Source organism: Nonomuraea sp. NPDC004580, assembly GCF_040609855.1.
In the GTDB taxonomy this organism is placed as follows: domain Bacteria; phylum Actinomycetota; class Actinomycetes; order Streptosporangiales; family Streptosporangiaceae; genus Nonomuraea; species Nonomuraea salmonea.
The window spans coordinates 283,145-393,927 of sequence record NZ_JBEXLH010000003.1 but is presented as its reverse complement, the minus strand read 5'-3'; the positions used below and the strand labels follow the sequence as shown (position 1 = coordinate 393,927).

At 70.6% G+C, this 110,783-nt stretch carries 97 protein-coding genes and 1 other RNA gene (1 of these 98 cut by a window edge); 45 read left to right on the top strand and 53 right to left on the bottom strand.

Annotated elements, in window-relative coordinates:
• On the bottom strand, positions 1-956 hold a 956-nt coding region (locus ABZW11_RS07055), incomplete at its 3' end, for a TRAM domain-containing protein (protein WP_355413518.1).
• A gap of 65 nt (positions 957-1,021) precedes the next feature.
• Here ABZW11_RS07055 and ABZW11_RS07050 point away from each other — a divergent pair.
• Positions 1,022-2,647 carry an alpha/beta-hydrolase family protein gene (locus ABZW11_RS07050; protein WP_355413516.1) on the top strand — a complete coding sequence of 542 codons (1,626 nt, stop codon included), beginning with the start codon at positions 1,022-1,024 and terminating at the stop codon, positions 2,645-2,647.
• Here ABZW11_RS07050 and ABZW11_RS07045 read toward each other — a convergent pair.
• Positions 2,644-4,686: an APC family permease gene (locus ABZW11_RS07045; protein ID WP_355413514.1), complete on the bottom strand. Its 2,043-nt coding sequence runs from the start codon at positions 4,684-4,686 to the stop codon at positions 2,644-2,646. The genes ABZW11_RS07050 and ABZW11_RS07045 overlap by 4 nt on opposite strands.
• A gap of 103 nt (positions 4,687-4,789) precedes the next feature.
• Between ABZW11_RS07045 and ABZW11_RS07040 the strand changes: the two genes are divergently transcribed.
• Both ABZW11_RS07040 and ABZW11_RS07035 read left to right on the top strand, forming a co-directional pair.
• Positions 4,790-5,455: a TrkA family potassium uptake protein gene (locus ABZW11_RS07040; protein ID WP_355413512.1), complete on the top strand. Its 666-nt coding sequence runs from the start codon at positions 4,790-4,792 to the stop codon at positions 5,453-5,455.
• The gene (locus tag ABZW11_RS07035; RefSeq protein ID WP_355413510.1) at positions 5,455-6,114 is read left to right on the top strand and encodes a TrkA family potassium uptake protein; all 660 of its coding nucleotides are present in this window, start codon (positions 5,455-5,457) and stop codon (positions 6,112-6,114) included. Before ABZW11_RS07040 ends, ABZW11_RS07035 begins: the two co-directional genes overlap by 1 nt.
• A 13-nt stretch (positions 6,115-6,127) precedes the next feature.
• On the opposite strand, the gene ABZW11_RS07030 is transcribed toward ABZW11_RS07035, so the two are convergent.
• On the bottom strand, positions 6,128-6,361 hold the full coding sequence (locus ABZW11_RS07030; RefSeq protein WP_355413508.1) for a hypothetical protein: 234 nt from the start codon (positions 6,359-6,361) through the stop codon (positions 6,128-6,130).
• A gap of 118 nt (positions 6,362-6,479) precedes the next feature.
• On the opposite strand from ABZW11_RS07030, the gene ABZW11_RS07025 reads away from it, so the two are divergent.
• The gene (locus ABZW11_RS07025) at positions 6,480-8,207 is read left to right on the top strand and encodes an HAD-IIB family hydrolase (protein WP_355413506.1); all 1,728 of its coding nucleotides are present in this window, start codon (positions 6,480-6,482) and stop codon (positions 8,205-8,207) included.
• A gap of 143 nt (positions 8,208-8,350) precedes the next feature.
• On the opposite strand, the gene ABZW11_RS07020 is transcribed toward ABZW11_RS07025, so the two are convergent.
• The 6 genes from ABZW11_RS07020 to ABZW11_RS06995 form a co-directional block, all read right to left on the bottom strand.
• The gene (locus ABZW11_RS07020; RefSeq protein ID WP_355413504.1) at positions 8,351-9,022 is read right to left on the bottom strand and encodes a DUF3159 domain-containing protein; all 672 of its coding nucleotides are present in this window, start codon (positions 9,020-9,022) and stop codon (positions 8,351-8,353) included.
• Between the two features lie 4 nt (positions 9,023-9,026).
• A complete protein-coding gene (locus ABZW11_RS07015; RefSeq protein WP_355413502.1) occupies positions 9,027-9,413 on the bottom strand; it encodes an OB-fold nucleic acid binding domain-containing protein in 387 nt (128 codons plus the stop codon).
• A 28-nt stretch (positions 9,414-9,441) separates the two neighbouring features.
• Entirely contained in the window at positions 9,442-10,077 is a 636-nt protein-coding gene (locus ABZW11_RS07010) for a DUF3710 domain-containing protein (protein ID WP_355413500.1), read from the bottom strand.
• 92 nt (positions 10,078-10,169) lie between these two features.
• On the bottom strand, positions 10,170-10,613 hold the full coding sequence (gene dut, locus ABZW11_RS07005; protein WP_355413498.1) for a dUTP diphosphatase: 444 nt from the start codon (positions 10,611-10,613) through the stop codon (positions 10,170-10,172).
• Entirely contained in the window at positions 10,610-11,164 is a 555-nt protein-coding gene (locus tag ABZW11_RS07000) for a PaaI family thioesterase (protein ID WP_355413496.1), read from the bottom strand. The genes dut and ABZW11_RS07000 overlap by 4 nt, the downstream gene beginning before the upstream one ends.
• Before the next feature lie 90 nt (positions 11,165-11,254).
• A complete protein-coding gene (locus ABZW11_RS06995) occupies positions 11,255-12,616 on the bottom strand; it encodes an AI-2E family transporter (RefSeq protein ID WP_355413494.1) in 1,362 nt (453 codons plus the stop codon).
• A gap of 222 nt (positions 12,617-12,838) precedes the next feature.
• On the opposite strand from ABZW11_RS06995, the gene ABZW11_RS06990 reads away from it, so the two are divergent.
• Together ABZW11_RS06990 and ABZW11_RS06985 are read left to right on the top strand one after the other, a co-directional pair.
• Positions 12,839-15,007 carry a DUF6351 family protein gene (locus tag ABZW11_RS06990; RefSeq protein WP_355413492.1) on the top strand — a complete coding sequence of 723 codons (2,169 nt, stop codon included), beginning with the start codon at positions 12,839-12,841 and terminating at the stop codon, positions 15,005-15,007.
• A gap of 118 nt (positions 15,008-15,125) precedes the next feature.
• Positions 15,126-15,659: a winged helix-turn-helix domain-containing protein gene (locus ABZW11_RS06985; protein ID WP_355413490.1), complete on the top strand. Its 534-nt coding sequence runs from the start codon at positions 15,126-15,128 to the stop codon at positions 15,657-15,659.
• Here ABZW11_RS06985 and valS read toward each other — a convergent pair whose 3' ends face one another.
• The gene (gene valS / locus ABZW11_RS06980) at positions 15,660-18,137 is read right to left on the bottom strand and encodes a valine--tRNA ligase (RefSeq protein WP_355413488.1); all 2,478 of its coding nucleotides are present in this window, start codon (positions 18,135-18,137) and stop codon (positions 15,660-15,662) included.
• Between the two features lie 108 nt (positions 18,138-18,245).
• Between valS and ABZW11_RS06975 the strand changes: the two genes are divergently transcribed.
• On the top strand, positions 18,246-18,530 hold the full coding sequence (locus tag ABZW11_RS06975) for a DUF4235 domain-containing protein (protein WP_355413486.1): 285 nt from the start codon (positions 18,246-18,248) through the stop codon (positions 18,528-18,530).
• On the opposite strand, the gene ABZW11_RS06970 is transcribed toward ABZW11_RS06975, so the two are convergent.
• The 3 genes from ABZW11_RS06970 to ABZW11_RS06960 are packed head-to-tail and all read right to left on the bottom strand — an operon-like array spanning position 18,463 to position 22,396.
• A complete protein-coding gene (locus ABZW11_RS06970) occupies positions 18,463-19,896 on the bottom strand; it encodes a trehalose-6-phosphate synthase (protein ID WP_355413484.1) in 1,434 nt (477 codons plus the stop codon). The genes ABZW11_RS06975 and ABZW11_RS06970 overlap by 68 nt on opposite strands.
• Positions 19,897-19,913: 17 nt before the next feature.
• Positions 19,914-21,452 carry an FAD-dependent monooxygenase gene (locus tag ABZW11_RS06965; protein WP_355413482.1) on the bottom strand — a complete coding sequence of 513 codons (1,539 nt, stop codon included), beginning with the start codon at positions 21,450-21,452 and terminating at the stop codon, positions 19,914-19,916.
• Positions 21,449-22,396: an MBL fold metallo-hydrolase gene (locus ABZW11_RS06960; protein ID WP_355413480.1), complete on the bottom strand. Its 948-nt coding sequence runs from the start codon at positions 22,394-22,396 to the stop codon at positions 21,449-21,451. The genes ABZW11_RS06965 and ABZW11_RS06960 overlap by 4 nt, the downstream gene beginning before the upstream one ends.
• Positions 22,397-22,586: 190 nt before the next feature.
• On the opposite strand from ABZW11_RS06960, the gene paaI reads away from it, so the two are divergent.
• The 3 genes from paaI to ABZW11_RS06945 are packed head-to-tail and all read left to right on the top strand — an operon-like array spanning position 22,587 to position 24,862.
• Entirely contained in the window at positions 22,587-22,955 is a 369-nt protein-coding gene (gene paaI, locus ABZW11_RS06955; protein ID WP_355413540.1) for a hydroxyphenylacetyl-CoA thioesterase PaaI, read from the top strand.
• Between the two features lie 7 nt (positions 22,956-22,962).
• The gene (paaK, locus tag ABZW11_RS06950; protein WP_355413478.1) at positions 22,963-24,261 is read left to right on the top strand and encodes a phenylacetate--CoA ligase PaaK; all 1,299 of its coding nucleotides are present in this window, start codon (positions 22,963-22,965) and stop codon (positions 24,259-24,261) included.
• Positions 24,254-24,862 carry a TetR/AcrR family transcriptional regulator gene (locus ABZW11_RS06945; protein WP_355413476.1) on the top strand — a complete coding sequence of 203 codons (609 nt, stop codon included), beginning with the start codon at positions 24,254-24,256 and terminating at the stop codon, positions 24,860-24,862. The genes paaK and ABZW11_RS06945 overlap by 8 nt, the downstream gene beginning before the upstream one ends.
• On the opposite strand, the gene ABZW11_RS06940 is transcribed toward ABZW11_RS06945, so the two are convergent.
• The 4 genes from ABZW11_RS06940 to ABZW11_RS06925 form a co-directional block, all read right to left on the bottom strand.
• Complete coding sequence (locus tag ABZW11_RS06940) at positions 24,852-25,670, bottom strand: hypothetical protein (protein ID WP_355413474.1); 819 nt, start codon at positions 25,668-25,670, stop codon at positions 24,852-24,854. The two genes, ABZW11_RS06945 and ABZW11_RS06940, sit on opposite strands and share 11 nt — an antisense overlap.
• 92 nt (positions 25,671-25,762) lie before the next feature.
• Positions 25,763-26,062, bottom strand: a complete 300-nt coding sequence (locus ABZW11_RS06935; protein ID WP_020542847.1) for a DUF4193 domain-containing protein — start codon at positions 26,060-26,062, stop codon at positions 25,763-25,765.
• Between the two features lie 307 nt (positions 26,063-26,369).
• Positions 26,370-27,518, bottom strand: a complete 1,149-nt coding sequence (locus tag ABZW11_RS06930) for a HAMP domain-containing sensor histidine kinase (protein WP_355413472.1) — start codon at positions 27,516-27,518, stop codon at positions 26,370-26,372.
• A gap of 161 nt (positions 27,519-27,679) precedes the next feature.
• Positions 27,680-28,333 carry a response regulator transcription factor gene (locus ABZW11_RS06925; RefSeq protein ID WP_345387406.1) on the bottom strand — a complete coding sequence of 218 codons (654 nt, stop codon included), beginning with the start codon at positions 28,331-28,333 and terminating at the stop codon, positions 27,680-27,682.
• A 265-nt stretch (positions 28,334-28,598) separates the two neighbouring features.
• Here ABZW11_RS06925 and ABZW11_RS06920 point away from each other — a divergent pair, with 265 nt between their 5' ends.
• Positions 28,599-28,763: a hypothetical protein gene (locus ABZW11_RS06920; RefSeq protein ID WP_181449058.1), complete on the top strand. Its 165-nt coding sequence runs from the start codon at positions 28,599-28,601 to the stop codon at positions 28,761-28,763.
• 52 nt (positions 28,764-28,815) lie between these two features.
• Here ABZW11_RS06920 and ABZW11_RS06915 read toward each other — a convergent pair whose 3' ends face one another.
• Both ABZW11_RS06915 and ABZW11_RS06910 read right to left on the bottom strand, forming a co-directional pair.
• Positions 28,816-29,604, bottom strand: a complete 789-nt coding sequence (locus ABZW11_RS06915) for an inositol monophosphatase family protein (protein ID WP_355413469.1) — start codon at positions 29,602-29,604, stop codon at positions 28,816-28,818.
• Positions 29,604-31,625, bottom strand: a complete 2,022-nt coding sequence (locus tag ABZW11_RS06910; protein ID WP_355413467.1) for a S9 family peptidase — start codon at positions 31,623-31,625, stop codon at positions 29,604-29,606. Before ABZW11_RS06910 ends, ABZW11_RS06915 begins: the two co-directional genes overlap by 1 nt.
• An 11-nt stretch (positions 31,626-31,636) precedes the next feature.
• Here ABZW11_RS06910 and ABZW11_RS06905 point away from each other — a divergent pair, with 11 nt between their 5' ends.
• Entirely contained in the window at positions 31,637-32,587 is a 951-nt protein-coding gene (locus ABZW11_RS06905; protein WP_355413465.1) for a ferrochelatase, read from the top strand.
• A gap of 42 nt (positions 32,588-32,629) precedes the next feature.
• On the opposite strand, the gene ABZW11_RS06900 is transcribed toward ABZW11_RS06905, so the two are convergent.
• Positions 32,630-33,826, bottom strand: coding sequence for a lytic transglycosylase domain-containing protein (locus ABZW11_RS06900; protein ID WP_355413463.1), 1,197 nt, complete (start codon positions 33,824-33,826; stop codon positions 32,630-32,632).
• Between the two features lie 99 nt (positions 33,827-33,925).
• Between ABZW11_RS06900 and ABZW11_RS06895 the strand changes: the two genes are divergently transcribed.
• The 5 genes from ABZW11_RS06895 (at position 33,926) to sepH (ending at position 41,222) form a co-directional block, all read left to right on the top strand.
• Entirely contained in the window at positions 33,926-35,128 is a 1,203-nt protein-coding gene (locus tag ABZW11_RS06895; protein ID WP_355413461.1) for an MFS transporter, read from the top strand.
• A 99-nt stretch (positions 35,129-35,227) separates the two neighbouring features.
• The gene (locus ABZW11_RS06890) at positions 35,228-35,947 is read left to right on the top strand and encodes a polysaccharide deacetylase family protein (RefSeq protein WP_355413459.1); all 720 of its coding nucleotides are present in this window, start codon (positions 35,228-35,230) and stop codon (positions 35,945-35,947) included.
• Positions 35,948-35,991: 44 nt separating this feature from the next.
• A complete protein-coding gene (locus ABZW11_RS06885) occupies positions 35,992-37,269 on the top strand; it encodes a D-arabinono-1,4-lactone oxidase (RefSeq protein ID WP_355413457.1) in 1,278 nt (425 codons plus the stop codon).
• 241 nt (positions 37,270-37,510) lie between these two features.
• Positions 37,511-38,458 (top strand): protease inhibitor I9 family protein, encoded by a 948-nt coding sequence (locus tag ABZW11_RS06880; protein ID WP_355413455.1) that lies wholly within the window; start codon positions 37,511-37,513, stop codon positions 38,456-38,458.
• A 157-nt stretch (positions 38,459-38,615) separates the two neighbouring features.
• Positions 38,616-41,222, top strand: a complete 2,607-nt coding sequence (gene sepH / locus ABZW11_RS06875; protein WP_355413453.1) for a septation protein SepH — start codon at positions 38,616-38,618, stop codon at positions 41,220-41,222.
• A 617-nt stretch (positions 41,223-41,839) separates the two neighbouring features.
• On the opposite strand, the gene ABZW11_RS06870 is transcribed toward sepH, so the two are convergent.
• Together ABZW11_RS06870 and ABZW11_RS06865 are read right to left on the bottom strand one after the other, a co-directional pair.
• Positions 41,840-43,411 (bottom strand): PH domain-containing protein, encoded by a 1,572-nt coding sequence (locus ABZW11_RS06870; protein WP_355413451.1) that lies wholly within the window; start codon positions 43,409-43,411, stop codon positions 41,840-41,842.
• A complete protein-coding gene (locus ABZW11_RS06865; RefSeq protein WP_355413449.1) occupies positions 43,408-43,929 on the bottom strand; it encodes a PH domain-containing protein in 522 nt (173 codons plus the stop codon). The genes ABZW11_RS06870 and ABZW11_RS06865 overlap by 4 nt, the downstream gene beginning before the upstream one ends.
• Positions 43,930-44,647: 718 nt before the next feature.
• Here ABZW11_RS06865 and ABZW11_RS06860 point away from each other — a divergent pair.
• The 4 genes from ABZW11_RS06860 (at position 44,648) to ABZW11_RS06845 (ending at position 50,093) form a co-directional block, all read left to right on the top strand.
• Positions 44,648-45,196 carry a YbhB/YbcL family Raf kinase inhibitor-like protein gene (locus ABZW11_RS06860; protein ID WP_355413447.1) on the top strand — a complete coding sequence of 183 codons (549 nt, stop codon included), beginning with the start codon at positions 44,648-44,650 and terminating at the stop codon, positions 45,194-45,196.
• A gap of 184 nt (positions 45,197-45,380) precedes the next feature.
• Positions 45,381-47,003, top strand: coding sequence for a hypothetical protein (locus ABZW11_RS06855; RefSeq protein WP_355413445.1), 1,623 nt, complete (start codon positions 45,381-45,383; stop codon positions 47,001-47,003).
• A 78-nt stretch (positions 47,004-47,081) separates the two neighbouring features.
• Positions 47,082-49,358 carry a SulP family inorganic anion transporter gene (locus ABZW11_RS06850; protein WP_355413443.1) on the top strand — a complete coding sequence of 759 codons (2,277 nt, stop codon included), beginning with the start codon at positions 47,082-47,084 and terminating at the stop codon, positions 49,356-49,358.
• 102 nt (positions 49,359-49,460) lie between these two features.
• On the top strand, positions 49,461-50,093 hold the full coding sequence (locus tag ABZW11_RS06845; protein ID WP_355413441.1) for a class I SAM-dependent methyltransferase: 633 nt from the start codon (positions 49,461-49,463) through the stop codon (positions 50,091-50,093).
• Here the strand turns inward: ABZW11_RS06845 and ABZW11_RS06840 are convergent, their stop codons facing one another.
• Both ABZW11_RS06840 and ABZW11_RS06835 read right to left on the bottom strand, forming a co-directional pair.
• The gene (locus ABZW11_RS06840) at positions 50,094-51,269 is read right to left on the bottom strand and encodes an epoxide hydrolase family protein (RefSeq protein WP_355413439.1); all 1,176 of its coding nucleotides are present in this window, start codon (positions 51,267-51,269) and stop codon (positions 50,094-50,096) included.
• Positions 51,270-51,476: 207 nt separating this feature from the next.
• The gene (locus tag ABZW11_RS06835) at positions 51,477-52,772 is read right to left on the bottom strand and encodes an FAD-binding oxidoreductase (RefSeq protein WP_355413437.1); all 1,296 of its coding nucleotides are present in this window, start codon (positions 52,770-52,772) and stop codon (positions 51,477-51,479) included.
• A 117-nt stretch (positions 52,773-52,889) separates the two neighbouring features.
• On the opposite strand from ABZW11_RS06835, the gene ABZW11_RS06830 reads away from it, so the two are divergent.
• The 6 genes from ABZW11_RS06830 (at position 52,890) to ABZW11_RS06805 (ending at position 61,369) form a co-directional block, all read left to right on the top strand.
• Positions 52,890-56,114: a BTAD domain-containing putative transcriptional regulator gene (locus ABZW11_RS06830; protein WP_355413435.1), complete on the top strand. Its 3,225-nt coding sequence runs from the start codon at positions 52,890-52,892 to the stop codon at positions 56,112-56,114.
• A complete protein-coding gene (locus tag ABZW11_RS06825) occupies positions 56,101-56,631 on the top strand; it encodes a hypothetical protein (protein ID WP_355413433.1) in 531 nt (176 codons plus the stop codon). The genes ABZW11_RS06830 and ABZW11_RS06825 overlap by 14 nt, the downstream gene beginning before the upstream one ends.
• A 418-nt stretch (positions 56,632-57,049) precedes the next feature.
• Positions 57,050-57,937: a DUF2637 domain-containing protein gene (locus ABZW11_RS06820; RefSeq protein ID WP_355413431.1), complete on the top strand. Its 888-nt coding sequence runs from the start codon at positions 57,050-57,052 to the stop codon at positions 57,935-57,937.
• Complete coding sequence (locus ABZW11_RS06815) at positions 57,937-58,236, top strand: hypothetical protein (RefSeq protein WP_355413429.1); 300 nt, start codon at positions 57,937-57,939, stop codon at positions 58,234-58,236. The genes ABZW11_RS06820 and ABZW11_RS06815 overlap by 1 nt, the downstream gene beginning before the upstream one ends.
• Positions 58,233-60,410, top strand: coding sequence for an FtsK/SpoIIIE domain-containing protein (locus ABZW11_RS06810; RefSeq protein ID WP_355413427.1), 2,178 nt, complete (start codon positions 58,233-58,235; stop codon positions 60,408-60,410). Before ABZW11_RS06815 ends, ABZW11_RS06810 begins: the two co-directional genes overlap by 4 nt.
• Positions 60,411-60,622: 212 nt before the next feature.
• Complete coding sequence (locus ABZW11_RS06805; RefSeq protein WP_355413425.1) at positions 60,623-61,369, top strand: hypothetical protein; 747 nt, start codon at positions 60,623-60,625, stop codon at positions 61,367-61,369.
• Positions 61,370-61,472: 103 nt separating this feature from the next.
• On the opposite strand, the gene ABZW11_RS06800 is transcribed toward ABZW11_RS06805, so the two are convergent.
• The 8 genes from ABZW11_RS06800 to ABZW11_RS06765 all read right to left on the bottom strand — a co-directional run bounded on the left by ABZW11_RS06800 (position 61,473) and on the right by ABZW11_RS06765 (position 69,874).
• Complete coding sequence (locus ABZW11_RS06800) at positions 61,473-63,323, bottom strand: NAD-dependent epimerase/dehydratase family protein (protein ID WP_355413423.1); 1,851 nt, start codon at positions 63,321-63,323, stop codon at positions 61,473-61,475.
• A gap of 26 nt (positions 63,324-63,349) precedes the next feature.
• Positions 63,350-63,997, bottom strand: coding sequence for a histidine phosphatase family protein (locus tag ABZW11_RS06795; RefSeq protein ID WP_355413421.1), 648 nt, complete (start codon positions 63,995-63,997; stop codon positions 63,350-63,352).
• Positions 63,994-64,737, bottom strand: coding sequence for a phosphotransferase (locus tag ABZW11_RS06790; RefSeq protein WP_355413419.1), 744 nt, complete (start codon positions 64,735-64,737; stop codon positions 63,994-63,996). The genes ABZW11_RS06795 and ABZW11_RS06790 overlap by 4 nt, the downstream gene beginning before the upstream one ends.
• Entirely contained in the window at positions 64,734-65,573 is an 840-nt protein-coding gene (locus tag ABZW11_RS06785; protein ID WP_355413417.1) for a class I SAM-dependent methyltransferase, read from the bottom strand. Before ABZW11_RS06785 ends, ABZW11_RS06790 begins: the two co-directional genes overlap by 4 nt.
• Positions 65,574-65,607: 34 nt before the next feature.
• Complete coding sequence (locus tag ABZW11_RS06780; RefSeq protein WP_355413415.1) at positions 65,608-66,120, bottom strand: topology modulation protein; 513 nt, start codon at positions 66,118-66,120, stop codon at positions 65,608-65,610.
• Positions 66,121-66,183: 63 nt separating this feature from the next.
• Entirely contained in the window at positions 66,184-67,251 is a 1,068-nt protein-coding gene (locus ABZW11_RS06775) for a hypothetical protein (protein WP_355413413.1), read from the bottom strand.
• Entirely contained in the window at positions 67,236-68,981 is a 1,746-nt protein-coding gene (locus ABZW11_RS06770) for a carbamoyltransferase C-terminal domain-containing protein (RefSeq protein WP_355413411.1), read from the bottom strand. The genes ABZW11_RS06775 and ABZW11_RS06770 overlap by 16 nt, the downstream gene beginning before the upstream one ends.
• On the bottom strand, positions 68,948-69,874 hold the full coding sequence (locus ABZW11_RS06765) for a thymidylate synthase (protein WP_355413409.1): 927 nt from the start codon (positions 69,872-69,874) through the stop codon (positions 68,948-68,950). Before ABZW11_RS06765 ends, ABZW11_RS06770 begins: the two co-directional genes overlap by 34 nt.
• A 213-nt stretch (positions 69,875-70,087) precedes the next feature.
• Between ABZW11_RS06765 and ABZW11_RS06760 the strand changes: the two genes are divergently transcribed.
• Together ABZW11_RS06760 and ribD are read left to right on the top strand one after the other, a co-directional pair.
• Positions 70,088-71,296: a hypothetical protein gene (locus tag ABZW11_RS06760; RefSeq protein ID WP_355413407.1), complete on the top strand. Its 1,209-nt coding sequence runs from the start codon at positions 70,088-70,090 to the stop codon at positions 71,294-71,296.
• Positions 71,296-72,207 carry a bifunctional diaminohydroxyphosphoribosylaminopyrimidine deaminase/5-amino-6-(5-phosphoribosylamino)uracil reductase RibD gene (ribD, locus tag ABZW11_RS06755; protein ID WP_355413405.1) on the top strand — a complete coding sequence of 304 codons (912 nt, stop codon included), beginning with the start codon at positions 71,296-71,298 and terminating at the stop codon, positions 72,205-72,207. The genes ABZW11_RS06760 and ribD overlap by 1 nt, the downstream gene beginning before the upstream one ends.
• A gap of 294 nt (positions 72,208-72,501) precedes the next feature.
• Here ribD and ABZW11_RS06750 read toward each other — a convergent pair whose 3' ends face one another.
• From ABZW11_RS06750 to ABZW11_RS06735, 4 genes are all read right to left on the bottom strand, one after another.
• Positions 72,502-75,573: an HsdR family type I site-specific deoxyribonuclease gene (locus tag ABZW11_RS06750; protein WP_355413403.1), complete on the bottom strand. Its 3,072-nt coding sequence runs from the start codon at positions 75,571-75,573 to the stop codon at positions 72,502-72,504.
• Between the two features lie 3 nt (positions 75,574-75,576).
• Positions 75,577-76,788, bottom strand: a complete 1,212-nt coding sequence (locus tag ABZW11_RS06745; protein ID WP_355413401.1) for a restriction endonuclease subunit S — start codon at positions 76,786-76,788, stop codon at positions 75,577-75,579.
• Positions 76,781-78,355, bottom strand: a complete 1,575-nt coding sequence (locus tag ABZW11_RS06740) for an N-6 DNA methylase (RefSeq protein WP_355413399.1) — start codon at positions 78,353-78,355, stop codon at positions 76,781-76,783. The genes ABZW11_RS06745 and ABZW11_RS06740 overlap by 8 nt, the downstream gene beginning before the upstream one ends.
• A 470-nt stretch (positions 78,356-78,825) precedes the next feature.
• The gene (locus ABZW11_RS06735) at positions 78,826-79,881 is read right to left on the bottom strand and encodes a tyrosine-type recombinase/integrase (protein WP_355413397.1); all 1,056 of its coding nucleotides are present in this window, start codon (positions 79,879-79,881) and stop codon (positions 78,826-78,828) included.
• 478 nt (positions 79,882-80,359) lie between these two features.
• On the opposite strand from ABZW11_RS06735, the gene ABZW11_RS06730 reads away from it, so the two are divergent.
• Positions 80,360-80,497, top strand: a complete 138-nt coding sequence (locus ABZW11_RS06730; RefSeq protein ID WP_355413395.1) for a hypothetical protein — start codon at positions 80,360-80,362, stop codon at positions 80,495-80,497.
• Positions 80,498-80,553: 56 nt separating this feature from the next.
• Here ABZW11_RS06730 and ABZW11_RS06725 read toward each other — a convergent pair whose 3' ends face one another.
• The 5 genes from ABZW11_RS06725 to ABZW11_RS06705 form a co-directional block, all read right to left on the bottom strand.
• A complete protein-coding gene (locus tag ABZW11_RS06725) occupies positions 80,554-81,117 on the bottom strand; it encodes a hypothetical protein (RefSeq protein WP_355413393.1) in 564 nt (187 codons plus the stop codon).
• A 211-nt stretch (positions 81,118-81,328) separates the two neighbouring features.
• The gene (locus ABZW11_RS06720) at positions 81,329-81,535 is read right to left on the bottom strand and encodes a helix-turn-helix domain-containing protein (protein WP_355413391.1); all 207 of its coding nucleotides are present in this window, start codon (positions 81,533-81,535) and stop codon (positions 81,329-81,331) included.
• Positions 81,536-81,833: 298 nt separating this feature from the next.
• A complete protein-coding gene (locus tag ABZW11_RS06715) occupies positions 81,834-83,165 on the bottom strand; it encodes a hypothetical protein (RefSeq protein ID WP_355413389.1) in 1,332 nt (443 codons plus the stop codon).
• On the bottom strand, positions 83,162-84,184 hold the full coding sequence (locus ABZW11_RS06710) for a bifunctional DNA primase/polymerase (protein ID WP_355413387.1): 1,023 nt from the start codon (positions 84,182-84,184) through the stop codon (positions 83,162-83,164). The genes ABZW11_RS06715 and ABZW11_RS06710 overlap by 4 nt, the downstream gene beginning before the upstream one ends.
• On the bottom strand, positions 84,184-84,366 hold the full coding sequence (locus ABZW11_RS06705; protein ID WP_355413385.1) for a helix-turn-helix domain-containing protein: 183 nt from the start codon (positions 84,364-84,366) through the stop codon (positions 84,184-84,186). The genes ABZW11_RS06710 and ABZW11_RS06705 overlap by 1 nt, the downstream gene beginning before the upstream one ends.
• 99 nt (positions 84,367-84,465) lie before the next feature.
• Here ABZW11_RS06705 and ABZW11_RS06700 point away from each other — a divergent pair, with 99 nt between their 5' ends.
• On the top strand, positions 84,466-85,176 hold the full coding sequence (locus ABZW11_RS06700) for a helix-turn-helix transcriptional regulator (protein ID WP_355413383.1): 711 nt from the start codon (positions 84,466-84,468) through the stop codon (positions 85,174-85,176).
• The gene (locus ABZW11_RS06695) at positions 85,163-86,320 is read left to right on the top strand and encodes a tyrosine-type recombinase/integrase (RefSeq protein ID WP_355413381.1); all 1,158 of its coding nucleotides are present in this window, start codon (positions 85,163-85,165) and stop codon (positions 86,318-86,320) included. The genes ABZW11_RS06700 and ABZW11_RS06695 overlap by 14 nt, the downstream gene beginning before the upstream one ends.
• A 29-nt stretch (positions 86,321-86,349) precedes the next feature.
• On the opposite strand, the gene rnpB is transcribed toward ABZW11_RS06695, so the two are convergent.
• From rnpB to ABZW11_RS06675, 4 genes are all read right to left on the bottom strand, one after another.
• An RNA gene (rnpB, locus tag ABZW11_RS06690) (RNase P RNA component class A) lies at positions 86,350-86,740 on the bottom strand.
• Positions 86,741-86,881: 141 nt separating this feature from the next.
• Positions 86,882-88,192 (bottom strand): bifunctional RNase H/acid phosphatase, encoded by a 1,311-nt coding sequence (locus ABZW11_RS06685; protein WP_355413379.1) that lies wholly within the window; start codon positions 88,190-88,192, stop codon positions 86,882-86,884.
• Positions 88,189-88,929, bottom strand: a complete 741-nt coding sequence (locus ABZW11_RS06680) for a C4-type zinc ribbon domain-containing protein (RefSeq protein WP_355413377.1) — start codon at positions 88,927-88,929, stop codon at positions 88,189-88,191. The genes ABZW11_RS06685 and ABZW11_RS06680 overlap by 4 nt, the downstream gene beginning before the upstream one ends.
• A gap of 2 nt (positions 88,930-88,931) precedes the next feature.
• Complete coding sequence (locus ABZW11_RS06675; protein WP_355413375.1) at positions 88,932-89,732, bottom strand: Nif3-like dinuclear metal center hexameric protein; 801 nt, start codon at positions 89,730-89,732, stop codon at positions 88,932-88,934.
• Positions 89,733-89,835: 103 nt separating this feature from the next.
• Between ABZW11_RS06675 and ABZW11_RS06670 the strand changes: the two genes are divergently transcribed.
• The 3 genes from ABZW11_RS06670 (at position 89,836) to ABZW11_RS06660 (ending at position 93,747) form a co-directional block, all read left to right on the top strand.
• Entirely contained in the window at positions 89,836-91,287 is a 1,452-nt protein-coding gene (locus ABZW11_RS06670) for an NAD(P)/FAD-dependent oxidoreductase (RefSeq protein WP_355413374.1), read from the top strand.
• A 95-nt stretch (positions 91,288-91,382) separates the two neighbouring features.
• Positions 91,383-92,408 (top strand): membrane dipeptidase, encoded by a 1,026-nt coding sequence (locus ABZW11_RS06665; RefSeq protein ID WP_355413372.1) that lies wholly within the window; start codon positions 91,383-91,385, stop codon positions 92,406-92,408.
• Positions 92,409-92,649: 241 nt separating this feature from the next.
• A complete protein-coding gene (locus ABZW11_RS06660; RefSeq protein WP_355413370.1) occupies positions 92,650-93,747 on the top strand; it encodes a M20 family metallopeptidase in 1,098 nt (365 codons plus the stop codon).
• A 95-nt stretch (positions 93,748-93,842) separates the two neighbouring features.
• On the opposite strand, the gene ABZW11_RS06655 is transcribed toward ABZW11_RS06660, so the two are convergent.
• A complete protein-coding gene (locus ABZW11_RS06655) occupies positions 93,843-94,802 on the bottom strand; it encodes a YafY family protein (protein WP_355413368.1) in 960 nt (319 codons plus the stop codon).
• A gap of 97 nt (positions 94,803-94,899) precedes the next feature.
• Between ABZW11_RS06655 and ABZW11_RS06650 the strand changes: the two genes are divergently transcribed.
• From ABZW11_RS06650 to ABZW11_RS06630, 5 genes are all read left to right on the top strand, one after another.
• Complete coding sequence (locus tag ABZW11_RS06650) at positions 94,900-95,448, top strand: DinB family protein (protein WP_355413366.1); 549 nt, start codon at positions 94,900-94,902, stop codon at positions 95,446-95,448.
• A 140-nt stretch (positions 95,449-95,588) separates the two neighbouring features.
• The gene (locus tag ABZW11_RS06645) at positions 95,589-96,362 is read left to right on the top strand and encodes a GNAT family N-acetyltransferase (protein WP_355413364.1); all 774 of its coding nucleotides are present in this window, start codon (positions 95,589-95,591) and stop codon (positions 96,360-96,362) included.
• Positions 96,363-96,426: 64 nt separating this feature from the next.
• A complete protein-coding gene (locus ABZW11_RS06640; protein WP_355413362.1) occupies positions 96,427-97,857 on the top strand; it encodes an Nramp family divalent metal transporter in 1,431 nt (476 codons plus the stop codon).
• Between the two features lie 75 nt (positions 97,858-97,932).
• Positions 97,933-98,922: a zinc-binding dehydrogenase gene (locus ABZW11_RS06635; RefSeq protein WP_355413360.1), complete on the top strand. Its 990-nt coding sequence runs from the start codon at positions 97,933-97,935 to the stop codon at positions 98,920-98,922.
• Positions 98,923-98,939: 17 nt separating this feature from the next.
• Positions 98,940-99,953, top strand: a complete 1,014-nt coding sequence (locus ABZW11_RS06630; protein WP_355413358.1) for a YafY family protein — start codon at positions 98,940-98,942, stop codon at positions 99,951-99,953.
• On the opposite strand, the gene ABZW11_RS06625 is transcribed toward ABZW11_RS06630, so the two are convergent.
• The 3 genes from ABZW11_RS06625 to ABZW11_RS06615 are packed head-to-tail and all read right to left on the bottom strand — an operon-like array spanning position 99,932 to position 103,608.
• Complete coding sequence (locus tag ABZW11_RS06625; RefSeq protein WP_355413356.1) at positions 99,932-101,422, bottom strand: AMP-binding protein; 1,491 nt, start codon at positions 101,420-101,422, stop codon at positions 99,932-99,934. The genes ABZW11_RS06630 and ABZW11_RS06625 overlap by 22 nt on opposite strands.
• Complete coding sequence (locus ABZW11_RS06620; protein WP_355413354.1) at positions 101,423-102,445, bottom strand: acyl-CoA dehydrogenase family protein; 1,023 nt, start codon at positions 102,443-102,445, stop codon at positions 101,423-101,425.
• Entirely contained in the window at positions 102,442-103,608 is a 1,167-nt protein-coding gene (locus ABZW11_RS06615; RefSeq protein ID WP_355413351.1) for an acyl-CoA dehydrogenase family protein, read from the bottom strand. Before ABZW11_RS06615 ends, ABZW11_RS06620 begins: the two co-directional genes overlap by 4 nt.
• Positions 103,609-103,766: 158 nt before the next feature.
• Here ABZW11_RS06615 and ABZW11_RS06610 point away from each other — a divergent pair, with 158 nt between their 5' ends.
• The 3 genes from ABZW11_RS06610 (at position 103,767) to ABZW11_RS06600 (ending at position 106,920) form a co-directional block, all read left to right on the top strand.
• Positions 103,767-105,107: a HAMP domain-containing sensor histidine kinase gene (locus ABZW11_RS06610; RefSeq protein WP_355413349.1), complete on the top strand. Its 1,341-nt coding sequence runs from the start codon at positions 103,767-103,769 to the stop codon at positions 105,105-105,107.
• A gap of 159 nt (positions 105,108-105,266) precedes the next feature.
• Positions 105,267-105,866 (top strand): TetR family transcriptional regulator C-terminal domain-containing protein, encoded by a 600-nt coding sequence (locus tag ABZW11_RS06605; protein WP_355413347.1) that lies wholly within the window; start codon positions 105,267-105,269, stop codon positions 105,864-105,866.
• 64 nt (positions 105,867-105,930) lie between these two features.
• Positions 105,931-106,920, top strand: coding sequence for a diiron oxygenase (locus ABZW11_RS06600; RefSeq protein WP_355413345.1), 990 nt, complete (start codon positions 105,931-105,933; stop codon positions 106,918-106,920).
• 6 nt (positions 106,921-106,926) lie between these two features.
• Here ABZW11_RS06600 and ABZW11_RS06595 read toward each other — a convergent pair whose 3' ends face one another.
• Positions 106,927-107,097, bottom strand: coding sequence for a hypothetical protein (locus ABZW11_RS06595; RefSeq protein ID WP_355413343.1), 171 nt, complete (start codon positions 107,095-107,097; stop codon positions 106,927-106,929).
• Positions 107,098-107,149: 52 nt separating this feature from the next.
• On the opposite strand from ABZW11_RS06595, the gene ABZW11_RS06590 reads away from it, so the two are divergent.
• Complete coding sequence (locus tag ABZW11_RS06590) at positions 107,150-107,824, top strand: copper resistance CopC family protein (protein WP_355413341.1); 675 nt, start codon at positions 107,150-107,152, stop codon at positions 107,822-107,824.
• Positions 107,821-108,855 (top strand): CopD family protein, encoded by a 1,035-nt coding sequence (locus ABZW11_RS06585; RefSeq protein WP_355413339.1) that lies wholly within the window; start codon positions 107,821-107,823, stop codon positions 108,853-108,855. The genes ABZW11_RS06590 and ABZW11_RS06585 overlap by 4 nt, the downstream gene beginning before the upstream one ends.
• 59 nt (positions 108,856-108,914) lie before the next feature.
• Here ABZW11_RS06585 and ABZW11_RS06580 read toward each other — a convergent pair whose 3' ends face one another.
• The 3 genes from ABZW11_RS06580 to ABZW11_RS06570 all read right to left on the bottom strand — a co-directional run.
• On the bottom strand, positions 108,915-110,102 hold the full coding sequence (locus tag ABZW11_RS06580; protein WP_355413337.1) for a hypothetical protein: 1,188 nt from the start codon (positions 110,100-110,102) through the stop codon (positions 108,915-108,917).
• Positions 110,103-110,119: 17 nt separating this feature from the next.
• On the bottom strand, positions 110,120-110,365 hold the full coding sequence (locus ABZW11_RS06575) for a hypothetical protein (protein WP_355413335.1): 246 nt from the start codon (positions 110,363-110,365) through the stop codon (positions 110,120-110,122).
• Positions 110,366-110,663: 298 nt separating this feature from the next.
• Positions 110,664-110,783, bottom strand: the final stretch of a protein-coding gene (locus tag ABZW11_RS06570) for a cytochrome P450 (RefSeq protein ID WP_355413333.1). The gene runs 1,140 nt beyond the window's last position; the window shows 120 of its 1,260 coding nt (coding positions 1,141-1,260); the start codon falls outside the window, past its right edge — the gene reads right to left on this strand; the stop codon is at positions 110,664-110,666.

The following is a 110,783-nucleotide window of genomic DNA, read 5'->3' as shown; positions in this document are numbered from 1 at the left end:
GGCAGGTCGCGCAGGTTGGCGCGGGCGTCGCGGACGGCGGCCGCCTCGGACTCCAGCCCGAACACCGCGCCCTCGGGGCCCACCGCTTCGGCCAGCCCGGCCGCGAACAGCCCGACCCCGCAGTAGAGGTCGAGCGCCCACTCCCCCGGCTCGGGGGCGGCGTAGGCGAGCACCGCGTCGAGCAGCGTCTCGGCCGCCCCCGGGTGCACCTGCCAGAAGCCGCTGCCCGCCACCCGGAACTCGCGGTCGCCCACCTGCTCGTGCAGCACCCCCGAGCCGCGGCGCGGCACCGTGCGGCCCTTGCCCTGGTCGAGCAGGATCGAGGCGGGCGCGTCGAGCTCGGGCACGGGCACGCTGCGCCGCGGTCTGGGCGCGACCACGACGGCCCGCTCGCCCCCCGAGGAGGCGATGACCTCGACCCCGGCGGCGCCCGGCCACTCGTGGTCCTGGGCACCCACGGCCTCCACCTCGGGGTGGGCGATCAGGCAGGCGTCGACGACCTGGATGTCATGGGAACGGTGCTTGCGGAAGCCCAGCTCGCCCGCCGGAGTGGCGGCGAACTGCACCCGCGTGCGCCACCCCAGGCCGTCTTTGGCGCCCGGCACCTCCTCGACGACGACCTCGCGCTCGATGCCCGCCAGCCGGCGCAGCTGCTCGGCCACCACCTGGGCCTTGAGCCGCCGCTGCGCCTCCAGGGTGGCGTGCTGCCAGTCGCAGCCGCCGCACCTCCCGGGCCCGGCGTAGGGGCAGGGCGGCACGACCCGGTCGGGCGAGGCGTCGAGGATCTCGACGGCGTCGGCCCGCAGGAACCTGGCCGTCTCCTCGGTGACGGCGGCGATCACCCGCTCGCCCGGCAGCGCGTGGCGTACGAACACGACGCGCCCTTCGTGGCGCGCCACACACCAGCCGCCGTGCGCGACCGGACCTACCGTCAGCTCGAGAGTTGCCTGTTCCACAGGGAACAGCCTATGCCCAGGCCCGGAGGGCTCCCGTCCCGCTCGGTCGCCTACTGTAGGTGGTCATGGACAGAGTGGTACGGCGGAGGCTCGGCTTCGGCGGCACTCTGGTGGCCACGCTGTTCGCGTGCGCCTCGCTGACCCCGTCGCTGCTGCCCCGCCCGTGGCTCTACCAGGGCGTGATGGGCGCGGTCACCGGCATACTCGGCTACGCCGCGGGCGCCTCGCTGGGCGCGCTCGGCCGCTCGGTCATCCGCCACCGTCTTCCTGAGCGGGCGCGGCGGATCAGCTGGCGGGTCATGCTGGGCGGCTGCGCCGCGCTGGCGGCCGTGGCCCTCTGGTACAGCTACGACTGGCAGCGCGACCTGCGGGCGCTCATGGGCATGGACACCCGCATCACCTGGTTCCCGCCGGTGATCCTGGCCGTCGCGGTCGCGCTGTTCTGCCTGTGCCTGCTGCTGGCCCGGCTGATCCGCCTGGCCGGGCGCAGGCTCAACGCCTGGCTCGACCGCTACGTCCCCGCCTACGTGGGGCACGTGGTGGGCGCGTCCGTCATCGCGCTCGTGGTCACGGTGTTCGCCAACGACGTGCTGTTCAACGGGTTCGTGGCGCGGATCAGCGACATCTCCTCCGTCGCCAACGAGGGCACCCATCCCGGCGTGCGCAGGCCGGCCTCGGCGTACGTGTCGGGCGGTCCAGGCTCGCTCGTCTCATGGGAGTCGCTGGGCCGCGAGGGGCGCCGCTTCACCGGCACGGCCACCACGCCGGGCCGGCTGACCGCCTTCTCCGGCCGGCCCGCCGCCCGGCCCATCAGGGTGTACGTCGGCCTCGACGGCGCCTCATCACCGCGGCGACAGGCCGCCCTCGCGGTGCGCGAGCTGGAGCGGACCGGCGCGTTCGGCCGCCGGGTGCTGGCCGTGCTGGGCACCACCGGCACCGGGTGGGTCGACCCGCACATCGCCGACGCGCTGGAGTACATGTACAACGGGCAGTCCGCGCTGGTCGCGATGCAGTACTCGTACCTGCCGAGCTGGGTGTCGTTCATGGTCGACAGGGACAAGGCGGCGGCCGCGGGGCGGGCCCTGTTCGACGCCGTACGCGAGCGGTGGGCACGGCTGCCCGCCGCGAAGCGGCCGAAGCTGGTGCTGTCGGGCGAGAGCCTGGGGTCGTACCAGATGGAGGAGAGCGTCCGCGACCTCGACGAGCTGGCCGCCAAGGCGGACGGCGCGATGTTCGTGGGCCCGCCCAACGCCAACCCCATCTGGCGGCGCCTGACCACCGGCCGCGAGCGCGGCAGCCCCGTGTGGCGGCCGGTCTACGACGACGGCGAGACGGCCAGGTTCGCCCAGGAGCCCGGCGACCTGTCCGAGCCTCCGGCTCCGTGGCCCCACCCGCGCGTGGTCTACCTGCAGAACACCAACGACCCCGTCGTGTGGTGGTCGCCTGAGCTGATCTACGACCGGCCCGCCTGGCTGGAGGGCGAGCGGGGGCCCGGCGTCAACCCGGAGATGAACTGGTTCCCGCTGGTGACGTTCTGGCAGGTGCTGGTGGACATGACGGCCGCGCTGGACGTGCCGGCCGGTCACGGCCACCGCTACGGCGCGAACATCGCGGACGGGTGGGCCGCCGTCGCGCCGCCGCCCGGCTGGGACGCCGGCGACACCCTGCGGCTGCGGGCGCTGCTCAACTAGCGGGGGCTCTTCTCCTGCCGATCGCCCGTCTGGTGCCAGGGCCGGCGCACCGCGCCCGGCGCGAACGGCTCGGGCCTGCCGATGAGCCGGTCGGAGGAGTGCAGCTGCCAGGGGACGCTGGTCACCATGACGCCGGGCTTGAACAGCAGGCGGGCCTTGAGCCGCAGTGCGCTCTGGTTGTGCAGCAGGTGCTCCCACCAGTGGCCAACGACGTACTCGGGGATGAAGACCGTCACCACGTCGCGGGGCGAGCGGCGGCGCAGCGTCTTGACGTAGTCGAGCACGGGCTGGGTGATCTCGCGGTACGGTGAGTCGAGCATCTTGAGCGGCACCGGGATGCCCCGCCGCTCCCACTCCTCCTGCAGCTTGCGGGCCTCCTCGCCCTCGACGCCGACCGTGACGGCCTCCAGCGTGGAGGGGCGGGTGGCGCGGGCGTACGCGATGGCGCGCATCGTCGGCTTGTGGATCTTGGAGACGAGCACGATCGAGTGGTTGCGCGCGGGCAGCATGGACGGCTCGTAGTCCTCGGTCAGCTCCAGCTCGGCCGCGACCTTGTCGTAGTGGCGCCTGATGGCCTTCATCATGAGGAAGAGCACCGGCATCGCGATCACCACGATCCAGGCCCCGACCAGGAACTTCGTCAGCAGCACCACGATCAGCACCAGCCCGGTCATCACCGCGCCGACGAAGTTGATCACCCGGCTGCGGTGCATCTGGTGGCGGACCCGCAGGTCGGTCTCGGTCTTCAGGTGGCGGGTCCAATGGATGACCATGCCGGTCTGGCTGAGCGTGAACGAGACGAAGACGCCGACGATGTAGAGGTTCAGCAGACGGCTGACGTCGGCCTGGAACCCCCACAGCAGCAGGCAGGCGCCCAGCGCCAGGATGATGATGCCGTTGGAGAAGGCCAGCCGGTCGCCGCGGGTGTGCAGCTGGCGCGGCAGGTAGCGGTCCTGGGCGAGGATCGAGCCGAGCACGGGGAAGCCGTTGAACGCCGTGTTGGCCGCGAGGAACAGGATCAGCGCCGTCACCGCCGAGATCAGCACGAACGCCGGCGACCCGCCGCCGAACACCGCGTCGGCCACCTGGGAGATGATCGGCTGCTGGTAGTAGCCGGGGCCGACCGGGGTGCCGTCGGGCTTGAGCAGGTCTTCCGCCACGACCGACGGCTCGGCCACCTTGACCCCCGAGGCCAGGCCGAGCGCGATGATGCCGCCGAACATGGTGATCGCGACCAGGCCCATCAGCAGCAGCGTGGTGGCCGCGTTCTTGCTCTTGGGCTTGCGGAAGGCGGGCACGCCGTTGCTGATCGCCTCGACCCCGGTCAGCGCCGCGCACCCGGTGGAGAAGGCGCGCAGCACGAGGAACGCGGCGGCGAAGGCGGTGAGGTTCGTCTGCTCCGGCTCGATCGTGAAGTGCGCGCTCGGGGCCTGGAGGTGCTCGTGCAGCAGCAGTGTACGGAACCCGCCCCACACGATCATGCCCAGCACGGCGATCATGAACGCGTACGTGGGGATGGCGAAGGCGGCGCCCGACTCGCGGATGCCGCGCAGGTTGACCACGGTGAGCAGGACGACGATGGCGATGGCGACGGTCGGCTTGTGCTGGCCCACGAACGGGATGGTCGCGCCGACGTAGTCGACGCCGTTGGCGACGGACACCGCGACGGTCAGCACGTAGTCGACCATGAGGGCGCTGGCCACGGTGAGCCCGGCGTTCTTGCCGAGGTTGGTGGTGGCGACCTCGTAGTCGCCGCCGCCGCTGGGATAGGCGTGCACGTTCTGCCGGTACGACGCCACGACCGTGAGCATCACGACCACGACGGCGGCGGCCACCCAGGGGCTGTACGAATAGAACGAGACCCCCGCCAGGGAGAGGATGACGAGGATCTCTTGGGGCGCGTACGCGACAGACGAGAGCGCGTCACTCGCGAAGACGGGTAGCGCGATCCGTTTCGGGAGGAGTTGCTCGTGGAGCTGCCCGCTTCGGAGGGCGCGCCCCACGAGCAAGCGTTTGACAAGATCCGTTACCTTCGCCACGTAACGAGATGCTAGTCGCAGGCCGAGGCCGGGCTCTAGGCGCTCCCCCCGAGGGCCATACTGGTGTCGAGCAACCGGCCGGCCGCGTCAGATGCGGGGGGAAATGCATATAGTGATCATGGGGTGTGGCCGGGTCGGATCGACCCTCGCCCACATCCTCGAGGACAGCGGGCATTCCGTGGCCATCATCGACCGCGATCCACAGGCCTTCCGCCGGCTGCGCGCCGGGTTCCGCGGGCGGCGGGTGACCGGCATCGGCTTCGACCGCGGCGTGCTCACCGACGCCGGCATCGAGTCGGCCGCCGCCTACATCGCGGTTTCCAGCGGCGACAACTCCAACATCATCTCCGCGCGCGTCGCCCGCGAGACGTTCGGCGTCGACAACGTCGTGGCCCGCATCTACGACCCCCGCAGGGCCGAGGTCTACCAGCGGCTGGGCATCCCCACGGTGGCCACCGTGCGCTGGACCGCCGACCAGATCATGCGCCGCATCCTGCCCGAGGGCGCCGAGCCGCTGTGGCGCGACCCGACCGGCACCGTCGTCCTCGCCGAGGTCATCGTCAACCCCGCCTGGATCGGCACCCGCGTCACCGACCTCGAAGAGCGCGCCCGCACCCGCGCCGCCTTCGTCAACCGCATGGGCGAGGCCGTCACCATCACCCGTGACACCGTGGTCCAGGAGGGCGACGTGCTCCACGTGATCGCCGCCGAGACCGACATGGACCGGATCAACAAGGTGCTCGCCGCGGCACCGGAAGAGGACGAGTGATGCGCGTCGCCATCGCCGGCGCCGGTGCCGTGGGCCGCTCCATCGCAGCCGAGCTGCTGGAGAACGGCCACGAGGTGCTGCTCATCGACAGCGACCCCCACGCCATCAAGATCGACAGCGTTCCGCGGGCCGAATGGCTGCTCGCCGACGCCTGCGAGATCGCCTCGCTCGACGAGGCCGGGCTCAACAACTGCCACGTCGTGGTGGCCTCGACCGGTGACGACAAGGTCAACCTCGTGGTGTCGCTGCTGGCCAAGACCGAATACGGGGTGCCGCGGGTGGTCGCCCGCATCAACCACCCCAACAACGAGTGGCTGTTCAACGAGTCGTGGGGCGTCGACGTGGCCGTCTCCACGCCGCGCCTGCTCAGCGCGCTGGTGGAGGAGGCGGTGAGCGTCGGCGACCTGGTCAGGCTGATGACGTTCCGCCAGGGGCAGGCCAACCTGGTCGAGCTCACCCTCGCCGAGGACGCGCCGGTGGTGGGGCAGCGGGCGGGCTCGGTGCCGTGGCCGGTCGACTCCGCGCTGGTGGCGATCCTGCGCGAGGGCCGCGTCCTGGTGCCGACCGCCGACGACCCGCTGGAGGCGGGCGACGAGCTGCTGTTCGTCGCCAGCCAGGAGGTGGAGCAAGAGCTCGCCCACCTCCTGTCGCAGCACTAGCGAGGTCCGCGGCTCAGAACAGGCCGAAGTGCTTGTGCCCGTGGTGGTGATGGTGACGGCGGAAGTCCACCTTCGCGCAGCCGCCGTCGGTGGTCCAGATCGTGAGCGGCTTCAGCCTGAGCACGCCGGTCACCTCCTTCCCGCACACGTGGCTCGGCCCCCAGAAGTCGTCCGCGATGGCGGGCGTGGGTGCGAGGAGCAGTGCGGCGGCGGTCATGGTGACGGCGGCGATGACGCTTCTGTACATGGCGGTCCCCCAAGATGTGAGAGGTGATCGTTCGCCAGCCTTGTACCCCTGCCTGTGGATCGACTGATTCAGCGTTCGGCCCGGAGATCTTTACTCCTGAGCGGGTAGGTGCCGGGCCATGCGCTACAACGTGCTGGCCACCGACTACGACGAAACCCTCGCCTCGGGCGGCCAGGTGGCGGAGGCCACCATCGCGGCCCTCGAACGCCTGTCCAAGGCCGGGATCAAGCTGCTGCTGGTCACCGGCCGCGAGCTGGACGACCTGCTGTCCGTCTTCCCCCATCCCGCCCTGTTCGACCTGATCGTGGCCGAGAACGGCGGGCTGCTGTACGACCCGCACCAGCGCACCTGCGACGCCCTGGCCACGCCTCCGCCGCCCGAGCTGGCGCAGCGGCTCAGGGACGCGGGCGTCAGCCCGCTCGGCGTCGGCCAGGTGCTGGTCGCCACCCGCGAGCCGCACGACGTGCAGGTCCTGCAGGCCATCCGCGAGCTGGGCCTGGAGCTGCAGGTCATCTACAACAAGGGCGCCGTCATGGTGCTGCCGCCCGGCGTCAACAAGGCCAGCGGCCTCTGCGCGGCGCTCGACCGGCTCGGCCTGTCGCGGCACAGCGTGGTCGCGGTCGGCGACGGTGAGAACGACCACGCGTTCCTGCAAGCCGCCGAGTGCGGGGCCGCCGTGGCCGACGCGCTGCCCGCCCTCAGGGACGCCTGCGACCTGCCGCTCGACGGGCCGGCCGGGCGCGGGGTGGTCGAGCTGGCCGGGAAGCTGATGGCGGGCGAGCTCGACGAGCTCGAGCTCGCCCGCCATCACGTCCTGCTCGGCCACGACGAAGGGGCCGAGGTGCGGCTGCCGACGTACGGGCTGGGCCTGCTGGTCGCCGGGCCGTCCGGCAGCGGCAAGTCCACCGTCACCACCGCGCTGCTCGAACGGCTCGTCGGCGACGGCTACCAGTGCGTCATCGTGGACCCCGAAGGCGACTACGCCGAATATCCCGGTGTGACCGTGCTCGGCGACCCCGACCGGGTGCCCTCCGTGGACGAGGTCGCCCACGTGCTGGAGCATCCCGGGCACAGCGTCGTCATCAACCTCATCGGGCTGCAGCTGCGCGACCGGCCCGCGTACTTCGCGGAGCTGCTGCCCCGGCTCACCGGGCTGCGCACCAAGCTCGGCCACCCGCACTGGCTCGTGCTCGACGAGGCGCACCACCTGATGCCCGCCGAGGTCCGGCAGGTACCACTGCAGCATCCCGGCGACCTCGGCGCGGTGCTGATGATCACCGTGCATCCCGACGCGCTCAGCCCGGCCGCGCTTGACCTGGTCAACAGCACCATCGCGGTCGGCAAGGAGCCGGAGAACACGCTCGCCGCGTTCGCCACCGCGCGTGGCGTCGATGCGCCCGCGCTGCCCGACGGCCCCGGCGACATCGCGCTGTGGCTCGACGGCACCGGGTCAGGCCGCCGGCTCACGCTGGCGCCCGCCCGGCAGGAGCGCACCCGGCACCGGCGCAAGTACGCGGCCGGGACCATGTCGAAGGACAAGAGCTTCTACTTCACCGGGCCCGAGCAGCGGATGCGGCTGCGGGCCAGAAACCTGCACACGTTCGTGGAGCTGGCCGAGGGCCTGGACCACGACACGTGGCTGCACCACCTGCGGCGGGGCGACTACTCGACGTGGATCCGCGACTGCCTCGGCGACGCCGAACTGGCCGACGAGGTGGCGGCGCTGGAACGCGACGAGGCGGCCGACGCGGACTCGACGCGGCGGCGCGTGGCCGACCTCATCGGCGCCCGCTACACGCTCCCCGCCGAACCCACCGCCTTCGACCCGGACCACGACGACCGCTGACCTCTCCCCGAGGCCCGCCGCGACCACCGCTGACCTCTCCCCGAGGCCCCGGCCGCGACGATTGCCCCACCCCTTCTGAGGGACCTCGGCCGCAACAGACCCAAGGGTCCCGTGGCCGGGGTGCTCGGGCGGGTCAGGCGGGGTCAGGCGGGGGCTACAGGGGGCTTGACCGGGGTGCGGCCGCGGCCGAGCACCCAGAGCATGGCCGCCAGCGCCGCCACCTGCAACGGCCAGCCCATGACGATCTTGGCGAAGCCGAGCGCGGCGACCGCCTCGTCACCGCCGCCGAACAGGTAGACGGGCCCCTGCACGGCCACCCTGACCGCGCACGGCAGCATGAGCAGCCAGGTCAGGCGCGTGCACAGCCGCACGATGCCGGGATCCTTGTGCCAGCCTGTCGGGTCACCCGTGACCGAGCCGATCAGGAACCCGACGACCGGCCACCGGGCGACGATCGAGATCAGCATCGCCACCGCGTAGCCGGCGTTGTAGAGGATGCCGGGCAAGAAGTAGTCTTTCGCGTCGCCCGTACGGCTGGCGAAGAACGCCCCGATCGCGATGCCGATCAAGCTGTTGATCACGAACTGCGGCGTCGACCGCTGCAGCACGCGCACCAGCAGCAGCACCACCGACAGCGAGATGCTGATGATGAGCGACAGCTTCAGATCCTCGCTGAGGATCCACGTCAGCGTGAACGCGACCGTCGGCACCGCCGCCTCGACGATGCCTCTGACCCCGCCGAACGCCTTCGCGAGCTGGGCTCGCACCGCCGCTTCGACCGTGTCGTGGGCGACCTCTTCCGCCTCGGCACTCACCTGATCAACTCCCTGGGCGCAGCTCGTAACGCGGATTGAACATCACTTTGCGCCCGTCTTGCAGGCTCACCAGGCCCTCGGCCTTGACCGTGCGGCCCGGCTCGATGCCCGCGATCCTGCGGCGGCCGAGCCAGACCAGGTCGATGACGTCGGACCCGTCGTAGAGCTCGGCCTCGAGAGCGGGAGCACCGCCCCTCGGACGCAGTGTCACCGTACGTAGCGTACCGGCCACGCAGAAGCGGCGGCGGCCGCCACACGAGACGATGGGGGTGGCGCCGACCTCGTCGGCGTCCTCCCGCAGCTCGCGGGCCTCGATCTCTGACTGGGGGGAGGCCAGCCGGCTGAAGAACCCGCGCAATCCCCCACGTTTCGGGGGCTCTGCCGTACTCATGATGCCTCAGCCTATGTGATGTCAGCCGTCAGCGAATCTCGCTGATCTCCGGTCCTCGCCTGAACGGGTTGAACCGCGGCCCCTCGCCCGCGTCGCCGCCCGGCTCGTTGGGCCGGCGCAGCGGGATCGGCTCCTCGCGCGCCATCGGCTCGTCACCCCGCACGACCACGACGTCTCTGATGAAGTCGTGGTACGGGGCCGCCGTCGCGTCGTCGACGGCCGCCTTGCCCGAGATGACCGCGAGCAGGAACCAGCGGGGCCCGTCGATGCCGATGTAGCGGGCCGGCCTGCTGTCACCGTCGAGCCGCATCTCACCGCTCAGCTCCGTGCCGAACGGCCCCTCCTGCTCGTGCAGCACCCCCGCCTGGCTCGCCAGCTTGGTCCGCACCTCGTCCCACAGGCCCGAGCTGCGCGGCGCGGCCAGGGCCTGCAGCTGCAGCGAGCTCTCGTCGTACAGGACGACCACGCCGACGTGCTGATCCCCCACGGAGGCCAGCCGCACGTCGAAGTCGGGGTTGTGCGGCAACCGCAGGCCGCCCAAATCGATGCGGTCGTTGTCCGGGTGGGGCTCGTCGGCGTCCCACGGGCCGGACTCCCGCATCGGCGCCGCAGCCTCCTGCTCGGCCGCCTGATCCGGCTGCTCACGACGACGACGTCGGAACACGTTCCTCACTCTCCCTGCTCGTCGGGCTCATCGGCCCGTTGTACGTCCGTCTCACGCGGACCCCTGCCTCGGGCCCGCTTGATCTGCACCGGTCAGCGCCCCGTGGATCCGAACCCGTTCGCACCGCGTACGGACCCCGGCAGGCGCTCCACCTCGTAGAAGGCCGCCCGCTCCACGCGCTGCACGACGAGCTGCGCCACCCGGTCGCCCCGGCGCAGCCGGAACGGCTCCTTGGCGTCGGTGTTGATCAGCGTCACCCTGATCTCGCCCCGGTAGCCGGCGTCGACCGTGCCGGGCGCGTTGACCAGCGTGACCCCGTGCTTGGCCGCCAGGCCGGAGCGGGGATGCACGAACGCCGCGTAGCCGTCGGGCAGTGCGATCGCCACCCCCGTGCCGACCACGGCCCGCTCGCCGGGCTGCAACTCGACGTCCTCCACCGCGTAGAGGTCGGCGCCGGCGTCACCCGCGTGCGCGTACGACGGCATCGGCAGCTCCGCGTCGAGCCGCTGGATGAGGACCTCTACTGTGTTGCTCAAGGATTCACCTCGTAATCCGGATGTTCGACCTCGATGGCGGCCAGATCGCCGTGCTTGGCGAAGTGTTCCATGTTCACCTCGATGAACAGCGCTGCCGCGCGGACGGCGACCGGTCCGTCCGGGGCGCCGATGCGCCCCTCCGCCTCAAGGTACGCCTTCCTGCCCGCGATGCCGTTGCACCAGGCACGCAGGTGGAGTGTCGTGCCCACGGGAACGGGGAGGAGGTAGTCGGTCTCCAGCCGTCCCGTCACATATGGCTTGCGGAACAGGTATACGGACATACCGATGACCTCGTCCATCGCGGTCGCCAGCACCCCGCCGTGCGCCAGCTTCGGCGCCCCCTGGTGCGCCTCCCCCACCCTGAACTCGGCCTCGACCGTCGTGCCGTCGGGTGTCCTGGCCTTGAGATGCAACCCCGTGGGGTGCTCGGCCCCGCACCCGAAACACTGACCGTAGTGGGAGGACAGAACGGTGCCCGGCGCAGGCGCCCCCGGCACCGCCCCGGGCGGTCCAGCGTTGGGAGGCGGCGTGGTGAGGGAGGAACGCGTCACGGGTGACGAGGTTACTCCGTGCCACCCATACCCGAATCCCACCCAACCCCCACCCGCTCCGCCGCATCACCCGCCCCGCACGCCGGGGGATCATGGGCGCGAAGGAGCGGCCTCCGTATCGGCCCTGGACACGTCACCGCCCGCCATACCGCCGACGCCATCCGCCGCACCGGGACCGTGAGCGCCACCGTCACCAGCGGCACCAGAACCGCGAGCGCCGTTGTCACGGCGGCTGCCGCCCTCGCCTCCGTCGTCGCCACGACGGTCGCCTCCGTCACTCCGGCGGCCTCCGCCGTCGCCGTGGTCGGGAGTGTCCGTCGTGTCGTCGTCGGCGGGTGGGGGTGGGGTGGGTGGGGGCGAGGCGGGTGGGGATGAGTCGCCGTGGCCTGGGGGGAGCTCGGGGGGTTTGTGGCGCAGCTCTGGCAGGGCGCGATAGATGACCGCTGCCACGGGGACCGCCACTGCGGCGCCGGCGATGCCGGCCAGGACGCCGCCCACCGACAGGACGAGGATGATCGCCAGCGGGTGGAAGTGCAGCGCCCGGCCCACGATCAGCGGCTGCAGGACGTGGTTTTCGAGCTGCTGCTCCACGATGAGGATGCCGAGGAAGATCAGCGCGTAGACGAGCCCCTTGGCGCCCAGCGTGACCAGGGTGGCGACGGTGCCGGCGAAGAAGATGCCGACGATGGGGATGAAGCTGGCGAAGAAGATGAGCACGGCCAGCGGCGCCCACAGCGGCACGCCCATGCCGGCCAGCACGATGCCCATGATGAGCCCGTGGACGGCGGCCACCGCCACGGTGCCCTGGACGTAGTGGGAGAGCGTGGTCCAGGCGGCCCGCCCGGCGCGGTCGACCCTGGGCGCCACCCCGCCGAACGCCTTGAGGAACCACATCCAGATGCGGTCACCGTCTTTGAGCAGGAAGAACGTCACGAACAGCAGCAGCACGATGGACGCGAGCACCTCGACGGCGACCGCGCCGGCCGACAGCACGGTGCCGGTGATGGCGGTGCGCTGCTCGTTGACCATGGTGGCGACCTCGTCGACGTAGTCGGTGATCTGCGCCTCTTCGAGGTGGAGCGGCCCGGTGATCAGCCACTCCTGGACGGTCCTCGCGGTCTCCTGGACCTGGCTGACGAGACCGGGGAACTCTTCGCTGGCCCGCGCCCCGACCAGCCATCCCGTGCCGACGAGCACGGCCAGCGCCACCAGCATGGTGATCCAGGTGGCGTAGATGGGCCGCATGCCGGCGCTGCGCAGGCTCTTGGTGAGCGGGAACAGCAGCGCGGTCAGCAGGAGCGCGATCGCCACGGGCAGCGCCACGAACGCGAGGCGGGCGATGACCTGGACGATGAAGTAGACGACCACGCCGACGAGGATCAGGCAACCGGACCATGCGGCCATCCTGGCCAGCACGGGCGGCACGAGCTTGGTTGGGCGGTCGGGCAGCACGTGTTCAAGACTGGCATGTCCGGGCCCGTCACGCGCGCGGATATCGGCGCGACCACGACCGCTGTCAGCGTAATCCGGCGAAGCGACCCAGCGGTCCGGGGACGGAAGGTGGCGGACGACGCGCACGGCGGCAGACGGCACGCACCTTCACGTGGCGCGGCCCGCTCACATCGGCGACATCGGGTCTGTGCAAGGGGCGGTGATCGTGTCACCGTCGTGACCATGAAAGCTCCGGTGATCCTCGTCATGGCGGCGTCATGTCTGGTGGCCGCGCCCCTCGCGCCCGCGTCCGCGTCCGCGTCCGCTTCCGCCTCCCGTGTCCCGCTGTCCCTGGAGGTGCGCTCCAGCCGGCCGGACCAGGTCAGCGGGGGTGATGCGCTGATCAGGGTGGACGGGGACGTCAAGGCCAGGGTGCTGCGCAACGGTGAGGACGTCACGGAGGCGTTCGAGCGCAGCGGCAAGGGACGTACGGGCCTCGTGACGGGCCTGCGGGACGGCGAGAACACGATCACCGCGGTCGCCGGCCGGCACAGGAAGAGCATCAAATTGCGCAACCACCCCAGCCAGGGGCCCATCTTCTCGGGTGAGCACCAGTACCCGTTCCTGTGCAAGACGGAACGCAGCGGACTCGGCCCCCCGAAGCCCGACAACCAGGACGGCCAGGGCATGCGGGTCGAGGGCGGCTGGAGCAAGGACTGCTTCGCCCCGACGGTGAACGACCGCCTCTACCGCTCGGCCGACGGCACGTACAAGCCGATGCCCGCGGAACGGCCGGCCGACATGGCCACCACCACCCTGCCCGACGGCCGGACGGTCGACTTCGTGGTACGCCGCGAGCGCGGCGTCATCAACCGCTTCCTCTACTCGATCGCGATGCTGGAGGACGGCTACACCGGCCGCGCGGTCTACCGGTTCGACGGCGGCGTGGCGATCGGCCACGACCAGGGGACGATCGGCGGCGGCGCGCTCGACGCGCACCAGCTCGGCCAGGGCTACGCGATCATGTACTCGTCCGGCACCCGCACCAGCACCCACTACAACCTGATCCTGGGCGGCGAGACGGCCCTGATGGTCAAGGAGCGGTTCATCGAGCGGTACGGCCCGCCGCTCTACACGGTGGGCGTGGGCGCGTCGGGCGGCGCGATCCAGCAGTACATCTACGGACAGAACCACAGGACGCGGGTGATCGACGCCGCCATCCCGCAGTACTCCTATCCGGACATGGTCACCCAGACCATCCACGTGGGCGACTGCGAGCTGCTCGAACGCTACATGGACCGGCATCCGCGCTGGGCCCAGTGGGACGACCGCACGGCGCTGATCGGCATGAACGCGAGCGACACCGTCGCGAACCCGTACACCGGGCGGCCCGGCTCTGACGAGTGCGTGAACGGCTGGCGCGGTCTGACCCCGCTCACCATGAATCCGCTGTGGACGTCCGACAACGACCCCGAGTGGCAGCGCATGGACCCGCCGGGCGTCAAGGACACCGTCCAGTGGACGCACTGGGACGACCTGCGCAAGGTGTACGGCGTGGACGAGACCGGATACGCCCGCTCGACGTGGGACAACGTGGGCGTCCAGTACGGGCTCAAGGCGCTCACCGACGGCGTGCTGACGCCGGAGGAGTTCCTGGACCTCAACGCGCAGGCGGGCTCGTGGAAGGAGGCGGCGGACATGGTGCAGGAGGGCTGCCCCTTCGTGCCCTCGGCCTGCCCCGCCGACCTCGACCCGTGGAGCGCCCGTAACGCCCACCAGGGCGATCCCGCGCCGCGCCGCACCGGTGACCCGGTGGCCATCAGGAACGTGCTGCGCAGCGGGCTGGTGTTCGGCGGCGACATCGACATCCCGGTGATCGACTGGCGGCACTACCTGGAGGAGGAGCTGGACATGCACAACGCGCACCAGTCGTTCGCCTCCAGGAAGCGGATGCTGGACCACGACGGGCAGGCGGGCAATCAGGTCATCTGGTTCACGGACGCGCGTCCGGACGGGCCTGAGTTCGACCAGACGCCCGAGGCGCTCAAGGTGATCGACGCGTGGATGGCCAACATCCGGAAGCATCCGGCGCGCGGCGTGATCAACAACAAGCCGCCCCAGGCCGTGGACCGCTGCTTCGCCACCGACGGCACCGAGATCGCCGCAGGGCCGCAGGTGTGGGACGGCATTCTGGACCGCCGCGCCCCCGGGGCGTGCACCAAGCGCTTCCCCCTCTACGGCACCTCCCGCACGGTGGCGGGCGGCCCGATCGAGGGCGGCGTCTACAAGTGCCGCCTCCAGCCGGTCGGCCGGGCGATCGCCAAGGGCCTGTACGGCTCCTGGCGCCCCACCTCCGACCAGCGCGCCCGGCTGAAGCAGATCTTCCCCACGGGCGTGTGCGACTACCGCTAGGGGCAGCACAGGCCCACGGGGGCAACACAGGCCGGGTAAGAACGCAGAGCCCAGGGCCCCAGGGTGGTGGCCTTGGCGGGCGGTGGTGGACGGAGGGGTGGCAATAGAGTGGCCTGCCATGGGCACTCAACGCCGCCCCGCCACCGAGCCGGAGGCCCGCGCCCTGGCCTCGGCCGCCCGCCTGCGCATCCTGCGGCTCTGCCTCGACCAGGCCCTGACGAACAAGGAGATCGCGGGCCGGCTGGGCGCGAACCCCGCCACCACGCTGCACCACGTACGCAAGCTCGTCGAGACGGGTTTCCTGGCCGCCGAGCCGCGCAGGCCGGGCCCGCGCGGCTCGACGGAGATCCCCTACCGCACCACCGGCAAGACGTGGGAGATGGACGTCCGCGAGAGCGGCGTGACCGGCGCCAACGCGGCCATGCTCGGCGCGTTCCTTGAGGAGGTGCGGCTGGTCGACGTCGCGGACGGCGAGTTCGCCAGGCTCGGGGTCAGGCTGACGGAAGAGGGCCGCGAGGAGCTGTGGCGGCGGCTGCGCGAGGTGATCGACGACTTCCGCGACCGCCGGCCACCGGCGGACGGCGCGGCCTACTCGCTCTTCCTCGCCGTCCACCGGGACGTCACCAGGGACCCACCCAGGGAGCCCGAGTGATCAGACCAGGTCCACCTCGACCTTGAGCTGCTCACCGGTCTCCAGCACGAACTCCTCCACGTTGCCCGCCGCGCACACGTCGTCGGACGCCTGCGCGAGCAGCCCGGCGTCGGGCGTCCACACGCTCAGGCGCGACACCTCGGCCCGCATCGACAGCTTGGCCTCCGACTTGGCCTTGCGCACCTGTCCGAGCACGTCGGAGGCGACGGCCAGCACCGCCGGGTCGCCGGCGCCGCGCTCGGCGGCGGGCCAGGAGGCGCGGTGCACGGAGCCGTCGCGCCACCACGACCACACCTCCTCGGTGACGAACGGCAGGAACGGCGCGAACATCCGCAGCAGCACGTCGAGCGCCTGCCGCAGCGCCGCGTGCGCCGACGCGGCGCCCGGGCCGGACTCGTACGCCCGCGCCTTGACCAGCTCCAGGTAGTCGTCGCAGAACGCCCAGAAGAAGCGTTCGACCACCTCGATGGCCCTGGTGTGGTCGTAGGCGTCGAACGCCTCGGTGGCCTCGCGCACGGTGTCGGCCAGCGCCGCCAGCATCGACAGGTCGAGCGGCTCGGTCACCTCGCCGTCGCTCTCGGCCAGCCCGAGCACGAACTTGGAGGCGTTGAGGATCTTGATGGCCAGCCGCCGCCCGATCTTGAGCTGCCCGGGGTCGAAGGCGGTGTCGACGCCGTAGCGGCCGTTGGCCGCCCAGTAGCGCACCGCGTCGGAGCCGTGTTTGTCCAGCAGGTCGAGCGGGGTGACGACGTTGCCCTTGGACTTGGACATCTTCTTGCGGTCGGGGTCGAGGATCCACCCCGAGATGGCGACGTCGCTCCAGGGCAGCTCGCCGAACTCGTAGTGCGAGCGCACCACGGTCGAGAACAGCCAGGTGCGGATGATCTCGTGGGCCTGCGGCCGCAGGTCGGCGGGGAAGACCCGCTTGAACAGGTCGTCGTCGCTGCCCCAGCGACCGGCTATCTGCGGGGTGAGCGACGAGGTGGCCCAGGTGTCCATGACGTCGGGGTCGGCCATGAACCCGCCGGGCACGCCGCGCTGCTCCTCGGTGTAGCCGGGCGGCACGTCGGACGACGGGTCGACGGGCAGCATGTCCTCGGTGGGCAGGATCGGCGCGTCGTGGACGGGCTGCCCCGACTCGTCGATCGGATACCACACCGGGAAGGGCACGCCGAAGAAGCGCTGGCGGGAGATCAGCCAGTCGCTGGTGAGCCCCTCGACCCAGTTGTCGTAGCGCACCCGCATGTGCGGCGGATGCCAGGTGAGCTCGCGCCCGCGGGCGAGCAGCCGCTGCCGCAGCTCCTCGTCGCGGCCGCCGTTGCGGATGTACCACTGGCGGGTGGTGACGATCTCGAGCGGCTTGTCGCCGCGCTCGTAGAACTTCACCGGGCGCTTGATCGGCTTGGGCTCGCCCTCGAGGTCGCCTGACTCGCGCAGCATCTCCACGATGCGCTCGCGGGCGCTGTGGACGGTCTTGCCGGCCAGCTCCTTGTACGGCTCCGCCTCCACGCCCTCGGGCGGCTCGGGCAGCAGCCGGCCGTCCCAGCCGATGACCGGCCTGGTGGGCAGGTGCAGCTCGCGCCACCAGGTGACGTCGGTGATGTCGCCGAACGTACAGATCATCGCGATGCCGGTGCCCTTGTCGGGCTCGGCCAGGCGGTGGGCCAGCACCGGCACCTCGACGCCGAACAGCGGCGTCAGCACCGAGGTGCCGAACAGGTCCTTGTAGCGCTCGTCGTCGGGGTGGGCGACCAGCGCCACGCAGGCGGGGATCAGCTCGGGCCTGGTGGTCTCGATGGTGACCGGGCCCTTCTCGCCGTAGAAGGAGACGGTGTGGAAGGCGCCGGGCCACTCCCTGTCCTCCAGCTCGGCCTGGGCGACCGCGGTGCGGAACGTGACGTCCCACAGGGTCGGGGCCTCGGCGAGGTACGCCTCGCCGCGCAGCAGGTTGCGCAGGAACGCCCGCTGCGAGACCGCCCGCGCCTCGTCGCTGATGGTGGTGTAGAGCAGCGACCAGTCGACCGACAGGCCGATGCGCTTCCACACCTCCTCGAACGCCTGCTCGTCGATGGCGGTCAGCTTGTGGCACAGCTCCACGAAGTTGCGCCGCGAGATGGAGATGTCGCGCTTGCCGGGCTTCTCCGGGGGCACGAAGCCGGGGTCGTAGGGCAGCGAGGGGTCGCAGCGCACGCCGTAGACGTTCTGCACGCGGCGCTCGGTGGGCAGGCCGTTGTCGTCCCAGCCGAGGGGGTAGAACACCGACTTGCCGAGCATGCGCTGGTAGCGCGCCATGATGTCGGTGTGGGTGTAGGAGAAGATGTGGCCGATGTGCAGCGAACCCGACACGGTGGGGGGCGGCGTGTCGATGGAGTAGATCTGTTCACGCGCCGCGGACCGGTCGAAGCGGTAGGTGCCCTCTTCTTCCCAGCGAGCTACCCATACCTGCTCCAGGCCGTCGAGAGTCGGCTTTTGGGGCATGGAGGGACGGCGTAGTCGCTGTTGAGTCATGCCTCCTTATGGTACGGCTTCGCAGGCCCGGCAAACGGTAGAGACTAGTGTTCGTTACAAAGGGGAAGGGAGATCGACATGGCGGAGGAAAAGCCAGATGTCGCCTGGCGCGTCATCGGCGGACTCGTGGGTCTGGTGACGGCGTGGGCGGCCCGCAAGGTGCTGGGTTTCGCCTGGACGAAAGCGACCGGCAAGGAGCCGCCCATCGACACCGACTCGCCTGAGGTGAGCCTCGGCGAGGCGATCGGCTACGCCGTCGTCATGGGGGTCGGCATGTCGGTGGCGCAGATCGTGGTCAACCGGACCGCCAAGAAGCGCTACGACGCGTGGAAGTCGCTGAAGCAGGTGACTCCAGGGCAGTGAGGAACTCGTTGGCCCAGCGGTCCACGTCGTAGGTGGCGACCCGGCGGCGCATCGTCCGCATCCGCCGGGCCAGCTCGTGCGGCGTGGCCCGCATCGCGTTCAGCAACTGCCGCTTGATGTCCTCCACGTCGTACGGGTTCACCAGGTACGACTGCCGCAGCTCGTCGGCCGCCCCGGTGAACTCGCTCAGCACCAGCGCGCCCTGCAGGTCGTGGTGGCAGGAGATGTACTCCTTGGCCACCAGGTTCATCCCATCGCGCAGGGGCGTGACGACCATGACGTCGGCGGCGAGATAGAGCGCCGCCAGCTCCTGGTGGTTGTACGACTGGTGGAAATACCAGATGGGCTGGTAACCGAGCTGGGCGTGCTCGCCGTTGATCCGCCCGACCTGCAGCTCGATGTCGTCGCGCAGCCTGCGGTACTCGTCCACGCGCTCCCTGCTGGGCGTCGCGATCTGCACGAACACCGCCTCGCCCGGCCGCAGCCGCCCGTCCTTGAGCAGCTCGCCGAAGCCTTCGAGGCGCTGCCCGATGCCCTTGGTGTAGTCGAGCCGGTCCACGCCGAGCAGCACGTGCTCGGGCTCGCCCAGCTCGATCCTGATCTCCTTGGCCCTGGCCACGATGTGCGGCTCGCGGACGAGTGCGTCGAGCTGCGCGAAGTCGACCGAGATCGGGAACGCCTGCGTGGTGACGATCCGGTCGTCGAGGAAGATCTCGTTCCCCTTGTACGGCAGCCCCAGCAGCCGGCGGCACAGCCGGCGGAAGTTCGAGGCGCCGCCGGGCAGCTGGAAGCCCACCAGGTCGGCCCCGAGCAGCCCTTCGACGAGGTCCTTGCGCCACGGCAGGCGCCAGAACAGCTCGGTCGGCGGGAAGGGGATGTGCAGGAAGAACCCGATGCGCAGGTCGGGACGCAGGCGGCGCAGCATGGCGGGCACGAGCTGGAGCTGGTAGTCCTGCACCCACACGACCGCGCCCTCCTCGGCCGCCTCCGCGGCGGCCTCGGCGAAGCGCCGGTTGACGACCTGGTAGGCCTCCCACATCTCCCTGTCGAAGACGGGCGTGGCCACGACGTCGTGGTAGAGCGGCCACAAGGTGGCGTTGGAGAAGCCCTCGTAGTAGAGCTCCACCTCGCGGGCGGACAGCGGGACGGGGATGAGGTTCATCCCGTCCTGCTCGAACGGCTCCAGCTTCTCGTCGGGCGCCCCGTGCCAGCCGGCCCAGGCTCCGTGGCGGCGCTGCATCACCGGGGCTATCGCGGTGACGAGCCCGCCAGGACTCCTGCGCCACGAGGCCGTTCCGTCGGGTTCGATCGTGCGGTCCACCGGCAATCGGTTCGCGACGATCAAGAACGAGCTACGGCCAGTCACGCAGTCCTCCTATGGGGTCATATATCAGGAAAGCCGCCGAGCGCGCGGCCAACAGCGGCCGCCACCGACTCCGGGCCCGCGTGAGGGAGGATCGCGGCGATGTGGGAGTCGGGCCTGATGAGCCATGCCTCATCCGGCCCGGCGCCGAGCCTCTCAGCGAGCGAGCCAGTCCCATCGATCTCCGCGAGCCCGCGAACGGCGAGCGGCGCCGTAATGACCTTGCCCAAGACCTGCACAAACAAACTCGAATCGCACATATCACCCAATAGCAAGAGCAATCCGTCTCGTGTGATCTCGCGCAACCTGCCGCCCGGCACGGCCAGGTCAGGCAGGATCACGCCGGGTGACGGCGGGCACACCGCGCCCTTGGGCGGCCGGCCGGCGAAGGGACGCGAGGGCTCGGGCGTGGTGAGGGGCGAGCCGACGTACCAGAAGGGCTCGGCGAAGCGCCCGGAGTCGACCTCGTCCACCCGCCCGCCCTCCAGCACGGCCCGCCGCCGCATGCGCTCCTCCACCGTGCGCGGCACGAGGAAGCGCATGGTGGCGCCGGTCACCTCCAGGTTCTCCACCGCCGCCGCGTGCCGCTCCACGTGGTACGACTCCAGCAGTCCCTCCCCCGCCCACCCGTTGAGCACGAAGGCGAGCTTCCACGCCGCGTTCTCGGCGTCCGGCACCCCCGAGTTGAGCCCGCGCGCACCGAACGGCGCCACCAGGTGGGCGCAGTCGCCGGCCAGCAGCACCCGCCCCACCCGCATCCGCGAGGCCAGGCGCGCGTGGAAGCGGTAGGTGCTGTGCCACAGCAGCTCGTACGGGCGGTCCCCGATGACCTGCCGGACCTTGCGCGCGATGTCGGCCTCGGTGGGGATGAAGTCGGGCGCGATCTGCCAGTCGATCCGGTACGTGCCCCCGGGACACGGGTGGATGAGCACCTGCCGCCCCGGGTTCCACACGGGGTCGAAGTAGAAGCGGCGCTCGTTCTCCCAGCCCGGCAGGTCGGCCTTGATGTCGCAGATCAGGAACTGGTCGTCGAACGTCTCCCCGGTGAACGACACCCCGAGCGCCGCCCGGATCGCCTGCGCCCGCGCGCCCGCGCAGACCAGCACGTACGGCGCCCGCAGCCGCCGCTGCCCGCAGTGCACGGTGACGCCGGAGTCGTCCTGGGTCAGGTCGGTGACCTCGTGCTCCCAGCGCACCTCGACGAGCGGCTGAGCGGCGATGGCCGCGTCGAGTATCTGCTCGGTGCGGGTCTGGGAGATGTTCACGCACGGCGGCAGCGGCCCTTCACACTCGAACGTCCACGACAGCAGCTCGCGGTCGCGGTAGTAGGTGCGGGCGGTGGTCCAGGCCAGGCCCTCCTCGGCCACCTGCCCGGCGCCGGCGGCGGCCCAGATGTCGAGCACGTCGCGCTGCTGGCAGATCGACTTCGAGCCGCCGGACCCCCGGCCGGGCCGCTGGTCGAGCACCAGCACCTGAACGCCCCACCGGGCCAGCAACAGCGCGGCACTCTGCCCGACCGGCCCCGCCCCGATCACGATGACCTGCGGCTCGGCGCTCATGACTGGAGTTCGTCCCAGACCTGGCGGTCGCGCTCCGCGGTCCAGATGCGCGGGCGATCGACGCCGTGCAGCTCGTCCCACAGCCGGGAGACGTTGAACGGCAGGCAGTGCTCGAAGATGGGCCAGGAGCCGTAGCGGGGAGCGAGTGCGCGGTGCGTGCGCTCGAACGCCTCCTTCACCGACCCCGACGCCCCGACCTCGCGCAGCATGACGGTCAGGAAGTCGCGGGTCTGGCCGATGGCGGCCGCGACGGCGTCCTCGCCCTCGGCCACCGCGCCCCTGCCGCCGACCAGCGTGCGCGCGCCGAGCGCGGCCACCCGGTCGAGCGTCGTCGAGACCCAGTCGCGGTGGAAGGCGTCGCCGGTGTAGAGGGCGGCCTGCGACTCCACCAGGTCGCCGGCGAACAGCACGCGCTGCTCGGGCAGCCAGGCCACCAGGTCGCCCTCGGTGTGGCCGCGCCCGCAGTACTGCAGCACGAGGTCGCCGCGCCCGCCGCCCAGGTCGATCGTGAACCGGTCGCTGAACGTCGCGGTCGGCCAGGTCAGGCCGGGGATCGAGCCGGGCTCCTCGAACAGGCGGGGCATCCTGGCGTACTCGCTGGCCCAGTCCTGTGCGCCGCGCTCGGCGACCAGCTCGCGGGTCTTCTCGTGGGTGACGATCACTTCGGCGCCGAACGCCGACGCGCCCAGCACCCTGACCGCGTGGTAGTGCGACAGCACGAGGTAGCGGATCGGCTTGTCGGTGTGCTCGCGCAGCCGGGCCAGCCACCGGCGGGCCGCCACCGGCGTGGCCAGGGCCTCGAAGCAGACGAGGAAGTCCTCGCCCTCGATGGCCCCCACGTTGGGGTCGCCCTCGGCGGTGAGCGCGTACACGCCGTCCGCCAGGATCTCCAGGGACTGCCGCTTCTCGCCGAGGTCCGCCGACGAGGCGAACGGCTTCGCCATCGCTGTCTCCTCCCGCTCAGGGCGCCGCCGTCCCTGGTCCGGGGCGGTGTGCGCGCTCCTAGGAGTCTCTTCCCACCCGCGCGCCGGCAGTCCCGGCGGCGTGCTCTTGACAGGCGTGTCCCGCCGGTGATTGGTTTACCGAACATTCGGTCAGTTGACAAGGGAGACCTTCGTGGAGAGCGCGCGTCGCATGATGGACGCCGACACCGCCTCCGCCGCCCTCGGCATCGAGCCCGCGGAGCTGGGCGACGGCCGGGCGGTGTGCCGGATGACCGTGACCGAGCGGATGGTCAACGGCCACGGCCTGTGCCACGGCGGTTACGTGTTCCTGCTGGCCGACACCGCGTTCGCGTGCGCGTGCAACAGTCATGGGCCGGTCACGGTGGCGGCGGGGGCGGAGATCACGTTCGTCTCCCCCGCTCGCGCGGGTGACGTGCTGATCGCCGAGGCGGAGGAGCGCACCCGCTACGGCCGCAGCGGCATCTACGACGTCACCGTGCGCAGGCCCGACGGTCAGGTGGTCGCGGAGTTCCGCGGCCGGAGCCGGGAGCTGAAGTGAGACGGCCATGAGACTGGGACGACCCCCCGCCCCCGACGAGCTCGACCCGATCGAGCGCGTGTCCCGCGACGAGCTGACGGCGCTCCAGCTGGAGCGCCTGCGGCACACCCTCGACCACGCCTACCGCAACGTCCCGCTCTACCGGGCGAAGTTCGACGCGGCGGGCGTGCACCCCAGCGACTGCAAGGAGCTCGCCGACCTGGCCAGGTTTCCCTTCACCACGAAGGAGGACCTGCGTGAGAGCTATCCGTTCGGCATGTTCGCGGTGCCCCGCGAGCAGGTGGCGCGCATCCACGCCTCCAGCGGCACCACCGGGCGGGCCACCGTGGTCGGTTACACCAAGCGCGACCTCGACGTGTGGGCCGAGGTGATGGCCCGCTCGATCCGCGCGTCCGGCGGGCGGCCCGGCGACATCGTGCACGTGGCCTACGGCTACGGCCTGTTCACCGGCGGGCTCGGCGCCCATTACGGGGCCGAGCGGCTGGGCTGCACGGTGGTGCCGGTCTCGGGCGGCATGACGCCCCGGCAGGTGCGGCTCATCACGGACTTCCGGCCCGACGTGATCATGGTGACGCCGTCGTACATGCTGGCGCTGCTGGACGAGTTCAGGGCCCAGGGCATCGATCCGCGCGCCACGTCGCTGCGGGTCGGCATCTTCGGCGCCGAGCCGTGGACGGAGCAGATGCGCGCCGAGATCGAGGACGCCTTCGACCTCGACGCCGTGGACGTCTACGGCCTGTCGGAGGTGATGGGCCCCGGCGTGGCCAACGAGTGCGTCGAGACCAAGGACGGACTGCACGTCTGGGAGGACCACTTCTATCCCGAGACCGTCGATCCGTTCACCGGGGAGCCTGCCGACGAGGGCGAGCTGGTCTTCACCACGCTGACCAAGGAGGCCATGCCGGTCATCCGCTACCGCACCCGCGACCTGACCAGGCTGCTGCCCGGCACCGCGCGGCCCGCGTTCCGGCGGATGCGGAAGGTGACCGGGCGTACCGACGACATGATCATTCTGCGCGGCGTGAACGTGTTCCCCACCCAGATCGAGGAGGTCGTGCTCGGCATCGAGGGCCTGTCGCCGCACTTCCAGCTCCGCCTCACCCGCCCTGGGCGGCTCGACGTGATGACGGTCAGGGTCGAGGCGCGGCCCGGGTTCGGCGAGGGGCGCGAGGCGGCCGGTCAGGCGCTGCGCGACGCCGTCAAGGAGACCGTGGGCGTGAGCGTCGAGGTCGAGGTGGTGGACCCCGAGACGCTGGAGCGGTCGGTGGGCAAGCTGAAGCGCGTCGTCGACGAGCGTCATGATTGAGGCCGCCACCCAAGCCCAGCGCAGGAGGGGGCGCGGGCTCGATCCCGAGTCGGTGCTGTCGATCGCGGTCGGCGTCTTCAACGAGCGCGGCTACGACGGCACCAGCATGGAGGACCTCGCCAAGGCGCTCGGCGTGACCAAGTCGGCCATCTACTATCACGTGCCGGGCAAGGAGCAGCTGCTCGCCAGGGCGCTCGACCGGGCGCTCGACGGGCTGTTCGCGATGGTGGCCGACGAGCGGGCCGCGAAGGGCGCGGCCATCGACCGGCTGGAGTGGGTCGTCAGGCAGAGCGTGCGCATCCTCGTCGAGCGCCTGCCGTACGTGACGCTGCTGCTGCGGGTGCGCGGCAACAGCGGCACCGAGCAGGCGGCGCTGGAGCGGCGGCGGGAGTTCGACCGGTTCGTCACCGGGCTGGTCGGCGAGGCGGTGGCGGAGGGCGGGATCAGGGCGGACGTCGATCCAGGGCTGGTGACGCGGCTGCTGTTCGGCACCGTCAACTCGATCACCGAGTGGTATCAGCCGGCGCGCGGCGCCTCGGCCGACGATCTGGCCGACGCGCTGCTCATGATGGCCTTCAGCGGCCTGCGGCCTACTCGCTGAGCTCGCCGCGCGGCCTTCCCTGGACGGCCTGCTGCGCCGGGGCGGGGGCCTTGACGCGCAGGTCGGCGCGGATGGCCTCGCCCAGTTTCTTCGTGGCCATGCGGTTGAGCGCGCCGCCGGCGATGGCGCCGGTCAGGAAGGGGCCGAAGGTGGTGAGGTGGCGGCCGAGCGTCCGCATGAGGCGGTTGCGCAGGGCCGTCTTGGTGGCCGCTCCGAGCGCCAGGGTGACGGACGCGGGCGCGAGGGGGTCGATGCCGCGTTGCTTGGCCCAGGCGGCGGTGAAGGCGACGGCGCGCTGCGCGCCGGATCCCTGGACGTGGACGCCGTAGACCTCGTGCAGCTCGGCCAGCAGCTTGACCTCGATGGCGGCGACGACGATGGTCTCGGCGACGAGCTGGGCGGGAGCGGAGAGCAGGAGGGGTGGCGCGGCGAACTCGGCCGCGGCCAGTGCTCCGCCGATGGCGCCGACCGTCATCGTGGCCTTTTGAGCGGTGCGCACCAGGTCGTCGGCGAGCTCTTCGCCGGTCAGGCCGTGATGGTGCTCCGCGAGGGTGTGCAGGTCTCTGATCGGGATGCGCGGCGCGATGTTGAGGAAGACGTCGGCCAGCCAGCGGCCCCGGCCCGCGCCGGTGGCCCGTGCCCGCTTCGCCCCGGCGGACAGCGCCTGAGCGAGTCGGCCGAGCAGCCTGCGCCGCTCGGCCGGCTCCAGCTCACCCGGAGCGGTGAGCTTGCCAACGAGCTCGCCGACCTCACGATCGGGGTCGGCGACCTCACTGCCCGCTTGGCGGTCTTTCTTCGGTTCGGCCACGCGATGCCTCCGTAATTCATGTCGCGATCGCTCGGGTTCGTGGGCTTTCGTCATCTTCGGTCCCTCTACCCCGAGCTCGTTCGCTCCAGTGATCAGGCGGCGCACTCCCGGCAGACCTGCTGGCCGTTCTTCTCGGAGGCCAGCTGGCTGCGGTGGTGCACCAGGAAGCAGCGCGAGCAGGTGAACTCGTCGGCCTGACGGGGGATCACCCGCAGCGAGAGCTCTTCGTTCGACAGGTCGGCACCGGGCAGTTCGAGCGACTCCGCCAGGTCGGTCTCATCGATGTCGATGCTGCCGGACGACTTGTCGGTGCGCCGCGCCTGGAGTTCCTGGAGGCTGTCTTCACCCAGGTCGTCGTCTGTCTTGCGCGGGCTGTCGTAGTCGGTAGCCATTGTGCTTACTCCATCCCCCTCATCTATATGTCCTCGCGCTCATCGCGCGTCTTCTAACGTCCGGGAAGCCCATCTTGTGCCCGTTCCGTCGGGGAGATTTCCCATCGGTACCCCGGGGAAACGGACCACGAACCTCCCAACACGTCAGGGCCTGCTGCCGTCGGCAATGGTTAGCCAAATATGGCGAAACCCACAGCCTTGGCGTCATGCACCACCGTGTTCGACGGCACATCCAACCACATGTGCGGCGAGAACGAGACGCCCCCATGCGACAACACGCGAACGAACACGTCAGAACGTCACCACGTCAGCGCCGCGGCAGCCTAATGGTCACCACGAGCCCCCCGCCATCACGTGGCACAGCGGCCACATTCCCACCGTGGGCCTGCACGACCGCGCGCACGATGGACAGCCCGAGACCCGCTCCCTTGGCCGAATCCACCCGATCCGCATGAAGCCTCCTGAACGGCTCGAACAGGCTGTTGACCTCGTACGCCGGGACGTGCTGCCCCGTGTTGGCCACCTGAACAACCAAGGCACCGTCCGCCATTCCCGTACGGATCCATACTTTTCCGCTTTCGGGAATGTTGTACTTCACCGCGTTCTCCAGCAGGTTGCTCACCGACCGCTCCAGGAGCACCGGATCGCCCACGGTAGGCGCGCTGACCAGTTCGGTGGTGACGGTCACACCGTGTTCGGCGGCGAACGGCACGACCTGTTCGACCGCCGTCTGCGCGACCTCCTTCACGTCCAGCGGTTTGCGCACGGCGAGTTCGCGTTCGCTCCTGGCGAGCAGCAGCAGCCCTTCGATGAGCTTCTCGTTACGCGCGTTGACCTCAAGGAGGGTACGCCCGAGCGCTTTGAGGTCCTCGGAGGCCGCCGGATCGGAAAGCGCGATCTCCAGGACCGTCCTGTTGATGGTGAGTGGAGTGCGCAATTCGTGTGAGGCGTTGGCGACGAACCTTCGCTGGGTGTCGAAGGCGACGTTGAGCCGGGTGAGCATGGCGTCGAAGGTGTCGGCCAGCTCCTTCAGCTCGTCGTTGGGGCCCTCGAGCGCGATGCGCTGATGGGCCAGCGTGCTCTCCGACAGCTTGCGCGCCGTCGCGGTCATCCTGGCGACCGGCCGCATCGCCCTGTCGGCCACGAAGTAGCCGATGATCAGCGCCAGGATGCCCACCCCGAACAGGGCCATCAGTGCGCTCTGCAGCAACGACCCGCGGGCGCTCTGGACGGTCGCCTCCTTGGCCTGCAGCCACTGGTTCTGCGCGATCGCCGCGTCGATGGGGTTGATGCCCCGCGTGTCCAGCGTGGGCCACTCGTTGATGATGGACGCCCCGACGATGGCGTACATGGACAGCAGCAGCGCCACGGCGGCGCCGAACACGAGCGCGCCGTAGGTGAGCGTCAGGCGCCAGCGGATGCTGACCTTGCCGGGAAGCTCCTTCACACGTTCCATGGTGGAACGCTGGGTGAGCTGCCGCGCGGGCGGCGGAGGGCCGTCCCACACCGGTGATCCCGTCGGGGGCGGCGGCGTCTCCTGGACGCGCGTCGCCTTGCGTTCCGAGTGCGGGCTGATCATCGGATGCGTCGGGCCCGCTTCGCGCTCTGGCCTGTGCGTCACAACTTGTACCCAACTCCGGGCACGGTCTCGATCACCTGAGGCTCGCCCAGCTTCTTCCGCAGCGTCATCATGGTCACCCGGACCACGTTCGTGAAGGGATCGATGTTCTCGTCCCAAGCCTTGTCCAGCAGGTCCTCCTGGCTGACCACGGCGCCGTCGGCCCGCATCAGCTCTTCGAGCACCGCGAACTCCTTCTTGGTCAGCACGACCTCCCTGCCGTCGCGCTCCACCAGCCGCTTGCCCGGGTCGAGCCTGATGCCGGCGCGCTGCAGCACGGGCGGCAGCGCGGGGGCCGAGCGCCGGCCGAGCGCCCGCACCCTGGCCACCAGCTCGATGAACACGAACGGCTTGGCCAGGTAGTCGTCGGCGCCCAGGCCGAGGCCCTCCACCTTGTCGTCCACGTCGCCCGAGGCGGTCAGCATGAGGATGCGGGAGGCCGTCCGCTGCTCGACCAGCCTGCGGCACACCTCGTCACCGTGCACGACCGGCAGGTCGCGGTCCAGCACGATCACGTCGTAGTCGATGTAGGAGGTACGCTCCAGAGCCCCGCCGCCGTCGTAGGCGACGTCGACCGCCATGGCCTCGCGCCGCAACCCCGTCGCGATCGCGTCGGCCAGCACCCGCTCATCCTCAACCACCAGCACGCGCACGCCCGGTACACCTCTCTCCGATTCTGGTCACTCATTCTGGCCACAACCTCGATAAGCGCACGGTAAGGCATGTTCCGGCCGCCTGGGACCGGCCGGAGGCCCCCAGAGGGAGCGCGGCGGGCGCGGCTTACCGAGGCTTGGCGAAATTCATGTTTCGGAGGGCGACAAGCCGGGGTATGCCGTCGGGACACCCATTGCCCAGGCTTCATCCGGCAATGGGGAGACTTCGCCCTTGGACGGATCGAACCCCCGGAGAGTAGGTGAGATGGGCGAGTTCACGACCACGATCGAACACCGCCTCGACCAGGCTTACAAGGGCCTGCGGGAGGCCCGCAGCGCCGGCGACGACTACCTCGCCGACACCCTCACCGCCGAGATCGAGGACCTGCGCCGCCTGGCCGACGATCACGGCATACCGTTGCCCCGCTAGCGAGACGCCAAACGGCCGGAGCCACGCTCCGGCCGTTTCGCACCTGACTCACTCAGGCTCCGCGCAGCGGATCCAGTGACACAAGGAGGTCGTGCAGCTCCTCGAACAGGCCGGGAGCCGCGCACAGCGCGAACTCCGAGCTGACCGGACGGCCGTGCAGCCCGCCGAGCCTGGCGCCCGACTCGGTGGCCACCAGCCCGGCCGCCGCGAAGTCCCACTGGTTGACGCCGCGCTCGTAGTAGGCGTCGACCCGGCCCGCCGCCAGCGAGCAGATGTCGATGGCGCACGAGCCGCCGCGCCTGATGTCGCGCACCCGCGGCAGCACCTTCGCCACGACCTCGCCCTGGCTCTCGCGGCGCGCCTTGGCGTAGCCGAACCCGGTGGCGACCAGCGCCTGCGACAGCGGCACTCCGGTGTTGCAGCGCAGCCGCTCGGCGCCGAGCCATGAGCCCTCGCCGAGCGCCGCGGTGTAGACCTCGCCGCGCTGCGGCACGTTCACGACGCCCGCCACGACCTTGCCCGCCACCTCGACGGCGATCGACACCGCCCAGTCGGGCAGGCCGTACAGGAAGTTCACGGTGCCGTCGATCGGGTCGACGATCCAGCGCACGTCGCCCTCGCCCGGCGCCTCGCCCTGCTCCTCGCCGAGGATGCGGTCATCGGGCCTGGCGGCCAGGATGCGCTCGCGGATGAGCGCCTCTGACGCCTTGTCCAGGGTGGTGACCACGTCGGTGGGGCTCGACTTGGTCTCGATCTCGCGGGACATCGTGGGCCGCTTGGCGAGCAGCATGTCGCCGGCCCCGCGGGCGATGTCCTCGGCGAGCCTCAGGAAGTCCGTCATCAGGCCACCGACTCCGGGCGCTTCCACTCCTGGCCGAGCACGTGGTGGCCGAGGAAGGCGAGAACGGTCTCGTACCAGGCGACGATGTTGCCGGGCTTGAGTATCCAGTGGTTCTCGTCCGGGAAGTACAGGAACTTCGCGTCGGCCTCCGTGCGGCGCAGGTCCCACCACAGCCGCAGCGCCTCGCCGATCGGCACCCGGTAGTCCTTGTCGCCGTGGATGACGAGCATCGGGGTGGTGATCTTGTCGACGGAGTTGTGCGGCGACAGCAGCTGGTAGCGCTCGCCGCCCGGCTCGCCGAACTCGCGCTGCCAGTACATCGCGGCGTCGGTGGTGCCGGCGAACTGGTCGAGGTTCCACAGCGAGGCGTGGGTGACGATGGCCTTGTAGCGGTCGGTGTGGCCGGCGAGCCAGTTGGCCATGTAGCCGCCGTACGAGCCGCCCATCGCGGCCGTGCGCCCGGCGTCGATGTCGCCCCTCTCCAGGGTGGCGTCCACGATCGCGTCGAGGTCGGCCTGGGTGCGCGGGCCCCAGTTGCCCCAGCCGCGGTCGATCATCTCCTGGCCGTAACCGGTGGACATGCACGGGTCGGGCATGAGCACCGCGTAGCCCTGCTGGGCGAGGATCCACGACTGCCAGCGCCACTGCCAGTCGTTCCAGGAGCCGAGCGGGCCGCCGTGCACGAACAGCACGAGCGGGGCGGGGTCGGCGGCGGAGGCGGTCTCGGGCACGGCGAGCCAGCCGCGGACGGTGGCGCCGTCGTCGGCGGTGGCGGTGACCTCGGTGAGCGTGCCGGGCACCTCGGGGCGCGGCGCGGGCGACGGCAGGTCGGTGACCTCGCCGGTGACGGCGTCGATCCTGGCCGGCCCGGGGGCGAGGGCGACGCCGCTGTGCAGGGCGTAGACGAAGCGGCCGTCGGGCGACGGGTTGACGTGCAGGTACGCGGCGTCGTCCCCGGTGAGCCTGGTGACCTCGCCGTCGAGCGGGACGCGGAAGACCGGGCGGCGGCCCTGGTGGTCGGCGACCAGGTAGACGGCCGAGGAGTCAGGGGCCCACTGGACGTCGGTGGGGAACGCGTCGGGCGCGTACTCGCGGCCCTGCCCGGTGGCGAGGTCGGCGATCCACAGCGTGCTGCGCGCGGAGACGTCGTAGCCGGTCCTGCGGTCGCGGGCGCAGGCGAGCCTCGTGCCGTCGGGCGAGACGGCCAGCGGGCCGCCGAAGTCGTGGTCGTCCTCGCTGAGCAGCACGCGGCGCTCGCCGGTGGCCACGTCGATGACCACCAGGTCCGTACGCGACTCACCCTTGGGCAGGTAGACCTGCCACGTGGTGATCACGGAGGCGCCGTCGGGGGTCAGCTCGAACGTGCCCTGCCGCAGCGCGTCACCGGCGTCGGGCGTCAGGTCGCGGACGTCCTCGAGCCGGTCGGCGCCGAGCCGCGCGGCGAACAGCCGGGGCCGGCCCGGGCCGAGGTCGTGGTCCCAGTAGCGAACCGGGAACTGCTCGTGCAGGATGGCGCTGATCCCGGCGTCCTTGCGGGCCTTGCGCTTGCCGGCGTCGGCCGACTCCTCGCCGTCGAGCACGTCGGCGGAGAAGACCACCACGTCGCCCGCCGTACGCACGGCGCCGATGCCGCCGGCCCTGCTCGCCACCTGGCGGGCCTCCCCGCCGGCGCGCGGCAGCAGCCACAGGGCGGGCACCTCGTCGGTGGCGTCCTCGACGGTCGGGTCGGGGCGGGCGGAGGTGAACAGCACATCGCCGGCCGCGGTGAAGACGGCGGCCGACTCGCCCTTGGCCGAGCGGGTCAGCCGGTACGGCTCGCCGTCCACGGGAATCGCCCAGAGCGCGGTGCCGTACGACTTGCCGTCGGGGTTCAGGGACTGCACGGCGGAGATCAGTCTGGACCCGTCGGGCGACAGCTTGAGCGAGAGAACTCGGGGGATGGCCACATAGTCGCGTATGTCGTTGAATGCGCTCACTCGACCGAACCTACCTCGCGGCGAGGACCGCCGACATCCCCGCATAGGGTTGTCACGTGGGAATTTACGACGCCTTGCTGGTCCTGTCGTTCGGCGGCCCCGAGGGTCCCGACGACGTGATGCCGTTCCTGGAGAACGTCGTGCGCGGCCGTGGTGTGCCGCGCGAGCGGCTGCTCGAAGTGGCCGAGCACTACCAGAGCTTCGGCGGGGTCAGCCCGATCAACCAGCAGAACCGCGACCTGGTCGAGGCGCTGCGCCCGGTCGCCGGGGTGCCGGTCTATTGGGGCAACCGCAACTGGCACCCGTTCGGCGAGGACACTGTGCGGCGGATGAAGGCCGACGGGGTGCGCAAGGCCGCGGTGTTCGCCACGTCGGCGTTCGCCGGCTACTCAAGCTGCCGCCAATACTACGAGGACATCGACCGGATCTCCGTCGAGGACGGCCCCGAGCTGGTCAAGATGCGCCACTACGGCGAGCACCCCGGCTTCGTGACGGCGATGGCCGACCACACCAGGGCCGCCCTCGAGCGGCTCGGCCGCGACGACGCCAGGCTGGTGTTCACCGCCCACAGCATCCCCACGTCCATGGGCGAGACCGCGGGCCCTGAGGGCGGCCTCTACGAGGCGCAGCTGCGCAGGAGCGCCGAGCTGGTGAGCCGGGCGCTGGGCCGCACCGAGCCGTGGGACCTGGTGTGGCAGTCGCGCAGCGGGCCGCCGCAGGTGCCGTGGCTGGAGCCCGACGTCTGCGACCATCTCCGCAAGACCGACGCGCGCTCGGTCGTGCTGGTGCCGATCGGGTTCGTCTCCGACCACATGGAGGTCGTCTACGACCTCGACACCGAGGCCAGGCAGGTCGCCGCCGAGCTGGAGCTGCCGATGGAGCGGGCGGCGACGGCGGGCACGCATCCGGCGTTCGTGCGGATGGTGCGCGAGCTGATGGACGAGCCCGAGCCCGTCCCCTGCCCCTTGACCTGCTGCCCGCCGCCGCGCAGGCGGCCTCAGGCGTAAGCCCTATGCGTAGGCCCTACGCATGGGCCCTACGCATGGGCCCTACGCATAAGCCTTCGCGTACGCGTCGGCGATCGACATCACCTTGTTCACGTAGTCCCACGAGTGGTTGTAGAACCAGATCGCCTTGCGCAGCCGCTCGCCGCCCTGCCCGGCCTTGTTGGCGCACAGGTAGTTCGCCGCGCCGGGTACGGCGTCGTACGGGCTCCAGATGTCCTTCTTGCCGTCGCCGTCGCCGTCCACGCCGTAGTGCTTCCAGGTGGCGGGCATGAACTGCATGGGCCCGAGCGCGCCCGCGCTCGACGGCCCGTTGTTGCGGCCGTGCCCGCTCTCCACCTGCCCGATGGCGGCGAGCACCGTCCAGGAAAGCCCGGGACAGCGGGTGGCGGCGGCCTTGTAGAGCTCCAGATAGCTGCCCGGCCGGCCGACCGTGACCTGCTGCCGGGCAGGCGGCTGCCGCCGCTTGGGTGTACGGGCGGCGGCGTCGAGCACGACGACCTGGCTGCGCTTGCCGAGCAGCTTCTTCACGCCCGCCTGGCTGATCTCGCCCTCCTTGCCGTGCAGCAGCACGGCCACGCCCTGCGCGAACCCCAGCGACCTGCCGAGGTCGGCGCTGATGAGCCCGTCCACGCCGTGCAGCCTGAGCGAGGCGGAGGCGGCGACGCGCAGCCTTGGCCCGCCGTCCACCTGGTAGACGGCCCCCAGGATCATGCCGAACTTCTTCATCGCGTCCGCGTCGGCCACCAGCTCGCCCCTGGTCAGCGCGCTCCACACGGCGGGCTGGTCGGCGACGGGCTGCGGGGTCCAGGAGCGGAACTCGGCGGGGTCCACGGCCAGCAGGTTCAGCGACGTGCCCGACACCTTGACGGCGCCGGCGTCCACCACGGCGACCTTCTGCACGTGGGCCAGCTCGCCCAGCCGGAACCTGGTCTGCTTGGGCACGGTGCCGGCCGCGACGGCGAGCACGCGCGGCGGCGTCACCGTGATGCCGGGGCCGCCCTCTCCGAAGTCCTTGACCGGCTCGGCGGTGGGCACCATCTCGTCGAGGCGCGGCGCGGGCGACTGCTGGGGTGCCTGCTGGGGTGTCTGCTGGGGGCGGAACCTGCGTACGGGCTGCTCCTGGGCGGTGCCGACCAGATCCTCACCCAGGACGACCACGACGCCCCCTGCCGCGGCGGTGACCACGAGCACGGCGGCGACCATGAGCATGACCGCGCGAAAGCTGGGAAGACCGGACACTCGGGACACGTTAACTCACCCCTGCGCGAAATCACTTGCCATCCGGACATACGGTGCGCAATGGTTAGCCCGCTCAAGCTCATGTAAGGGGGAAACGGCGTGGTCGGGCCTTACCGAGGACTGTTCGAGAGGCCCGGAGCGGCGGCGTTCGTCCTGGCCGGGCTCATCGGCCGGATGCCGATGTCGATGCTCGGCATCGGCGTGATCCTGCTGATCTCCACGCTCACCGAGTCGTACGCCACGGCCGGCGCGGTCGCCGCGACGACCAACATCGCCTTCGCCGTGGCCGCTCCCCTGTCCGGGCGGCTGGTGGACCGGTTCGGCCAGAGCCGGGTGATCCCGCCGTTCGCGGTGGTGAACGCGCTCGCGCTGGCCGCGCTCATGGTCTTCGCCGGCTCCGGACTGCCCGACTGGACGTACTACGCCTCCGGCCTGATCGTCGGGGCCACGTCGCTGTCGCTCGGCTCGATGGTGCGGGCCCGCTGGTCGGTCATCCACGGCGGTTCCGGGCGGCTGCACACCGCGTTCGCGTTCGAGTCGGTCGTCGACGAGGTGGTCTTCGTCACCGGGCCTGCGCTGGTCACGGTGCTGGCGACCGCCGTGAACCCCTACGCGGGGCTGATCGTGGCGCTGGTGTGCATGCTGGGCGGCTCGCTGGCACTGGCCGGGCAGCGGAGCACCGAGCCGCCCGTGCAGGAGATCAGGTCGTCGTCGGGGTCGCCGATCCTCATCCCCGGCGTGGCCGTGCTGGCCGGTGTCGCCCTCGCGCTGGGCGCGATCTTCGGCTCGGTGGACCTGATCACGGTGGCCTTCGCGGAGGAGCACGGTGTGAAGGGCGCCGCGGGGTTCCTGCTGGCGGCGTTCGCGGGCGGGTCGATGGTGTCGGGCCTGTGGTTCGGCTCGCGGCACTGGCGGATCTCGCTGCAGGCCAGGTTCGTACGGGCGCTCGCGCTGTTCGTGGTGGGCCTGGTGCCGATCATCTTCATCGACCACGCCTGGCTCATGGCCGCCGCCCTGTTCCTCGCCGGCTTCGCCATCTCCCCCACGCTCATCACCAGCTTCTCGCTCACCGAGCGGCTGGTGCCGCCGTCGCTGCTCACCGAGGGCATGGCGTGGATCTCGACGGCCATCGGGTTCGGCGTGGCGGCGGGCGCGTGGGCGGGCGGGCGGCTCACCGAGTCGTACGGCGCCTCCGCCGCGTACGGCTTCTCCGTGGCCGCGGCCGTCGTGGCGGTGATCGTCGGCGTGGGAGGTTCGGGTTTGCTGAGACTTCCCGAGGCTGCTTCACCCTCCGAGAGCTGATCCGCTACGGTCGGAAGATCCCTCGCAACACCCAACACACTGGAAGCACTAGTCATGTCCCGACACATCAGTTCACTTCTAGCAATCGCGGCTGTTTGCGTGACCCTTGCCCCGGCGGCGGCCATCGCCGAGGCGACCCCCGCTCCCGCCCAGGGCGCCAAGTCCGCGGCCGCCGAGAAGAAGGCGGCTCCCGTCGACTGCTCCCAGGTGAAGTGCCTGGCGCTGACGTTCGACGACGGACCGGGCAAGTACGCGGGCACGCTGCTCGACACGCTCAAGAAGTACGACGCCAAGGCGACGTTCTTCCTTGAGGGCCAGTACGTCAAGAGCCGCCCCCAGTTCGTCAAGCGCATGGTCGCCGAGGGCCACGAGCTCGGCAACCACAGCTACAGCCACCCCGACTTCACCAAGAGCGACGCGGCGACGATCCGTAACGAGATCAAGAAGACGCAGGACGCGGTGAAGAAGGCCGCGGGCGTCGAGCCGAAGCTGCTGCGCCCGCCGTACGGGCTGGCCGACATCCAGGTCTCCGACATCGCCATCGAGTTCGGCATGCCGATGATCCTGTGGACCGCCGGCTCCGCCGACTGGAGCTCCAAGAACGTCAAGGCCATCCAGAAGCAGACGCTGGCCGTGGCCAAGCCGAACGGCATCATCCTCATGCACGACTGGGTGAAGCAGACCGTGGACGGCATGCCGGCGCTGATCAAGACCCTGAAGAACAAGGGCTACCACCTGGTCACGGTGTCCGACGTGATCAAGGACCAGAAACTGGAGCCGGGCGACATCTTCCCCGTTCCCGCAGGCTGGGAGAGATGAGTATCGTTCGCGTTTAACCGGACGACTTTCGCTGGAGGGTGCTCGTGGCCTTCGTCAACTGGGCGCGCAATCAGACGGGCACCCCGGCCGAGATCCGCGTACCGGCCTGCGCCGACGACGTCGTACGCGCCGTGCGCGACGCCACCGGCTCCGGCCGCCGCGTACGCATGGTGGGGACGGGCCACTCCTTCACCGGAGTGGCCCTCACCGACGGCATCATGCTCAGGCCGGACGCGCTCACCGGCATCGTCTCCCTGGCAGACGACCGGGTGACCGTCCAGGCCGGCACCCCCTTACGCGTGCTGAACGAGCTGCTCGCCGAGCGCGGCCTGGCCCTGGCCAACATGGGCGACATCACCGAGCAGACCGTCGCGGGCGCCGTACAGACCGGGACCCACGGCACGGGACGCGACAGCGGCGGGCTCGCCGACCAGATCGCCGAGCTGGAGATGGTGCTCGCCGACGGCACCCTGACCACGCTCTCCCCCGGCGACGACCTCTTCGACGCCGCCCGCGTGGGCCTCGGCGCGCTCGGCGTCCTGACCACCGTCACCCTCCGTGTCGAACCCGCGTTCCTGCTGCGCAACCGGCGGCGCAAACTCGCGCTCAGCGACATGCTCGGCGCGCTCGACGAGCTGACCTCCGCCAACGAGCACCTCGACTTCTTCTGGCTGCCGCACACCGACGCCTGCCTGGTCAAGACCAACAACCGCAGCCCAGGGCCGCCCCGGCCGCCCTCGCCCGCCCGGCGCTGGCTGGAGACCGTCTTCCTGGAGAACACCGTCTTCGGCGCCGCTTGCGCGATCGGCGCCCGGCTGCCCGCGCTCATCCCGCACATCAACGCCGTCAGCGCCTGCGCGCTCGGGGAGTCGTCGTCGGTGGACCTGTCGTACAAGCAGTTCACGGCGCGGCGCGACGTGCGCTTCCTGGAGATGGAGTACGCCGTCCCGCGCGAGCGGCTGGCCCAGGCGCTGCGCGAGGTGCGTGACCTGATCGAGCGAATGGACTGGAAGATCACCTTTCCCGTGGAGGTGCGGGTGACGCCGCCCAGCGACGCGTGGCTGTCCACCGCGTACGGGCGCGCCACGGCCTACGTCGCCTGCCACGTCTACCGGCCGACGCCGAACCCGGCGTACTTCGCGGGCGTCGAGGAGATCATGACCCGCCTCGGTGGGCGGCCGCACTGGGGCAAGCTGCACACGCGGGACGCCGCCTACCTGGCCAAGGCGTACCCGCGGTTCGCCGACTTCGTCGCGCTGCGCGACCGTCTGGACCCCGGCCGGCTGTTCGCCAACGCCTACCTGGACACCGTCCTGGGCTGACCCGCCGCAACCGAGCGGCTCGCCCTGGCCGGTGGGGTCCTGCTCCTGCGGCGTGCCCGAGGGCACGACCGGGTCCTGGGCTCCTCCGTCAGGTCGTCGTCGCGGGACGAGAGGCTCGCCGCCCATCCCCCCGATCAGTCCTTCCTCACACCATGCGTTCGGTAAAGAGCTTTCTCGTGAATAGACGTGAGTGCGTGTCCCGGCGTTCGCGCGACCTGCGTGACAGGCACCCTTGTAACTCGTGCCCCGACGACTCGGCCTGCCCTCCGTGTACCTCGCCGCGGCTGTGGCAACGGCTGCCACGACCGCCGTCCCCTTGGCCATGACGCCCGCCTCCGGCCTCGCCCTGCGCGACACGCCGCAGGAGCCCGCCCGCCCCTACGTCGTCACGGCCCGCGACCGCGCGGCCGCGCGCGACCTCGTCGGGGAGGTGCGCTGGCGGGTACGCCGCTACTACACCTCGGCGCTGCCCGGGCTCGCGACCTTCCTCACGCCCACCGAGCTGGCCGAGCTGCGCGCCGACCCGCGCGTCCAGACGATCGAGCCCGACCGCGAGATCCACGCCATGGCCACCCGCGGACCCACCCGCCGCGCCCCGGCCGGAACCAGGGGCGACGGCACCACCGTGTACGTCGTGGACAGCGGGGTCAAGGTCCGCCGCGACCGGTTCGACGACCGGGCCTGGCGGGCCTTCGACGCCACCGGCGGCACCGGGCGCGACTGCCGCGGTCACGGCACCCGCGTCGCCTCCCGCGCCCACCGCGCCGCGCCCGAGGCGGGCATCGCGTCCGTACGCGTCCTCGGGTGCGCCGGCACGGGGACGCTGTCGGACGTCCTGGCCGGGCTCGACTGGATACACCGGCACGCCCGTGGTCCCTCCGTGACCGCGCTGGCCATCGACGGCGCCGACTCCCCCGCCCTGGCCAGGGCGGCGGGGTCGCTGTCGCGCTCGGGGATGTTCGTCGTGGGGACCGCCGACGGGGACGCCTGCCACGTCACCGCCGAGGGGCTCGCCTTCTCCGCCCGCGCGCCGTATCTGGCCGGACTCGCCGCCCGCCACCTGGCACTTCACCCCAATTCGGGACCGGCCGCCCTGGCCGACCGGCTCGACTGCTCGACGGCGCGGGGCGCGATTCGCCAGAACCCGTCGCGGCCACATAACCTCCTCATGCGCGATGGCGGGCTCTAGAGGCATGGACTCCAATGTGACCGGCGTCACATCGCCCATGGGCTATCCCAGGAAGGCGATGTTCGGACATGCCGGGTACGGTGCTGGCAGGCAACCGGCACACGCGAGAGACTCAAGGGTCCGGGGGAAGAATGGCGACGCTGACGAAGGGACTCGCATGCAGGAGCTCCGACTCGTCGCGGTGAGTGAGGACGGCACCTACCTCGTGCTGGCTACTGCCGGGCGAGGGACGCGCTTCACGCTTCCCGTGGACGACCGGCTCCGTGCTGCCGTCCGCGGCAACTTCTCCCGTCTCGGCCAGTACGAGATCGAAGTGGAGAGTCCGTTGCGCCCCAAGGAGATCCAGGCCCGCATCCGCGCCGGAGAGACGGCGGAGGAGATAGCCGCGACCGCCGGGATCCCGGTCGAGCGTGTCCGCTGGTTCGAGGGGCCGGTGCTCCAGGAGCGGGAATACGTCGCCCAGCAGGCGCAGCGCGTCGCCGTACGCATGCCGGGAGAGTCAGCGCCAGGGCCCACGCTCGGCGACCTCGTGGCAGAGCGCCTCACCAGGCGCGGCGTGCCCACCGACGAGATCGACTGGGACAGCGCCAAGCGCGACGACGGCCTCTGGCGCGTCAAGCTCGGCTACGTCTGGAACGGTCACACCCGCCACGCCGAGTGGCTCTTCGACCCGCGCAAGCGCCACGTCACCCCGCACGACGACGAGGCGCTCCGCCTGTCCGCCGCCGACTTCGACCCCGAGCCGCCGGTGGTCGAGGACACCACGGTGACGCCGTTCGCGCCACGCGTGGCCAAGCTCCAGCCGGTGCCGCCGCTCTCCTCCGAGACGCTGCCGTTCCCGTCCGTGGTGCGCCGCGAGCCGGAGGAGCCGGCCGTGGGCTACGAGCCGGCCGGCCGCAGCGGCGACGGCGCGTACCCGTCGTCGCGCGGCACCCGCGACTCCTCCCACGACGACGACTTCTTCGACCCGCCCGCGCCGGCCGAACCGCCCGCGGCCCCCGACACGTCCGCCCGCGATGAACGCCGCCCCGCCCCCTCCGACCCGCTGACCCGCGACCCCGCGCGGCAGGAACCGGCCGCACGCGAGCCCTTCCACCCGCCCACGCACGAGCAGTCGCGGCCCGAACCGGGCCGTGAGACCGGCTACACCCGCCCCGGCGACCCGACCCGCCGCGGCGGGTCTTCGCCATGGCTGCCCGACTTCAGCTCCGGCCGCGACCCCGAGTCCGCGATCTACGCCCCGGCCGACCGCATGCCCAGCACCGCCGAGCCCTCTCACGCGGCCGACCGCACTCCGGTCACCGCCGGCCCCACCCGCCCGGCCGACCACACCTCAGGCGCCGCCGAGCCCATCCGCCCGGCCGACCACGCACCTGTCACCGAGCCCAACGGTCCGGCCGGCCGTGACTCCGCCGCGCCCCAGAGCCGGCCCGCCGACACGCCGCAGAGCGCCTCCGCCGCCACCGCGTCTCCTGAGCAGGCCGCCCAGCCACGGTCCCAGGCCACCACGGACGCCGCTGCCACGGCGACCGAGCCGACGGAGCCCGACCCCGTCACCGCGACCGCCGAGCCGACCACCGCCACTGAGCCTGCGGCCAGCACCACCGCTGCGCCTCAACCCAACGCCGCCGCAGAGCCCCCGGCCCAAACCCAGGCCCAGGCCGCCGCCGACGCTGTCGCACCCGCCGCGGCGGCCACCTCTGCGTCGCCCGGAAGCGCGGCCTCCGAGACAAGCGAGCGCAACACCGAGGCCGCCTCTCCAGCAGCCGAGCCCAAGACTCCGGAGGTCTCCGCGACCGCCGAGGCGTCGGCGCCCACCGAAGCCGCCCGCGAGGCCACGCCGGCGCAGGCGGCAGAGACGGCGCCGACCGTGCCCGGCGCGGAGCACCAGGCCGAGACGCCCGAGGCCCAGGCCGCACCCACCGACGCCCCGGCAACCCAGCCCGTGGCCGCCGACGCTCCGGCAACGCAGGCCGCGCCCACCGGTGCCCCAGCAACGCAGGCCGCGCCCACCGGTGCACCATCGGCCCCGGCCGCGGCTGGGGACGCCCCGGCGACCCAGGCCGAGGCTGCCGACGTCTCCGCTGCCGGCACCGAGACCGCTGCGGCACAAGACGATGCCGCTCCGAAGGCCGAGTCCGTCACCTCCGAGGCGGAGAACGCGGTCGCCGTAGACACGCCCGCCGGGGTTTCCTCGCCTGAGCCCGCCGCCGCTTCCGTACAGGAGCCGGCCGCTCAGCCCACCACCGGCATGGCGCCGACGCCCGCCGCCGAGCAGGCGCCGACCGCCCAGCCCACGTCGGCCGAGCCCACCGACGCCCGGCCTGCGGACACGGCCGAGGCTCCGAGCACCGCCGAGGCGACCGCCGCGAGCCAGGCCACCGGTGCCGAGCAGACCTCCAGCGCGGACGAGCCTGCCGCGCCCGAGAAGGCGGCCACGCCCGAGCCGTCCGAGAAGGCGACCGCTCCCGAGCCGGAGAAGGTGCAGGAGGTGTCGGCCGCGGCCGAGCATCAGGACGCCGATCGTGGGAAGAAGCCCGCGGAGCCCGTCCAGGAGCCGAAGCCGCGTCCGGCGCCCAAGCCGAAGCCCGCCCCTCCTCCGGTCCCGGCCGCACGGGCGGGCAAGGACGACGGCAAGGAGGAGCCCGCGGTCCCGGTGCCCGCGCCGAAGCCCGCTTCGGGCCGACGCAAGGGTTCGAGGGGCCGCCGCGCATCCGTCCCGACGTGGGACGAGATCATGTTCGGCGCCCGCCGCCAGGACTGACCGCTCCCCACCAGGCCAGGGAAAACCCCTCCACGGCCAACCCGCCCAACCCAGCAACACCCGCACAAGGCACCATCCGACAACACGCCACCCACCAACGCACCATCCGGCCAACGCACCACCCGGTCAACACGCACATGGCCAAGGCAGCACCCGGCCACCGCGCCACCCGGGCACCGCGCCACCCTGTTAAGGCATCACCCGGATAAGGCGCCACCCGGACAACGTCGGCGCCCGAGCCCGTCGGTGTCCGAACCCGTCGATGTCCGAGCGCTCGCGCACCCGAGACCGTCGGCACCACAGCGCAGCGGCACGCGAACGCCCTGCGCCCGCGCGTGGACACATCTGCAGCGGAAGGCTGCTGCAAGCGAAGGCATTCGCACCATGCCCGGCCAGCCTGCGGGCATCGCCGCCCACCGGCTGCCGCTCAGACCATCGCCCGCGATGACCGCCGCCGCACGCCGGCCATCCCCGCTCGAACCTCCGCCCCAACCCACGTCGCCCCGGCGCGCGCCCCAGACCGCTGCGCATGTCGACCGCTCACGGCAGACCGAGGTCACTCGGTGTCAGGGGTGGGATCAGGAGCGGCGGGAGGGGATCGTCTCCCGTCGTCCTCGTCAGGGGTTCTGTCTGAGGAAGGGGGCGAGCCATTCCGGGGTCACCTCGGTCGAGAGCTCGACGGCCTGGGTCATCGAGACGTCCATGGCCGAGTAGCCGCCCTTGCCCGCGCCCACGCCGGCGATCAGCGTGAGCACCCCGGCGCGCCGCTGGAACCAGGTCTGCCGGAGCCGCCAGCCCACCACGGCGCGGCGTTCCACCACGGCCTGGGCGCGCCGGAGCGACCCTGACCGTACGGAGAGCCGGCGGCCGTCGTAGCCGTGGCCGAGTGAGGCGTACCGGTCGAGGCCGAGCGGGACGCCGGCGGCGGCGAGCAGCAGGGTCACGATGAGGAGCGTCCACCAGATCATCGTCCCGAAGACCCACACGCCGACCGCGCTCACCAGGGCGGCCGCCGCCCACGGGGCGATCGCGCGGAACAGCCGCCGCTGCCGGGCCACGGGCGGGTGGGGACGCAGCTCGCCCCGGTAGGGGCCGATCGCGTCGCCGGCGACCTGGAAGGCGACGTTACGCGGTACGTCGGGAAGGAGCTGCCCCCGCGTCTCCGAGTCGCCGAGCCCCGTCACGATCGCCCAGGCGCGGACGACCCCGGCCCAGCGTTCGGCCAGGCCGTCCACGATCTCGTAGCCCCGTACGCGCTGGAACTCCAGCGACACGCTGCGCCGGTTGATCAGCCCGCGCTCGGCCACCAGGTAGCCGTCGCGGCGCTTGAGGCGGAAGTCCCAGTTGAAGACGGCGTACATGACCCCGCCCGCGAACGGCATCGCCAGCACGAGCAGCACCGCGACGGCGAGCAGCAGGTACGGGTGGTCCCAGAGCCACTGCCCGGCGTTCCAAGCGGCGTCCCGGCCGAAGCCCAGCTCGTCGCCCCACTGGAACGCCAGCCCCACGGCACCGCCGGCGAAGGCGAAGGGGGTGAGGAGGTACGCGCCGGACAAAGGCCCGTACAGCAACCACTTCTTGGGCACGGCGAAGATCGTGCGTTCGGCGGGCTGGGCCGGCTCCTGCGCCTGGACGCCGGGGGCCGCCGGTGCGGACGTGCGGCGGAGGAGGACGGCTTTGAGGCGTTCCGCCTCGTCCAGGGTGACGCCGGCGAGCTTGGCCTCCTCCTCGTCGCCGCTCGCCCCCGTGTCGATCTTGAGTACGGCGAGGCCGAGCAGCCGGTGCATGGGCGGGGTGGAGACGTCGACGCCGCGGATGCGTTCCAGGGGGATGGTCCTGATCGAGCGGCTGATCAGCGACTGCTTGGTCTCCAGGCGGTCGCCGACGATCTCGTACGTGAACGTCGCCCAGCGGACCACCGCGTACACCACGGCGGCGACGACTCCCACCGCCGCGAAGCCGTACGACCTGGCCGAGAAGCCGCCCACGAACAGCACGCCCACCAAGGGCAGGAGGAGGGAGGGCAGCATGCGTACGGGGTCGATCAGCAGCACCTTGGGACTGAGCCGCTGCGGCGCCCGCCCCGGCTGGGGGTGGGGGTACGGCCCCCCGGGCCCTTCCCACGGCCCCCGCTCCCCACCCGCTCCAGGAGGCGGCACGTCCGGGGGGCCGGGGTGGGGGCCGGTCATGTGGCGTCGTCCCGGAGTTGCTCGGCGCGGTGCGCGAGCTGCTCGGCCAGGCCCGCCGCCACGTGGAAGTCGAGGCCCTTGATGGTGGATGAGCCGGCGTGGGAGGCCGTGCGGATCTCAAGGGTGGCCAGGCCGAGCATGCGCTCGAACCAGCCCTGCCCCTTGTCGACCGTCTGGATGCGGCTCACGGGCACGAACACCCACTCCCTGGTCAGGAACCCCGACCTGGCATAGACGACGTCGCCTGACAGCTCCCAGCGGTGCACGGCGTACCGTACGAACGGCTCGGCTGCCAGGAACGGCAGCACCACGACGAGGACCGCCACGGGCAGCAACCACGAGTCTTCAGCGAACCAATCGGGCACCCATGACCACCCGCTCCCGCCCACCCACGTGGACACCAGCAGCGCACCGCCCATGAAGAACACGAACGCGATCAACGATTCGAGGAGCCACAACCTGATCGCCTTGGGCGAGACGCGGTTCGCCGGATCGCGCAGCGGGCCTGTTGACGTCACAAGCCCAGCTTAGGGTGCGAACCGGGCAGGCGATCAGTTCACCTGCGGTACGAATCCACCGCCTCACCCGATATCCGGGCCTACCATCCCGTCTCGCTCATCCGCCGGATCGGAGAGGCCCGGGGCGGGTGGTAAAGATCCCCGGTGTGGCACGGCGTGTCGGGTCGGAGGGCCGCCGGGGCGGTGCCATGCTCGGTGGCGGCCAACCGCAGGCTGTCGAGCTTGGCCACGTCGGCGGCGCCACGTTCGTGCCAGCCAGGCCCGGCAAGCGCGTGACCGCACCACTGCGCGATCGCCTCACGCAACGTGGCAGCCGCCGTCCGCGGAGACACCCCTCCCGCAGGAAGCCCCGAAGACGGAGCCCCGGTGATCGCGCACCGGAGCGGTTCCGCTACCCTGCTGTTCGAGCTGGCACCTGGTTTTTCTGCTGGACACCTGGTCCGAAACCTATGTCCCTTTTCGCAAATTTGGCGGGGATCTCCCCCATCGCCCCCTTACGCGATGAAGTCGCAGGTGGCAAGGCTGTATCGGTCCGTGAGACAGAGCCCCGCGAGACCTCCTCATGCCCCGTTCATGTGGCCAAGCTCACTACCCGGATGCCGTCATTCTGGCTGTTTTCGGATCCTTTACCGACCACGGACCATCGAGAAACGGTCTGCGCACCGCCGAGACCCGCGTAGCATCGTCCGGCATGGGGCTGTGTAACACGGCATCACGCGTGCGACGCGTCACCGCCACTGTGACGGCGGTGGGTGTCGCGTTCGCCTTGTCAGGTTGCGGCAGTCTCGGTTTCATCGGCAGATCACAGGCGAAGGACATCGCGGAGATCAACGTCACGAGTCCTGAGCTGCGCGAGGGCAAACCGCTGCCGCGCGAATACTCCTGTCACGGCGACCAGGGCAGCCCGCCGCTGCGCTGGTCGAGCCAGCCGCTGTCCGAGGCGAAGTCGATCGCGATCGTGGCCGACAGCCACACCGGGTCCGATTCGGCCGTCCACTGGGTGATCTACAACATCCCGGCGACCACGACCGAGCTCGGCCCCAACGCCGCCGCCGATCCGCCTGAGGGCTCCGGTCAGGCGACGGTGACCAGCGGGCGGGCCGGCTACGAGCCGCCCTGTGAAGAGAAGGCGAGCTATCGGTTCACTGTCTACACGCTGGACGACAAGGTCGAGAGCGCCGAGGGCTCGGAGCTCCCGCAGATCTTGAAGCAGATCGCGAACCAGACCATCGCCCGGGGGCGGCTCACGGCGGTGAACATCGAGTGAACGCCCGAACACGGCATGTGGTGCCGGTGTACCAATTCTTCACGTAGGGTGTGACAACTCTCATAGTGGTCCGACACAATCAGATCCAATCGTTAGGCACTGGTGATCAAAGGGGGCAGATCGCGTCGATGGCCGCGCGATCTCATCGGTGCCAGAGGGAGGCCATGGCTTTGAGGGTGGTGCAATGATCGCGGTCGTAGTGAGCTTGGTCGCTGTCGTGCTCCTCGTGCTCGTCGTCGTGGCACTGGGCATGCGTTCGATGAACCGCAGGGAGAGCTCGCTTCCTCCGGAACGGCTGAAGGAGATGGCCGAGAAAGAGGAGCAGACCCAGACTCGTTCGACGGACGAGTTCGCGAAGCATGAGCCTCGGATGGCCAACTTCAGCCCCGATTTCAGTCCCATAGACGAGCCGAAACCCAAGCCGGTCCGCACCGGCCAGCGTGGCCGTCGTGGCGTCGACGAGTGGGGCAACCCCACCAACGACGACGATGACGAGGAGTTCTGGGCCAGCATTCGCAGTGACGCGGAGGAGGGCGGGTTCGGTGCGGGTGGCACCGTCGCCGCCAGGAAGGCCGCCTCCCGTCCCGTCGAACGCCCGTCCGAGCGTGAGCGTCCCGCCGAACGCGAGCAGCAGCGTCCCGCCGCCCAGGCCGACCGGCCCACTGATCGGCCCACTGATCGGCCCACTGATCGGCCCGCCGCGCGGCCCGGCGGACGTTCCGCCGGACGTCCCGCCGAGCGGTCCGGTGAGCGCCCCGCCAAGCGGCGTCCCGCCAAGCCGCAGCCCGCCGCCTCCGTCGACCCCAACGCGGCCACCGTGCAGGCCCCGCTCCCTCAGCGCCAGCCCGCCGCCGCCAACCTCGCCGACCTCGTGGAGCCGCAGAAGCGGGCCAAGCCCTCGCAGTCCGAGCTGGCCGACCAGCGCACGGTGACGTTCGCGGCGCCGACCGCCGACGTGATGAGCATCCTCGCCCCCGGCGCCCAGCCGGTGCCCGCCCCCACGCCTCCCGAGCCCGCCACGAGGCCCACCACGAGGCCCGCCCCGAGGCCCACCACGAGGCCCGCTCCGGTGGCCTCCAGCGGCGTCTCCTCCAACTACCCCGCCACGGGCGGCGGCTACGGCTCAGGTTCGACGAGCGGCTCCTATCCCGCCACCCCCGCGGCGACCGGCAGCGGCTCGTTCCCCGCGGTCAGCCCCACCTCCAGCGGCAGCTTCCCGGCCGCTCCCGCCGCGCCGATCCACGGCGCCCCGACGAGCGACCCGTTCCCCGCCTACAGCGGCGGCACGCCCGACCCGCTCGACCCCTCCTACGGCAGCACCACGCGGCCCGCCAACACGTCCGGCTCGTGGCCCGCCGCCTCGCCCGACATCCTCGACGACCCGGCGCCGAGCGACACCCCCTACGGCGGGGCCAGCTCCTGGCCGGCGTTCGAGCAGCCCGCCGCGCGCCCGTCCTACCCCGCCTCCTACGAGGTGCGCTCCGGCTACGCCGTGGCCGACGACTCCGACCCGCTCACGAGCCCCTCCCCCGCCACCGGCACCCCGACCGTGCCGGGCCGGGCGGTCTCCAACTACGACGTGCTCTCGGCTCCCACGCCGCCTCCGGCGCAGCCGGCGTCCCCGTTCGCGATGGGTGCCTACGAAACGGGTGACATCACCACCAGCCCGGCGGCGTCCTGGCCGGAGCCTCCGGCGCCGGAGGGCGGCTGGCCCGCGTACGGCGGCGGCACGGAGAAGGAGGGCGGCCGGGGCAGCCACCGCAGGTCGGCCCCCGAGCAGGACCTTCCGCACGACTATTACAGATGATCTTTCGTACCCATTAATCCGTAAAACCAGCGTGACGCCCCCCTAAAGCGGGGGAGACGGAGCAATAGGGTTTGCTCCATGTTCCGCGACACGCAGAGTAGCCGGCTGAGCACCCTCCGATATGACGTGCCGGCCTCGCTCGTGGTTTTCCTCATCGCGGTGCCCCTCTCCCTGGGCATCGCGATGGCCTCGGGAGCGCCTCTCGTCGCCGGGCTGATCGCCGCCGTGGTCGGCGGCGTCGTGGCGGGCGCCCTGGGCGGCTCGGCGGTGCAGGTGAGCGGCCCCGCCGCGGGCCTGTCGCTGGTGGTCGTGGACCTCGTGCACACCTACGGCTGGCGGGCCACCTGCATGATCACCCTGCTGGCGGGGGCCGTGCAGCTCGTGCTCGGGGTGTTCAAGGCGGCCAGGGCCGCGCTGATGGTCTCACCGGCCGTCATCCACGGCATGCTGGCCGCCGTCGGCGTGATCATCGCGCTCGCCCAGCTGCACATCGTGCTCGGCGGCAGCTCCCAGCGCTCGGCGGTGGCCAACCTGGTGGAGCTGCCCGGCCAGATCGCGAACCTGCACGGGCACAAGGTCGCCGTCGGCGTGCTGACGATCCTGGTGCTGGCCCTGTGGACGCGGCTGCCCAAGCCGCTCAAGGTGGTGCCGGCGCCGCTGGCGGCGCTGTTCGCGGCGGCGGTCACGGCATGGGCCTTCGGCTGGGACGTGACGCGGGTCGACCTGTCGGACAGCGTGACGGAGTGGGCCTTCCCCGTGCTGCCGCAGGGCGACTGGCACCTGGTGGTGGCCGCGGTGCTGCTGGTGGCGCTGCTCGCGGGCTGCGAGTCGCTGCTGTGCTGCGTGGCCGTGGACGGCCTGCACACCGGCCGCAGGGCCGACCTCGACCAGGAGCTGACCGGGCAGGGCGTGGCCAACATGGTCACCGGTGCGCTCGGCGGGCTGCCGGTCGCCGGGGTGATCGTGCGCAGCAGCGCGAACGTGCAGGCGGGCGCGCGTACCCGGTGGTCGGCGATCCTGCACGGGGTGTGGGTGCTGGTGTTCGCGTTCGGGTTCGGCTGGACGATCACGCTGATCCCGCTGGAGGCGCTGGCGGCGCTGCTGGTCTTCATCGGCGTGCAGATGGTGAACCTGGGCCACGTCAAGAAGGTGCACGGGCACGGCGAGGTGCCGGTGTACGTCGTGACGATGGCCGGGGTCATCCTGCTCGGGCTGGCCGAGGGCGTGCTGGCCGGGCTGGCGCTGGCCGCGCTGCTGGCGCTGCGCCGCCTCACCATGGTGACCGTGCTCAAGCGGGAGGACCGCGAGGGCCGGCTGCGGGTGACGATCTCGGGGTCGCTGACGTTCCTCGGCGTGCCGCGGCTGACGCACGAGCTGCGGGCCGTGCCCACCGGCGCCCACGTGGACCTCGACCTGAACATCGACTTCATGGACAACGCGGCCTTCGAGGCCCTGCACTCCTGGCGGCTCGACCACGAGCGCACGGGCGGCACGGTGGACATCGACGAGCTGCACGACGAGTGGTACACGCTGGCCGCGAGCGGGGGACGTACGCTGCCGAAGAAGTCGCCGCTGAAGGCGCCCGACCGGTCGTGGCTGCCGTGGGCGCACCGGCGCCGCGCCCCCGCCGAGCCGCGTGACAGCGCGGGGGCCGAGTGCCAGCTCACCGCGGGCGCGCGTGAATACCACCGCCGTACGGCGCCGCTCGTCCGTCCGATCTTCACCGAGCTGGCCCGCAAGCAGCAGCCGTCGCACCTGTTCATCACCTGCGCCGACTCCAGGATCGTGCCCAGCCTGATCACCGCGAGCGGTCCAGGTGACCTGTTCACCGTGCGCAACATCGGCAACCTCGTCCCCCGCAGGGGCGCCGAGCCGCACGACGACTCGGTGGTGGCCGCCATCGAGTACGCCACGCAGGTGCTGAACGTCCGGACCATCACGGTCTGCGGGCATTCGGGGTGCGGGGCCATGGCGGGGGTGCTGAGCGGCGGCGTGCAGGCGGGCAGCCTGCCGGGGCTGCGACGGTGGCTGCGGCACGGGCACCACAGCCTGGCCACGTTCATCGAACTCGAGGGCGACCGGCTGCACAGCGGGGCGCTCGACGTGCTGTGCCGGGTCAACGTGCAGCAGCAGCTGGAGAACCTGCGGACGTACCGGAAGGTGGACGAGCAGGTCAGGGCGGGCAAGCTGGAGCTGGTCGGGCTGTACTTCGACATCGGCTCGGCCCGCGTGCACATGGTGCCGCCGCTGCGGCCCGCCACCCCGTACGTCGGCATGCCCGCCCGCCGGGTGATGGCCGCCGATCGCCGCATTCTGGGTGATCCTCCGCAGACCGGGCGCGGCGCGCGCGGTTAGGGTCGCGGTGCCGGTCGCCCCCCGTCGCCCCCCGTCGCCCCCCGTCGCCCCCCGTCGCCCCCCGTCGCCCCTCGATCGCTTCCGGCGGGGCATGCTGGAGGGATGACCGCGTTCCAGCATCCCCGTTTCGCTCAGGCGTACGTGAGGGCGTCCGAGCTCGCCGACCGGCGCGGCGCGTACGCGCACCGCCGCCGCCTGCTGGCGGGCCTGCACGGCCGGGTGATCGAGATCGGCGCTGGCAACGGCCGCAACTTCCCCCACTACCCGCTGTCCGTCACGGAGGTGGTGGCGGTGGAGCCGGACGACACGCTGCGCGCCCACGCGGTCGCGCAGGCCAGATCGGCGCCGGTGCCCGTGTCGGTGCTGCCAGGTCACGCCGACGCGCTTCCGGCCGGCGACGGCACGATGGACGCGGCGGTCGTGTCACTGGTGTTGTGCTCGGTGCCCGCGCAGAGCCGGGCGCTGGCGGAGATCGTGCGCGTGCTCGCCCCCGGCGGGCGGCTGCACTTCTACGAGCATGTACGCTCCCCACGCCGCGTCACCGGCCTGCTGCAGGACCTGCTCACCCCGGCCTGGCACCGGGCGGCGGGCGGCTGCCACCCGAACAGGGACACGGTGGCGGAGATCGTACGGGCGGGCTTCGAGGTGACGGAGATCGACCGCTTCCCCTTCGCCCCGCAGCCCCCGATCCCGCCCCTGACCCATGTCTTCGGCACCGCCGTCTTCAAGGGCTGATCAGCGCAGGTTGCGGAAGAATCGCCGCATGTCGTCCACGAGGAGGTCGGGCGCGTCCTGGGCGGCGAAGTGGCTGCCCCGGTCGTAGACGTTCCAGGAGACGATGTTCTTGTGGTCGCGCTGGGCGAACGTCCTGATCGACTGGTAGTCCCAGGCGAAGTTGGCCAGGCCGAGCGGCACGGTCGTCGGCTCCGGCACGGTGGTGCCCCGGCCGTTGGTCTTCTGGGTGGCGGGGGCGGTCGCGGCGTCCTCGTAGGAGAACCGGGCGGCGGAGGCGGCGGTGTTGGTCAGCCAGCAGATCATCACGTTGGTGAGCACGACGTCCTGGTCGAGCGGGCCGAGAAGCTGGGCGTGCCAGCCCAGCAGGCCGGCGGGCGAGTCGGCCAGGGCGTGCGCGAGCGTCTGCGGCTCGGTGGACTGCAGCTTGTCGTAGGCACCCCTGTTCTCGACGAACCACTTGGCGAAGTCGAGCTTGCCGCGCTCGTCCTCGGTGAGCTGCTCCAGCTCGGCCGGGTCGCCGGAGGGGAAGGAGAAGACCTGCGTGACGTGCACGCCGACGACGTGCTCCGGGTCGGTCCGGCCCACCTCGGGAGAGACGAGCGAGCCCCCGTCGTTGCCGGCCGCGCCGTAACGGTCGTACCCGAGCCTGCGCATCAGCTCGGCCCAGGCGCGGGCCACCCGATAGCGGTCCCAGCCGCGCTCCTTCGTCGGGCCTGAGAAGCCGAAGCCCGGCAGCGACGGGATGACCAGGTGGAACGCGTCCTCCGGGTCGCCCCCGAGGGCTCGGGGGTCGGTGAGCGGGCCGATCACCTCCAGCCATTCGGCCACCGTGGTCGGCCAGCCGTGGGTCAGGATCAGCGGGGTCGCGTCCGGCTCCGGCGAGCGCACGTGCAGGAAGTGGATGGTCTGCCCGTCGATCTCGGTGGTGAACTGCGGGTAGGCGTTCAGCCGCGCCTCCCAGGCGCGCCAGTCGTAGCCCGTGCGCCAGCGCTCGACCAGTTGCTTGACGTACCCGACCGGGACGCCGTACTCCCAGCCGGGCGGCACCGGGCCGGCCGGAGCCGAGTCGTCCGGAGGCAGCTCCTCGGCCCAGCGGGTCCGTGCCAGCCGCTGCTGGAGGTCGTCGAGGTCGTCCTTGGGGACGTCGATCCGGAAAGGGACGATGTCGTTGCTCATGAGACCAAGGACACAGGCGCGGACAGCATCGAGTCGCTCGCCGTCCACCTCGGGCTGCTCGGCGCCGAACTCACCGTGACGGAGCCTCCGGAGCTCGTCGCGTACGTCCGCGACCTCGCCGCCCGCTACCACCGCGCCGCCCCCGGCTCTTGAGACGGCCGGCGGTGGTCAGACCCTGCCGGGAAGCGCTCATCTCCATCATCACTGTCAGCCGAGGACGGGGAAGTTGCTGCGGAACGTGCCGCGCGGGTCGCGGGCGCGCTTGATGGCGCGGAGGCGGTCCAGGGTTTCCGGGGTGAAGGCGGTGGCGGCGCGTTCGCCCGGCGCGAGGAAGGTGAACGGCTTGCGGCCCGTGCTGTGCGGGATGAGCGGGTCGGTGATCTGGCGCATGCGGTCGCCTACGGCGGCGCCGCCGTCGGCCCCGGGGATGCCGAACAGGTACAGCGCGAACGGCTCCTCCAGGTGACCCGCGGAGGTGCCGGACGGGCGGGCGAGGGCGCCGCCGAGGTGCCGGACCTGGACGCTGAGCAGCGGTTCGATGGGGCGTTCCAGCAGGGCCGCCGCCACCTCATCGCTCAGGCCGGTCAGGAGCTCGGCCCGCGAGCAGCCCGGGCCTGGGTCGGTGGGCTCGGCGGTGATGGAGCCCAGGCGGTCGACCGGCAGCACGGCGCGGGAGTCGGAGAGCGTGCCCCCGATCTTCTCCAGCGGGCGCAGCAGGGTCTCCGCGTCGCCTGCGGCGCCGAGGAAGGTCACGTCGACCGCGACCATCGGGGCGGCGCCGGGAAAGTGCAGGAGTTCGTACCAGGCGGTCAGCTCCTCCGGGGCGGTGCCGGTGATCTGACGGTAGGCGTCCAGGACGGCCGGGGCCTCGGCGGCGGGCCACAGCATGCGCCCGCCGTACAAAGTGGGCGCGGGGTGCAGGGCGAACTCGGTCGCGGTGACGACGGCGAAGTCCCCGCCGCCGCCGCGCAGCGCCCAGAACAGGTCGGGGTCGCTCTCGGCGGTCACCCTGGCACGGTCGCCGTCGGCGTCCACGACCTCGAAGGCGCGCACGCTCTGGGCGGCGAAGCCGTGCTTGCGGCCGAACCAGCTGAGGCCGCCGCCGAGGGTGTAGCCGGTGACGGTGACCGCGGGGCTGCTGCCGGCCAGGCCGGTGAGTCCGTACGGGCTCGCCGCCGACAGGACGCGCCCCCACGAGACGCCGGCGCCCGCGCGGGCGACCCGCTCGTCCGGGCGGACGTCGAGCTCGTCGAGGCGGCCGGTCCGCAGGAGGATCACCTCGCCGGTGTTGCCACTGGCTCCGTGGCCGCTGGGCTGGGTCGCGACGGTGAGCCCGGCCAGGCGGGCGTACCGGACCAGGACCGCCACGTCGTCGGCGTCGGCGGCCTCGACCACGGCCCGTACGGGCTGCTCGACCGCCAGGTTCCAGGGCCGCCGCGCCAGGTCGAAGCCCTCGTCGCCCGCCACGAGCACCCTGCCGCGCAGTTCGTCCTTGATGTTCATGCTTTCCCGCCCCTTGTGGTCGTTGATGGCTCCACCGTGCCGGACCGCGTCTGGGATCGAGCTGGGGTCGAGTTGAGGTGCCCTAGAGTGAGATCCGGCATAGCGGGGGAAAAGGTCATGACGGGGTTGGAGTTCCGGCTGTTCGGGCCGCTGGAGGTGACCGGGGGCGACCGGAAGGTGCTGGATCTCGGCACGCGCAAGCAGCGCGCCCTGGTGGCGATGCTGGCGCTGGAGCCCGGCCGGGTGGTGTCGCTCGACCGGCTGATCGAGGAGCTGTGGGCCGGGGAGCCGCCTGCTGGGGCGACCCGGACGTTGCAGGCGTACATCGCGCACCTTCGCCGGGTCCTGGAGCCCGGACGCCCGCCGCGCACCCCGCCCGGCGTCCTGCTGACCCGCGACCCTGGTTACCTGCTGGCCATCGCGCCGGGGCAGGTCGATCTGTGGCGCTTCACCGCCTGGGCGGACGAGGGCCGCGCGGCGCTGGCTCAAGGCGCGCACGACAGGGCGGCCGGCGTCCTCGGCCGTGCCCTCGACCTGTGGCGTGGCGATCCGCTCGGGGAGTTCGCCGGTGAGGAGTTCGCCCAGCCCGTCGTCGCCCGGCTCGCCGAGACGCGCGTGACGGCCATGGAGGACCGCTTCGACGCCAGGCTGGCCCTGGGCGAGACGGCCTCCCTGATCCCCGGCCTCGAGGCGCTCGTCGAGCACCAGCCGTACCGGGAGCGTGCCTGGTCGCTGCTCGTGCTCGCGCTCTACCGGTCAGGCCGGCAGGCCGACGCGCTGGCCGCGCTGCGCCGCGTACGCACCCGCTTGGCCGACGACCTCGGCCTGAGCCCCGGACCCGGGCTGCGCGAACTGGAGCAGGCCGTCTTCGGCCAGGCGCCGGATCTGCGCCCTCCCCCGGTCCCCGTGGCCGAGCCCGCGCCGGAACCGGGCGAGGTCGGCCTCATGGCACGCTCAGGCCAGCTGGAGCTGGTGCAGCGCCTGCTGGGCGAGGCGCGGCGCGACCGGGGCGGCGTCGTCCTGGTCACCGGAGAGGCGGGAATCGGCAAGACCCGGCTCGTGCGCGCCGCCGCCGACCTGGCCGCCGCACGCGGCTTCCAGGTCGCCTGGGGGCAGTGCGTGGACGGCACCGCACCGGCCTACTGGCCATGGAGGCAGATCCTGCGCGAGGCCGGTGACGGCTCAGGGCTGCTGTCCGGCGGGGCGCCCGATCCCGGGCAGGACGTGTTCGGCCTGTACGAGCAGGTCGCCGACGTCCTGACGCGGAAGGAGACGCCGGCGGCCGTCGTCCTGGAGGACCTGCACTGGGCGGACGTCTCCTCGCTGCGGCTGCTGAGCTTCGTCGCGCAGGCGGCCGTACGGCACCGCCTGCTCGTCCTCGTCACCTGCCGCCCCGAGCCGGGCGACCATCCCGACGCGCTGCGCGACACCCTCGCCGTGCTGTCACGAGCCGGCGAACGCGTGGAGCTGCACCCCTTCACCGCCGGCGACGTGGCGTCCTACCTGCGCGCCAAGCGGATCGCCGAAGAGCCAGGGCTGGTGGGAACGCTGCTGGAAAGGACCGGCGGCAACCCCTTCTACCTCGGGGAGCTCCTGCGGCTGCGCGGAAGCGAGCAGGCGGTGCCCGACGGCGTACGCGACGTCATCGAACGCCGCGTCGCCCGGCTGCCCGAGGAGACCCGCGCCCTGCTCCGCGCGGCCGCGGTCGCCGGCCGCGACGTCGGCGTCGGCCTGCTGGAGAGCGTGACCGACAGCACGGCGGAGCAGGTGATGACGTCCCTGGAACCCGCCGTCGCGACGGGACTGCTGGTCGAGCCACCGGACGGAGCCGACTACCGGTTCGCCCACGCCCTGGTCAGGGAGGCACTCTACGCCGGGCTCGGCCGACTGGCGCGATCCCGCCTGCACCTGCGCGTGGGCGAGGCCCTGGAGCCCGTCCTGCCGGAACCGGAGTCGGCCATCCTGGCCCACCACTTCACCCAGGCGGTCCGGCTGGGCGGGGCGGACAAAGCGGTCAAGTACGCCTCCCGCGCCGCCCGTCACGCCACCGGCCAGCTCGCGCACACCGAGGCCGTCGACTTCTGGACGATGGCCCTGTCGGCGCTGCCGCCCGGCCAGGACGGCGAGCGGGCCCGCCTGCTCACCGAACGGGGCCAGGCCCACCGGGCGGTCGGCCGGCCGCAGGAGGCACGCGGCGACTGGGACGAGGCGATCCGCATCGCCCGCGCGGTCGGCGACCGGGAGGCGCTGATCCCCGCGGTCACCGCCGCCGGCGGGCCTTCCCTGTGGAACTGGCGCGCGTACGGCGTGGTCGACGACGACATGGTGACGGTCATCGAGGAGCTGCTCGACGGCCCGCTCACCGACCCCGACCGTGCCGCGCTGCTGGGCGCGCTGGCGCTGGAGCTGCACTACGGGCCGCGCGGCGCCGAGGGCGAACGCCATGCCGCCGAAGCCGTCAGGATCGCCAGAAGGGTCGGGGACGTCCCCCTGCTGGCCAGGACGATGAACAACTACCTGCTCGCCGCGTTCCGCCCCGGCCGCAACGCGGAACGCCGCGCGATGGCCGCGGAACTGGCCGCCCTGCCCGGCCTGCCGGTCAGCGGCGAGGTGATGGCGCGGGTCTTCCTGATGTCCTGCCTGCTGCGCGACGGCGACCTGGCAAGCTGGGACCGGGAGCTGGCCCGCTGCGAGACGCTGCTGAAGGCGGCGCCGCGTCCCGAGCTGGAGTCGATGGTCCGCATCGCCCAGACCGCCCGCGCCACCCTCGACGGCAGGTGGGACGACGCGGAGGAGCTGCTCGCCGAGTACGGCGACCTGCAGTTCGGCTCAACGCTGTGGGGCCGGTCGTTCCGGCGCCTGGTGACGACATACACCTGCCGCCGCGCCCAGGGCCGGGTGCCCGACATCCTGGACGAACTGATGACCGCCGCCGACGCCCCCGACCTGGTCCCCCTACGACCGCTCGCCGTACTGGCGGCCATAGAGGCGAACCGCGAAGAGCTGGCCCACGACCTGATGGCCCGATGGGGCACCGGCATCCCCGACGACTGGACCACCGACTTCCTGCTCCCCGTCTGGGCCCTCATCGCCGCCCATCTCGGCACCCCGGACCCCCGCCGCTTGTACGACCGCCTGATCCCGTACGCAGACCAATACGTAGTGGCCGGAATGGGCTCCGCCTGCTGGGGCTCGACCCACCACGTCCTGGCCCGCCTGGCCCACCGCCTGGGCGACGACCAAGCAGCCCAGATGCACACCCACGCAGCCCACCAGGCCGCACCACCCCTGTCGATCTTGTCAGTGGCGGCGCTTACGCTCCCCACTCATGAGCAACGATGAGACTCGCACCGTACGCCTGACGGTTGACGTTCAAGACTGTGGTGTCGCTCACCTGCTGGACAAGGAACTCGACCGGTATGCCGACGTACCGGCCCAGTCCATGGGACTCGTCGAAGTCAAGCAGGGGTGTGCCACCCTCCAGATCACTCACCAGTGGGGTCCGGCCAGCTTCACCGTGACAGTCGCCGGCCGAGACCCCGGAGCAGATCTCGCTACCTACGAGGACATCGTGGAAATTGGCTACGTGTCCATGTCGGGCGAAGTGGAGATGACCGGGTTCACCTTCGACGAGGCTGTGATGTGTCCCCTTCCCCCGCTTCATGCCGGGCCTGGAACGTACCGCATTCGGTATCACATCAAGGGCTTGGATCTGGAGGGCACGGATGACGCTGTCGATGACCACTACCTCCAGATATGGCCCGCCCCCCTTGAGGAGCCCGTTGTCATCAAGGCAACGAGCGAGGCTTCTCAGTACTTTCCGAACCCGGAGAAGTTCGAGCGCGACCGAGGATTGTGAGCTGCGCTGGTCTGCCACCCCTGGTCAGAGGGGTGGAAGTGACGAGTCGGCCTGTAGGCCGGGCTCAGACGTCGCCCCTCTGTGACCTTGCACTTCTCCCCCGTACCCTATTTGCGCTGGCTTTTTGCCTTTCGTCGTTTCGCGTCGTTCTGCCGCCTTTCTGGTGCTCCGGCGGAACAGAGACGGAACAGGAGCGCGGGGAGCCTGGAGTCCTTCCTGGAGGCCGCTCCCCCATGCAGTCGGCCGCCGTGCTGGAGGCAGGCCCATGCCCAGATAGTTCGATAACACTCAACCGCGCGCCTCAGCCGAGTTTCCGCGGTCCCTTCCGCAAGTAAGTAGCAAGCGGCCGGGGCCCGGTGACTCCAACACCGAACCCCGGCCTGTGACCCAGCAACCTGACTACACCAGGAGCCAGGCCATGAGCCCTCACCCTTCCACACCCACCATCGCCGAGAGCGCGAATCACGCCGACGAGGTCCTGCCGAAGCGCGTCGGGCGCTTCTTCCCCAACCCTTTCCGTCACCGCCGCCGGCATGCTGTGCCGGTCACTGAGCGCCCTGTGGACACTGGCGCGGGCCGACTCGGAGACACGGTCATCCTCGGCTTCGCGGTGGCCGTGCTACTGGCCGTCGCCGCCGCTGCGGCCTACGTCTCGTACCACCACTTCTACGGCCTGGCCATCGCCCTCGGTGAGCGGCACGACATGGCCGTCCTCTACCCGGCCATGTCCGACGGCGTGATCGTCATGGCGTCGCTGGTGATGGTCTACTGCTCGCGCCGCCGCATCCGTGTGCCGGTCCTGGCGTGGGTCTCGCTCGCCCTGGGCGGCGCGGTGACCCTGGCGGCGAACGTGGCGCACGGTTGGTCCGGAGGGCTCGGGTCGCGCCTGGTCAGTGCCCTGGCGCCGCTGGCGTTCGCGGGGGCGTACGAGCTGCTGATGTGGATCGTCCGCAACACCCGCAGGCCGTCGGTCGAGGCTCCGGCGGAGGAGCACGTGTGCCAGCCGATCGAGACCGTCGTCGAGGTGGAGCGCGAGGTGCCGGTCCTGCCCACCGACCGGTACGAGGCCGCGCGGCTGGCCTACCTCGACAGCCTCAGCGAGGGCAAGCAGCGCATCGGCCGCCGCCCGCTGATGAACCGGTGGGGACTGGAGCAGCGCGAGGCCGAAGACATCATCGCCGAGGTGGACAAGGAGCGGGCGCAGGCTGCCGAAGCCAAGGCGGCCGGGACACGCGGCTCCCAGGCCGCTCCCCCATCGCAGAGCGGCGTGCAGCCGACCGGCACGAGCCAGGCGGAGGCGGCGTGATGACGAGCTTCCTGATTCCCCCCATGGGCGTGTTCGTGTTCCTGCTGTGCGCCACGCGAGAGGCGGACGCGGACGCTCGAAGTGCCGGGCAGATGTGGGCGGCCATGCGGCGCGCCGGATGGGGGCGCACAGCCTTCACGGCGGTGCGTGTCTTCGTGGTGGTCGTGCTGCTCATCCTGGCCGATCTGTGCCGTCTGACCGGGCACGCGGTCGCCGGGACACGGGTCGTCGTGGAGGCGCTCGCCGTGCACACCGAGAGCCTCGGCTCGCTGGTCACCCGGACGGAGGTGCAGGCATGACCGCCACGGAGGAGATGAGCGACCGCATGGTGATCGCTCTCCAGGCCGAGGACGAGGACGTGCGCGTCGCCGCTGAGACCACGCCGGAGAAGGCTGCCCGGGAGGCCCCGGAGGAGAGCGACAGCGTTCTTGAGGGGACCGTGGTTCTCGTTGATCAGGCGCACCAGCCCGAACCGACAGACTTGCTCGCCGAGCTGGCCGCGCGCCGCCAGGAGCGGCAGCCGCTGGTGCCGCTGTGGTTGCGGTCGCGGGCGGATGCCTTGCAGGTGCTGAAGTGGCAGGCCGAGCACTCCGGCTACGTGCTGGCCTACCACGCGCTGCGCTCCCCGAAGTACGCCGCCAAGCTCGCGGGGCGTTCCCCAGCCGGCGCCTGGCGGTTGTTGGTGGCTCTGGTGCGGTGGCTGTTCGACCTGGAGGGCCGCCCGGTGCGGCGTGCGGCGGCCACGAAGGAGGAGGCGGCGGAGTACCTGGCCCTGTCGCGGCAGCGCGACGACCGGGTCAAGGCGCGCCTGTGGACGCTCCTCATCGGCGCGATCACGGCGGTCCTGGTCGGCATCTTCGTCGCCATGGCCTCGCCCACCTGGGTGCAGTGGGCGATCCTCGGCGTGCTCATCGCCGGGGCGGGGGTGCTCGGGACGCCCGCCGATCAGCCGCTGCTGGACCGGGCGGTCATCCCCAACCGGGTGCGCAAGCTGACCAGTGACCAGGTGCTGGACGCGCTCGGCTCGCTCGGCATCTCCGCCATCAACCAGGCCCTCGGCAAGAACGGGCGCGGCATCACCTTCCCCGCCCCGATCATGCGCGACGGGCCGGGCTGGCGGGCCGAGGTCGATCTCCCGCTCGGCGTGACCGTGTCCGAGGTACTGGACAAGCGCGACAAGCTCGCCTCCGGCCTGCGCCGCGCCCTCGGGTGCGTGTGGCCCGAACCGGTCTCGGAGGAGCACCCCGGCCGCCTGGTGCTGTGGGTGGGCGATCAGGAGATGCGCAAGGCCCGGCAGCCCGCCTGGCCGCTGGCCACGTCGGGGCAGGTCAGCCTGTTCGAGCCGGTTCCGTACGGCAACGACCAGCGCGGCCGGCCGATCTCGATCCTGCTCATGTTCGCCAACGTGCTCATCGGCTCCATGCCGCGCTACGGCAAGACATTCGCGCTGCGGGTGCTACTGCTGGCCTGCGCGCTGGACCCGCTGGCCGAGTTGCGGCTGTTCGAGCTGAAGGGCACCGGGGACCTGTCGGCGCTAGAGAAGGTGGCCCACCACTACGCCAAGGGCGCCACCGACTCCGCCAAGGCCGCCTGCGTCGCCTCGCTCGCCGAGGTGTACGCCGAGTTGGACCGGCGCGCCGAGGTGATCGACGGCCTGCCCCGCCACCAGGCGCCCGAGTTCAAGGTCACCCCCGAACTGGCGGCCCGGCGCGACCTGGGCCTGCACCCGATGGTGGTCGCCATCGACGAGTGCCAGGAGCTGTTCGCCGACGACGAGTACGGCGAGGAGGCCGCCAAGTACGCCACCGCGATCATCAAGCGCGGCCCCGCCCTCGGGATCATCCTCATCCTGGCCACCCAGCGGCCGGACAAGGACAGCCTGCCCAAGGCCATCTCGGCGAACGCGGGCATCCGGATCTGCCTGCGGGTGATGGGCTGGCAGGAGAACGACATGATCCTCGGCACCGGCATGCACCAGGCCGGCGTCAAGGCCACCATGTTCACCCTCAACGACAAGGGCATCTCCTGGGCCGTCGGCATCGCCGAAGACCCGACCATCGTCCGCTCCGCCTACCTGGACGGCCCCACCTCCGAGCTGATCGCCGAACGCGCCCACCACCTCCGCCAGCAGGCCGGAACGCTGTCCGGGCAGGCGATCGGCCAGAAAGGGCCCCAGCGGGTCTCCTACGATCTGCTGGCCGACATCCTGACCGTGACCACGGCCAAGGAAGAGAAGGTCTGGAACAGCACGGTAGTGAACCGGCTGGCCGAGCACCGGCCGGACGCCTACGGCCAGTGGGCGGACCTGGAGGACGACGCCAAGACCGCCACACTGACCGCCCGCCTCAAGGAGTACGGCGTCAAGACCGAGGACACCTGGGGCCGCGACTCCGCCGGTAAGGGCCGCAACCGCAAGGGCTTCAACCGGTCCGACATCGCCGACGCGTACGGCAAGCGGAAGACCCAGCCCTAGCGCGCCGATCACCTCATCGAATGCCCCTGGAGCCGATTCCAGGGGCGTTCGCATGGGGCCGCTAGAACGCTAGATCCCAGCTCAGAACGAGGCTGCACCGCTAGCCAAGCCGCTAGACCTCGCGGCTCCACCCGCTAGGAACGTCGCCTCGGATAGGCGACAACTACCTGTCCACAGGCATCTGGACGCGGGCGGCAGGGAAACACAGCAGCGTGAAGTTGGAGGTTCGCGCGCAGCGCGCGGGTCAGTCTCTGGCCCGCTGGCTGGCGCCGCTGACGTTCACTGATTGGTCGGCAGCCCGGGTGACGGCCGAACTCACTCGCGCGGTGGTCGCCTGGGGCGTTGCCCACGGCTGGCGGGTCCGGCGAGAGGTGCCCAGTCTGGCCGAACTTCCCGGAGCTCATCCGGATCGGTCCGGTTATCTGGACGTGGTGTGCGAACGGCTCGACGGCCCGCCGATCGCCATCGAGATCGACCAGACCGAGAAACCGTGGTCCGCCCGAAAGCTTCTGGTCGAGGCCGACTCCGGCGTGGTCCCTGTGTGGGTGCGCTGGGGAGAGCCGCCGTCCGGGACCGTGCCGGAACCGGTGGCCTTAGTCGTCTTCGTGACCACCTGCCGCGCTGTAGGTCCCACCCGACGGCGGCTGTACTCACGCACCGCTGACCAGCATCTGCAACCAAGCGCACCGCCCGTCCCGGCCAGCGAGCAGCCCCCACAGCATGCGCCGACGAGGCTGCGATGCCGGGCCACCACCAAGAAGGGCGAGCCCTGCCCCATCGACGCTCGGCCGTCAGGACTGTGCCATGTCCATGATCCCGCCGTGCAATGCGGTCGCCTGACGAGAAAGGGCAGCGCGTGCACCGTGGCCACTGGCGGTGGCCCGTGCAAGTACCACCAGGACCAGTCTCAGAGCGAACCAGCTCCGCAGCTCCCGCCCTGGCTACCCGATGTGTCCTGACCGCTGATCACTCCGGATATCGGCGGTCGTCTGCCTGTGGACGGCGCGGGCAGCCTGAGTGTGATCGTGGGCTGGTCTGCCCGCGCCGTGGCTTCTGGTGCCGTCAGACGGCCTCCGCCGCGATGGGGGAAGGGCTTCGGCTGGAGGCCATCCAGTCGAGCTGCGTGGCCATGCCGGTGACCAAGTCGGTGGTCGGGGCCCAGCCGAGCAGTCGACGCGCTGAGGTCACGTCGGCGCAGGTGACAGAGACATCCCCGCTCCGTGCGCTGGTGGATCGGACGTTGATGGGCTGGCCGGTGAGCTGGTGGGCTCGTTCTACGACGTCGTTGAGACTGATGGTGCGGCCGGCCCCGACGTTGATCACGCTGTTGGGCAGGTAGACGGTGCCTGCCGCGATGGTCGCGTTGATGGCGTCGTCGATGTAGGTGAAGTCGCGGCACTGCTTGCCGTCCCCGTAGATCTGGAGGGTCAGTCCGGTCGAGGCTGCGGTAAGGAGGCGCTGGACGAACATGTCCTCCCTCTGGCGCGGGCCGTAGACGGTGAAGTACCGCAAGGCCACCACGGTGGTGTCGCAGTCCGATCGGGCCGCGTGGGCGAGGCAGAGCTGTTCCTCCGCGAGCTTGGTCACCGCGTACGGGGAGGCGGGGCGCGGGTGATCGGTTTCGGCGCTGGGGCGGTCGCCGTCGGGGGCGCCGTAGACGCTGGAGGAGGACGCGACGACGAGACGCGGGATGCGCAGCCTCGTCACCGCGTGCATGAGCCGCTGGGTGGCCGAGATGTTGGAGGCGACATAGTCGTCGAAGTCGGCTCCCCAAGAGGGCTGGACGCCTGGGACGCCGGCCAGGTGGAAGACGACGTCGGCGTCGAGCAGCAGGGGTTCGATGGCGCAGGTGCGCAGGTCGCCGGTGGCGAAGACGAAGCCTGGGTGAGTGCGGATGTCGGCCAGGTTGTGGGCGGCGCTGAGGTGCTTGCGAGGATCGCGGCGGTCTACACCGATCACGGTTACCCCCCGCGCGAGCAATGCCTGGCACAGGTGGGAGCCGATGAAACCGGCCGCGCCGGTGACGACGGCTCGCCGGGGAAGTGACTCGCGTGGCCCGTGGGAGGTGGCTGGCGTGGGCATAGGGGTCCTCTGAGGTGGTTGGTGGATGCTGGCGATGAGTGTGCGGCCGTGGGTCAGGAGTTCCGCGTTGTTCGCTTCGTGGCCTCGTACCAGTGCGGTCACCGCCTCCAGGAGGCGGAAGCGTTCCAGGAGCTGGTGTTCGGTGGAATCGAGCGGGCGGCCGTAGCCGTCGAAGAAGGCCGTGCGCAAGTGCTGTGCCCGCCGCCAGTAGCGGTGTTCGAGGCGGGCGAAATCGCGGATGCGAGCGTCCAGGCGGGTGTGCTCGAAATCGACGACGCCGACCCGTCCCGCGTCTCTGACGATCCAGTTCCGTGGCTGGTAGTCCAGGTGGCACACCGTGGTCTCGAGTGTCTCTGCGGCCATCTCGTCCGCCCAGTAGTGCAGGAGGCGAAGGTCGGAGGAGGTGATGAGGGCCGCCAGGTGCGCGCGGGCGGCCCACCAGCGCATGCGCTCAGCGAGGTAGGCAGGTACGTCGGTCGCGGTGTGCGGGCCGGGCGAAGCTTGGTGGAGGAGACGCAGGACGTGGCCCGCGTCGCGGTGTGCCCGACGTTCAGCGAGGGAGTCCTCGGGGAGCTGCGTGGCGCGTTGCCCGGGGATGGCGGTCAGTAGCAGGGAGAGGGTGTCGGGGTCGGCGTGGATGAGGGCTGGAGCGTGTTCCTTCAGGGCTGGGACCCAGGTGGAGTAGGCGCGGACTTCGGCATGGAACCGGTCGGGCGCCTGGTGGTGCTTGAGGATGTAGCGCTGCCCGTCCCTCGCGGCAAGGACCTGGAGGTGCGACGGCAGGTCAAGGCGCGGAAGCGGCGTGACGGGCCCCAGGTGTCGGCGGGCCATGGCCAACAGCTCGGGGTCAGTGCCGCTCACGAGATGGCCGGCGTGGTCAGGTGGGCGGTGTCGTTGTGGCGCAGCAGCATCCACCGCTCGTCGCCGAACCGGTTGCGGTGCAGTTGCCAGTGGGTGATCGAGGCGTGGTCGAGGGTGAAGCTGGTCATCAGGCCGGGACGGAGGTCGAGCAGGAGGGTGTGCGCGGCGAGCACGGTTTCGCCGTGTGCTACGAACAGGACGCGGTCGCCTTCGTGGTGGCGGATGAGGTCGGCGAGGACCGCGCCGGCGAGCTTGAGGTAGCCGTTCCAGGTGTCGGAACCCAGTGCCCAGGGTTCATCGGGATGAGCGTGCGGGCCGCCGCGGAAGGCGGTCTTGACCTCGTGCCAAGGCTTGCCGTCGGCCTCGCCGTGGACGGGGCCGTCCAGGGCGTTGCTGATGAGCAGCGGCAGGTCGAGAGCGTCGGCCAGGATACGACCGCTTTCGCGGAGCCGCAGGCGAGGTCCGGCGTACACGTGGGTGAACGGTTCGGCGTCATGTTGGATGAGGAGGCGGGCAGCGGTCAAGGTCATCTGCCGTCGGCCGAGGTCGGTCAGTCCGGTGCAGGTACCGGGACCGCCGACGACGCCGTCCACGTTGCATTGCGCCTCGCCGTGGCGGGTGAAGATGAGTTCGGTGGAGATCACGTCAGGTCCTCTGGTCGGGGGCGGACGGTCGGCCACGGATGCCGGTAACCGCTCTTGCCGAGATAGGGCAGGGTGAGCAGGTGATGCAGCTCGGCGTGACCGAGGAACCGGCCGATGGGGACGGGGGGTAGGCCCGCGTCGATGAGCGGCTGGTTGTAGCAGGCCAGGGACGTCGTGAAGGTCTCGGGTGGGAGCGGCCCGTACGTCATGGCCAAGGTGACCAGCAGCTTGGCGAGGTCGTAGCCGAACGGCGCCAGGGTGAGGTCGTCGAGATCCACCATGACGGGCCCATCAGCGGTGATGAGGACATTGCGCAGGTTGGTGTCCTTGTAGAAGGCGACCGGGGTGGCCGGGCTGGCGGCGAGGAGTGATTGGGCGGCGGTCATCTGATGGGCGTTGACCAACCCGGCGGCGCGGTGTCTGCGCAGAGCTGCGATGCGTGGCGAGACGAAGTCGGGCAGCTCACGACCATCGGCCATAGGGTGTGCGGTGGTGAGGAGCGCACGGTGCAGATCGCCCTTCCATGCGGCGGCGTGGGCACGGCCGAGGGCGGTGGCCACGGCCGGGGCGTCGGTGAACCGGGCGTGGCGGCCTTCGATCGAGGCGAAGTCGATGCCGTCCGCGCGAACGGTCCTGATGGCGGGGAGCCGGAGTGGGCCTGCATGTTCGTTGAGCCATGCGTGGTGGGCGATGGTCTTTTCGAGGGCTTCCCGGGTGGCGTACGGCTTGCTGAAGGTCATGATGCGTCACCCCGCTTGGCGATCAGGTAAGTGACGGTGGAGGCGGCTACGACCGGGGCGTCGATCACGCGGGAGCGCAGTGCCGTGGCGATCGCGTCTGGGTCGGTGGCCATAACGGACGGCAGCTCGTACTTGGGCGTGGTGGCAAGGTAGGCAGCGACATGGTCCAGCCCCGTGAAGGCGAACCGGTGTTCCTCGTGTTCCACGTGCACGATCGGGAGGATCGGCGCTGTGAGCGCCTCCAGGTTGCCGCTGTGAGCGGTCCCGTACAGGCTCGGCCTACGCGTCGCCCCGGCGTCTATGCCTGCGGCGGCCACCAGGAGATCGAGGGTCTGATAGCTGTCGGCCGACTTGGTGACCATGATGGCAATCCCGCCCTCGACGAGAACGCGGGCGATCTCGGCGATGACGAGGCGCGGGTCGGGGGCGTGGTAGAGGCAGAACGCGGCCACCACCACCGCGCAGGTGGCGTCCCCGACGGGTAGGCGGTGGAAGTCAGCGCGGAGGCAGGTGACCCTCGTCGGAGCGCCCTCGACCCGGGTGCGTGCGGCGGTGAGCATCGCCTGCGAGGTGTCGATGGCCAGCAGGTGGCGAGGCCGGAGGCGCTCGGCCAGGATTCGGCTACTGGTGCCGCGGCCACAGCCCAGGTCCGCGACGATCGCCTGCCGGGGCTCGGCCAGGTGATCGGTGGCCAGGTCGGCGATGACCTCGGCGACTGCCCTTCCCTGGATCTTCGCCTGGTGCAAGGCTGAGGTACGGGCCGCCAGGCGTGACTCCTCCTGGTACAGGTGCGATGCGATGGCCGGATGCGTGAAGGCGTTTTCGGGCGACGTCATGGGCGCCACCCGTCCACGCCGCCGCCACGGCGGGTCAGCGGCCGGCGGCCACCTGTTCCAGCCAGCGGCGTGTCTTGGCGCGGCTGGTCAGGAACACCACCTGCTTGCCCGCGGCGAGTTCGTGGATCTTCGCCAGCACCTTGGGCCGCATGCGCCGCCGGTAGGTGGCCACGTAGGTGATCACGCCCCAGTGGATGCGGTTGTAGACGCCGGAGGTGTGCTGGCCGGCGCCGTGCCGGATCTGGCGGGAGACGATCCCCCACAGGGCGGCCCAGGTGGGCACGTCCATCATCACCACGGTGTCGCAGGCTTCCAGCCGGACGTGCAGCGAGGAGTTGTAGTTGCCATCGATCACCCAGCGCGGCGCCGCGACCAGCTCTCGCTGGGCCGCCTCGAACTTCTCTGGCGGCAGCGGGTTCCACTCGTCGTCGTAGTAGACCGCGTCGAGATGCGTGACCGGCGCATCGAGCAGACGGCCGAGTTCGCGGGCCACGTGGGATTTGCCGCTTCCGCCGGAACCGACGACGGCCACCCGGTTCATCTGCATGGTGCTCCACCATAGTAGAAACGGGCCTGGTCAGAGCGGTAACGACGAGATGCGGGTCCGTGTTCATCGACACCTCCAGGCAGTGTGAGGGCGGAGGGCGTCGAAGGCGGCCAAGATGTCCTCCACCATCCGGAGTTGGTGGCTGAGCCGGAACATGTCGAGCTTGGCCAGACACGCTGAGATCAGCTCGGCGTGCGCGGCGGTGCCGGCGATGGACAGCAGCCGATCCACCGCGGCGAGCACCTCATGCCCGTCGTTGACGATCAGCTCCTCCGGCACGAACCGGCGAACGCAGGCGATGTCGGACGGCGCCAGGGGCAGGCACCCGGCCAGAACCGCCTCGAAGATGCGCTGCGTCATCTGGCCCACTGCCGCGTACCGCTCCGGGAGCAGCAGGACCGTCGCCAGGCTCTCGCCGTACATCCGGCCCACTTCGCTGAAGGGGACCCTGCCGAGGAAGGTCACCTTGGGCCAGCGGCCGATGGTGGGCCACTTCCCGGCCACCTGGTGGGGCAGGCGGGCGGCGGCCGGGGCGAAGTAGTGGTCGAACGCCTGGTCCCGGTCGTACTGGTTGCCGATGTAGGTCAAAGGAATGGGCCGCGCCTGCGCGGCAAGCACCGGCGGATCGGCCTCGTCTAGGAGGACGTCGTCCAGAGGGAACAGCAGCGGGCGAGACCCGAGGGAGGGGAGCAGCGCAGCCTCACAGACCACCACGCCGTGGCGTCGGCGCAGGGGGTGGTCCAGCGGGATTTTCCGGTCCTTGTCCCAGACGATCGTGGGCGTGCCGCGAGAGTACGTGTAGTGGTCGAGCAGGTCCTCCTGGCGATGAAGATCGCAGGTGTGCCCAGGGACGTCGCAGGCGGTCGTGTTGCGGCCGGGTATGGGCCAGCGCCACTCGGCGAAGAGGACGTCGATCTCAGGCAGGCCGGCATCGAACGCGTACCGATCGGCGATGTGGTCCTCGGCCTCGGCGAGATCGCGGTTCCGCTGGAGGAAGACCACCTCGTGGCCAGCGGCGCGGATGGCGTCGATGAAGGGACGTCGATGGCTGCGCCCGCCGTCCGGGGTGTCGGTGATGCCGGGCCCCAGGAAACCCCAGAAGCTGTAGCCGATCCTCATCGGGTGATCCACCTGCCTTCCATGAGCAGGGCGTCCAGGCCGGTGCCCGCCAGGCACTTGAGCGCCATGACCGGTGTGCCGCAGATGGGCTTGCCCTTGACGTTGAGCGAGGTGTTGATCAGGACGGGGATGCCGGTCCGGCCGGCGAAGGCGGTCAGTACGGCGTGCATGAAGGGGTTGCCGTCCTTTGTGATGGTCTGGACGCGAGCGGTGCCGTTGGCGTGCACGACTGCGGGAATCCGCCGCCGGGCCAGCTCGGTCACGCCCGAGGCCATCGACATGAACGGCGACTCCTGGCCGAGGGTGAAGTAGTCGGCGGCGTGCTCGGCCGTGACCATGGGCGCGAACGGGCGAAAGGGCTCGCGGAACTTCACCGTGTCGTTCAGCCGCGCGACCACGTCCGGGATCAGCGGCGAGGCCAGGATCGACCGGTTCCCGAGCGCGCGAGGCCCGGCCTCGACCCGCCCCCGGAACAGGCCGACGATCTGACCGCCGGCCAGCCGCTCCGCCAAGAACGCGGCGACATCGCCGTCGATCCGGTGCTCCGTGAACCCTGTGACCTCTGGCATCTGGCCGGGAAAGGCGGGGCCGAGGTAGCACGTGCCCGCGACGCCGGCCAGAGGGCTTGTCCCGCTCTCCAGGTGGACGGCGGCGGCTGCGCCGATCGCCGTACCCGCGTCGCCCGGAGCCGGAGGCACGAACACCTCCGCGAAGAGACCCGACTCCACGATCTTGCCGACGGACACGCAGTTGGTGGCGACACCACCGCCGAGGCACAACCGCTTCATCCCGGTACGTGTCCTGGCCAGACCAGCCAGATGCAGCATCACCTGCTCGGTCCGCTCCTGGAGCGCGGCGGCCAAGTCCTGATGGACTTGGCCGATCGGGACGTCCCCGCCGCGGCGTGAACAGGTCTCGGCAGCGAAGCGGGGCGTCAGCCGGGCGAAGGACGACGACAGCACCCGGGGCGCGAAGTAGGCCGGGTTGAGGGAGAATCCGGTCGGCGTGACGGGGATCATGTCGGAGAAGAGGGCGCGGAAGCGGGCCGGATCGCCCAACGCGGCCAGCGCCATCACGGTCCCCTCCTCGTCGCCCCGGCGCCAGCCCAGGTGCTCGGTGACAGCGCCGTAGGCGTAGCCGAGTGAGGCCGGGTCGGTCAGCTCGTAGAGGGAGCGCAAGGCCGGCCGGCCGGGCTGGAGCTGACGTCCGAGCGCGATGGTGGTGGTCTGGGCCTCGCCGAGGCTGTCCACGACCAGGACGGCCGCGCTCTCCCAGCCCGAGGCGGCGAAGGCGTACATCTGGTGGGTGCGGTGGTGGAGGAGCGGGCGGATACGAGCATGGGGGAAGCGGCGCCTCAACCCGTGGACGCGGTGAAGAGTGCGGAAGCCCACCTTGGTGAAGCTGGCCGCGCGCCTTGCCGCGAATTCACGAGTGGCGGGGTCCAAAGCCAGGCCAAGGGCAGTGGGAACCACCTTCAAGTAGTGGAGGCCGTGGAAGTTGTACGCGACCGCGTTCACCTCCTCTGCGGTGATGCCCGCCTCGGACAACAGCCAGGAGACTGCCCGCTCGGGGTAGGCGCGGGTGTGCTTGACCCCGGACAGGCGCTCCTCCTCGACGAATCCGATCAGCTCGCCATCGACGAGCAGGGCCGCGGCCGAGTCGTGCGTGAAGGAGCACAAGCCGAGGACGACATGGGGAGGCATCGAGATCACCGGCTCTTCAGAACGGCGTACCAGGCGCACAGGCCCTCCCCGAGGAGGCCGCCGACGCCCTCGGCGCTGCGTACGGCGGCGTCACGGTCGCCGCGTTTCCACTGCTGGTAGCTGGCCAGCACGGCGGCCATGATGTCCCAGCCGGGATGATCGACCATCCGGCCGGACCGGACATCGGCCAGCAGGGCGTCGAACCCCTCCCACGGCGTCTCCAGGGAGGGCAGCTTGCCGGGCGTGGAGACCGCCGTATCGAGGACGGCGACCACCTTGTCCAGGTCGCGTTCGTACACGTGGAGCGAGTCCACGTGGTGGTGGTACTCGCCCAGCTCGGCACCCAGCCAGCCGGCCATCAGCTCGTGCAGGGTGGTGGCCGCGAAGATGTCGTAGGGCAGGCCGGTCCACAGGTCCTGGCTGCGCATGGTGGTCGCCATGTGCAAGCGACCACGACGAAGGTGGAAACGGTAGCCCAAGGTACAGGGCACATCCCGATGCCCGCCGGCGTCACGGGCCGGGTCGTAGAGCTGAATGACGGCCCGTCTCGAATCCGGGTCACCCTGAAGCGTGGACAGCGCCAGGGCGAGCTGATCGACCGAGCCGTCCCAGCAGCGCATGCGCGGGCCGTAGGCGCCGCGCAGGATGCCGTCGTCCTCGGCGTACTGTCGGAGCTGGCCGTTGAACTCATAGATCCACGGCGCGTCGGATCCCGACAGGATCCAGACGGTCTCGGCGACGGCGAACGCGGTGTTCAGCACGCGACCAGGCGGAGCGTGCAGGAGCCGCGCGCGAGGATCTTCGAGCAGTAGGCGCACGTCCAGCAGCTCGCGGGTGTCCATGCCGCGGGGGCTGACCTTGTCGCCGTCGATGGTCAGCCGCACCGCGCTGGTGAACAGCTCGTTGAGCGTGCTGCCGGTAATGGTCGTCACTGGTGTCACCTTCCTGGCCTGCCTCGGCCGGCAGGCGTCGGGCGATCGTTCTGTCCACGGATGACGTGGTCTGCCCGGAACCGGACTCCGGTGCCGGACAGGCACAGAACCATCACAGCCTGGTGGGACACCCGGGCGGCAGGGGAGACTAGGGGAAGCACGAGGAAGGCTTTCCGCCCCCTTCCCTCCCTCTCTGCGGCGAGGTGCATACGGATGGACGATCAAGCGCTGCCCGAGTGGGCGAGAAGGCTCCGCCAGGCCAGGCTGGAGCGGTTGCTCAGCCTCAAGGGCCTTGCCCGGCTGATGCGCCAGGCCGCCGGGGATGACTTGCCGCTGCCCAAGACCGCGAGCTTGTGCCGGAACATCCGCTTCTGGGAAAAGGGCGCCTACCAGCCCAACGCCCTCTACCGGGTGCTGCTCTGCAAGGCCCTCGACCTGACTGAGGCCGAGCTGTTCGGAGGCGAAGCCCCGAAGTCGGCCACGTCGCTCCGGCGTCGTGCACCGGTCTCGACACCTGGCAAAGAGCAGTACGGCGACGTCCTCGACCACTTGCGCGAGCAGTGGCATCTACTCGTCCAACGCGACAACTTGCTCGGCCCTCGCCATACCGTTCCGGCCGTCTGCGAGCAGATCACCGTCCTGGAGGATCTGCTGGTGCCTGCTCGTGGACACGATCGCGTCCAGGTCCTCAACCTCGCGGCCCGCTACGCCGAGTCGGCGGCGTGGCTGTACGAGGACGCCGGAGACGTCGAGCAGGCCGAGCGCTGGACCGACCGCGCGTCCATGTGGGCTTATGAGATCGGCGACGACGAGATGATCGCGTGGACCATGTTCCGCGGCAGTCAGCAGGCCATGGGTAGACGCCGGGCCGGTGATGTCCTCGGCCTGGCCGCCTCCGCGCTCCGGCAGTCCGGTCACCTGCCGGCGCCGATGCGCGCGGCGATCGTGCAGCAGCAGGCCCAAGGCCACGCCCTCGACGGCGAGGAACGGGTCTGCCACCGGCTACTGGACGAGGCCCACGAACTCGCGTTGCCGGCCAATGACGATGGCGACGCCCGAAGCGGACACGGGTCGTTCTGCACGCCCGCCTACGTCGAGGTACAACGTGCCCGCTGCTGGCTGGAGCTGAGGAAGCCACAACGTGCGGTCGCCACCTTCGAGCACGCGCTGCCTACACTGCCATCGGTGTACCGCCGGGACCGCGGCGTGGCCCTGGCGGGATTGGCCTCTGCCTACGCCGGACAGGGAGACCCCGAACAGGCGGCCACGACGGCCGCCGAGGCGCTCAATATCGCCCGCGCCGCAGGCTCGGTGAGAATCATCAACGTGCTGACGTCAGTCGAACGCTCGCTGGCCGCCCATCGGCGCCTCCCCGCCGTGGCTGCCTTCCGGCTGGCCCTGGCCGAGGCGGTGGCCTGCTGATGGCCTCCAACCTCGAACTTCAGGCCATGCGGCGCGCCATCGCGCTGTCGGCCCACGGTCTCGCCTCCACCAGCCCCAACCCGCCGGTCGGTTGCGTGATCCTGGACGCCGCCGGCCAACCTGTCGGCGAGGGCTACCACGCCCGCAAGGGCGAAGCCCATGCCGAGGGGAACGCTCTGCTGGCCGCCGGAGCAGCGGCGAAGGGCGGAACAGCCGTGGTCACCCTGGAACCCTGCAACCACGTGGGCCGCGCGCCGGCCTGCCGCCAGCTCCTCATCGACGCCGGGATCGTCCGCGTGGTCATCGCCGTCATCGACCCCACCTCCCGCGGTGAAGGCGGGGTGGCCGAACTGCGCAAGGCGGGCGTGAGCGTGGAGACCGACGTGCTCGCCGAGGAGGCGATGCTCGTACTCGGCCAGTGGAGCACCGCCCTGGCACTCGGCCGACCCGTGGTCACCTGGCTCTACACCGAGACCGCCGAGGGCCGGATGAGCGCGCTCAAGCGCATCCCGTCCTCGCACGAGTCGCTGCTTGCCGCCGACGTCGTTCTGAGTGCCGATGGCCGCCTTGAGGAAGCGACCCCGCAGAGCCACGGCCCCGGCATGATCCGCCTCCCGAGCAACCCCCTCCGGCTCGGACAGCACGAACTGCTGAAGACACTTCACGCGGGCGGAGTTCGGCGCCTCCTCCTCGACGGCGGACTGGACCGTGCCGCCCCTTTCCTGGCCGCCGATCTCGTGGATCACATCGTCGCCTACCTACCCGACCCGGGATCGTCCGCCCGCCCATGGAGCAGCGACCCAGATCTGATGCCGGATGGCTTCCATATCACTGGCGTCGCCCGCGTAGCCCGCTACGTCAAGGTGAGCGCTTCCAGAAACGACGGAGAGAGGCAAGATCACCTTCCCTGACCAAGGAAGCCCGCACAGGCGTCCACGGCCGCCCTGAACGGTCTCAGAGCCCCACGCCGCGCATCGGATGTCACGCTACTGATCGGCCGCCCGGATGTGCCCGTGAACGACGGGAGATTTGTCCCGGCCAGCGGCCATGCCGCGTGATGGCGGAGACCGAGACGCCGGGGGCGGGAAGCGCTGGGGCCATCCGATCAGAAGCGATCGGAAGATCGATTGCGCCAGCGCCATGATCATGGCCCGAGCAGCGCGGCGAGGCCCGACAGCCGCCACAGGTTGCCGGGCCTTCGTTCGTTAGTCGACTAGGTAGTGGGCTTCGATGTAGGCGACGGTGGAGTCATATGGCTCTCCCACCGGCTTCAGCAGGTACTTGCGGAAGACCGCGGCGGTGGCGCGACGGACGCCTCGGTTGCGGGCGTCGGCGTTGTCCCATGACTGGGCGAGGGTGCGGGTGACCACTTGGTCGATCTCCTCGGCCAGGTTTCTTTCCGTGATGGTGAGGCCGGGAGGTGCGTGGTCGTGGATGATCCGCGACAGGACACCCACGTGGTCGTCGTCCAGCACGACGGCTTCGTCGGGGTGCTTTCCGGCGTTCACGATGGCGCGAGCGATCCGGAGCGCCTCGGACAGGAACTCCAGGGCGTCCTGTGAGTTCTGGATGATCCGGTCCCGCAGCAGCTTGATCCGCTCGGCGAGGGCGGTGTACTTCGCGGACCCCGGTTCGACGCCCTTGTCGAGGGCGGCCTTGATGTGGTCCAAGATCTCCGCTGCGGACGGCGGCCTCTTGTCCTCGCCGTCCTTGCCGGGCTTGGGCCGGACAAGGGCCATCAGTTCCTTGAGGATGGCGATGCCCTGCGCGTCCAGGACAAGGGCTTCCTCTCGGGTGGCGACCACGGAGAAGGAGTGGACGTGGGCGTTGATGATCTCCAGGACCATCGGTCCCAGCTCGCTCAGCCGCTCTTTCCTCTCCTCGTCGGAGGACTTCTTGAACAGGGTCGTGTACACGGACCCGAACAGCCCGAGACCGTCGCGGTACTTGGCTACCCGCTTGTCGGTGCTGATGAGCGGATACAGGCGGGCCAGGAGCCGGTAGTCCTTGCTGAACACCTCAGCGGCGCCAGGGTTGGCGTCCAGGAAGGCGTTGATGGCCCGTACGGACTCGTACGTGTGGACCGCGAGGTCCAGGCCGTCCACGTCCACGAGAAGGTCTTCGATGCGGGCGAAGGTGGTGCGGAACTCATCGACGAGCTCGGACAGGTCGGTGACGAACCCGCCGCCCTTACCGGTGCCCGGCGAGGTGGGATCGACGACGGCCCGCTGCACCTCTTCGGCCAGCCCGATGTAGTCCACGATCACGCCGGAGGTCTTGACGAACCCGGTGGGGGACACCCAGGTACGGTTCGGGCGGGTGATCGTCTGGAAGAGGGTGTGGGCCTTCAGCGGCTTGTCCAGGTAGAGGACGCCCTCGTTGGGGGCGTCGAACCCGGTCATCAGCTTCGCGGTCACCACCAGAAAGCACAGCGGGTCGTCCGGGGTGAGGAACCGCCGCTTCTGCTCCTCTTCCTCGGCCTCCGATAGCCGGAACGGGCGCATGGCGGGATCTTCGCCCTTGGCGTCCGAGACGGAGATGTTGACCTCGGCGGTGATCCGGCCATGCTTGCCGACCTCGGCGAGCACCTGTGACGCCTCGAAGCCTGCCAGCAGCTCGTTGATCTTGTCCGTGTAGGCCACGGCCAGCTCACGGTTGTAGGCGACGACCTGGGCCTTCAGGTCGTTGCGGTAGGCGCCGGCCAGGTAGTGGTCCACGATGTCCTGGCAGACCGCGTGGATGCGGTCGGGGTTGGCGAACACCGAGGTGAGGCGCCCGAACTTGCGGGACAGGAGTTCGCGGTCGGGGTCGTCGAGGTCGAAGTCGTCGGCGAACTGGTCGAATTCAGCCTGCAACGCCTGGTCGTCTAAATCGAAGGCGACCGGGTGCGGGTCCAGCAGGACCGGAACGGTGGCCCCGTCCAGCAGAGACCGGGACACGGAGTATCGGTGCAGCACCCTGCCCGGGTCGGTCTCTTCGCCGAAGAGGGAGAAGGTGTCGGTGGAGAGGTTCCTGACGGGGGTGCCGGTCATGCCGAAGAACTTCGCGCGCGGCAGCGCTGCGCGCATCTGCCCGGCCAGGGACGCCGACCGGGCGGACTGGGTGCGGTGTGCCTCGTCCACCAGCACGATGATGTTGTCCCGGGTCGACAGGTTCTTGCCGGCGTCGGCGAACTTGTGGACGGTCGTGGAGATGACGCCGCGCACGTCGTCGGCCAGCAGGGCACGCAATTCCTGGCTGGTGGCGGGCTGGTGGAAGTAGGCGCTCCCCATGGCGGAGGTGAACACGCCGGAGGTCTGGCGGACGAGTTGGGTCCGGTCCGAGAGCAGGATGATCGTGGGCGATTCGGTGCGGGTGTCGGCCAGCAGTAGCGAGGCGGCGAACACCATCAGCAGCGTCTTCCCGCTGCCTTGGTGGTGCCAGATCAGACCTTTCCGGCCCCCGGCCAGGACTCGCTTGTGGATGAGGTGGGCGGCCTCCATCTGCGGGTAGCGGGGCAGGTACTTCGTGTCCACCCCACCCCCGGAGGTGTCGAACAAGGCGAAGTTGGCCAGCATGTCCAGGACTGTGGCTGGGTTGAGCAGTAGTTCGACGGAGCGCTGCACGTCGGCCTGCCCGGACAGGTTCTCGTTGTCGGCAGTGGACCGGAACGGCTGCCACAGGTTCGTGGGGGCACCTGCGGCACCGAAGCGCAGCTTCAGCCCGTCGGAGGCGACGGCGAAGACGTTGGGGGTGAAGAACCACGGGTACTCGGTGGCGTACACGTCATTGATCTCGCGGGCGGCGTCCGCCCATCCGGAATTCGCGGTCGGCGACTTCACCTCGACCACGACCAGGGGCAGGCCGTTGACCCAGTACACGAGGTCGAACCGGCGGGAGGTCTTGCCGGGGACGGTGATGGTCACCTCGTCCGACACGACCAGCGTGTTGGCGGTCGGGTGCTCGAAGTCGATGACCTTCAGGGCGTGCCACGCCCCGTCGGCATCTCGGAACTCCTTGTGCCCGCGCAGCAGGCGCAACACCTGCTCGTTGGCCCGCACCAGCCCGCCCTCGACGGCATTGACTGTGGCGGTGATCTCCTCGACCACCACGTCCACGTCGAACCCGTCGATCACTCCGGGGTTGAACTGGACGATGGCGTCCCGCAACAGGCCGGCCATCACCGTCTGTGTCGTCTCCCGGGGCAGCGCTCTGCCTGCGGTGAAGGTCCAGCCCATGGGGAGGGACCACTGGATCATCAGGTTCTGGAACTCGCGCTCCCGAATGCCCTTCGCCACGGCTCAGACCTCCAGCTTGGCCGACTCAATCTCAACGGTGCGGTCCAGCAGCCCCGCCAGCAGCCCCGCTCGAACGTCACGGAGACGGGCGGCCTCCGCGCGGGTCGCCTTCACCACAGACTCCATCGCGTCGAGCTCGGCCACCATCTCGCGTTGGCGGTCGAGCGACGGCAGACGCACGATCATGCCCTTCGCCCGCTTGGCGCTGATGTGCTTGATGTTGGTGCCCCCCGCGATGTCGAGGAAGGCCCGGGATTCGTAGGCCCACATGCTCCAGTGGAAGACGAACTCGGGAATGCAGACCCCTTCCAGCGCCCGAAGACGGAGCAGGGTCATCTGGGTGCAGACAGGCCCCGGCAGCTCGTCTCGCCACATGGCGGGCATTCCGACAGCATTCGCGCTGGCGCTGCCCTCAGACACCACAACGTCGCCGTAGCGGAGGCCGAACTTCTCGCGCTCCACTGGGTCGTAGTTCATCTCCAGCACGTCGGACAGGTCGAGCGTCCCGTAGCCGACGTTCGCAGAACGGAGGTAGGGCGTCATGTACGGGCCGGTCGCCCTGTCGGGTGTCCGGCGGACGCCGGTGGAGAAGTCGAAGGCGTTCTCGGCCCTCACGGCTACACCTGAATCGTCGGTGATGAGGTCGGCTCGTCGGCGACGCAGAACGGCGGCCAGCGCTCTTGCCTCAGCGTCAAGTGCGGTGATCTGGTCGTCGACCGCCCCGATGACCTTGACAATCCGTTGCTGGGTGGACAGCGGCGGCAGCGTGACAGGAAGGGACCGCAGCTTCGCCTGGTTGATGTGAGCGATGGTTGTCTTCGTGACAAGCGTGTCGAGATGGCCTCCGCTGACTACGTTCTCCAGCCCCAGGGCGATGAACTCGGGAAGTGCTGCGGCTCCAACGCGGAGACGGACACGGTGCAGCGCGTTCTGGAAGTAAATCCCGTCCAAATCATCGCGGACCAGTGCAAGCCGTCCAACTTCGCCGCCCTCGCAGAGCAGGATGTCGCCGGCGCAGAGTCGGTACTTGTCCCGTTCTGCCTCGTTGAACGACATCGTGTTGAGGCCAGTGGTGGTGATGCGGTGCCACTGGACGTTCACGTTCCGAAGGTACGGGTACCCGTCCGCATCCTTGCCACTGCCCTTTGGGAGCGTCTTGCCGAGAAGTGTGTCGGCGATTTCCCCGAGCCGAGTCTCAATCCACGGCTCACTCATCAAAGCCCTCGATCCCTGCGGCGGAGAGGACGGCGAGCATGCGCTGCTCGGTCTTCTGGCGTTCAGCACGAGCGATGTTGTAGGCCTCGATGAGGGTGCCGAGGTCTTCCTGCTCGGCGGCGGCCTGCTTGATGTACCGCCCGATGTTCAGGTCGTACCCGTTCGACGCAATCTCCGCGGTGGGGACGAACCGCACCGCGAGTCCGCCTTCTCCGTCGGGGTCCACTGGGTTGCCGTCGGCGTCCATCTTGGAGTGGTAGGCGGTCACGATGTCGGCGATGTCGGCGTCGGAGAGGATGTTGCGGTTTTTGGCCTTGGTGAACCGCTTGGAGGCGTCGATGAACAGCACGCCGCCCTGCCGCTCCGGGTCCTTGGTGCGGGGTGCGCGGAACACCAGGATCGCCGTGGGGATGGTGGTGTTGTAGAAGAGGTTGGCAGGCAGACCGATGACTGCTTCGAGCAGGTCATCGTCCAGGACGCGCTGGCGGATGGCTGCCTCTTGGCCGCCTCGGAAGAGCACGCCGTGGGGCAGGACGACGCCGGCGCGTCCCTTCCTCGGACTCATGCTGGCGATCATGTGCTGTACGAACGCCCAGTCCGCCGTTGACTGCGGGGCGACTCCGCCGAGGGCGCGCGGGTCATTGCTCCAGGGCTTCCACTTGAGGCTGTAGGGCGGGTTGGCGACGATCACGTCGAACTGCGCGACGGACCCGTCCGGCTTCTTGAAACGCGGGTCCTTCAGCGTGTCGCCGACCTCGATCTTGAACTGGGTGAGGTTGTGCATGAAGAGGTTCATGCGAGCCACGCCCGCTGTGTCCGGTACGGCCTCCTGCCCGTACAGCTTGAGTGTGTAGCCGCGCCCGCCGCGGGCCTTCAGGAGGTTCGCGGAGGCGATGAGCATGCCGCCCGATCCGCAGGTCGGGTCGTACACCGACTCGTGGCCCTTGGGGTCCAAGACCTCGACAATCAGCTCGACGACCTCGCGGGAGGTGAAGAACTGGCCGGCTCGGGTACCCGACCCGTCGGAGAACCGCTTCAGCAGGTACTCGTACGCCCCACCGAGGACGTCGTGGGACATGTTGCCCTCGTGCATCTTCGGGGTGCGGTCCATCGTCTGCATGACCGCCGCCAGCACCTCCCCCGGCAGCACCTCTTCGGAGGTCCAGGTCATGGACCCGAACAGACGGGAGAACTTGTCAGGGTTGGCCGTCTCGATGGCTTGCAGGGAAGCGCGGACGCGCTGGCCGAGGCCAGGCTGGGTGATGGTGGCGAGGATGGACGTCCAGGAGGCGCGACGCTGGTGGACGGTGCCAGGGTGGATGAACGGGATCTCGAACGACTGGTAGTCGCGGTACTCGATCTCGTGAGCTTCCTCGGCGGACAGGTCGTCCAGGCCCTTGTTCTCGGCCAGGAACTGCTCGTGCTGGTGCTCCCAGGTGTCCGACAGGTACTTCCAGAACATCAGAGGAAAGATGACGGAGGCGTACTGCGCTTCGGGCATCGCCACGCGCAGCTCGTCGGCGGCATCCCACAAGCGGTTCTCGATCTCCTGCTGGGTCACTGCCATCAGTTGGGGGTGTCCTTGCTCGTCAAAGGTGGCGACCCGAAGGCCGTGGAGTTCTTGCTGGTACCCAGCTTCCGGGCGTGCCCGCCATGGACAGGCGGGGCGTCGTACTCCCTGCGCGGGCGATCCACTTACGATAACCCTCCCCAGGGCTCCGGAATTCGGCAAACAGCCCAACTAACGACGCATCCAGCCGAGGCCAGACGCCTCGGCTGGATGATCTTGTTCCCGCTTCCGGTCAGCGTGCGTTGCAGATCACAATCGGCCAGTTGTCGGTCTCGCGCGCGTGCGCGTAAGTGGCTCCCAAAAGTCCCGATACACCCGGCCCACCGGCGTGGACGAGCGTGTCGAATCCGCGCTCTGTACGCCTCGCGCGTGTGCGCGTAAATGCCTCGCAAAACTCCCGGCAAGCCCTTCGCTGATCGGTCGAGAGGTGCAGGTAGCGTGTTCGGGAATCCGCGGCGCTGAACGTCTCAGAGTCCCACCCCGCGCATGGGGTTGTCTCGCCATCTGTCGGCCGTCCGGATGTAGCCGTGCACCACCGGCGACTTCTCCGACCAGCGGCCGTGCCGAGCGATGGCCGACACCGAGGCCCCCGCCTTGGCCGCGGCTGTCGCCCCACCGGCGCGCAGTGAGTGAGCGGTGAAGGTGTCCGCGTCCTTGAGCCCGGCCCGCTCCGCCGCGCGTCGCACGATCTTGTTGAGTCCGTCCCCAGACATCCGGCCGGTGCCGCGCATGGTCGCCCCCGGCGTGCCGGACAGCCGCCCGTGCCGGTCGATGGCACGCAGCAGCGGCCCCTCAGCCACGCCGCGCTCCTCCAGCATGGCCAGCCACGCCTGCACGACCCGCACGGGGCAGGTCGCCGGGTGCGAACCGTACGGCAGGGGAACGATCTCGCCGATCGCGTCCTGATCGGTCTTGGACCGGCGGATCGCCACCTCCAGCCCATCGGCGGTGAACGTCAGGTCGGCGAGGTCGAGCGCCGCCAGCTCGGAGCGGCGGCCCATGAGGGCGAAGCCGAGTACCAACACCACGCGGTCGCGCAGGCCGCCGAGGGTGGCCGGGTCGGTGGTGTCGATCAAGGCGCGCAGCACGGTCAGCTCGGCGGGCGGGGCCTTGCGGGTACGCTGCCCGGCCGTGGCACGCTCCTTGCGGTAGTCACGCAGGGCGAGGCGGGCGAACTCGGCGTTGAGTCGGAGCCCGGCCTTCTTGTGCCGGGACTGGATGCAGGCCAGCGCCCGCTCGATGGTGGAGGGTGCCGGCAGGGTGCCCTTGCGGGTGGGGGTGGCGGCCAGGTGGGTGACGTACTCGGTGACCGTCTCGGGGGTGGCGGGCAGTGGGCTGCGGCCGAGAGCGGCGCACCAGGCGGTGAAGCTCTCCCAGTCCCGCTGGTAGGCCCGGCTAGTGTTGGCGGCGAACCCTCCGGCTACCCGCGCCCGCGCCGCCTCGGTCAGCTCCCTGTCGGCCGCGCCCGCTGGAGTCGGCAGCGAGGCGGTCGGGTCGTCATCCAGCCGTGCCAGCTCCGTCACCGGCGTCTCCCGTCTTCAGGTGATCAAGTTTCTGGATCGCGATAAGGCATGTTATCGCGACCCAGGACAGGCGATTGAACCGCACACGCGCCACCTGCGAGCCGCCCCAGCCGCGACCAGATGATCTTGTCAAGCCCGTGAAATGCGGCGAATCCGACACGGCAAGCGGTTTCCTATAGCCACGAAGGGCGCGTTACTAGATTGTTACAATCTCCGAAATGCTCATGAATAAGGGATCTATCGCGATTCGACCGTCCGCCACCGAGGCCCGGGGGCTTGAGGCCGCCGAAGACTCCGGCCCCACGATCTACCATGGTCACAGCAAGAGAGCCCGACCCCCGTTGCAGCGGGGATCGGGCTCGTAAGGTACTAGCCGGGCCCGAAACCTCGAACTCGTACCAACACAACACTGCCAGTGTAACGAGATCCAGGAGATTCTCATCGTTCGGGCTCGGCTCCAACAATCGAAGGAGCCTGCATGCTCAAGATCCAGATGTCTCTGCCGCTCTCCATCCCGGGTAGGTGGAGCATTGGCGTCGTCGCGGTGATTGTGATCGTGGTCGTTCTGCTGCTCACCGGCACCCCGGTCCAACTCATGATCGGCGCCGCCCTCTAGCTGGAACAGGGAAGGCGGCCGCTACCCAGGCGGCCGCCTTCATCCTGCGCGGGCCCTCACGTAGCCTGCCGCAGTTGGGCAGCGGATACGCAACCGCCAACGCTCTCCGTCCCCTTGAGGTCGAGGAGGCTCTGCTCCTGTCTTCGAGCCTTGGCCGCGGCGATCCTGCTGATGATGTTCTCGATGACACCCTGATTCGGGGAGAGAGACACCGGCCCTCCCTGCGGACCAGATACCTCGACAGCCTTCACCGGCCGCCATTCGTCGGGGAACATCCGCGCGAGCAGGTCCAGGGCAATGCGCCCATTCGGCTGGCTCCAGGCCCGCTCGCGCGTGCCGTCCGGCCGCTCCGCTTCACGCACAAGCACGCCGCCCACCGCATCCGCGAACGCGGCGGCCACAAGGACGTCGGCAGCCCTCGCGCGCGCACGCGTAACCGCCTCCCGAAACGCTCGAAACTCCGCAGGAGCATCGTCCTCCTCCCCCTGGGCCATCCATCGACGGACTGTGGAGTCACCGACCCCGCATAGCGCCGCGGCTGCGCTCAAGAAGTGACCGGCTTCCAGGTGCCGGCAGAGTTGGTCCTGGAGTTCGAGGGTGAGCTTGGTTGGACGTCCCATCACCAATCCCCTTCGATTCGAGCGGCCAGCCGACGCCGGGCTTGCTCGACACCTCCCTGGGCGGTGCTCGCGTCTCGGGCGATGCCCCGTCGAACGACACGAATGGCAACACCGGCGTCCCTCTGGCCGGGGCTGGCCACGCCCCATTCAGCCGGGACAACGGCCACGGCACTCTCGGCCGCCGTCATGGTGGCGTCGTCCTGCCTGTTGGTCACTTTGCGACCTCCTCTGGGGCGTTGGAGAGGCCGAGCATCGCGGCGAGCTTGGCCGTGGGGATTAGGATCTTCCGACCGATGCGTAGGGACGGGAGGTCGCCACGACGTACCGCGTCGTAGGCGGCGTCACGGTGAAGGCCCAGGAACGCAGCGGCCTCGGCAACGGTCATCGTGGGGCGCCGGAAGAGTTGCGTGTTGTTCACGGCCGAATGCCTAGCAGTTTCGTCGGCTTGCGTCGCCGGAGGTCAGCTTTCGTCGGCCTGCGTCCATCCGCCAAGGATTACGAAAGAAGAAGAAAGAAGCCGCCGCGTGGTGAGGGACGGCCGAGGTGACAAGGCCCGGCGGGGTGCCGACGTGCATCGGGTCTTCAGCGTCGTCCCGGGAATCCCGCTTGCCGCGTTTGGCCCTTCCTTCGTAGGAGACGAAGAAAGGGCCCCGGACTCATGCGCCGCTGCACAGGTCACACCCTGGGTGGCGGACCACGAAGGGGTTGTTTCTTCTTTATTCGTCAGGCGTAGGTACCGACGCCCCGACACGTCGGTACCGAACCGCCGGGCGTCCTCCGGTCGATGTACTCGCCTGGACGTACTCACCGCTGGCGATCAACGCGGTGAGCATCTCGTCCAGGGCATGCTTGGGGACATTGCGGGAGAACAGCGCCGAGATTTCCGACCGCGTTAGTCCAGTGTCGCCAGCCTGGTCGAGGTGACGACGGAGGCGGTCGAGCTTGGGATCTCGCATGCTCTTGTCGAGGACGAACACCGCCGAGGCGATGGAGTACCGGATCAGGGCGGCAGCCGCGGTCAAGTGGTCGGCGCTCATCCGGTCTCGCCCTTCCAAAGCCGCGTACAACCCAGCGATGCGCAGGCAGTACGGTGCCGAGCGGCGGGTGAACTCGGTCCAGGCGAAGTCCTCGTCGTCGGCCGCCGTGAACTCGTCGTACAGCCTGTCAGCCCAGAGGGCTTGGGCGCCCTGGTCGAAGGCGATACGACGGACCTTGCCGGCTGCAAGGATGCCCTTGTGGAGCTTCCCTGCGATCTCTGCCAGCGTGTCGGGGTTCACCCCGTCCGGGATGGGAAGGCGCTTGGACCGTTCGACGTAGACGGGCAGGAAGCGATTGTAGGAGCCTCCGGCCATGTCGCTCTCGGCCAGCCGCAGCCGGAATTCCTTCGGGGTGATGTGGCCGACGATGGCCACATGCGGGTTGGTCGCCCGGTACGCCGCCCGCGTGAGTACGGCGAGGGTGCGGCCGTCCCACGCCTGCCGCAGGACGGTTCCGAGCGAAGACCCCTCGCGCTTGGCACGGGCCATCACCGTGGCGAACTCCGGCTCGACGACCACCAGCCGCTTGTCCATCGTTCCACCCGGGTCCTCCTGCGAGTCCGGGTCACGAATACGGTCGATCAGCCCTTCGCCCGAGGACAAGCCCGTGACGCAGATGTCCCCGTAACCCATCCCGGTCTCGTGCATGAAGATCTCGGCCGTGTCGGTAGCCTGCCCCTTGCGGCCCGAGCCCGTCCGGCCGAACAGCAGCGGCCAGATCAGCAACGGGTGGCGGGTGTTGCCCACCTGGGCGAACGGGTTGGTGCCGATGAGAGCACCGCACGCAGCCAGCGCCGAGGCGAGCACGCCCACCGGGTCGGCCTCGGTGCTCGGATCGGCGGCGGCCACCAACTCGCCGAGCAGGCCGTAGAACATGGCGCCGTCGGCAACAGGCGGCGGCGTCGCGAGTGCGCCGTTCGCCCCCTCGGCCCGCTCTTGGTGGAACGCCTCGACTCGGGCCTCGGCGTCGTGCTCCCCCAGCAGGCTGGTAGCGTCGCGTCGCCGTGTCATACGTCCCTCCGGCGTGGCTGGCGGGCTCCGGCTTCCAGGCCGGAGCGGATGGTGGAAGCTGCCTCACGGAGCGGCAGACCGATTGTGTGCGCGGCGGCGTGCAGCGTCTCCTCCACCAGCCGAGGCGGCAGCAGCCCCGTCGCCACGAGCTGGCCCAGGGCGAAGGCCGCAGAGTTCACGGCGTGGTTACGCGTGCCCGGGACGGCGTCCAGCACGTTCTGGATCTCCTCGCGCAGCGCAGCCGTCGCATAGCCCGCGGCACGCCCATCGAGCGCGGCCAAGATCCGGCGCGCCGAGAGGTGGTCCGGCTTCGACTCGCCAGTGGCCGTGGTCAGCCGTTCGCCGAGCCAGCGAGGCAACTTCGCGACCGGTTCATCGTTGATGACCTCGTACGAGCCGACTCCGTCCGGAAGATCCACGAAACTGCCCGGCCCGACGACGTAACCGCCCTGTGCCCGGGTGTCGATCAGCCAGCCGAGCCGCCCGGCGGTGTTACCGAGGGACAGGTCGGCAGGCGCGGTGAAGTACAGGTGCGTGCCTCCGCGTCGGGTGAGGACAGTGAACGTGTCGAACGGCAGAGGCTGCCCTGCTTCCATGCAGGCCAGCGCCAGCACGTCCGCGCCCTCGTTGACCCCAGGCTGATCCCAGGGCGCGGGCGGCCGTACATCCGTCTTGGGCGTGTCGAGGTCCACCACGACCAGTCCTGACGGGCCGCAGGCGATGCCGATGTTGTACGGCGCTCGCGACCAGCATCGGCGGATCAGCTCGGGATCGGTCGTGGCCTCCCGCTCCCAGTTCGTGAAGCCCTTGAGCGGGCGCTTGCCACCGGGTGTCAGCGGGAAGATGTGCCAGCCGCGCTTGGCGGCGGCCAGGGCATACCGAAGTTGGTTGCCCGTGGTCTGCGGCGAGCCTGCATGTAGCCTGTTAGGGCTCGTGCCATTGGTGGGTGCTGAGCTTCTGGGCGGGTCCGTTGCGAGCGGGCCCGCCCCGCTCTTCTCAAGCTGCGTGGTCGAGCGCATCACGCCGACTCCGCGAACCGGCTGTCTTCCCAAGCCACGACGTCCGAGAGCCGATATCGGACGTACTTTCCCGCCTTGTAGTAGCGCGGGCCGTCTCCCCGTGAGTTCCACGCGTAGACGGTGGCCAGCGGAACCTTCTCGCGCGCGGCCAGTTCCTGTGGGGTCAACACCTCGTCGCCCATAACTGCCTCCAGTTGCTTGTGGCGGTGATGCCACGGGCAACCATAGATCGCGACTGGTGCTCGTTGCAAATCAGCCACAAGCAACGTAGTCTCGGCCGCGTGAATGACAGCCAAGAAGAGGGACCGCCAACTGTCGCGCAGCTTGTCGGGCTCAACGTCCGCCGGCTCAGGGAGTCGAGAGGGAAGGTCCTGCGGGATGTCGCGGAAGCGGCCCGCGCGTTCGGGGTGAAGTGGGATGCCTCGGCGGTGTCCCGCATCGAGACCGGCCGCAGGGATCTCACCGTCGAGGAGTTGCTCGCGCTGCCGCGCGTGCTCACCTTGGCCCTCGACGAGCCGGTGACATTGCTGGACCTCCTGCCCGACGGTGACCTGATGCAGGTCACCAGCTTCGACCGGAAGATTTCTACGTCACGCCTACAGCAGCTTCTGGCCGAACCCGGCCTCGCCTGGTTCAACGTGCGTGGGCACGAGCGGGTAACCGAGGGCGTGAAGGAGTGGCTCACGGAGGACAAACGGAAGGCCCAACTCCAGCGCGGCGGCGAAGCCGGCGCCGAGTCGTACGAGGAGTTCCAGGCACTGGCCGAGGAATTGGGCGTGGGCACCGGCAACCTGCTCCTCGCCTACCGGGACCTCTGGGGTGAGTTCACGGGCAGCATGGCGCAGGAGCGGGAGCGCCGACTGCTCGAATCCGGCGCGGACCTGAGCCAGCCGACCAAGGTCCGAACCCTCCGCGGCCACATCACCCGGCAGCTCATGGCCGAACTACGCGACTACTTCGACCAGCAGAAAGGAAGCGATGGCCCGCGTTAGAGATCTCTGGACCAAGACCGTCATCGGCCCCGATGGAGAGAAGAGGAGGGAGCCCACCAGCCGTCACGGCAACGGCAAGCGCTGGCTGGCAGTCTGGATCGGCCCGGACGGCAAGGACCAGACCAAGGCGTTCGCCAAGAAGAGCGACGCCGAGAAGCACGCCACCACCATGGAGGCCGACCAGCTCAGGGGCGTCTACATCGACCCCAAGCGTGGGCAGGCCAAGCTGCGCCAGTACGCCGAGGACACCTGGTTACCGGCCCTCGTCCACCTGCGCGCCAATTCCCTGGAGACGTACCGGTCGCACCTCAACACCCACATCTACTCGGCGTTCGGCGACCGACGGATCGGCTCGCTCGCTCGTACCGACATGAAGAGCTTCGTCGCCACCCTGAAGGGCTCCCTCGCGCCCTCCACGGTCGGCACGGTCTTCGCTGTCCTGCGTGCGCTCATGCAGGCGGCGGTGGACGACGGCGTCGTCCCCGCCAATCCCTGCCTGCGGGTTCCGCTCCCCCGGGTGGAGGCTCGCGTCGTCGAACCCCTGCCGACCCGATCCGTGCTGGCGCTCGCCGACGCCATCACGCCGAGGTACCGCCTGGCGGTCTGGCTCGGGTTCGGCCTCGGCTTACGGGAAGGTGAGGCGCTCGGTCTCACCGAGGCCCGGGTCGAGTTCCTCAAGCGGCGCATCCGCATCGAGCAACAGGCGCAGAAGGGCACTCTTGTCGAGCTGAAGACGAAGGCATCGCGGCGGACCCTGCCCGTCGATGACGGCGTCCTAGCCGAGATCACGGGGCACATGCAGCGCTACTCCCCCGGCCCCGAGGGCGTGCTCATCACCAACCGCATCCGCAAGATCCCCCGGCGCTCCTCGTTCGGGGACTGCTGGCGCGAGGCCGTCGAGAAGGCCGGCCTCCCCAAGGGGACGCGGTTCCACGATCTCCGCCACTACTACGCCTCGACCCTGATCGCGGCGAACCTCAACCCCAAGAGCATCCAGCGTCGTCTCGGCCACGCGACCATCTCCGAGACGTTCGACACCTACGGGCACCTGTTCCCGGACGACGAGGACCTCGGACGCGGGGCGATCGACGCTAAGATCGAGAAAGACCTGGCGGAACAGAGCCGGAACAAGAAGGAAGCATGAACCCCAACCCCCTGGTCAGAGGGGTGTGTGTGACGAGTCGGCCTGTAGGCCGGGTTCTGTCCTTCTTGCGAAGGGGCGACCATCCATCTAGGACCGCCGTTGCCGGCGGTCTCAAGCGGTCTACCCGCGCGACTCGGGCGGGCAGCCCTCGAGCGTCGCGCGCGGAACGTCTCGAAAGGCGTCCCTTCTTGACCTTGCTCCGGGTGGGGTTTACCTAGCCGCCCACGTCACCGTGGGCGCTGGTGGTCTCTTACACCACCCTTTCACCCTCACCTTCCGGCCGAGGCCGGGAGGCGGTCTGCTTTCTGTGGCACTTTCCCGCGGGTCACCCCGGGTCGGCGTTACCGACCACCCTGCCCTGTGGAGCCCGGACCTTCCTCGGCGGGCCCGGAGGCCCGACGCGGCCGCCCGGCCGACTCGTCTGGAGGAGGTTATCAAACCTCAGGTCATCCCCAAGTCATCGACAAGATCGGATCGGTGGAATGTGCCGGTCATCGCCTGAGGGGGACGATGGCGCCCCCGGGGCCGTGCCGGTGCATGCCAGTGCCGGCACGGCCTCGATCAGCGCAGGTGGGCGGTGTCGTTGAAGGTCTTCACCACGGCGGGGCCGTCGGCGTAGTACTCGATCAGCGACAGGCACGCCAGGTCGAGGTGCATGCGGTAGAGCGCCTGGAGGGGGGCCGTCAGGGCGTCCTGGAGGAGCAGCTTGATGGGCGTGACGTGGGAGACCGCCAGCACCGTGCGGCCCTCGTACCGTTCGGTCAGGTGCTCCCTGGCCGCCTGCACGCGGCGGGAGGCTTCGGCGAAGCTCTCGCCGCCCGGCGGGGCGACGGCCGGGTCGGAGAGCCAGGCGGCGAGCTCGTCGGGCCAGCGGCGCTGCACCTCCGTGAACGTGTGGCCCTCCCACGCGCCGAAGTCGGCCTCTCTGAGGTCGTCGCAGACCTCCACGTCGAGGCCGGTCTGCTGGGCGACCGCTTCCGCGGTCTGGCGGGCGCGCGTCAGGGGCGAGGTGACGATGACGTCCAGCCGGTACGGCTCCCGCGCCAGCCGCGAGGCCGCCGCCGACGCCTGGGCCAGGCCGTTGGCCGTCAGCTCCGCGTCGCCGAGCCCCGAGAAGCGGCGCTGGACGGACAGCTCGGTCTCGCCGTGGCGCAGGAGGAGGAGCGAGGTGGCGATGCGGGTGGGCGGGGCCCAGCCGGTGCCGGTGCGCTCCCCCGTGCGCTGGGCGGTCTGCTGGGCCGTGGCGACGGAGGCCGTGGGTGCGGACAGCTCGCCGGCGTCGAGGAGGTCGGTCTGTCGTGGTACGGACGGCGCCGCAGGACCGGTGGCGACCGCGGCACCTCTGACGCGGCCCTCCGGCCGGACCGAACCGCCCGCCGGAGCGCCCCCGACCGGCCCCTCCGGCCGGGCCGACGCGGCGGTTTCCTTGGACGAGCCGCCGGCGGTCCAGGTCAGGCCCTGGGCGGCGGCGTCCATGGCCTCGTTGGCCAGGCGGTCGGCGTGCTTGTTGCGTTCGCGGGGGATCCAGGTCCACTCCGTCACCCGCAGCCGCCTGACCAGCGAACCCGCCTCCGCCGCGAGCGGCCGGAGCCCCTCGTTCTTGATCTTCCAGCGGCCCGCCATCTGCTCGATGACGAGCTTGGAATCCATGCGTACGGCCACCTGGGCACCCTCGCCGGCCAGGTCGAGCGTGGCGCGCAGGCCGGCGATCAGGCCCCGGTATTCGGCGACGTTGTTCGTCGTGACGCCGATCGCCTCCGCCGCCTCCGCCAGCACCTGGCCGTCGGAGGCGTCTTTGACGACCGCGCCGTAGCCGGCCGGGCCCGGGTTGCCGCGCGAGCCGCCGTCGGCCTCGATGACGTAGGTGGTCACAGGCCCGACTCTGGGGTGCGGACGAGGATGCGGCGGCACTCCTCGCACCGGACGACCTCGTCGCGGGGGGCGGCCTTGATGGCGTTCATCTCGGCGATGGACAGGGCCACCTTGCAGCCCTGGCACCGGCCGCCGTGCAGCATGGCGGCGCCGACGCCGTACTGCTCCCTGAGCTTTCCGTAGAGCTTGAGCAGGTCGGCGGGGATGTCGCCGGCGACGCCCCCGCGGCGGCCCTGGACCTCGGCCGCGTCCTTCTCGATCTCGGCGAGCGCGGCGTCGCGGCGGTCCTCGGCGGCCGACAGCGCGGCGCGCACCTCGTCGCGCTGGGTGATCAGGTCGGTCACCTTGGTGTCGGCGGCCTCGCGGCGTTCCATGATCTCCAGCACGACCTCCTCGAGGTCGCCCTGCCGCTTGTGCAGCGAGGCGATCTCGGACTGCAGGCTCGCGAGGTCGCGCGGCGAGGTGACGGCTCCGGAGTCGAGGCGCTTCTGGTCACGGTCGGCGCGGGTGCGTACGGCGTCGACGTCGTTCTCGGCCTTGGTCTGCTCGCGCGCCAGGTCGCCCGCCTCGGTCTCGGCCTCGATGACCTGGGTGACGAGCTTGGCGTAGAGCTTGGAGCGCTCGTCGATCTCGGCCAGCTCGGGCAGGGTGCGGCGGCGGTGGGCCAGCCGATCAAGCACGGAGTCGAGCTCAGCCAGGTCGAGCAGTCGCTTCTGTGCCTCAGGGGCTGCTTTCATGATCAATATCCTCTTGTCCAAGCATCGGTGACCGTGGCGGAGACGCGCGTTTTAACGGTAACGCCACTCTCGTGCAGGATGGACGCGGCGCTGTCGAGCCAGGGCCACTCGGTCGCCCAGTGGGCGGCGTCGATCAGCGCGGGCCCGCCGGCCTCCACGAACTCGCTGGCCGGGTGATGGCGTAGATCGGCCGTGAGGAAGACGTCGACGCCCGCCGCCTTGGCCGCGCCGAGCAGGGAGTCGCCCGCTCCCCCGCTGACCGCGACGCGCCGCACGGGACGGCCGGGGTCGCCCGCCACGCGGATGCCCCACGACGTGCGGGGCAGGCCCTTGACCACCCGCGCGGCGAACTCCTCCAGCGTCGTCTCCTCCGGCGGCTCGCCGATGCGGCCGAGCCCGCGCCACGGGTCGTCGGGGAACGGCTGGAGCGGCACGAGGTCGCCCACCAGCCCGACCGCCCTGGCCAGCGCGTCGGAGACGCCGGGATTGGCCACGTCGGCGTTGGTGTGGGCGGTGTAGAGGGCGATGTCGTTCTTGATCAGGGTGTGGATGAGGCGGCCCTTGGGCGTGGTGGTGGCCACGGTGGTGGTGCCGCGCAGATAGAGGGGGTGGTGGGTGACGATCAGGTCGGCGCCCCACTCCAGCGCCTCGTCGGCCACGGCGGCGACCGGGTCGACCGCCAGCAGGACCCGCCGCACCTCCTGGGCCGGGTCTCCGCTGACCAGCCCCACCGCGTCCCACGACTCGGCCCGGGCGGGCGGGTAGGCCGCCTCGAGCGCTCCGATCACGTCCGTCAACGTCACAGCAGCCACCTGCGCAGACTACCGGTACGCGGGAGGCGGAGGGGTGTCGCGGCGGCCGGGTTCGGCGTAATGTAAGTGGATCCTGACTTGCGGAGGGACTGGCATGGCGCCACGCGTCGCGATCATCGGAGCGGGTTTCGGCGGGCTGTGCATGGCGATCCGGCTGGAAAGAGCCGGGATCCACACGTACACCGTCTTCGAGAGGGCCGCGGATCTGGGCGGTACGTGGCGGGACAACAGCTATCCCGGGGCGGGGTGCGACATTCCCTCGCATCTGTACTCGTACTCGTTCGAGAAGTACGCGAGCTGGACGCGGCGCTATCCGGAGCAGCCAGAAATTCTCGACTACCTCCACCATTGCGCCGATAAATACGACGTCAGGCGGAAAATCTGCTTACGGACGGAAGTGCGGCGGGCGGTCTTCGACGGCGGCGCCTGGCAGGTCACGACGTCGTCCACCGAGGGCGAACGCACGGAGACGTTCGACGTGGTCGTCATGGCGGTGGGGCAGCTCAACCGTCCCCACATGCCGGACATATCCGGGGTGGACGAGTTCGAGGGTGTCTCCTTCCATTCGGCCCGCTGGAACCACGACCACGACCTGACCGGCAGGCGCGTCGCGGTGATCGGCACCGGGTCGTCGGCGGCGCAGCTCGTGCCGCGGGTGGCGGAGCGAGCCGAGCACCTCTATCTCTTCCAGCGCACCCCCAACTGGGTGATCCCCAAGCCGGACGCCGCGTTCGGGCCCTTGACGCGGATGGCGTTCCGGTTCGTGCCGGGGGTGCAGCGGGCGTACCGGGAGTGGATCTACAGGTACGCCGAGGGCACCCTCTACCCGGCGCTGGCCCAGGGGTGGAGCGAGGGGTTGCTCAGGCAGCGGGCGCTGCGCCACCTGCGCGACCAGGTGCCCGACCCCGAACTGCGGGCCAGGCTCACCCCCGACTATCCGCCCGGCTGCAAGCGGGTGGTCGTCGACAGCTCCTTCTATCCGGCCCTGACCATGCAGAACGTGTCGCTCGTGACCGATCGGATCGCCCGCGTCACGCCCAAAGGCGTCGATACGGCTGAGGGCGCGTACGAGGTGGACACGATCGTCTACGCCACCGGTTTCAGGAGCACCGAGTTCCTGGTGCCGATGGAGGTGGCCGGGCGCGAGGGACGGTCGCTGAGCGAGCGGTGGAAGGACGGCGCCGAGGCGTACCTCGGCATCTCCGTGCCGGGCTTCCCCAACCTCTTCATGCTGTACGGGCCCAACACCAATCTGGGGCACAACTCCATCATCTTCATGATCGAGTGCCAGGTGGCGCACATCATGGCGTGCCTGCCGCACCTCGGCGCCTCGGGGCCCATCGAGGTGCGGCCCGAGGCGATGGCGGCCTGGCGGCGGCAGCTCGACGTCGCCATGGGCAAGATGGTGTGGGGCGCGGGCTGCAGGAGCTGGTACAAGACGGCCGACGGCCGCGTCACCAACAACTGGCCGGGGCCCACGACGCTCTACCGCAGGCTGACGGCCAGGCCGCCGGAGCCCGCGTACCGGGCCGTCGGACCTGGGTAGGACCCCGGCCCTCGTGCGTCAGACCAGGACCGGACGCCAAAGATCGGACCTGGGCACATTGTTGCTGGTCATGAGCGCGAGGTAGCGTCCTGGCCATGACGATTCCCCTGCACCAGCGCGCAGTCGTGGCCGACACCCACAACGACCTTCTCATGGCGGTCTCCGCACGCCCGCCGCAGCAGTGGGCCTCGTTCTTCCGGGAGCAGTGGCTGCCGCAGCTCCGCGACGGCGGGGTCGACCTGCAGATCCTGCCCGTCTTCATCGACGACCAATACCTGCCGGAGGGCGCGCTGCGGCAGACGCTGCGGATGATCGAGTGCGCTCACGTGCTGGCCGAGGGCAACCCCGACGAGGTGAGCCTCTGTCCCGACGCCGCCGCCATCGACCGGGCGCTCGACGCGGGCAAGATCGCGCTGGTGCTGGCCATGGAGAGCATGCCCGGCATCGACGCCAGCGTCGAGCTGATCCCCACCATGCACCGGCTGGGGGTGCGGGTGGCGTCGATCGCCCACTTCGGGCGCACTCCGCTGGCCGACGGCAGCGGCCAGGACGCCACGGGCAGCCGCCTGACCTCGCACGGCGTCGAGGCGCTGCGGGAGATGGAGCGGCTCGGCATGATCTTCGACGTCTCCCACCTGGGCGCCTCCGGCGTCGCCCACGTGCTCGAGCTCGCCACCAGGCCCGTCATCGCCACCCACTCCTCGGCCCGCGCCCTGCGCGACCACCACCGCAACCTCACCGACGACCAGCTCCGCGCCGTCGCCGCCAACGGGGGCGTGGTCTGCGTCAACTTCTTCGCCCCGTTCCTCGCCGAACGCACGGAGGACATGACCCTCGACCGGCTGCTCGACCACATCGAACACGTCGCCTCCGTCGCCGGCATCGACCACGTGGGGCTGGGGCCCGACTTCATCCGCGAGGTGATGGACGACCTGACGCCGCCGTGCTGCGAGGACGTGCACGCGAGGGGCGTCGACCCGAAGGCGGCGATCCCCGGCTTGGAGGGGCCGAGAGGGCTGCCCATGGTGACGGAGGGGCTGCTGGCGCGCGGCCTCCCGGAGAAGGACGTCATGCAGATCGTCGGGGGCAACGTCCACCGCCTGCTCGGGGAACTGCTCTGATGCCGCTTGCCGTACGTCTGGACACCCGCGCCACCGCGGTGGTGTTTCACGCCCGGACAACCGGTAGAGGTCCGGTGACCGGCGGCATCGCACGGGCCTCATGCGTCCGGACGGGCCGCGCGATCGCCTTCCGCCCGCCGGCATGGTGGGCGGCCGGTGCGGCCGCTTCTTCTACGCGACCTCGGGGCGCCGCCGGGGTGAGCGCCTCTCCGACCACGACCGCATCTCACAGGGGACCGGCATGACAGACAGCACCACCACTCCGCAGCTCGCGGCCATGCTGGCCGATCTCGAAGAGCTGGTCACGTGTGAGTCGTTCTCCAGCGACCTGGAGGCCGTGGCCCGCAGCGCCAAGGTGGTGGCCGCGATGGGGGCGCGCCACCTGGGCAGCGGGCCCGAGTTCCTGGTGATCGACGGCGTGACGCACCTGCGCTGGTCGTTCGGCACGCCCAAGGTGCTGCTGCTCGGTCACCACGACACCGTCTGGCCGATGGGCAGCCTCACCACCCACCCCTGGTCGGTGGTCGACGGGGTGGCCAGAGGGCCGGGGGTGTTCGACATGAAGGCGGGGCTGGTGCAGACGTTCCACGCGCTGGCCGGGCTCGACTCGCTCGACGGCGTCACGCTGCTCGTCACCGGTGACGAGGAGGTGGGCTCCATCACGTCGTCGCGGCTGATCCAGGACACCGCGCGCGGGCTGGCCGCCGCCTTCGTCATGGAGGCCAGTGCCGACGGCGGCGCGCTGAAGACGGTCAGGAAGGGCACCTCGCTCTACACCGTCAACGTGCACGGCAAGGCGGCGCACGCGGGGCTGGAGCCGGAGAAGGGGGCCAATGCGGGCATCGAGCTCGCGCACCAGATCCTGGCCATCGCCGGGCTGGGCGCGGGGGCGACGACCGTGACGCCGACGGTCCTGTCCGGCGGCTCGACGCTCAACACCGTCCCCGCCTTCGCCTCGGTGGGGGTGGACGTGCGGGTGGCGGAGGTGGCCGAGCAGGAACGGGTCGATACGGCGATGCACGCGCTGCGGCCCGTCGTGCCCGGCACCCGTCTCGACGTCGTCGGCGGGCCCAACCGGCCGCCGCTCGAAGCCTCCATGTCGGCCGCGCTCTTCGCCCTGGCCCAGGAGCTGGCGGCGGGGCTGGGCCTGCCCGCGCTGACCTCGGCCTCGGTGGGCGGCGCCTCCGACGGCAACTTCACGGCCGGCGTGGGCTGCCCCACCTTGGACGGCCTGGGCGCCGTGGGCGGCGGGGCACATGCCGACCACGAACACGTCCTGGTCTCGGAACTCCCCAGCCGCACCGCCCTCCTCCGCGCCCTGATCGAGGCCGTCCGCTGAGCCCCTGCTCCCGAGGCGGCGCAGGGCAGAGCTGGCACTAGGCAGAGGTGGCGCCCGCGTGGCGCTCTGCCCATGTGAGTGGGGGCGGTGCCGTTCTACCGGGCGCGGGTGAAGCGGGTGCCCAGGGTGTGGAAGCGGGTGAGGAGTTCTGGGGGGCTGATGACGCGGAAGTCGGCGTCCAGGGTGCCGACGGCCATGATCGGCCAGTCCAGGCTGTCGGTCATCATGGAGACCATGCATTGGCCGGGCTCGGTTTCCTCCACGGTGGCCCAGCGGCCGATGTGGGTGCGGACCTCCTCCGCTGGGGCGTAGACGAGGACCTGGGTGCGGTAGGACTGCGGGGAGACGTTGTCGAGGCTGGACTGGATGAATTCGGCGGCGTCGGCGGTGGGGAGGTCGCGAGGGCGGAAGCGGGCCCCCGTGCTCCGCGGGTCGGACAGGCGGTCGATGCGGAAGCTGCGCCAGTCGTGGCGGGTGAGGTCGTAGGCGACCAGGTACCAGCGGTGGCCCAGCGACACCAGGCGGTGGGGCTCGGCGTGGCGCTCGGTGGTGCGGCCGTCGGCGGCGGTGTAGGTGAAGCGGATGCGTTCGTTGTCGCGGCAGGTCACCGCGAGGGCGGTGAGGACGGACGGGTCGGCGGCGGCCTTGGCGGGGTTGCCCCAGCCGGCGGAGACGGTCATGGCCCGCAGCGCGTCGATGCGGCGGCGCAGGCGTACCGGCATGACCTGCACGACCTTGGCGAGCACCCGTACGGACGACTCCGCGATGCCCTCCACCGGATTCTGGGCGGCGGCCTGGAGGCCGACGGCCAGGGCGACGGCCTCCTCGTCGTCGATCACCAGTGGCGGGAGCGCCGCCCCGGCGGCGAGCTGGTAGCCGCCGTCGACGCCGCGCTGGGCCTGCACCGGATAGCCCAGCTCGCGGAGCCGATCGATGTCCCTGCGCAGGGTGCGCGCCGACACGCCGAGCCGTTCGGCCAGCTCGGCGCCGGGCCAGTAGCGGTGAGTCTGGAGGAGGGACAGCAGGCGCAAGGTACGGGTGCTGGTGTTCGCCATGTTTTTTAGTCTCTCCGCTATTGAGGACGGAAAGTGGCCGCAATGGGCGTCATTCTTTGGGTGAGCGAGCGAGAACGCAACCAGGGAGGCACCGCCCATGACCGTCGAGACGCCGAACACGAGCAGCACCGCCGAGGTGACCGGGGAGCGCGCCGACCTGCTGGCCGAGCTGGCGCAGAGCCGGCACTTCCTGCGCTTCACCACCCGGGGCCTCACCGACGAGCAGGCCCGCATGCGCACCACCGCCAGCGCGCTGTGCCTCGGTGGCCTGATCAAGCACGTGACCCAGGTCGAGAAGGGCTGGGTGGACTTCATCCTGAACGGCACCTCTGCGATGAAGAACTTCGGGGACATGACCGAGGAGGACTACGCCGCGCGGGACGCGGAGTTCGAGCTGCTGCCCGGCGAGACGCTGGCCGGGGTGCTGGAGGCGTACGAGGAGGTGGCCAGGAGGACGGACGAGGTGGTCGCCACCCTGCCCGATCTGGGTGTCGCCCACCCGCTTCCCGAGGCGCCGTGGTTCCAGCCCGGCGTCCGGTGGTCGGCCCGGCGGGCGCTGATCCACATCGTCGCCGAGACGGCTCAGCACTCCGGGCACGCCGACATCATCCGTGAGTCGCTCGACGGCGCCAAGAGCATGGGCTGAGGCCGCCTGTGTCTCCAGATGGTGCCTGCCCCGGCCCCGGTACGCCGGGGCCGGGGCGGGCGCGGGGTTGGGGTTGAGGTCGGGGGTCAGGGGGCGGGGGTGAGGGAATGCAAGGTCCGGGGGCGTGCGTAAATGAAGGCATGGAGCACGAGGAGGCGGCGGCCAGGGCCGGTGTGACGGTCAGGGAGTTGCGGGAGATCGGCGAGTTCGAGCAGGTCTACCGGCTCTTCGACGAGATCTGGCGCCCTGGGCCGACGAACGTGCCGGCGACGGTGGAGCTCATGGTGGGGTTCGCGCACACGGGGAACTACGTGGCGGGCGCGTACGCGGGTGACGAGCTGGTCGGGGCGTCGGTGGGGTTCCGTGCCGCGGGGCGGGCGCTGCACTCGCACGTGACGGGGGCCGTGGCGGGCCGGGGCATCGGGTACGCGCTCAAGGCGCACCAGCGGTGGTGGTGTCTGGAGCAGGGGCTGGAGCGCATCACGTGGACGTTCGACCCCCTCGTACGCCGCAACGCCCGTTTCAACCTGGTCAAACTGGGCGCCCGCCCGGAGGAGTACCTGCCGGACTTCTACGGCGTGATGGCCGACGCGATCAACGAGGGGGACGCCTCCGACCGCCTCCTGGCCGTCTGGCACCTCCAGGAGAGCATCGAGCCGAACGACGAGCCCCAGAACGCGGCCATGACGTTGCGGGAGGGACCGAACGGGGAGCCCGTTCGCGAAACCGGCGGCAAGAGCCGGTTCCTCCTGGTGGGCACGCCGAGCGATGTGGAGAGACTGCGGCGCGACAACGCGTACGCGGCGCGTGCCTGGCGCCGGGCGATGCGGGAGGCGCTGGGCGGAGCCATGGCGGCGGGCGGTCATGTGGTGGGGTTCACCACTAGCGGAGAATACGTCGTGTCGATTACTTAGGTATTCCACTGCTGTTTTGGATCTCTGTAATGTGGCGGCAGGAATACTGAGCAAGGAGATCCGCATGACGGAGTTCACCCCCACCGTTCCTGCGCGAGTCCTACCGACCGTCGAAGTCCGCGACCTGCCCGAGCCACCCCGATCGACCTGGCGCATCATCGGCCCCGGCCTGGTGGGCGCCGGGGTCGGGCTGGCGTCGGGCGAGTTCATCCTCTGGCCGTACATCGCCTCGCAGGTCGGCCTGATCTTCATCTGGGGAGCCGCGATCGGCATCATCACCCAGTGGTTCCTGAACATGGAGATCGAGCGCTACACGCTGGCCACCGGCGAGACGGCGCTGACCGGGTTCAGCCGCATGTGGAAACACTGGGGCCTGGTCTTCGTGATCATGACGTTGTGCTCGAACCTCTGGCCGGGCTGGGTGACCACGTCCGCGACGATGGTGACGTACCTGACGGGCTCAGGGCAGGGCTCGGTGCGCTACATCGCGATCGGCATGCTGATCGTGATCGCGGCCGGGCTGACGCTGGCGCCCGTCATCTACACGCTGCTGGAAAAGGTGATCTTCGTGAAGATCGCCCTGGTCGCGACGCTGGCGATCGTGGCGATCGTGGTCGCGATCAACGCGGAGAGCTGGCTGCAGCTCGGCCGCGGCCTGACGGTCGGCGCCCGCTTCCCGGTGCCGCCGCTCGACTTCGCCGTCCTGATGGGCGCCATCGCGTACGCGGGCGCCGGCGGCGGCCAGAACCTGTGCCAGAGCAACTGGATCCGCGACAAGGGCTTCGGCATGGGCCTGTACGTGCCGCGCCTGGTCAGCCCGGTCACCGGCCACGAGGAGGCGGTGTCGTCGACCGGCTACCAGTTCGCGCCCACGAAGGAGAACCTGGCGCGCTGGAAGGCGTGGTGGCGTTTCGCGAACGTGGAGCAGGCGTGGACGTTCGCCATGGTGTCGTTCGTGACGATCGCGCTCATGTCGATGCTGGCGTACTCGACGGTGTTCGGCCGGCCGGGCCTGGAGAACAGCATCGCGTTCCTGGAGGCCGAGGGCCGGGTGCTGATGGACGTCGTCGGGCCGTGGTTCGGGGTGCTGTTCTGGTTGATCGGGGCGCTGGCGTTGTTCGCCTCGGCGATGGGCATCGTCGACTACACCTCGCGGCTGGCCTCCGACACCCTCAAGACCGTCTACCTGCGGGACAAGACGGTCTCGGTCAACCGGGTCTACTTCATCGTGGTGTGGGCGATCGCGCTGGTCGGCACGGTGATCCTGCTGGCGGGGCTCGACCAGCCGCTGATCCTGCTGGTGTTCTCGGCGTGCTTCGCGGCCGTGATGATGTTCGTGTACTCGATCCTGCTGATCGTCCTCAACAGGAAGGCGCTGCCAGAGGCGATCAAGGTGCGGTCGTACCGGCTGGGTGCGCTGATCTGGTCGGTGCTGTTCTTCGGCACGCTGACCGTGATCGTGGTCTTCCAGCAGGCGCAGAAGCTGTTCGGGTGACGGCGGGCGCGCCGGTGCGCCTCGCGCACCGGCGCGGTTGACCTCAACCGAGGTTGAGTTTGCAGACTCGGACGCATGCGAGTCGTTGAAGTGACGAAGTACGGTGGTCCCGAGGTGCTGCGCGTGGCGCGGGCTCCTGAACCGGTGGCGGGCCCCGGGCAGGTGGTCATCGGGGTGTCGGTGGTGGACGTCATGTCGATCGACGCCCAGCTGCGCGCCGGATGGGGACGGGACTGGTTCCCCGCCGAGCCGCCGTTCGTGCCGGGCACCGGGGTGGCGGGGCCGGTGGTGTCCGTGGGTGACGGGGTGGACGGCTCCTGGATGGGACGGCGGGTCGCGGCGCTGCTGCCCGGTGGGGGTGCGTACGCCGAGCGGGCCGTCGCCGGCGTGGAGACCCTCGTGGAGGTGCCTGACGAGGTGTCGTCGCGGCAGGCGGCGGCGTTGCTCCAGGTGGGGCCGGCCGCGCTGAGCCTGGTGGGGGCGGCTGAGCTGAAGCCCGGCGCCAAGGTGCTGGTCACGGGGGCCGGTGGCGCGCTGGGGCTGGCCGTCGTACGGCTGGCGCGGGCGGCCGGCGCCCACGTGACGGCGGCGGCGCACGACCCGGCCAAGCGACGTGCGGCTGCGGCGGCGGGGGCGGACGACGTCGTCGGCTATCAGGAGTTCCCTGAGGCGGGGTCGGTCGAGGTGGTCTTCGATGGCGTCGGGGGCGAGGTGGGCGGGGCCGCTTTCGAGCTGCTGGAGTCTGGCGGGCGGTTCTTCGCCTACGGGGTGCCCAGCGGGTCGGTCGCGCTGATCGACCTGGCGGAGGCCGCGCGGCGCGGGGTGCGGATCGTCGGGATGGAGCAGGTCCAGTTCGCGCCGGACACGTTCAGGGAGCTCGCCGGACGGGCGCTGCGGGAGGCGGCGGCCGGGCGGCTGGTGGCCGAGATCGGGCTGGAGGTCCCGCTGGAGCGCGCCGCCGAGGCGCACGCGGCGCTGGAGGGCCGCCGGCTGGTGGGCAAGGCGTTGCTGCTGGTCTCCGATCAACCTGTGGACCCCATCGCGGCGACGTCCTTGCCGCGATAGCCGTCACACTGGTTTCCATGCTCGACACCTCGGCCCGTCTGCTCAAGCTCCTCTCCCTGCTCCAGGCCCACCGCGACTGGCCGGGCCCCGAGCTGGCCGCACGGCTCGGGGTGTCGACGCGGACGATCCGCAACGACGTCGAGCGGCTGCGGTCGCTCGGTTACCCCGTGCACGCCACCCCTGGCGTGGCGGGCGGGTACCGGCTGGGGGCGGGGGCGGCGCTGCCGCCGCTGCTGCTGGACGACGAGGAGGCGGTGGCGGTCGCGGTCGGGCTGGGGCGGGCGGCCGGCGGCGGCGTCGAGGGGATCGAGGAGACGTCGGTACGCGCGCTGGCCAAGCTGGAGCAGGTGCTGCCGGCGAGGCTGCGACGGCGGGTGAGCGCGCTCAACACGTACACGGTGCAGATCCCGGGGACGGCGCCGCAGGTGGCGCCCGAGGTGCTGACGACGATCGCGAACGCCGCCCGCGACCACGAGCGGCTGCGGTTCGGCTACGCCGGCCACGACGGCGAGGAGAGCGTGCGGGACGTCGAGCCGCACCGGCTGGTGCACCGGCGGGGACGCTGGTACCTGGTCGGCTACGACGTGGACCGGCGGGACTGGCGCACGTTCCGGGTGGACAGGGTGCGCCCGCGCGCGCCGTCGGGCCCCCGGTTCGCGCCGAGGGAGCTGCCGGGCGACGGCGACGTGGCGGCGTACGTGGAACGAGGGGTGAGCACGGCGATGCAGCGGCACCACGCGAGGGTGCTGCTGCGGGCGTCCGCCGAGCACGTGCGGTCGCTGCGGCTGCCCCTGGACGTCGAGCCGGTGGACGCCGGCACCTGCGTGGCCGGCCTGGGCGGTGACGACCTGCGGGGCATCGCGGTGTGGATCGGGTTCGTCGGCGTGGACTTCGAGGTGCTCGACCCGCCGGAGCTGGCCCAGCACGTGCTGGAGCTGGCGGACCGCTACCGGCGGGCGGGCGGAGCTAGCGGTGGGAGACAGGCGGGTGGTCAGGGACGAGCGGGCGATCAGGGACGGGAGGCGAGGTAGTCCTCGCGGACCTTCGAGCGCGACAGCTTGCCGGTCGGCGTCCGCGGCAGCACCTCCCGGTATTCGATCACCCTGGGCTGCTTGAACCGGGCGATGCGCGGCCCGCAGTGCTCCAGCAGCTCGGCCGTCAGCGCGGGCCCAGGCTCGGCGCCGGCGGCGGGCTGGACGAGCGCGACCACGATGTGCCCCCACTCCTCGTCGGGCACGCCGATGACGGCCACGTCGGCGACGGCGGGATGTTCGAGCAGTGCCGCCTCGATCTCGGCGGGATAGATGTTCACCCCGCCGGAGACGATCAGGTCGGTACGCCGGTCGCACAGGAACAGGTAACCGTCGTCGTCGAAGTAGCCGATGTCACCGGGGGTGTACCACTCCCCCAGCATGCTGGCGGCCGTCTTGCCGGGGTCCTTGCGGTACTCGAACGTCCCCATGCTGGACTTGACGTAGACCAGGCCGGGCGAGCCGGGAGGCAGCTCGTCGCCGGACTCGTCGCAGATCTTGGCCTCGAACGTGGGCACCGGCCGGCCGACGGTGCCGGGCCTGGCCAGCCAGTCGTGCGGTTTGACGGCGAAGGCGATGGTGGACTCGGTCGAGCCGTAATACTCGTACAGGACCGGCCCCCACCAGTCCATGATCTGCTGCTTGACCGCGACGGGACAGGCGGCGGCGGTGTGGACGACCTGCCGCAGGCTGGACAGGTCGTAGCGGGCCCGCACCTCTTCGGGCAGCTGCAGCATCCGGTGGAACATGGTCGGCACCATCATGGCGTTGCCGATGCGGTGGCGGTCGATCAGCTCCAGGATGTTGACCGGGTCGAAGCGGGGCGCGATCACCACGGTGTGCCCGAAGTGCAGCGCGAACTGGGCGTGCGCGCACGGCGCCGAGTGGTACATCGGCGAGGTGACCAGGTGCCGCGCGTCGCCCGGCCTGAGGTCGACGACCTCGCCGAGGAACCACACGTACAGCGGCACCATCGCCTCGGGCTCGGCTCCCGGCAGCGGGCGCTGCACGCCCTTGGGAAAGCCGGTGGTGCCGGAGGTGTACCACATGACGGCCCCGGAGGTGCGGTCGCCGGGCGCCTCGGCAGGTTGGCCCGCGGCGAGCCCGTCCGTCCCGATCTCGCCGCCCGGCACGGCGTGGCCGGGCCCGGTGACGACGACCTTGGCGTCGCAGTCCTTGAGGATGTACGCGATCTCCGCCTGGGTCAGGTGCCAGTTGATCGGCACGTAGTAGAGCCCGATCTGCCCGGTGGCCATGACCATGACCAGCGCGTCGATGCCGTTGGGCAGCACGCCCGCGACGACGTCGCCGGTGCCGAGACCGCGGGCGCGCAGGCCGTGGGAGACCTGGTTGACGCGGGCGAGCAGCTCGCCGTAGGTGGTGCGGGTGCCGTCGGCGTCGATCACGGCGAGGCGGCCGGGGTCGGCGGCGGCGATGGCGTAGAAGCCGGGTAGGCCGCTGATGTCCATCTAGAGCTCCAGGAGGTCGGCGAGCCTGGCGCGGTGGATGCGGGGCGGGCCGAGCAGCACCTCGTCGGCCTTGGCCCGTTTGTAGAACAGGTGGGCGTCGTGCTCCCAGGTGTAGCCGATGCCGCCGTGCAGCAGCAGGTGGTCGCGGGCCACCTCGAAGCAGGCGCGGCCGACGTACGCCTGGGCGAGCGCGGCCGCCTCCGGCAGGTCGGCGGGCGACTCGTCGGCGGCCCACGCGGCGTACCTGACGATCGACTCGGCCTGTTCGAGCTTGGCGTGCATGTCGGCGAGCTTGTGCTTGACGCCCTGGTAGGAGCCGATGTACCGGCCGAACGCGACGCGGATCTTGGCGTAGGCCACGATGGCGTCGAGCGCGGCGCGCATCACGCCGAGCTGCTCTGCGGCCAGCGCCACGCACATCCGCTCGGTGACGCCGCTCTCGGGCGCGGGCCCGAGCAGGCGGGCGGGGGCGCCGTCGAGCACCACGTCGGCCTGGCCGCGGGTGAGGTCGAGCGTCTCCAGCGCGGTCCTGGTGACGCCGGGACCGGCCAGCTCGACGGCCAGCAGCACGGGCCCGTCGGCGGTGGCCGCGGGCACGACCAGCACGCCGGCCTCCATGCCGGACAGCACCAGGGGCAGCCGGCCGGAGGCGGTGGCGCCGTCGTAGGAGACCTCGGCGGAGTGGACGGTGGCGGCGACGCGGCCTTCGGCGATGCCGGCCAGCAGCTCCTTGTCGGGCACCCGGCTGAGCGTGATGGCGGCGAACGCGGTGGCGAGGAAGGGGCCTGGCAGCAGCGCCGCGCCGGTCTCCTCCAGCGCGACGGCCAGCTCGCTCAGCCCGGCGCCGGCGCCGCCGTACTCCTCGGGGACGATCAGGCCGGACAGGCCGAGCTCGCCGTTGAGCCGCGCGTAGACCTGCGGGTCGTACCCCTCGCGGACCTTGGGGAGCGGCGAGGCGGCGCTGAGGAAGGCGCGTACCGCCGCGCGCAGCTCCTGCTGTTCGGTGCTGAGTACGAGCTTCACCCCTGCGTCCCCACCTTCAGGTCCTTGAACGGCACGGTCTTGTCCACGCGCGGCTCCGGCGGCAGGCCGAGCACGCGGTCACCGATGATGTTGCGCATGATCTCGTTGGTGCCGCCGCCCAGCGCCATGCCGGGGGCCATGGAGATCGCGCGGGCGAGCGGGTGGCCGGCCAGCGTGGACTCGGGGCCGACGAGCCGGGTGGCGAGGTCGGCCTGGAACTGGGTCAGCTCGGCGAGCAGCAGCTTGGCGGCGCTGCCACGGGCGCCGGGGAAGACGCCGGCCCTGGTCTCCTGCGACAGCCGCTCGTTGAACAGCTCCAGCGCGCGGCTGCGGATGTGCAGCTCGACGAGCTCGTCGCGGACCAGCGGGTCAGCGGTGTCGACCTGCCTGCGCAAGGCGTCGAGCGCGGCCGGGTTCTCCTTCTGGCCGCTCATGCCGACGCCCGCCGAGATCGACAGCCGCTCGTGCAGCAGCGTCGTGACGGCCACGCTCCAGCCGTCGTTGACCTCGCCGACGCGGTGCTCGTCGGGGATCGGCACGGCGTCGAAGAAGATCTCGTTGAAGTTGGCCCGGCCCGACATGTCCTTCAGCGGCCTGACCGTCACGCCGGGGTGGTGCATGTCCACCACGAACATGGTCAGGCCCTTGTGCTTGGGCCGGTCGACGTCGGTGCGGGCGAGCAGCAGGCCCCAGTCGGCGTGGTGGGCGACGGAGGTCCACACCTTCTGGCCGTCGATGATCCAGTGGTCGCCGTCGCGTACGGCCCTGGTCTGCAGGCTGGCCACGTCGCTCCCGGCGCCCGGCTCGGAGAAGAGCTGGCACCAGATCTCCTCGCCGCGCAGCAGCGGCCGGACGAACCGCTCGCGCAGGGCGTCGCCGCCCCGGTCGACGATCGTCGGCCCGGTCATGCCGAGGCCGATCGAGAAGACGTAGGTGGGCAGGGTGAATTCGCGGGCCTCCTCGGCGAACACCCGCTCCTCCGCCTGAGTCAGGCCCTGGCCGCCCCACTGCTTCGGCCAGCTGATGCCGGAGTAGCCGGCGTCGTACAGCTTGGCCATGAACTCCTTGGCGCGGGGGATCCCGTCGACCTCCGGGTAGTCGTCGGTCGGTGCGTTCTCCTGCAGCCAGCTTCTGGCCGCACGCCGATACTCAGCAAGGTTCACTTCGACTCCTCGGCATCAGTGCTCACTTACTCTAGTCAGCTCACCCCGGCACGCATAGAGCATTGCTCTGGTGGGTGCCGGGGCGATTCGTCATGGAATCTCCGATGATTCGAGGAGAAGCCGCCCATTGTGATCACCTGACCTGCAGGGGGATGGGTGTGATCGCACGACCGGGCCGATCCATACGAGCGAGACTGGCGCTGCTCGCCAGCGTGGCCATGACGTTGCTCTGCGTCGCGGCCGCCGCGCTGCTGCTCTGGGTCACCCGCACCACGATCGTGGACATCAGGACCCGCGAGGTCATCAGCACCGCCCTGCGCGTGGTGTACCTCATCAAGGACCACGACCTGCCCCGCGTGATCTCGGTCGGCCTCGACGGGCTGCAGGTCGTCGACGCCTCCGGGCAGGTGGTCTCCTCGACGCCCAACCTGGCCGGGTCGCCGCGCCTGATCCACACGGTCCCCGAGGACGACAAGGCCACCCGCATCGGCACGGTCTGCGACCGGCCCGAGTTCGCCGGCGACTGCCAGATCGTGGTGTCCTTCCGCGTCTACGAGCCGGAGGGCGACTGGGTCGTCTACGCCTTCGGCCCGCTGCCGCCCTGGTACGTCAGCCCCGCCGCGATCATGTTCCTGATCCTGTTCACCGTGGTGCTGGTGGCGCTGACCTGGTTCGGCGTCTCGCGAGTGGTGGCGGGGACGCTGGCGCCCGTCCAGGTCATCACCGAGCGGCTGGCGGCGATCACCGGCGGCGACGGGTCGCTGCGCCTGCCCGTGCCGGACAGCGCCGACGAGATCAGGGCGCTGGCCGAGACCGCCAACCAGACGCTCGAACGCCTGGAGTCCGCGCTTGAGCAGCAGCGCCGCTTCGCCTCCGACGCCTCCCACGACCTGCGCAGCCCGATCACGGCCATGCGGACCGAGCTGGAGATGGCGATGCTCGCGCCCGAGGAGACCGACTGGCGCGAGACCGGCACGAAGCTGCTGGCCGGCCTCGACCGGCTGCAGAACATCGTCACCGACCTGCTGATGCTGGCCCGGCTGGACGCGGGCGAGCCGGGCGCACTGGAGCCGGTCGACCTGGGCGAGCTGGTCGCCGGCGAGACCGCGACGCCGCGCTCGAAGCAGGTGGTCACCTCGCTGGAGCCGGGCGTCGTGGTCACGGGCGACCGCCACCGGCTGGCCCGCCTGCTGACGAACCTGCTGGACAACGCCGAGCGGCACGCCGAGAGCACGATCACGGTCACCGTACGGGCGCAGGGCCCGCAGGCGGTGCTCGAGGTGCTCGACGACGGCGCGGGCATCGCGCCCGAGCACCGCGAGCGGGTGTTTCAGCGGTTCATGCGGCTCGACGCGGCCCGTAGCCGCGACGCGGGCGGCACGGGACTGGGCCTGCCGATCGCGCGGGAGATCGCCGGGACGCACCACGGAACGCTGCGGATCGAGGGCTCGGAAACGGGCGCCCGTTTCGTCCTTCGCCTGCCGAGAGTCAGCGGCTGAGCCGGTATTCCGACCCCACCGAAAGGCGTTCGGTATCCCCAACTACCATGATCACCATGAACGGGACTGTGTGTACGTACCGGGGCTCCATATAACCAGAAGGGCTGACGTCCGTTTTGTCCTATAAATACTAGTGATCAGAAGTTAGAGTTACCCGCTGTGACAACTGGTTTCAGCCGATTACGGCGCGAGGATTTGCTGAAGACGGCCTGCGAGGTGATCGCGGAGCAAGGTTTCGGGCACACCAGGACCCTGGACATCGCCAGGGCGGCCGGAGTCAGCCAGGCCCTGCTCTTCTACCACTTCGAGACCAAGGAGCGGCTGTTCGCGCAGGCATTCGGCTATGCGGCACGCGTGCACCTCGAGGCGCTCGCCGACGTCGAACGTTCCTCCGGCACGCCGCTCGAGCGCCTGCGCTCCCTGCTCAGGCTCTGCTCGCCGGCGATCCCCACGGAGGGCTGGCGGCTCTGGATCGACGCCTGGTCCGAGGCGATGCGCAGCACCGAGCTGGAGGAGATCTCCCGGCGCATCGACGCCAGGGGGCGCACGCTGATGCGCATGATCATCGAGGCGGGCGTGGCGAGCGGCGACTTCGACTGCGACGACCCCGACTCGGCGACGTGGCGGCTGTTCGCCCTGATCGACGGCCTCGCGGTGCAGACGCACACGCACCCCAAGGTGTTGTCACGACGGCGGGTCAACGTGCTCATCCGTACGGCGGCGGCCAAGGAGCTGGGGGTGGACGCGGAAAACCTGTGACCCTCACCTTCCCAGGCTTATTGGATGCTTCGTACAATTACTGGGCGAGGAGAGGAGTGCCGCGATGACGTCCGCACCACGCTCTACCGCCCCCCAGGAACGCGACGAGCACGTCGGCGACGGCGGCGCCTACCGCGCGGTCATCGAACGCCTCTCGAAGGCGTCCGTCGACAAGCACTGGGAGCCCTACCGCGACATCCCGTGGGACGACCCGGAGTTCCACGTGGACCCGTCCGATCCGCGCTGGGAGCTGCCCGGGGTCGACCGGCTGGGCGGCCACCCCTGGTACCGCGCCCAGCCCCCCGAGGTGCGCGCGCGGATCGGGCTGTGGCGGGTGGCCACCGCGATGAAGATCGGCCTGCAGTTCGAGAACCTGCTCAAGCGCGGGCTGCTCAACTACGCCTACCGGCTGCCCAACGGGTCGCCCGAGTTCCGGTACGTCTACCACGAGACCATCGAAGAGGGACATCACGGGATGATGTTCCAGGAGTTCGTGAACCGTACCGGGATGCCGATCCGTGGCATGCCGCGCCCGCTGTCGGCCGTCGCGCAGGTCGCGCCCTGGATCCCGCTGGTCTCGACCGAGCTGTTCTTCGTGTTCGTGCTCGGCGGCGAGGACCCGATCGACCACGTCCAGCGCAGGGTGCTGAAGGACGGCAGGCCGCACCACCCGCTGGAGGAGATCATCATGCGCATCCACGTCGCGGAGGAGGCCAGGCACATCTCGTTCGCCCGGCACTACCTGCGCAACCGGGTGCCCAGGATGCCGGCGTACCGGAGGTTCCTGCTCGGCCTGTTCGCGCCGGTCGTGCTCGGCGTGATGGCGCGCATCATGCTCGCGCCGCCGGGGCCGATGATCCGGCGCTTCCGCATCCCCGCCGGCGTGGTCGCCGACGTCTATCTGCGCGACCCGGACGCCGGGCGCGAGGTTCGCGACTCGGTGGCCCGCACGCGCGAGCTGTGCGCCGAGATCGGGCTGGTCAACCCGGTCAGCCGGCGGGTCTGGAAGCTCATGGGAATCTGGGCGGACGCCGGGCCGTCACGACCTCGGTGACCGCCGTCAGCTCCCACCGGCCCCACCAGCGGGCGCCAGCGTGCCAGGGCCGCAGCCGAGGTCCAGCACCGTGCTGTCCGCCCCGAACTCCGCCGCCAGGTGAGTGACCGCCGGCTCCGGTGGGCGGGTGCGGTATTTCGCGTAGTAGGGGGCCGCGCCGCCGAACAGGTCCGCCATGGGTGGGACCATATACAGGTTCATGACGAGGTTCGATGGAAGGTTTCGATCTGTGAGGCGGCTACTCACGGTCCTGCTGCTCGCCGTCGCGGCGACCGGGCTGCTCTGGTCCCCCGCGCGGGCGCACAACGTGCTCATCAGCAGCGACCCCAAGGACGGTGCCGCGCTGACGGCCGCGCCCGAGCGGGTGACGCTGGTGTTCGACCAGGCGGTGCGTCAGGGGTACGCGCAGGTGGGCGTCACGTCGGCGGACGGCGGCTCATGGGCCGACGGCGCCGCCTCGGTGGCGGCGGAACGGGTCACCGTCCAGGTCAAGCCGTTGCCCGCCGGGTCGTACGTGGTGGGCTACCGCATCCTGTCGGCCGACGGGCACCCGGTCACCGGGAAGATCTCCTTCACCGTGACGGGCGGCGGCGCCGCTGCGCCCGCCGCGCGGGAGACGGCCGGCGGCTCCGACGCCGCGGCGGCCGAGGCGGCGGCCAACGGCGGCGCCGGGATGGCCGTGCTGTGGGTCCTGGGCGCCCTGATCGTCCTGGCCGCGGGCACCATCGTCGCCCTCCGCCGCTCAACCCCCGCACCTCCTGCGGCCTCCCCCGCGGCATCCGCGCCCCCTGCGGCTGTCCCCGCGGACTCCTCGGCCCCCGCCGCGCTCGACTCCTCTGACTCCGAGGCCCCAGCCCCCACGGCGGGTGACGGTGGGCGTTCCGGTGAGGGGGCTCGGGCGTGAGTGTGCTTGCTCCCCCGCTGCCGCGGACGCGGAACGTCGGCGGGCGGCTGGTCGCCGGGGCGTTCGGGGTGTGCGCAGTCGTCGCGGCCGTGGCGGCCAGTTCGCTGACGGCGCAGGAGTCCGTGCCGGGCATCCCCATGCCGGGGCCCGTCGTGGAGATCGGCCTGCCCCTCGTCAGGGCACTGCTCGACGTCGCGGCCGTGGCCGTGGTCGGGCTCAGCCTGCTGCCCAAGCTGCTCGGCTTCGACGCGCCAGAGCGTACCGAGCCGGTCCTGGTGCGGGTGCGCCCGCTGGCGGTGGTGGCCGCGTGGGCGTGGGCGATCTGCGCACTGCTCACGGTCGTCTTCCAGACCGCCGAGCTCAACCCCGGCGTGGTGCCGACGTTCGGAATGATCGCGAGTTACGTCGGCACCGTCGGCACGGGACAGGGGCTGCTGTTCAGCGCCGCGTGCGCGCTGGCGGCGGCCGGGATCGGGCTGATGGCGGTGCGGTTCGGCGAGAAGGTGCCGGCCGAGCTGCGGGTGATCGTGGGGTTGTTCGGGCTGCTGCCGATCCCGGTCACCGGCCACGCCGTCAACTCGATCTGGCACGACCCCATCATGATCTCGATGGAGGTCCACGTGATGGGCGCGGCGGCGTGGGCCGGCGGGCTGGTCGTCACCGTCGTCTTCCTCGCGCCGCACCGCGACCTGCTGGCCGTGGCGCTGCCGAGGTTCTCCAGGACGGCGACCGTCTGCCTGCTCCTGGTGGCGCTGTCGGGCCTGATCACGGGGCTCGGCACGATGGCGCTCACACCCGGTGTGACCCTGCCGGGCGCGATCGTGACCAGCCACTACGGACTGCTGGTCGTGGTCAAGGCGGCGCTGGTGGCGCTGCTCGTGCCGCTGGCCGCGCACATCCGCTTCCGGCTGCTGCCCGCCATCAGGAGAGGGCAGGCCACCGCCCTGGTCGGGTGGACGGTGGCCGAGGTGAGCGTGATGGGCCTGGCGTACGGGGTGGCGGTGGCGATCACCCGCGCCTCGATCGCCTGACCGCTCCTCCTGCCCGGAACCTCAGGTGGTGGCGGGAGCCTCAGGTGGTGACGGGAGCCTCAGGTGATGGCCGGAGCCGCCACCACCGGGGCGGGCGCTCCCACGGGTTGAGCCTTCCTGCGGCCGGTGAGGGCCTCGATCGCCAGCCAGGCGACGAGCAGGCCGATGCCGGCCCACACCGCCGACGACGTGGCGAGCGGGGGCGCTCCGAGCAGCCCCTCCTGGCCCTTGAGAGCGCCGTAGACCGGCCCCATGGCCGCGTTCTGCACGACGAGCGCGCCGTACGCGGCGGCGGTCGCGACGACCGTGCCCAGCACCGCCCGCACGTACGGCATCCGCACCAGGAACGCGACGTCCACCAGCAACCCGGCCACGACCAGGAAGAACGGCAGCGCGGACGGCGGGAAGCCGGTGAAGGTGAGCAGCGGCCAGATCACGGTCCTGAACCCGACGTAGCCGGCCGCGACGAGCGTCGCCGCGCCGAACCTGCCGATCAGCCGCCTGGCCAGCACCAGCACCGACAGCCCGACGACCACCGCGTAGACCGGGTAGAGGTAGTCGGGCACCGGCAGCGCGAATCCGGCCATCATCTCCCTGTCGACCGGCCGGTTCATCTGGTCGGCCGCGAACTGGAGCAGGATGGGCTCGGCGTAGGTCGCCTTGTTGTCCCAGGCGCCGAGCGAGAGCACGCCGTACTCCTGATGCTGCTCGGGGAAGTGCACGTTCTCCAGGAAGAACGCGAAGAAGGCGCCCAGCACGACCGTGCGCTCGCGCCCGGGCGGCGCGCCCATGAACCAGCCCCTGATCACGCCGGCGATCATGAAGAACGTTCCGACGTACAGCATGATGTGGGACGGGCTCCACGAGGTGATGTCGAGCCCGTTGACGCGGTGGTTGATCAGGTCGAGCGGCACCGCGACGAGGAAGATGCCGGTGCCCCACTGGATGAGCTTGAGCGCCTTCTTGTCGACGCCGTAGCCGGTGTAGCCGTGGATCAGGGTGAGGGCGACGGCGACGGCCGTACCGGCGGAGTTGAGCAGGTGGGGCGGCGCGAGATCGTCGCGCAGCCACTTGAAGTGCCAGGAGACGTCCCAGGCCGAGCCGAGCAGCTTGAGCGTGAGCGCCACCAGCCAGCCGAAGTAGAGCACCCGGAACAGGTCGGGCGGTGTGTCGCGGCCTGCCTCGCCGCGGGTCCAGTAGGGCAGGGCCCACGCGGCGGCCTTCTTGAGCGATGCTGGAGACTTCACGGCAGAGAATCTTACGGTCAGCCGCCCCGAACCCCGCTCCCGGCCGGGCTTGCGCTCGCCCGCAGGGAGAACATCAGCGGGACCCTCGGCGCGCCGGCGGGCGGGCGGTAGCCGCCGTCGCGTTCCGTGAAGGTGTCGAAACGGCGGAACAACGTGTGGTCGTGCTCGTGCAGGAACTCCAGGCGCGGGCCGGCGTTCGCGACCGCGGTGACGATCTCGCCCATGCTGTGCCTGAACTCCAGGGACGTCTGGTGTTCGAGCACTTCCGGGCCGGTGTAGGTGTGCGGGTAGTCCCAGCCGTGGGGGCCGCGGTCGAAGGAGTCGTTGGTGACCTTGGTGCCGGTTTCGTCGTCGAGGACCTCGGTGAACGGGTGGAATCGGCGACATAGAGGAACCCGCCCGCGGCGATGCGCTCGGCCTGGTCGATCGCGGCGTCGGACAGGTCGAGGCCGGTCACCTCCGCACCCAGCCTCGCCCAGGAGAGCGTGTCGAGGCCGAAGTGGCACTGCAGGTGCACCAGGCTGCGGCCGGCCACCTCGCCGACCTCCTAGATCTCGAATTTCAGCACGTTTTCCTGAAGCTCAGGCGTACGGGAAGGTGCTTGAGGCCGTTCTGGAAGTTGGAGGTGAGGCGGCGGGGCGGGCCGGCGAGTTCGACGTCCCACTTGAGCAGTTCCCTGAA

Excerpts from the sequence above, each read along its gene's own strand:
- ribD (WP_355413405.1), top strand. The coding sequence starts at position 71,296 with ATGGCCTCCAACCTCGAACTTCAGGCCATGCGGCGCGCCATCGCGCTG.
- ABZW11_RS06935 (WP_020542847.1), bottom strand. The coding sequence starts at position 26,062 with ATGGCTACCGACTACGACAGCCCGCGCAAGACAGACGACGACCTGGGT.
- ABZW11_RS06830 (WP_355413435.1), top strand. The coding sequence starts at position 52,890 with ATGACGGGGTTGGAGTTCCGGCTGTTCGGGCCGCTGGAGGTGACCGGG.
- ABZW11_RS06835 (WP_355413437.1), bottom strand. The coding sequence starts at position 52,772 with ATGAACATCAAGGACGAACTGCGCGGCAGGGTGCTCGTGGCGGGCGAC.
- ABZW11_RS06670 (WP_355413374.1), top strand. The coding sequence starts at position 89,836 with ATGGCGCCACGCGTCGCGATCATCGGAGCGGGTTTCGGCGGGCTGTGC.
- ABZW11_RS06910 (WP_355413467.1), bottom strand. The coding sequence starts at position 31,625 with ATGCGGGGATGTCGGCGGTCCTCGCCGCGAGGTAGGTTCGGTCGAGTG.
- ABZW11_RS06985 (WP_355413490.1), top strand. The coding sequence starts at position 15,126 with ATGGGCACTCAACGCCGCCCCGCCACCGAGCCGGAGGCCCGCGCCCTG.
- ABZW11_RS06660 (WP_355413370.1), top strand. The coding sequence starts at position 92,650 with ATGACAGACAGCACCACCACTCCGCAGCTCGCGGCCATGCTGGCCGAT.
- ABZW11_RS07030 (WP_355413508.1), bottom strand. The coding sequence starts at position 6,361 with ATGTACAGAAGCGTCATCGCCGCCGTCACCATGACCGCCGCCGCACTG.
- ABZW11_RS06650 (WP_355413366.1), top strand. The coding sequence starts at position 94,900 with ATGACCGTCGAGACGCCGAACACGAGCAGCACCGCCGAGGTGACCGGG.
- ABZW11_RS06645 (WP_355413364.1), top strand. The coding sequence starts at position 95,589 with ATGGAGCACGAGGAGGCGGCGGCCAGGGCCGGTGTGACGGTCAGGGAG.
- ABZW11_RS06810 (WP_355413427.1), top strand. The coding sequence starts at position 58,233 with ATGACCGCCACGGAGGAGATGAGCGACCGCATGGTGATCGCTCTCCAG.
- ABZW11_RS06740 (WP_355413399.1), bottom strand. The coding sequence starts at position 78,355 with ATGGCAGTGACCCAGCAGGAGATCGAGAACCGCTTGTGGGATGCCGCC.
- ABZW11_RS06655 (WP_355413368.1), bottom strand. The coding sequence starts at position 94,802 with ATGGCGAACACCAGCACCCGTACCTTGCGCCTGCTGTCCCTCCTCCAG.
- ABZW11_RS06665 (WP_355413372.1), top strand. The coding sequence starts at position 91,383 with ATGACGATTCCCCTGCACCAGCGCGCAGTCGTGGCCGACACCCACAAC.
- ABZW11_RS06725 (WP_355413393.1), bottom strand. The coding sequence starts at position 81,117 with ATGGGACGTCCAACCAAGCTCACCCTCGAACTCCAGGACCAACTCTGC.
- ABZW11_RS07015 (WP_355413502.1), bottom strand. The coding sequence starts at position 9,413 with ATGAGTACGGCAGAGCCCCCGAAACGTGGGGGATTGCGCGGGTTCTTC.
- ABZW11_RS06945 (WP_355413476.1), top strand. The coding sequence starts at position 24,254 with ATGATTGAGGCCGCCACCCAAGCCCAGCGCAGGAGGGGGCGCGGGCTC.
- ABZW11_RS06965 (WP_355413482.1), bottom strand. The coding sequence starts at position 21,452 with ATGAGCGCCGAGCCGCAGGTCATCGTGATCGGGGCGGGGCCGGTCGGG.
- ABZW11_RS06870 (WP_355413451.1), bottom strand. The coding sequence starts at position 43,411 with ATGACCGGCCCCCACCCCGGCCCCCCGGACGTGCCGCCTCCTGGAGCG.
- ABZW11_RS06990 (WP_355413492.1), top strand. The coding sequence starts at position 12,839 with ATGAAAGCTCCGGTGATCCTCGTCATGGCGGCGTCATGTCTGGTGGCC.
- ABZW11_RS07050 (WP_355413516.1), top strand. The coding sequence starts at position 1,022 with ATGGACAGAGTGGTACGGCGGAGGCTCGGCTTCGGCGGCACTCTGGTG.
- ABZW11_RS06630 (WP_355413358.1), top strand. The coding sequence starts at position 98,940 with ATGCTCGACACCTCGGCCCGTCTGCTCAAGCTCCTCTCCCTGCTCCAG.
- ABZW11_RS06920 (WP_181449058.1), top strand. The coding sequence starts at position 28,599 with ATGGGCGAGTTCACGACCACGATCGAACACCGCCTCGACCAGGCTTAC.
- ABZW11_RS06730 (WP_355413395.1), top strand. The coding sequence starts at position 80,360 with ATGCTCAAGATCCAGATGTCTCTGCCGCTCTCCATCCCGGGTAGGTGG.
- paaK (WP_355413478.1), top strand. The coding sequence starts at position 22,963 with ATGAGACTGGGACGACCCCCCGCCCCCGACGAGCTCGACCCGATCGAG.
- ABZW11_RS06825 (WP_355413433.1), top strand. The coding sequence starts at position 56,101 with ATGAGCAACGATGAGACTCGCACCGTACGCCTGACGGTTGACGTTCAA.
- ABZW11_RS06760 (WP_355413407.1), top strand. The coding sequence starts at position 70,088 with ATGGACGATCAAGCGCTGCCCGAGTGGGCGAGAAGGCTCCGCCAGGCC.
- ABZW11_RS06975 (WP_355413486.1), top strand. The coding sequence starts at position 18,246 with ATGGCGGAGGAAAAGCCAGATGTCGCCTGGCGCGTCATCGGCGGACTC.
- ABZW11_RS06595 (WP_355413343.1), bottom strand. The coding sequence starts at position 107,097 with ATGGCGGACCTGTTCGGCGGCGCGGCCCCCTACTACGCGAAATACCGC.
- ABZW11_RS06790 (WP_355413419.1), bottom strand. The coding sequence starts at position 64,737 with ATGACCTTCAGCAAGCCGTACGCCACCCGGGAAGCCCTCGAAAAGACC.
- ABZW11_RS06785 (WP_355413417.1), bottom strand. The coding sequence starts at position 65,573 with ATGACGTCGCCCGAAAACGCCTTCACGCATCCGGCCATCGCATCGCAC.
- ABZW11_RS07035 (WP_355413510.1), top strand. The coding sequence starts at position 5,455 with ATGCGCGTCGCCATCGCCGGCGCCGGTGCCGTGGGCCGCTCCATCGCA.
- ABZW11_RS06930 (WP_355413472.1), bottom strand. The coding sequence starts at position 27,518 with ATGGAACGTGTGAAGGAGCTTCCCGGCAAGGTCAGCATCCGCTGGCGC.
- ABZW11_RS06960 (WP_355413480.1), bottom strand. The coding sequence starts at position 22,396 with ATGGCGAAGCCGTTCGCCTCGTCGGCGGACCTCGGCGAGAAGCGGCAG.
- ABZW11_RS06745 (WP_355413401.1), bottom strand. The coding sequence starts at position 76,788 with ATGAGTGAGCCGTGGATTGAGACTCGGCTCGGGGAAATCGCCGACACA.
- ABZW11_RS06680 (WP_355413377.1), bottom strand. The coding sequence starts at position 88,929 with ATGAAAGCAGCCCCTGAGGCACAGAAGCGACTGCTCGACCTGGCTGAG.
- paaI (WP_355413540.1), top strand. The coding sequence starts at position 22,587 with ATGATGGACGCCGACACCGCCTCCGCCGCCCTCGGCATCGAGCCCGCG.
- ABZW11_RS06815 (WP_355413429.1), top strand. The coding sequence starts at position 57,937 with ATGACGAGCTTCCTGATTCCCCCCATGGGCGTGTTCGTGTTCCTGCTG.
- ABZW11_RS06780 (WP_355413415.1), bottom strand. The coding sequence starts at position 66,120 with ATGCAGATGAACCGGGTGGCCGTCGTCGGTTCCGGCGGAAGCGGCAAA.
- ABZW11_RS06625 (WP_355413356.1), bottom strand. The coding sequence starts at position 101,422 with ATGGACATCAGCGGCCTACCCGGCTTCTACGCCATCGCCGCCGCCGAC.
- ABZW11_RS06640 (WP_355413362.1), top strand. The coding sequence starts at position 96,427 with ATGACGGAGTTCACCCCCACCGTTCCTGCGCGAGTCCTACCGACCGTC.
- valS (WP_355413488.1), bottom strand. The coding sequence starts at position 18,137 with ATGCCCCAAAAGCCGACTCTCGACGGCCTGGAGCAGGTATGGGTAGCT.
- ABZW11_RS07040 (WP_355413512.1), top strand. The coding sequence starts at position 4,790 with ATGCATATAGTGATCATGGGGTGTGGCCGGGTCGGATCGACCCTCGCC.
- ABZW11_RS06850 (WP_355413443.1), top strand. The coding sequence starts at position 47,082 with ATGTTCCGCGACACGCAGAGTAGCCGGCTGAGCACCCTCCGATATGAC.
- sepH (WP_355413453.1), top strand. The coding sequence starts at position 38,616 with ATGCAGGAGCTCCGACTCGTCGCGGTGAGTGAGGACGGCACCTACCTC.
- ABZW11_RS06710 (WP_355413387.1), bottom strand. The coding sequence starts at position 84,184 with ATGCGCTCGACCACGCAGCTTGAGAAGAGCGGGGCGGGCCCGCTCGCA.
- ABZW11_RS07025 (WP_355413506.1), top strand. The coding sequence starts at position 6,480 with ATGCGCTACAACGTGCTGGCCACCGACTACGACGAAACCCTCGCCTCG.
- ABZW11_RS06845 (WP_355413441.1), top strand. The coding sequence starts at position 49,461 with ATGACCGCGTTCCAGCATCCCCGTTTCGCTCAGGCGTACGTGAGGGCG.
- ABZW11_RS06855 (WP_355413445.1), top strand. The coding sequence starts at position 45,381 with ATGATCGCGGTCGTAGTGAGCTTGGTCGCTGTCGTGCTCCTCGTGCTC.
- ABZW11_RS06695 (WP_355413381.1), top strand. The coding sequence starts at position 85,163 with ATGGCCCGCGTTAGAGATCTCTGGACCAAGACCGTCATCGGCCCCGAT.
- ABZW11_RS06800 (WP_355413423.1), bottom strand. The coding sequence starts at position 63,323 with ATGGCCCGCCGACACCTGGGGCCCGTCACGCCGCTTCCGCGCCTTGAC.
- ABZW11_RS06635 (WP_355413360.1), top strand. The coding sequence starts at position 97,933 with ATGCGAGTCGTTGAAGTGACGAAGTACGGTGGTCCCGAGGTGCTGCGC.
- ABZW11_RS06840 (WP_355413439.1), bottom strand. The coding sequence starts at position 51,269 with ATGAGCAACGACATCGTCCCTTTCCGGATCGACGTCCCCAAGGACGAC.
- ABZW11_RS06705 (WP_355413385.1), bottom strand. The coding sequence starts at position 84,366 with ATGGGCGACGAGGTGTTGACCCCACAGGAACTGGCCGCGCGCGAGAAG.
- ABZW11_RS06915 (WP_355413469.1), bottom strand. The coding sequence starts at position 29,604 with ATGACGGACTTCCTGAGGCTCGCCGAGGACATCGCCCGCGGGGCCGGC.
- ABZW11_RS06820 (WP_355413431.1), top strand. The coding sequence starts at position 57,050 with ATGAGCCCTCACCCTTCCACACCCACCATCGCCGAGAGCGCGAATCAC.
- ABZW11_RS06600 (WP_355413345.1), top strand. The coding sequence starts at position 105,931 with ATGACGTCCGCACCACGCTCTACCGCCCCCCAGGAACGCGACGAGCAC.
- ABZW11_RS06715 (WP_355413389.1), bottom strand. The coding sequence starts at position 83,165 with ATGACACGGCGACGCGACGCTACCAGCCTGCTGGGGGAGCACGACGCC.